This window comes from Ruegeria sp. SCP10 (assembly GCF_040329495.1).
Taxonomy (GTDB): domain Bacteria; phylum Pseudomonadota; class Alphaproteobacteria; order Rhodobacterales; family Rhodobacteraceae; genus Ruegeria.
The window spans coordinates 1-111,758 of sequence record NZ_JBDZYF010000010.1 but is presented as its reverse complement, the minus strand read 5'-3'; the positions used below and the strand labels follow the sequence as shown (position 1 = coordinate 111,758).

The 111,758-nt window shown below is 57.7% G+C and carries 117 protein-coding genes and 2 tRNA genes (1 of these 119 running past the window's edge); 63 read left to right on the top strand and 56 right to left on the bottom strand.

Annotation, left to right across the window (positions count from 1 at the left end; all coding sequences use genetic code 11):
• On the top strand, positions 1-861 hold the 3' end of the coding sequence (locus ABLN87_RS17810) for a transglycosylase domain-containing protein (protein ID WP_353012777.1). It extends 1,323 nt beyond the left edge of the window; the window shows 861 of its 2,184 coding nt (coding positions 1,324-2,184); its start codon lies off the left edge, out of view; the stop codon is at positions 859-861.
• 50 nt (positions 862-911) lie between these two features.
• Here ABLN87_RS17810 and leuB read toward each other — a convergent pair whose 3' ends face one another.
• Together leuB and ABLN87_RS17800 are read right to left on the bottom strand one after the other, a co-directional pair.
• Positions 912-2,015 carry a 3-isopropylmalate dehydrogenase gene (gene leuB / locus ABLN87_RS17805; RefSeq protein ID WP_353012774.1) on the bottom strand — a complete coding sequence of 368 codons (1,104 nt, stop codon included), beginning with the start codon at positions 2,013-2,015 and terminating at the stop codon, positions 912-914.
• Between the two features lie 130 nt (positions 2,016-2,145).
• Positions 2,146-3,039 carry a LysR family transcriptional regulator gene (locus tag ABLN87_RS17800; protein WP_353012771.1) on the bottom strand — a complete coding sequence of 298 codons (894 nt, stop codon included), beginning with the start codon at positions 3,037-3,039 and terminating at the stop codon, positions 2,146-2,148.
• An 83-nt stretch (positions 3,040-3,122) separates the two neighbouring features.
• On the opposite strand from ABLN87_RS17800, the gene ABLN87_RS17795 reads away from it, so the two are divergent.
• Positions 3,123-4,049 (top strand): epimerase, encoded by a 927-nt coding sequence (locus tag ABLN87_RS17795; protein WP_353012769.1) that lies wholly within the window; start codon positions 3,123-3,125, stop codon positions 4,047-4,049.
• Here the strand turns inward: ABLN87_RS17795 and ABLN87_RS17790 are convergent.
• The 6 genes from ABLN87_RS17790 to ABLN87_RS17765 form a co-directional block, all read right to left on the bottom strand.
• Entirely contained in the window at positions 4,013-5,041 is a 1,029-nt protein-coding gene (locus tag ABLN87_RS17790) for an endonuclease/exonuclease/phosphatase family protein (protein ID WP_353012766.1), read from the bottom strand. The two genes, ABLN87_RS17795 and ABLN87_RS17790, sit on opposite strands and share 37 nt — an antisense overlap.
• Positions 5,038-5,868, bottom strand: a complete 831-nt coding sequence (locus ABLN87_RS17785) for a hypothetical protein (RefSeq protein WP_353012763.1) — start codon at positions 5,866-5,868, stop codon at positions 5,038-5,040. The genes ABLN87_RS17790 and ABLN87_RS17785 overlap by 4 nt, the downstream gene beginning before the upstream one ends.
• Positions 5,869-6,199: 331 nt before the next feature.
• Positions 6,200-6,805, bottom strand: coding sequence for a 3-isopropylmalate dehydratase small subunit (gene leuD / locus ABLN87_RS17780; protein WP_353012760.1), 606 nt, complete (start codon positions 6,803-6,805; stop codon positions 6,200-6,202).
• Between the two features lie 43 nt (positions 6,806-6,848).
• Positions 6,849-7,403: an HdeD family acid-resistance protein gene (locus ABLN87_RS17775; RefSeq protein ID WP_353012758.1), complete on the bottom strand. Its 555-nt coding sequence runs from the start codon at positions 7,401-7,403 to the stop codon at positions 6,849-6,851.
• Between the two features lie 36 nt (positions 7,404-7,439).
• Positions 7,440-8,843 carry a 3-isopropylmalate dehydratase large subunit gene (leuC, locus tag ABLN87_RS17770; protein WP_353012755.1) on the bottom strand — a complete coding sequence of 468 codons (1,404 nt, stop codon included), beginning with the start codon at positions 8,841-8,843 and terminating at the stop codon, positions 7,440-7,442.
• Between the two features lie 44 nt (positions 8,844-8,887).
• On the bottom strand, positions 8,888-8,983 hold the full coding sequence (locus tag ABLN87_RS17765) for an isopropylmalate isomerase (protein ID WP_353012752.1): 96 nt from the start codon (positions 8,981-8,983) through the stop codon (positions 8,888-8,890).
• Between the two features lie 84 nt (positions 8,984-9,067).
• On the opposite strand from ABLN87_RS17765, the gene ABLN87_RS17760 reads away from it, so the two are divergent.
• The 4 genes from ABLN87_RS17760 to ABLN87_RS17745 all read left to right on the top strand — a co-directional run bounded on the left by ABLN87_RS17760 (position 9,068) and on the right by ABLN87_RS17745 (position 11,975).
• Positions 9,068-10,438: a mechanosensitive ion channel family protein gene (locus tag ABLN87_RS17760; RefSeq protein WP_353012750.1), complete on the top strand. Its 1,371-nt coding sequence runs from the start codon at positions 9,068-9,070 to the stop codon at positions 10,436-10,438.
• Positions 10,439-10,602: 164 nt separating this feature from the next.
• Positions 10,603-10,962 carry a ribosome silencing factor gene (gene rsfS / locus ABLN87_RS17755; protein WP_353012747.1) on the top strand — a complete coding sequence of 120 codons (360 nt, stop codon included), beginning with the start codon at positions 10,603-10,605 and terminating at the stop codon, positions 10,960-10,962.
• A gap of 44 nt (positions 10,963-11,006) precedes the next feature.
• Complete coding sequence (rlmH, locus tag ABLN87_RS17750) at positions 11,007-11,477, top strand: 23S rRNA (pseudouridine(1915)-N(3))-methyltransferase RlmH (RefSeq protein WP_353012745.1); 471 nt, start codon at positions 11,007-11,009, stop codon at positions 11,475-11,477.
• A 12-nt stretch (positions 11,478-11,489) separates the two neighbouring features.
• The gene (locus tag ABLN87_RS17745) at positions 11,490-11,975 is read left to right on the top strand and encodes a flavodoxin family protein (RefSeq protein WP_353012743.1); all 486 of its coding nucleotides are present in this window, start codon (positions 11,490-11,492) and stop codon (positions 11,973-11,975) included.
• A gap of 3 nt (positions 11,976-11,978) precedes the next feature.
• Here ABLN87_RS17745 and ABLN87_RS17740 read toward each other — a convergent pair whose 3' ends face one another.
• Together ABLN87_RS17740 and ABLN87_RS17735 are read right to left on the bottom strand one after the other, a co-directional pair.
• Positions 11,979-12,326 carry a hypothetical protein gene (locus ABLN87_RS17740; protein ID WP_353012740.1) on the bottom strand — a complete coding sequence of 116 codons (348 nt, stop codon included), beginning with the start codon at positions 12,324-12,326 and terminating at the stop codon, positions 11,979-11,981.
• A gap of 35 nt (positions 12,327-12,361) precedes the next feature.
• On the bottom strand, positions 12,362-13,060 hold the full coding sequence (locus ABLN87_RS17735; protein ID WP_353012738.1) for a DUF599 domain-containing protein: 699 nt from the start codon (positions 13,058-13,060) through the stop codon (positions 12,362-12,364).
• A gap of 82 nt (positions 13,061-13,142) precedes the next feature.
• On the opposite strand from ABLN87_RS17735, the gene ABLN87_RS17730 reads away from it, so the two are divergent.
• From ABLN87_RS17730 to ABLN87_RS17705, 6 genes are all read left to right on the top strand, one after another.
• Entirely contained in the window at positions 13,143-14,591 is a 1,449-nt protein-coding gene (locus ABLN87_RS17730; protein ID WP_353012735.1) for an FAD-linked oxidase C-terminal domain-containing protein, read from the top strand.
• Between the two features lie 64 nt (positions 14,592-14,655).
• A complete protein-coding gene (glcE, locus tag ABLN87_RS17725) occupies positions 14,656-15,756 on the top strand; it encodes a glycolate oxidase subunit GlcE (RefSeq protein ID WP_353012732.1) in 1,101 nt (366 codons plus the stop codon).
• Positions 15,757-15,760: 4 nt separating this feature from the next.
• Positions 15,761-17,080, top strand: coding sequence for a glycolate oxidase subunit GlcF (glcF, locus tag ABLN87_RS17720; RefSeq protein WP_353012730.1), 1,320 nt, complete (start codon positions 15,761-15,763; stop codon positions 17,078-17,080).
• A gap of 217 nt (positions 17,081-17,297) precedes the next feature.
• Complete coding sequence (locus ABLN87_RS17715; protein WP_353012727.1) at positions 17,298-17,981, top strand: trypsin-like serine peptidase; 684 nt, start codon at positions 17,298-17,300, stop codon at positions 17,979-17,981.
• Positions 17,978-18,793 carry a trypsin-like serine peptidase gene (locus tag ABLN87_RS17710; protein ID WP_353012724.1) on the top strand — a complete coding sequence of 272 codons (816 nt, stop codon included), beginning with the start codon at positions 17,978-17,980 and terminating at the stop codon, positions 18,791-18,793. Before ABLN87_RS17715 ends, ABLN87_RS17710 begins: the two co-directional genes overlap by 4 nt.
• A 124-nt stretch (positions 18,794-18,917) precedes the next feature.
• Positions 18,918-19,385, top strand: coding sequence for an Hsp20 family protein (locus ABLN87_RS17705; RefSeq protein WP_353012722.1), 468 nt, complete (start codon positions 18,918-18,920; stop codon positions 19,383-19,385).
• 154 nt (positions 19,386-19,539) lie between these two features.
• Here the strand turns inward: ABLN87_RS17705 and ABLN87_RS17700 are convergent, their stop codons facing one another.
• The 3 genes from ABLN87_RS17700 to ABLN87_RS17690 form a co-directional block, all read right to left on the bottom strand.
• Positions 19,540-20,307 (bottom strand): DUF695 domain-containing protein, encoded by a 768-nt coding sequence (locus tag ABLN87_RS17700; RefSeq protein ID WP_353012719.1) that lies wholly within the window; start codon positions 20,305-20,307, stop codon positions 19,540-19,542.
• Positions 20,308-20,502: 195 nt separating this feature from the next.
• Positions 20,503-22,686: an esterase-like activity of phytase family protein gene (locus ABLN87_RS17695; RefSeq protein WP_353012716.1), complete on the bottom strand. Its 2,184-nt coding sequence runs from the start codon at positions 22,684-22,686 to the stop codon at positions 20,503-20,505.
• A gap of 123 nt (positions 22,687-22,809) precedes the next feature.
• The gene (locus ABLN87_RS17690; protein WP_353012713.1) at positions 22,810-24,285 is read right to left on the bottom strand and encodes an NAD-dependent succinate-semialdehyde dehydrogenase; all 1,476 of its coding nucleotides are present in this window, start codon (positions 24,283-24,285) and stop codon (positions 22,810-22,812) included.
• Positions 24,286-24,532: 247 nt separating this feature from the next.
• Between ABLN87_RS17690 and ABLN87_RS17685 the strand changes: the two genes are divergently transcribed.
• From ABLN87_RS17685 to ABLN87_RS17655, 7 genes are all read left to right on the top strand, one after another.
• On the top strand, positions 24,533-25,612 hold the full coding sequence (locus tag ABLN87_RS17685) for a hypothetical protein (RefSeq protein ID WP_353012710.1): 1,080 nt from the start codon (positions 24,533-24,535) through the stop codon (positions 25,610-25,612).
• A 297-nt stretch (positions 25,613-25,909) separates the two neighbouring features.
• Positions 25,910-27,028 carry a hypothetical protein gene (locus ABLN87_RS17680; RefSeq protein ID WP_353012707.1) on the top strand — a complete coding sequence of 373 codons (1,119 nt, stop codon included), beginning with the start codon at positions 25,910-25,912 and terminating at the stop codon, positions 27,026-27,028.
• 57 nt (positions 27,029-27,085) lie between these two features.
• Entirely contained in the window at positions 27,086-29,017 is a 1,932-nt protein-coding gene (locus tag ABLN87_RS17675) for an AAA family ATPase (RefSeq protein ID WP_353012705.1), read from the top strand.
• Entirely contained in the window at positions 29,017-29,355 is a 339-nt protein-coding gene (locus tag ABLN87_RS17670) for a hypothetical protein (protein WP_170636509.1), read from the top strand. Before ABLN87_RS17675 ends, ABLN87_RS17670 begins: the two co-directional genes overlap by 1 nt.
• Positions 29,352-30,689, top strand: coding sequence for a DUF6638 family protein (locus tag ABLN87_RS17665; protein ID WP_353012701.1), 1,338 nt, complete (start codon positions 29,352-29,354; stop codon positions 30,687-30,689). Before ABLN87_RS17670 ends, ABLN87_RS17665 begins: the two co-directional genes overlap by 4 nt.
• A 1-nt stretch (position 30,690) precedes the next feature.
• The gene (locus ABLN87_RS17660) at positions 30,691-30,957 is read left to right on the top strand and encodes a hypothetical protein (RefSeq protein WP_353012699.1); all 267 of its coding nucleotides are present in this window, start codon (positions 30,691-30,693) and stop codon (positions 30,955-30,957) included.
• Between the two features lie 10 nt (positions 30,958-30,967).
• Positions 30,968-31,612 carry a DUF1523 family protein gene (locus tag ABLN87_RS17655; protein WP_353012696.1) on the top strand — a complete coding sequence of 215 codons (645 nt, stop codon included), beginning with the start codon at positions 30,968-30,970 and terminating at the stop codon, positions 31,610-31,612.
• Between the two features lie 14 nt (positions 31,613-31,626).
• Here ABLN87_RS17655 and ABLN87_RS17650 read toward each other — a convergent pair whose 3' ends face one another.
• The 6 genes from ABLN87_RS17650 to ABLN87_RS17625 form a co-directional block, all read right to left on the bottom strand.
• Positions 31,627-32,721, bottom strand: a complete 1,095-nt coding sequence (locus ABLN87_RS17650; protein WP_353012694.1) for a flagellar basal body P-ring protein FlgI — start codon at positions 32,719-32,721, stop codon at positions 31,627-31,629.
• Positions 32,718-33,725: a flagellar biosynthesis protein FlgL gene (locus ABLN87_RS17645; protein WP_353012691.1), complete on the bottom strand. Its 1,008-nt coding sequence runs from the start codon at positions 33,723-33,725 to the stop codon at positions 32,718-32,720. Before ABLN87_RS17645 ends, ABLN87_RS17650 begins: the two co-directional genes overlap by 4 nt.
• A 2-nt stretch (positions 33,726-33,727) precedes the next feature.
• Entirely contained in the window at positions 33,728-35,179 is a 1,452-nt protein-coding gene (gene flgK, locus ABLN87_RS17640; protein ID WP_353012688.1) for a flagellar hook-associated protein FlgK, read from the bottom strand.
• A gap of 33 nt (positions 35,180-35,212) precedes the next feature.
• Positions 35,213-36,508 carry a flagellar hook protein FlgE gene (locus ABLN87_RS17635; RefSeq protein WP_353012686.1) on the bottom strand — a complete coding sequence of 432 codons (1,296 nt, stop codon included), beginning with the start codon at positions 36,506-36,508 and terminating at the stop codon, positions 35,213-35,215.
• A gap of 90 nt (positions 36,509-36,598) precedes the next feature.
• Positions 36,599-37,432 (bottom strand): flagellar motor protein MotB, encoded by an 834-nt coding sequence (locus ABLN87_RS17630; protein ID WP_353012684.1) that lies wholly within the window; start codon positions 37,430-37,432, stop codon positions 36,599-36,601.
• A gap of 87 nt (positions 37,433-37,519) precedes the next feature.
• Positions 37,520-38,839, bottom strand: coding sequence for a FliI/YscN family ATPase (locus ABLN87_RS17625; protein ID WP_417750409.1), 1,320 nt, complete (start codon positions 38,837-38,839; stop codon positions 37,520-37,522).
• Positions 38,840-38,944: 105 nt separating this feature from the next.
• Between ABLN87_RS17625 and ABLN87_RS17620 the strand changes: the two genes are divergently transcribed.
• From ABLN87_RS17620 to ABLN87_RS17580, 9 genes are read left to right on the top strand one after another with little or no spacing between them, the layout of a single operon-like run.
• Positions 38,945-39,334, top strand: a complete 390-nt coding sequence (locus tag ABLN87_RS17620; protein ID WP_353012678.1) for a FlgB family protein — start codon at positions 38,945-38,947, stop codon at positions 39,332-39,334.
• Between the two features lie 12 nt (positions 39,335-39,346).
• Positions 39,347-39,733: a flagellar basal body rod protein FlgC gene (flgC, locus tag ABLN87_RS17615; protein ID WP_170537180.1), complete on the top strand. Its 387-nt coding sequence runs from the start codon at positions 39,347-39,349 to the stop codon at positions 39,731-39,733.
• A 12-nt stretch (positions 39,734-39,745) separates the two neighbouring features.
• Complete coding sequence (fliE, locus tag ABLN87_RS17610; RefSeq protein ID WP_353012675.1) at positions 39,746-40,036, top strand: flagellar hook-basal body complex protein FliE; 291 nt, start codon at positions 39,746-39,748, stop codon at positions 40,034-40,036.
• A gap of 3 nt (positions 40,037-40,039) precedes the next feature.
• On the top strand, positions 40,040-40,312 hold the full coding sequence (locus tag ABLN87_RS17605; protein WP_170537176.1) for a flagellar biosynthetic protein FliQ: 273 nt from the start codon (positions 40,040-40,042) through the stop codon (positions 40,310-40,312).
• Complete coding sequence (locus tag ABLN87_RS17600) at positions 40,312-41,022, top strand: flagellar hook-basal body complex protein (protein ID WP_353012672.1); 711 nt, start codon at positions 40,312-40,314, stop codon at positions 41,020-41,022. Before ABLN87_RS17605 ends, ABLN87_RS17600 begins: the two co-directional genes overlap by 1 nt.
• A gap of 21 nt (positions 41,023-41,043) precedes the next feature.
• Positions 41,044-41,829 (top strand): flagellar basal-body rod protein FlgG, encoded by a 786-nt coding sequence (gene flgG, locus ABLN87_RS17595; protein ID WP_353012669.1) that lies wholly within the window; start codon positions 41,044-41,046, stop codon positions 41,827-41,829.
• A complete protein-coding gene (flgA, locus tag ABLN87_RS17590) occupies positions 41,829-42,245 on the top strand; it encodes a flagellar basal body P-ring formation chaperone FlgA (RefSeq protein ID WP_353012666.1) in 417 nt (138 codons plus the stop codon). Before flgG ends, flgA begins: the two co-directional genes overlap by 1 nt.
• Entirely contained in the window at positions 42,245-42,976 is a 732-nt protein-coding gene (flgH, locus tag ABLN87_RS17585; protein WP_353012664.1) for a flagellar basal body L-ring protein FlgH, read from the top strand. The genes flgA and flgH overlap by 1 nt, the downstream gene beginning before the upstream one ends.
• A gap of 9 nt (positions 42,977-42,985) precedes the next feature.
• A complete protein-coding gene (locus ABLN87_RS17580; RefSeq protein ID WP_353012662.1) occupies positions 42,986-43,516 on the top strand; it encodes a flagellar basal body-associated protein FliL in 531 nt (176 codons plus the stop codon).
• A gap of 34 nt (positions 43,517-43,550) precedes the next feature.
• Here the strand turns inward: ABLN87_RS17580 and ABLN87_RS17575 are convergent, their stop codons facing one another.
• From ABLN87_RS17575 to ABLN87_RS17545, 7 genes are all read right to left on the bottom strand, one after another.
• Positions 43,551-43,937 (bottom strand): hypothetical protein, encoded by a 387-nt coding sequence (locus ABLN87_RS17575; RefSeq protein WP_353012659.1) that lies wholly within the window; start codon positions 43,935-43,937, stop codon positions 43,551-43,553.
• Positions 43,934-45,022 carry a flagellar type III secretion system protein FlhB gene (gene flhB, locus ABLN87_RS17570; protein ID WP_353012656.1) on the bottom strand — a complete coding sequence of 363 codons (1,089 nt, stop codon included), beginning with the start codon at positions 45,020-45,022 and terminating at the stop codon, positions 43,934-43,936. Before flhB ends, ABLN87_RS17575 begins: the two co-directional genes overlap by 4 nt.
• The gene (locus ABLN87_RS17565; RefSeq protein WP_353012653.1) at positions 45,019-45,789 is read right to left on the bottom strand and encodes a flagellar biosynthetic protein FliR; all 771 of its coding nucleotides are present in this window, start codon (positions 45,787-45,789) and stop codon (positions 45,019-45,021) included. Before ABLN87_RS17565 ends, flhB begins: the two co-directional genes overlap by 4 nt.
• Positions 45,786-47,813, bottom strand: a complete 2,028-nt coding sequence (gene flhA, locus ABLN87_RS17560) for a flagellar biosynthesis protein FlhA (RefSeq protein WP_417750408.1) — start codon at positions 47,811-47,813, stop codon at positions 45,786-45,788. The genes ABLN87_RS17565 and flhA overlap by 4 nt, the downstream gene beginning before the upstream one ends.
• A gap of 69 nt (positions 47,814-47,882) precedes the next feature.
• Positions 47,883-48,581 (bottom strand): transglycosylase SLT domain-containing protein, encoded by a 699-nt coding sequence (locus tag ABLN87_RS17555; RefSeq protein WP_353012647.1) that lies wholly within the window; start codon positions 48,579-48,581, stop codon positions 47,883-47,885.
• A 73-nt stretch (positions 48,582-48,654) separates the two neighbouring features.
• The gene (locus tag ABLN87_RS17550; RefSeq protein ID WP_353012645.1) at positions 48,655-49,083 is read right to left on the bottom strand and encodes an Lrp/AsnC family transcriptional regulator; all 429 of its coding nucleotides are present in this window, start codon (positions 49,081-49,083) and stop codon (positions 48,655-48,657) included.
• 51 nt (positions 49,084-49,134) lie between these two features.
• The gene (locus ABLN87_RS17545) at positions 49,135-50,355 is read right to left on the bottom strand and encodes an MFS transporter (protein WP_353012642.1); all 1,221 of its coding nucleotides are present in this window, start codon (positions 50,353-50,355) and stop codon (positions 49,135-49,137) included.
• 210 nt (positions 50,356-50,565) lie between these two features.
• Between ABLN87_RS17545 and ABLN87_RS17540 the strand changes: the two genes are divergently transcribed.
• From ABLN87_RS17540 to ABLN87_RS17510, 7 genes are all read left to right on the top strand, one after another.
• Positions 50,566-51,180: a ribonuclease D gene (locus ABLN87_RS17540; RefSeq protein ID WP_353012639.1), complete on the top strand. Its 615-nt coding sequence runs from the start codon at positions 50,566-50,568 to the stop codon at positions 51,178-51,180.
• A complete protein-coding gene (locus ABLN87_RS17535; RefSeq protein WP_353012636.1) occupies positions 51,177-52,139 on the top strand; it encodes a KpsF/GutQ family sugar-phosphate isomerase in 963 nt (320 codons plus the stop codon). Before ABLN87_RS17540 ends, ABLN87_RS17535 begins: the two co-directional genes overlap by 4 nt.
• Before the next feature lie 12 nt (positions 52,140-52,151).
• Complete coding sequence (locus ABLN87_RS17530; protein WP_353012633.1) at positions 52,152-52,751, top strand: hypothetical protein; 600 nt, start codon at positions 52,152-52,154, stop codon at positions 52,749-52,751.
• Between the two features lie 3 nt (positions 52,752-52,754).
• The gene (locus ABLN87_RS17525) at positions 52,755-53,246 is read left to right on the top strand and encodes an LptA/OstA family protein (protein WP_353012630.1); all 492 of its coding nucleotides are present in this window, start codon (positions 52,755-52,757) and stop codon (positions 53,244-53,246) included.
• On the top strand, positions 53,246-54,004 hold the full coding sequence (gene lptB / locus ABLN87_RS17520; protein WP_353012627.1) for an LPS export ABC transporter ATP-binding protein: 759 nt from the start codon (positions 53,246-53,248) through the stop codon (positions 54,002-54,004). Before ABLN87_RS17525 ends, lptB begins: the two co-directional genes overlap by 1 nt.
• 252 nt (positions 54,005-54,256) lie before the next feature.
• The gene (gene hpf, locus ABLN87_RS17515) at positions 54,257-54,820 is read left to right on the top strand and encodes a ribosome hibernation-promoting factor, HPF/YfiA family (protein WP_170537148.1); all 564 of its coding nucleotides are present in this window, start codon (positions 54,257-54,259) and stop codon (positions 54,818-54,820) included.
• A gap of 58 nt (positions 54,821-54,878) precedes the next feature.
• Positions 54,879-55,343: a PTS sugar transporter subunit IIA gene (locus ABLN87_RS17510; RefSeq protein WP_170537146.1), complete on the top strand. Its 465-nt coding sequence runs from the start codon at positions 54,879-54,881 to the stop codon at positions 55,341-55,343.
• A gap of 65 nt (positions 55,344-55,408) precedes the next feature.
• Here ABLN87_RS17510 and ABLN87_RS17505 read toward each other — a convergent pair whose 3' ends face one another.
• Entirely contained in the window at positions 55,409-55,924 is a 516-nt protein-coding gene (locus ABLN87_RS17505) for a CAP domain-containing protein (RefSeq protein WP_353012623.1), read from the bottom strand.
• Between the two features lie 168 nt (positions 55,925-56,092).
• Between ABLN87_RS17505 and ABLN87_RS17500 the strand changes: the two genes are divergently transcribed.
• Together ABLN87_RS17500 and ABLN87_RS17495 are read left to right on the top strand one after the other, a co-directional pair.
• Entirely contained in the window at positions 56,093-56,692 is a 600-nt protein-coding gene (locus ABLN87_RS17500; protein WP_170537142.1) for a L,D-transpeptidase, read from the top strand.
• A gap of 140 nt (positions 56,693-56,832) precedes the next feature.
• A complete protein-coding gene (locus tag ABLN87_RS17495) occupies positions 56,833-57,015 on the top strand; it encodes a hypothetical protein (protein WP_170455786.1) in 183 nt (60 codons plus the stop codon).
• Between the two features lie 75 nt (positions 57,016-57,090).
• Here ABLN87_RS17495 and hemH read toward each other — a convergent pair whose 3' ends face one another.
• Together hemH and ABLN87_RS17485 are read right to left on the bottom strand one after the other, a co-directional pair.
• Positions 57,091-58,140, bottom strand: coding sequence for a ferrochelatase (gene hemH, locus ABLN87_RS17490; protein WP_353012619.1), 1,050 nt, complete (start codon positions 58,138-58,140; stop codon positions 57,091-57,093).
• 56 nt (positions 58,141-58,196) lie between these two features.
• Positions 58,197-59,027: a class I SAM-dependent methyltransferase gene (locus ABLN87_RS17485; protein ID WP_353012616.1), complete on the bottom strand. Its 831-nt coding sequence runs from the start codon at positions 59,025-59,027 to the stop codon at positions 58,197-58,199.
• A 40-nt stretch (positions 59,028-59,067) separates the two neighbouring features.
• On the opposite strand from ABLN87_RS17485, the gene ABLN87_RS17480 reads away from it, so the two are divergent.
• The 4 genes from ABLN87_RS17480 to ABLN87_RS17465 are packed head-to-tail and all read left to right on the top strand — an operon-like array spanning position 59,068 to position 61,352.
• Positions 59,068-59,787 carry a ComF family protein gene (locus ABLN87_RS17480; protein ID WP_353012613.1) on the top strand — a complete coding sequence of 240 codons (720 nt, stop codon included), beginning with the start codon at positions 59,068-59,070 and terminating at the stop codon, positions 59,785-59,787.
• A gap of 23 nt (positions 59,788-59,810) precedes the next feature.
• Entirely contained in the window at positions 59,811-60,068 is a 258-nt protein-coding gene (gene grxC / locus ABLN87_RS17475) for a glutaredoxin 3 (RefSeq protein WP_353012610.1), read from the top strand.
• Positions 60,068-60,898: a carbon-nitrogen hydrolase family protein gene (locus ABLN87_RS17470; RefSeq protein WP_353012607.1), complete on the top strand. Its 831-nt coding sequence runs from the start codon at positions 60,068-60,070 to the stop codon at positions 60,896-60,898. Before grxC ends, ABLN87_RS17470 begins: the two co-directional genes overlap by 1 nt.
• Positions 60,899-60,911: 13 nt before the next feature.
• The gene (locus ABLN87_RS17465) at positions 60,912-61,352 is read left to right on the top strand and encodes a MarR family winged helix-turn-helix transcriptional regulator (protein WP_170537132.1); all 441 of its coding nucleotides are present in this window, start codon (positions 60,912-60,914) and stop codon (positions 61,350-61,352) included.
• 2 nt (positions 61,353-61,354) lie between these two features.
• Here ABLN87_RS17465 and ubiG read toward each other — a convergent pair whose 3' ends face one another.
• On the bottom strand, positions 61,355-62,101 hold the full coding sequence (gene ubiG / locus ABLN87_RS17460) for a bifunctional 2-polyprenyl-6-hydroxyphenol methylase/3-demethylubiquinol 3-O-methyltransferase UbiG (protein WP_353012604.1): 747 nt from the start codon (positions 62,099-62,101) through the stop codon (positions 61,355-61,357).
• A 49-nt stretch (positions 62,102-62,150) separates the two neighbouring features.
• On the opposite strand from ubiG, the gene pip reads away from it, so the two are divergent.
• The 6 genes from pip (at position 62,151) to infB (ending at position 69,439) form a co-directional block, all read left to right on the top strand.
• Positions 62,151-63,128, top strand: a complete 978-nt coding sequence (gene pip, locus ABLN87_RS17455; RefSeq protein ID WP_353012601.1) for a prolyl aminopeptidase — start codon at positions 62,151-62,153, stop codon at positions 63,126-63,128.
• On the top strand, positions 63,125-63,943 hold the full coding sequence (locus ABLN87_RS17450; protein ID WP_353012598.1) for an ABC transporter substrate-binding protein: 819 nt from the start codon (positions 63,125-63,127) through the stop codon (positions 63,941-63,943). Before pip ends, ABLN87_RS17450 begins: the two co-directional genes overlap by 4 nt.
• Before the next feature lie 159 nt (positions 63,944-64,102).
• Positions 64,103-64,693 carry a ribosome maturation factor RimP gene (gene rimP / locus ABLN87_RS17445; protein WP_353012595.1) on the top strand — a complete coding sequence of 197 codons (591 nt, stop codon included), beginning with the start codon at positions 64,103-64,105 and terminating at the stop codon, positions 64,691-64,693.
• A complete protein-coding gene (gene nusA / locus ABLN87_RS17440; RefSeq protein WP_353012593.1) occupies positions 64,693-66,306 on the top strand; it encodes a transcription termination factor NusA in 1,614 nt (537 codons plus the stop codon). Before rimP ends, nusA begins: the two co-directional genes overlap by 1 nt.
• Positions 66,307-66,329: 23 nt before the next feature.
• Positions 66,330-66,953 (top strand): RNA-binding protein, encoded by a 624-nt coding sequence (locus ABLN87_RS17435; protein ID WP_353012591.1) that lies wholly within the window; start codon positions 66,330-66,332, stop codon positions 66,951-66,953.
• Positions 66,954-66,961: 8 nt separating this feature from the next.
• Entirely contained in the window at positions 66,962-69,439 is a 2,478-nt protein-coding gene (infB, locus tag ABLN87_RS17430) for a translation initiation factor IF-2 (protein WP_353012588.1), read from the top strand.
• A 627-nt stretch (positions 69,440-70,066) separates the two neighbouring features.
• Here infB and ABLN87_RS17425 read toward each other — a convergent pair.
• From ABLN87_RS17425 to ABLN87_RS17405, 5 genes are all read right to left on the bottom strand, one after another.
• Positions 70,067-70,789: an alpha/beta fold hydrolase gene (locus tag ABLN87_RS17425; RefSeq protein ID WP_353012585.1), complete on the bottom strand. Its 723-nt coding sequence runs from the start codon at positions 70,787-70,789 to the stop codon at positions 70,067-70,069.
• The gene (locus ABLN87_RS17420) at positions 70,786-72,330 is read right to left on the bottom strand and encodes an ABC transporter permease subunit (RefSeq protein WP_353012583.1); all 1,545 of its coding nucleotides are present in this window, start codon (positions 72,328-72,330) and stop codon (positions 70,786-70,788) included. Before ABLN87_RS17420 ends, ABLN87_RS17425 begins: the two co-directional genes overlap by 4 nt.
• A complete protein-coding gene (locus ABLN87_RS17415; protein ID WP_353012580.1) occupies positions 72,327-73,382 on the bottom strand; it encodes a quaternary amine ABC transporter ATP-binding protein in 1,056 nt (351 codons plus the stop codon). Before ABLN87_RS17415 ends, ABLN87_RS17420 begins: the two co-directional genes overlap by 4 nt.
• A gap of 69 nt (positions 73,383-73,451) precedes the next feature.
• Positions 73,452-74,411 (bottom strand): glycine betaine ABC transporter substrate-binding protein, encoded by a 960-nt coding sequence (locus tag ABLN87_RS17410; RefSeq protein WP_353012577.1) that lies wholly within the window; start codon positions 74,409-74,411, stop codon positions 73,452-73,454.
• Between the two features lie 31 nt (positions 74,412-74,442).
• On the bottom strand, positions 74,443-75,501 hold the full coding sequence (locus tag ABLN87_RS17405; RefSeq protein ID WP_353012868.1) for a D-cysteine desulfhydrase: 1,059 nt from the start codon (positions 75,499-75,501) through the stop codon (positions 74,443-74,445).
• Positions 75,502-75,650: 149 nt separating this feature from the next.
• On the opposite strand from ABLN87_RS17405, the gene ABLN87_RS17400 reads away from it, so the two are divergent.
• Complete coding sequence (locus ABLN87_RS17400; protein WP_353012574.1) at positions 75,651-76,553, top strand: LysR family transcriptional regulator; 903 nt, start codon at positions 75,651-75,653, stop codon at positions 76,551-76,553.
• Between the two features lie 121 nt (positions 76,554-76,674).
• Here ABLN87_RS17400 and ABLN87_RS17395 read toward each other — a convergent pair whose 3' ends face one another.
• The 5 genes from ABLN87_RS17395 to ABLN87_RS17375 form a co-directional block, all read right to left on the bottom strand.
• Positions 76,675-77,502: an alpha/beta hydrolase gene (locus ABLN87_RS17395; protein WP_353012571.1), complete on the bottom strand. Its 828-nt coding sequence runs from the start codon at positions 77,500-77,502 to the stop codon at positions 76,675-76,677.
• A 3-nt stretch (positions 77,503-77,505) separates the two neighbouring features.
• Positions 77,506-78,393, bottom strand: coding sequence for a tryptophan 2,3-dioxygenase (locus ABLN87_RS17390; protein WP_353012568.1), 888 nt, complete (start codon positions 78,391-78,393; stop codon positions 77,506-77,508).
• 64 nt (positions 78,394-78,457) lie between these two features.
• Positions 78,458-79,486 carry an L-threonine 3-dehydrogenase gene (gene tdh / locus ABLN87_RS17385; RefSeq protein WP_353012865.1) on the bottom strand — a complete coding sequence of 343 codons (1,029 nt, stop codon included), beginning with the start codon at positions 79,484-79,486 and terminating at the stop codon, positions 78,458-78,460.
• 14 nt (positions 79,487-79,500) lie between these two features.
• Positions 79,501-80,685: a glycine C-acetyltransferase gene (locus ABLN87_RS17380; RefSeq protein ID WP_353012565.1), complete on the bottom strand. Its 1,185-nt coding sequence runs from the start codon at positions 80,683-80,685 to the stop codon at positions 79,501-79,503.
• Positions 80,686-80,792: 107 nt separating this feature from the next.
• Complete coding sequence (locus ABLN87_RS17375; protein ID WP_353012563.1) at positions 80,793-81,356, bottom strand: helix-turn-helix domain-containing protein; 564 nt, start codon at positions 81,354-81,356, stop codon at positions 80,793-80,795.
• Between the two features lie 116 nt (positions 81,357-81,472).
• On the opposite strand from ABLN87_RS17375, the gene ABLN87_RS17370 reads away from it, so the two are divergent.
• Positions 81,473-82,648, top strand: a complete 1,176-nt coding sequence (locus ABLN87_RS17370) for an acetyl-CoA C-acyltransferase family protein (RefSeq protein WP_353012560.1) — start codon at positions 81,473-81,475, stop codon at positions 82,646-82,648.
• A gap of 96 nt (positions 82,649-82,744) precedes the next feature.
• Here the strand turns inward: ABLN87_RS17370 and ubiB are convergent, their stop codons facing one another.
• Together ubiB and ubiE are read right to left on the bottom strand one after the other, a co-directional pair.
• Positions 82,745-84,274, bottom strand: coding sequence for a 2-polyprenylphenol 6-hydroxylase (ubiB, locus tag ABLN87_RS17365; protein ID WP_353012558.1), 1,530 nt, complete (start codon positions 84,272-84,274; stop codon positions 82,745-82,747).
• A complete protein-coding gene (gene ubiE, locus ABLN87_RS17360) occupies positions 84,275-85,027 on the bottom strand; it encodes a bifunctional demethylmenaquinone methyltransferase/2-methoxy-6-polyprenyl-1,4-benzoquinol methylase UbiE (protein ID WP_353012555.1) in 753 nt (250 codons plus the stop codon). It lies immediately after the preceding gene.
• Between the two features lie 86 nt (positions 85,028-85,113).
• Here ubiE and mutM point away from each other — a divergent pair, with 86 nt between their 5' ends.
• From mutM to recF, 6 genes are all read left to right on the top strand, one after another.
• A complete protein-coding gene (gene mutM, locus ABLN87_RS17355; RefSeq protein WP_353012553.1) occupies positions 85,114-85,965 on the top strand; it encodes a bifunctional DNA-formamidopyrimidine glycosylase/DNA-(apurinic or apyrimidinic site) lyase in 852 nt (283 codons plus the stop codon).
• Positions 85,966-86,030: 65 nt separating this feature from the next.
• Entirely contained in the window at positions 86,031-86,807 is a 777-nt protein-coding gene (locus tag ABLN87_RS17350; protein ID WP_353012550.1) for an enoyl-CoA hydratase, read from the top strand.
• 226 nt (positions 86,808-87,033) lie between these two features.
• The gene (gene rpsT, locus ABLN87_RS17345; protein ID WP_142638226.1) at positions 87,034-87,297 is read left to right on the top strand and encodes a 30S ribosomal protein S20; all 264 of its coding nucleotides are present in this window, start codon (positions 87,034-87,036) and stop codon (positions 87,295-87,297) included.
• 556 nt (positions 87,298-87,853) lie between these two features.
• Positions 87,854-89,251 carry a chromosomal replication initiator protein DnaA gene (gene dnaA / locus ABLN87_RS17340; protein ID WP_353012547.1) on the top strand — a complete coding sequence of 466 codons (1,398 nt, stop codon included), beginning with the start codon at positions 87,854-87,856 and terminating at the stop codon, positions 89,249-89,251.
• A gap of 227 nt (positions 89,252-89,478) precedes the next feature.
• On the top strand, positions 89,479-90,600 hold the full coding sequence (gene dnaN / locus ABLN87_RS17335) for a DNA polymerase III subunit beta (protein WP_353012544.1): 1,122 nt from the start codon (positions 89,479-89,481) through the stop codon (positions 90,598-90,600).
• 59 nt (positions 90,601-90,659) lie between these two features.
• Positions 90,660-91,757: a DNA replication/repair protein RecF gene (gene recF, locus ABLN87_RS17330; RefSeq protein ID WP_353012541.1), complete on the top strand. Its 1,098-nt coding sequence runs from the start codon at positions 90,660-90,662 to the stop codon at positions 91,755-91,757.
• Here recF and ABLN87_RS17325 read toward each other — a convergent pair.
• Positions 91,754-92,320: a carboxymuconolactone decarboxylase family protein gene (locus ABLN87_RS17325; protein WP_353012538.1), complete on the bottom strand. Its 567-nt coding sequence runs from the start codon at positions 92,318-92,320 to the stop codon at positions 91,754-91,756. The two genes, recF and ABLN87_RS17325, sit on opposite strands and share 4 nt — an antisense overlap.
• Before the next feature lie 100 nt (positions 92,321-92,420).
• Between ABLN87_RS17325 and ABLN87_RS17320 the strand changes: the two genes are divergently transcribed.
• Both ABLN87_RS17320 and gyrB read left to right on the top strand, forming a co-directional pair.
• Positions 92,421-92,993, top strand: coding sequence for a TetR/AcrR family transcriptional regulator (locus ABLN87_RS17320; RefSeq protein ID WP_353012535.1), 573 nt, complete (start codon positions 92,421-92,423; stop codon positions 92,991-92,993).
• A 102-nt stretch (positions 92,994-93,095) separates the two neighbouring features.
• On the top strand, positions 93,096-95,513 hold the full coding sequence (gyrB, locus tag ABLN87_RS17315; RefSeq protein WP_353012532.1) for a DNA topoisomerase (ATP-hydrolyzing) subunit B: 2,418 nt from the start codon (positions 93,096-93,098) through the stop codon (positions 95,511-95,513).
• Positions 95,514-95,928: 415 nt separating this feature from the next.
• On the opposite strand, the gene ABLN87_RS17310 is transcribed toward gyrB, so the two are convergent.
• The 7 genes from ABLN87_RS17310 to ABLN87_RS17280 all read right to left on the bottom strand — a co-directional run bounded on the left by ABLN87_RS17310 (position 95,929) and on the right by ABLN87_RS17280 (position 100,447).
• Positions 95,929-96,066 (bottom strand): hypothetical protein, encoded by a 138-nt coding sequence (locus ABLN87_RS17310; RefSeq protein WP_353012529.1) that lies wholly within the window; start codon positions 96,064-96,066, stop codon positions 95,929-95,931.
• Positions 96,067-96,199: 133 nt separating this feature from the next.
• A complete protein-coding gene (locus ABLN87_RS17305; RefSeq protein ID WP_353012526.1) occupies positions 96,200-96,766 on the bottom strand; it encodes a hypothetical protein in 567 nt (188 codons plus the stop codon).
• A gap of 56 nt (positions 96,767-96,822) precedes the next feature.
• Positions 96,823-97,296 (bottom strand): hypothetical protein, encoded by a 474-nt coding sequence (locus ABLN87_RS17300; RefSeq protein WP_353012523.1) that lies wholly within the window; start codon positions 97,294-97,296, stop codon positions 96,823-96,825.
• A 19-nt stretch (positions 97,297-97,315) separates the two neighbouring features.
• Positions 97,316-97,409: transfer RNA gene (locus ABLN87_RS17295), tRNA-OTHER, on the bottom strand.
• 838 nt (positions 97,410-98,247) lie between these two features.
• Positions 98,248-98,760, bottom strand: a complete 513-nt coding sequence (locus ABLN87_RS17290) for a GNAT family N-acetyltransferase (protein WP_353012520.1) — start codon at positions 98,758-98,760, stop codon at positions 98,248-98,250.
• A complete protein-coding gene (locus ABLN87_RS17285; RefSeq protein WP_353012518.1) occupies positions 98,757-99,311 on the bottom strand; it encodes a helix-turn-helix domain-containing protein in 555 nt (184 codons plus the stop codon). Before ABLN87_RS17285 ends, ABLN87_RS17290 begins: the two co-directional genes overlap by 4 nt.
• A 119-nt stretch (positions 99,312-99,430) precedes the next feature.
• Positions 99,431-100,447, bottom strand: a complete 1,017-nt coding sequence (locus ABLN87_RS17280; protein ID WP_353012515.1) for a Fe(3+) ABC transporter substrate-binding protein — start codon at positions 100,445-100,447, stop codon at positions 99,431-99,433.
• Positions 100,448-100,671: 224 nt separating this feature from the next.
• Between ABLN87_RS17280 and ABLN87_RS17275 the strand changes: the two genes are divergently transcribed.
• A complete protein-coding gene (locus ABLN87_RS17275) occupies positions 100,672-101,166 on the top strand; it encodes a GNAT family N-acetyltransferase (protein WP_353012512.1) in 495 nt (164 codons plus the stop codon).
• Between the two features lie 80 nt (positions 101,167-101,246).
• Here the strand turns inward: ABLN87_RS17275 and ykgO are convergent, their stop codons facing one another.
• Positions 101,247-101,372, bottom strand: a complete 126-nt coding sequence (gene ykgO / locus ABLN87_RS17270) for a type B 50S ribosomal protein L36 (RefSeq protein ID WP_008755722.1) — start codon at positions 101,370-101,372, stop codon at positions 101,247-101,249.
• Positions 101,373-101,460: 88 nt separating this feature from the next.
• A tRNA-Val gene (locus ABLN87_RS17265) sits at positions 101,461-101,535 on the bottom strand.
• 149 nt (positions 101,536-101,684) lie between these two features.
• On the opposite strand from ABLN87_RS17265, the gene ABLN87_RS17260 reads away from it, so the two are divergent.
• A complete protein-coding gene (locus tag ABLN87_RS17260) occupies positions 101,685-102,539 on the top strand; it encodes an N-formylglutamate amidohydrolase (RefSeq protein ID WP_353012510.1) in 855 nt (284 codons plus the stop codon).
• A gap of 3 nt (positions 102,540-102,542) precedes the next feature.
• Here the strand turns inward: ABLN87_RS17260 and ABLN87_RS17255 are convergent, their stop codons facing one another.
• Together ABLN87_RS17255 and pyrF are read right to left on the bottom strand one after the other, a co-directional pair.
• Positions 102,543-103,796, bottom strand: a complete 1,254-nt coding sequence (locus tag ABLN87_RS17255) for a DNA polymerase IV (RefSeq protein WP_353012508.1) — start codon at positions 103,794-103,796, stop codon at positions 102,543-102,545.
• Between the two features lie 350 nt (positions 103,797-104,146).
• Positions 104,147-104,851 (bottom strand): orotidine-5'-phosphate decarboxylase, encoded by a 705-nt coding sequence (gene pyrF, locus ABLN87_RS17250; protein ID WP_353012505.1) that lies wholly within the window; start codon positions 104,849-104,851, stop codon positions 104,147-104,149.
• A gap of 143 nt (positions 104,852-104,994) precedes the next feature.
• On the opposite strand from pyrF, the gene ABLN87_RS17245 reads away from it, so the two are divergent.
• Together ABLN87_RS17245 and clpB are read left to right on the top strand one after the other, a co-directional pair.
• Positions 104,995-105,312, top strand: a complete 318-nt coding sequence (locus ABLN87_RS17245) for a hypothetical protein (RefSeq protein WP_353012502.1) — start codon at positions 104,995-104,997, stop codon at positions 105,310-105,312.
• Between the two features lie 123 nt (positions 105,313-105,435).
• Positions 105,436-108,054 (top strand): ATP-dependent chaperone ClpB, encoded by a 2,619-nt coding sequence (gene clpB, locus ABLN87_RS17240; RefSeq protein ID WP_353012500.1) that lies wholly within the window; start codon positions 105,436-105,438, stop codon positions 108,052-108,054.
• 119 nt (positions 108,055-108,173) lie between these two features.
• On the opposite strand, the gene ABLN87_RS17235 is transcribed toward clpB, so the two are convergent.
• On the bottom strand, positions 108,174-108,773 hold the full coding sequence (locus ABLN87_RS17235) for an NAD(P)H-dependent oxidoreductase (protein ID WP_353012498.1): 600 nt from the start codon (positions 108,771-108,773) through the stop codon (positions 108,174-108,176).
• 153 nt (positions 108,774-108,926) lie between these two features.
• Positions 108,927-109,742: a cyclase family protein gene (locus ABLN87_RS17230; RefSeq protein WP_353012496.1), complete on the bottom strand. Its 816-nt coding sequence runs from the start codon at positions 109,740-109,742 to the stop codon at positions 108,927-108,929.
• A 221-nt stretch (positions 109,743-109,963) separates the two neighbouring features.
• Here ABLN87_RS17230 and msrP point away from each other — a divergent pair, with 221 nt between their 5' ends.
• On the top strand, positions 109,964-110,866 hold the full coding sequence (msrP, locus tag ABLN87_RS17225) for a protein-methionine-sulfoxide reductase catalytic subunit MsrP (RefSeq protein ID WP_353012494.1): 903 nt from the start codon (positions 109,964-109,966) through the stop codon (positions 110,864-110,866).
• A 4-nt stretch (positions 110,867-110,870) separates the two neighbouring features.
• Positions 110,871-111,485, top strand: coding sequence for a protein-methionine-sulfoxide reductase heme-binding subunit MsrQ (gene msrQ, locus ABLN87_RS17220; RefSeq protein WP_353012492.1), 615 nt, complete (start codon positions 110,871-110,873; stop codon positions 111,483-111,485).
• Positions 111,486-111,758: the final 273 nt, after the last annotated feature.

Below are 111,758 nucleotides of genomic sequence, written 5' to 3'. Positions count from 1 at the left end.
ACCGGGTCCTCGTTCAAGCCGTTTGTTTATGCCACAGCGCTTGAGCTTGGGTATTCACCTTATGCCACGGTGATGGACGAGCCCTATTGCGTCAGCATTCCGGGATCGGGTGAATGGTGTCCAAAGAACTACACGAATAGGTTCTATGGTCGTGTCACGCTGGCGGATGCGTTGAAGAATTCTCTGAACATTCCGGCTGTGAAAGTGGCCGAGGTTGCAGGGCTGGACAATGTGCGCACCGTCGCCAGCGGCTTCGGGATTGCCAGCGATCTGGCACAGGGTCCGGCGCTGGCGCTGGGCGCGTCTGAAAGCACGCTGATCGAGATGACCGGAGCCTATGCAGGCATCCTGAACGGCGGATCCTCGGTTGAGCCCTACGGCCTGACCGAGTTGAAGCTGTTAGGCGAAACCGAACCTGTGATGGTGACAACCACCGGCATCGGCGAGCGCGTGATCAATGACAGCGCCGCGAAACAGCTAACCTGGATGATGGAGCGCGTCGTATCCGAAGGCACTGGCGGGAGGGCCAAGCTGCCCGGATGGCAGGTTGCGGGGAAAACAGGGACAACGCAGGCGGCGCGGGATGCGTGGTTCATCGGATTTACGGCAGACTATGTGGCTGGTGTGTGGATGGGCTATGATGACAACACCCCCCTGTCCGGTGTCACGGGCGGCGGTCTGCCTGCCGAGATATGGAAAGAAACGATGGTGCGCGTGACCGAAGGGATGACGCCAACACCCTTGCCGATGATCGTGCCAGAACCGCCGGTTCAGGTGGCGCAGCCGCAGCCTCGCCGCAGACAGGGTGGTTTTGCGGAAGACATCAACAACCTGCTCAAGGGGATCTTTGGTGGCAACTAAAAAAGGCGGTGCGCTGGGCACCGCCTTTTGACTTTCAGGTGCGGCGGGATTTAGACACTCGCGTCCAACGCCGCCAGAATGGCATCGCCCATTTCCGAGGTCGAAACCGGCTGAACACCCTCATCCGCCAACAGATCACCGGTGCGCACGCCATCGGCCAGAACCTTTTCGATCGCAGCTTCCAGGCGGCCAGCCTCGGCGCCTTGATCAAAGCTGTAGCGCAGCGCCATGGCAAAGCTGAGGATACAGGCGATTGGGTTGGCTTTGCCCTCGCCCGCGATATCGGGGGCCGAACCATGCACCGGCTCGTACATCGCCTTGGGGCGGCCATTGGCCATCGGGGCACCCAAGGATGCAGAGGGCAGCATGCCTAAGCTCCCGGTCAGCATCGCAGCACAGTCCGACAGGATATCCCCGAACAGGTTGTCGGTTAGGATCACGTCAAACTGCTTCGGGGCGCGGACCAGCTGCATGGCGCCGTTGTCGGCATACATATGTGACAGCTCGACTTCGGGGTAATCGGCGCTGACACGCTCGACCACTTCACGCCACAGGATTCCGGACTCCATCACGTTGGCCTTTTCCATCGAGCACAGCTTTTTGTTCCGACGCATCGCCAGTTCAAAGGCCGAGCGCGCAGCGCGCTCGATTTCGGATTCGGTGTAGCGTTGGGTATTAATGCCCACACGCTCATTGCCTTCCTCGAAAATGCCGCGCGGCTCGCCGAAATAGACGCCCGAGGTCAGCTCGCGCACGATCATGATGTCGAGGCCAGCGACGATGTCTTTTTTGAGCGATGAGAAATCGGCCAGCGCGTCAAAGCATTGTGCCGGGCGCAGGTTGGAATACAGGTCCATTTCCTTGCGCAGGCGCAGCAGGCCGCGCTCGGGCTTGAGGCTGAAATCCAGATCGTCATATTTAGGACCGCCGACAGCGCCCAGCAGAACCGCGTCGACCTCTTGCGCTTTGGCCATGGTCTCGTCTGACAATGGCTTGCCATGAGCGTCATAGGCCGCACCACCGACCAGATCCTCGCTCACGTCGAATTCCAGGCCGCGATTGGTGCCGTACCAGTCGATGATGCGGCGCACTTCGGCCATGACTTCGGGGCCAATTCCGTCTCCGGGCAGGATGAGGAGCGAGGGGTTGGACATGAAGGATCTCCTTGCGTTTGACAGCAAAGGCCCTAGCGCCTGCGTCGCATCGGGTCAATGAGACGAGCGGGCATAAACGCAGGTTCTACGCGGGAAATTGGATTTCTTGGCTTTGCGCCTTGGAAACCGGTCAGAGAGAAGCCTTCAAACCCTCGGTCAGCAGGTCCCAGACACGGCGGATTCGCGGCGTTTGTCGCATCGCCTGTGGCGCGGCCAGCCAGACTGGAAGCACCGGAATATCGACATCCAGTGGCAGAACCTCGACCAACGGATCGGATTCAGCAATCTGCACTTGGCTGAAGCCAATACCACATCCGGCGCGGATCAGCTCCCAATAGGCGCTTTGCAGATCACAGCGAGTAGCAAAGCTTCCTTTGCTGGCGGGCCAACCCTTTTGGCGCATTTTGGTGATGATCTGCTCATTGGCATCGAAGCCAACCAGATCATGATCGAACAGATCCTCGGGTTTTTCTGGCCGCCCTGCACGGTCCAGATACGAGGTGGCGGCACAGAAACACAGGGGAACATCCCCGAGATAACGCGAGACGATATCCATCTGCTCGGGCCGGTACATGCGCACGGCGATGTCGGCCTCGCGATACAACAGGTTTTCGGTCGCATCTGTGGCCACCAGTTCCAGCTGAATCGCAGGTTCCTGGGCACGGATTTGCGCCAGGATAGGCGGCAGCAGGTGATGTGAGGCAAAGACCGATGCTGTGATGCGGACCGAACCTTCCAGCTGTTGCGACTGCCCCGCTGCCGTAAGACTAAAGGTGCTCATGGCCGTATGCATTTGCTGCGCCATTGGCAGTAACTGCGTGCCGACCTCGCTTAACTTGAGCCCGCGCGCATGGCGGTCGAACAGGGATACGCCCAGCTCATCCTCAAGTGCGTGGATCTGGCGCCCCAGCGTCGGCTGGCTGCGGTCCAAACGCCGCGCGGCAGCAGATAAAGATCCGGTTTCGGCCACGGCCAGAAAGCTCTGGATCAGGGACCAGTCGGAATGGGTAATAGATCTGTCCATTCAAAAATGAATACACGTTCTGCAGTTTTCGGCAATTCCTTTAAGTATTTGTATGGCTAGATTGATCCGGAAAGGAGCGTGTCATGCAGCAATCTGTGCTTATTCTGGGGGCCAATGGCCGATTTGGTCGCAACGCTAGACTTGCGTTTCAAGAGGCCGGTTGGTCTGTTCGCGCATTCAATCGCAAAGCGGACAGGCTGGAGCAGGCCGCGCAGGGGGTTGATGTGATCGTCAACGCGTGGAACCCGCCTTATACCGATTGGGCGCAATTGGTGCCTGGCTTGCATCGTCAGGTGATCGATGTGGCGGCGCAGACTGGTGCAACCGTGATCGTACCCGGCAATGTCTATGTCTTCGGTGCAGAGACCCCGGGCCCCTGGTACGGAGGCAGCCCGCATCGCGCGCAAAACCCGCTGGGCCGGATCAGGATCGAGATGGAGGAAGCCTACCGAAGCTCATCCGTCCGGACGATCATCCTGCGCGCTGGCGATTTCATCGACACTTGCGCTTCGGGCAATTGGTTCGATCAGATCATGATCAAAGGTTTGTCCAAGGGTCGTCTGACGTATCCCGGCAACCCAGATATCCCGCATGCTTGGGCCTATCTACCTGATTTGACCCGCACCGCAGTGATGCTGGCCGAGATGCGGCATGAGCTTCCTCGGTTCTGCGACGCCCCCTTTCCCGGCTACACGCTGACGGGCACTGAGATCGCGCAATCGCTGTCCCGCGTTACCGTGCAGGAGGTTGCGATCGCCAAGATGGAGTGGTGGCCCATAAAACTAGTACGCCCGTTCTGGCGTATGGCCCCGCACCTGCTTGAGATGCGATACTTATGGGATCTTCCACACCAGTTGGATGGCGCCTTCCTGTCAGAACTGATCGAGGATGTACCGCACACCGATGTGGATCAGGCGATGCGGTCAGCCATCGCACACAAGAACAGGATCGGGTCTTTGAGTACCGCGAAGTCTCATCGGGCCGTAACGTCCACCCAAACCAGCCGATGACGGCTGGCTTGCTCGGCGCTGTCTCTTTGCTCATCGTCGGGGTGCGGCCAGAATATGCCCGCATCCACAACCTGCAGATCGGCGGATGGTAATACATAGTCTACACGAAGCGCGCCAACCGCTTTCCAATGCACGGTTGCGATCTCGCCCAATGGAGACTTGGGTTGCGGGTCCTGTAGGCGTGGATCGGAGAGCAGTGCTGCGATAGCCTCGGTTCGGCCATCACTGTGTTGCGGGTCGAGATTGGCGTCACCCGCGATGACAAAGGGGGCGCTTGGTACGGGGCCAAGACCACCGTCCATCAGTACCGACCAGAACCGGATTTCATCCCGGTTGCGCAATCCGTTGCGATCTTCGTGGCCGTCAAACACCGGGGGCGTTGCATGGAAGGTCATCAGGTTCAGCCGACCCAGAGGTGTGTTGACCGGGACGATCCAATGTCCGGTTGATGACAAGCGTTGAGCGTCTCGCGCATGCTTAGAAGGATAGGGCTTGCCGTCTGAGACAGGTAACTCTGCCCCGGGCAATTGCTTCCACAACAGCGTTTCGAACGTCTGCGCTTCGGCGCTCAGGATTTCAAACTGCGATAGCACTGCCATCCCGCCATGGCCGGTGAAAAGCCCCCAACCCTGCGCGTCTCCGGGGCCGTGTGTTTTACCATCCCCGTCCAGATCAAGGTCCGTTTCCAGCCCGGAATTCGGCTGAGACGTGAACAGATAGGGATAGTCCAACCCGGCCTCGCGCAACACGTCGGCCAGCGCGGTCAGTGCAAGGGCGTCCAAGTCCCAATCGATGCCCTGAAGCGCGACGATATCCGGTCGTGCGGATGCAAGCACATCGACAACGGCCTGAACCTGCGGGTCAAGCCTCTGGATGTCGCGCAGCAGAAGTCCAGGACCCTTGCGGCTGAGCTCGGTATTGTAGGTTGCAATACGCACCACGTCTGCTTGCGCCACTGCGGGGAGCAAGAGCAGGACCAGGGCGCGGATCATGCGGCCTGAGCGGTCTCGGATGTTGAATAGGCGCGGCGCTTTTCGACGATCAGCCCGGCAATGCGCAAGGTAGCCATGCCTCGCATGATCATGCTGGCGGGCAGGAAGGCCCAGGCGCTCATGGTCCAGATCAGGGTCTGCGGATTGCTCAGCGAGATCGGATTGGCGAAGTTGGTCAGCAGCTTGATTACAGCAGGGATCAGGAAAGGTAACAGAACGCCGATACAGATATTCAGACGGCCATCGCGCTGAAGGCGGTTGACCACGTCTCCGCCCTTGGTGGGGTCAAACAGCGGCAGGTTGGTCCAGACATTGAATGCCCCATTCCCGGTAGGCCATCCCTTCAGTTTCACAGCATAGGCAAAGCTTGCAATCGTCACCAGCGCCGCGACATAGGCGATGCTGGCGGTTATGCGCACCAGCTCTACCAGCGGCGCGCTGGCATCAGCCGGGAGCATCAACACGATCAGGCGTACCGGCGAATACGGGAAATCGACCACATTTGCGACTGCCAGACCCACAGAATATGAGAATGTGGTCAGCTGTGTCGGAGCGTAGCCATTCTTACAGATCAAGGTCAGGAAAGTGACCATCGAGAACAGTCCGACAAACCGCAACCGGTTTACCGGCGGGGCATCGCGAAATTCGATAAAGCTGGGAAAGGCAGAGTTATATTCGGCAAATGTCAAGATAAACGCGAGGATCGCGAGAAAGACCACTATTTCGGTCCCGTTCGTCGATGTTACTGGCAGGTACAACGCGGGGGTCAGCACCAGAAGCGCAACCAATATTCCACGTATCGCCGCCCCTGTTGTGCGCGCAATCACTATCCGAACCCTTTTTCAAACTGGACCAGCCGGTCTTTGCCAACTTGGTTCCAACTTGTGCCCGCCCGTTTGTTAAAGTGACGGATGCCTCGTTTCCGACACCTTGGACGATAAGCGGCATTCCGCTCAAGCCAGGGTGCAGATAACACGTGATTTCGGGCAAAAAGATGGCGCAACTGGTGCGGGATTGCATCATTTTCGACGCAAATCCGACGTGTATCTCAAAATGAGACCTAGATGTTGTGGTTTTGTGGTTTTCAACCCCTAAAATGCGAATGGGGTCGCGACTGCGACCCCATAGGGTTGAGTGCCCACAGAATCATCCACAGAATCATACCCAGGGTCGGGCCTGACTCGCGTGATCCTCGAATTTGTCGATGTGGTGGTCTTTTTCCATCGTCAGGCCGATATCATCCAGACCGTTCAACAGGCAGTGCTTACGGTGGGGATCGATGTCAAACTCGATGACCAGTCCGTCCGATGTGGTGATCTGCTGATCTTCCAGATGCACGGTCATACGGGCATTTTCGCCTTTGTGCGCGTCATCCATCAGGATCGTGTGATGTTCTTCCTCAACCACGATGGGCAGAATGCCGTTCTTGAAGCAGTTGTTGAAGAAGATGTCGGCGAAGCTGGTCGAGATCACCACCTTGATGCCGAAATCCTTGATTGCCCAAGGCGCGTGTTCCCGCGACGAGCCGCAGCCGAAATTGTCACCTGCCACCAGAATCTCGGTGTTGCGATAAGCGGGTTTGTTCAGAACAAACTCTTCGTTCTCGCCGCCATGATCATGATAGCGCATCTCATCAAACAGAACGACGCCAAGACCCGACCGTTTGATGGTTTTCAGATGCACTTTGGGGATGATCATATCGGTGTCGATATTGATCAGCGGCATTGGGGCGGCCACCCCGTGGACTTTTTCAAACTTTTCCATGTTCTACACTCCTGCGAGAGAGGGCCGCGCCCGTATCCCGCGTTTAAGCTTCTTTCGCTTCTGTTGTTTCGTCCTTGGGTGCGTTCTTGACGAAGAACGCCATGAAGACCAATCCGAACCCGTTGAACAGCATCTCGATGCCCAGGAAAATCCCCAAAATGCTCAGCAGCGCCTGCGGCTCCTGCCCCACATAACTCCAGATGATACCGGCCAGCACGATCGACAAGATGCCCGAGATCAGCGTTGGCCAGAAGAACTGGGTTCCGCGCATCTGGAAGGACAGGATGATCCGCGCGATGCCGCCTGCCATGAACAGGATCAGCACCACGGTCGCCAAGGTCAGTGTGCCCTGCAGCGGGTGATCCAGAAAGGACCAGCCAAGGAACAGCATGACCGCACCCATGATGAGTGACAGGATTTTATTGCCGGCGCCTTCAACGGTGAAGCCCCCCACAACCTGCAAACCGCCGCAGATCAGCAGCAGCACTCCGGTCACCACCGTCACGGCAATCGACGCCACGACCGGTGCACCCAGAACGAAGATGCCGAACGCGATGGACAGTAGCCCCAGCAGAAGCCATTTGACCCAGTCACTCATGTCTCAATTCCCTCAAAAGTTGTTTATGAGGGCAGCTTACATCAACTCTCGGACGTCTGTAAGTCGTCCTGTGATGGCAGCTGCGGCGGCCATAGCCGGGCTTAGCAAGTGGGTCCGTCCACCGCGTCCCTGACGGCCTTCAAAGTTGCGGTTCGAGGTCGCGGCACAGCGCTCGCCCGGTTGCAACTGGTCGGGGTTCATCGCCAGACACATCGAGCATCCCGCCAGACGCCATTCGAAACCGGCCTCTTTGAAAATCTCGGCCAGGCCTTCTTCTTCGGCCTGAGCGCGGACAAGGCCCGATCCCGGCACGACCATGGCACGCATGCCGTCCTTGATCTTTTTGCCTTTCAGGATTTCGGCTGCAGCGCGCAGGTCTTCGATCCGGCCATTGGTGCAGGACCCGATAAAGACGGTGTCGATTTCCACATCGCTGAGTTTCTGACCGGCTTCCAGCCCCATATACTCGATAGACCGGCGGGCCGCGTCGACCTTGCCGCCTTCGAAATCCTCGGGGTGAGGTACGGATGCGGTGATCGGCAGCACGTCCTCGGGGCTGGTACCCCAGGTCACAACCGGTGCGATGTCTTCGCCGCGCAAGGTGATGACTTTGTCGAAATGCGCGCCTTCATCAGTGTAGAGCGTTTTCCACCAGTCCATCGCAGCTTCCCATTGCGCGCCTTTTGGGGCGTGCGGGCGGCCTTTGACATATTCAAATGTGGTCTCGTCCGGCGCGATAAGGCCAGCGCGCGCACCGCCTTCGATCGCCATGTTGCAGACGGTCATGCGACCCTCCATCGAAAGATCGCGGATCGCTTCGCCGCAATACTCGATGACATAGCCGGTGCCGCCAGCGGTACCGGTTTCCCCGATCACGGCTAAAGTGATGTCCTTCGCGGTCACGCCCGGCTGCAATTTGCCGGTGACTTCCACCTTCATGTTCTTGGATTTCTTTTGGATCAGGGTTTGCGTGGCCAGAACATGTTCAACCTCGGACGTGCCAATGCCGTGGGCCAGTGCGCCAAACGCGCCATGGGTGGCGGTGTGGCTGTCGCCGCAAACCACGGTCATGCCGGGCAGGGTCCAGCCCTGTTCGGGGCCGACGATGTGCACGATGCCCTGACGAACGTCATTCACCGGGTAATAGTGAATGCCAAAATCCTTGGCGTTCTTGTCCAGCGCTTCGACCTGAATACGCGATTCCGGGTTTTCGATCCCGTTCACACGATCCGGCGTGGTGGGCACGTTATGGTCTGGTACAGCAATGGTCTTTTCCGGTGCGCGCACCTTGCGGCCCGCCATGCGCAACCCTTCGAAGGCTTGCGGGCTGGTAACCTCGTGCACCAGGTGGCGGTCGATATACAGCAGGCAGGTACCATCATCGGCTTCATGCGCGACATGGGCATCCCAGATCTTGTCATAGAGTGTTTTGGGGGACATCTGTCCTCTCCCCGTATGTAATGAGAAATAGCTGGCGAGGTGGCTTAGGCCGCGGATAGGCGGGCCAGAACCGTGCGGGCAGCCCCATAGAACCGCTCGCGCAGGCGTGCGCGATCTTCCAGGTTCTGTTCTTGGGCCACGATGAGTCTCATGCGCATCAGATATAACGCGTCTGGCCTTCGATCAAGGCGCAATACGGTCCGGGCTTGCATCGATCCAAAGGGATGTCCAAGCTGACCCACATGAATCAGGACCTGCTACCGGAAACCCTGTCAGAGCTATATGCGAATATGGCGGCGGCGTTCTCTTCTCAGTTTGAGAATCTAGTTGAACTGATCGTCACGCCCGGATGGCGGCAATACCAGTTGGCAATCATCCTGTTCCTTTGGATGCTGGCCTATCTGCTCAGATTGTTTTCCCAAAATCGTTGGGACGCTTGGGCCAGGGCGCGGGTTGGATGGCCGAAATGGCGCCTGCGCATTCTGGTCCAGCTCATGCGCCGGTTGACGCTGGTCTATTTTGTTGCGCTTTCCGGTGGGTTGTATCTGGTGATGCAACAGGTCACATGGCCATCGCGCAGTTACATCATTGGCGTCTTCGCCACGCTTGCCGCAGCCTGGCTGGTCATTGCGCTGGCGTCGCGACTGGTGCGGAACCGAACGCTGCGGCAGATATTCAAGTGGTCAATGTGGATCTACGCGACGCTGATTGCCTTGGGCTTGACCGACGATGTCGCGGGGTTTCTCGACGGTATGGCCATTGCCATCGGCGATCTGAACATTTCGGCACTGGGTATTCTGAAAGCCGCACTGCTGATCGGTGTATTACTCACTCTGGCGCGGTTGGGAGCAGGCGTTGCCGAGCGCGGCCTGAAACGCAACGACGATATCTCGCCGTCAATGCAGGTGCTGCTGGCCAAGGGCATACAGGTTGTTCTGTACGGCGCCGTTTTCATGGCGGCCATCCGCACACTGGGGTTCGATCTGACCGGCATAGCGCTGCTGTCGGGCGCGATTGGTGTGGGCATCGGCTTCGGGTTGCAAAAGGTCGTGTCGAACCTGATTTCGGGGATCATCATCCTGATGGATCGGTCGATCAAACCCGGCGATGTCATTTCACTGGGCGATACCTTCGGGTGGATCAATGCGTTGGGCGCGCGCTATGTCTCGGTCGTGACGCGGGATGGGCGGGAATATCTGATCCCGAACGAAGATCTGATCACCAATCAGGTGGTGAACTGGTCGCATTCGGACCGGTTCGTGCGGTTGGACCTGACTTTTGGCACCAGCTATAGCGACGACCCCCACAATGTGCGGGCCACGGCGATCCGGGCAGTGCAATCGGTTTCGCGGGTCCTCAGCAGTGACGGGCATGACCCGGTGTGCCATATCACCGGCTTCGGCGACAGCAGCGTGGACTATGTGTTGCGCTTCTGGATCAGCGACCCGACCAAGGGGCTGACCAATATCAGGGGCAATGTGTATCTGGCGCTATGGGATGCGTTCCACGCCGAAGGCATCCAAATCCCCTTCCCGCAGCGCGAGGTCCGCCTGCTGCCCGACGACGCAGACCTGCAACAGCTTGCCAAAGAGTGAGCCCGCATCCAGATGCTGTGGCGGCCTTTCATTGAAATGTTGCAATCGCCTTGCTACCTTAATAATACCCCTGCGCCGGGGTTTTGCGGCGCACAGCAAAGGAGGACTATGTCCTGTCTCTACATACCCAGGCGGGTTTACCTGCCGAAGACGGGGCCAAGGTAATGGCCCACTCTCAGTCAATCAGCGACACGCTGCTTGAACGCATCCTTTCCTCACTTTCCGATGACAAGGCCGAAGATGTTGTGCAGATCAATCTGCGTGGTAAGTCCTCGGTTGCGGATCACATGGTGATTGCTTCGGGTCGGTCGACCCGCCAGGTCGCAGCCATGGCGGAAAAGCTGACGGATCGCATCAAGCAGGAGTTTGGTTTCACCTCGAAGGTCGAAGGCAAGGATGCCGGCGACTGGGTGTTGATCGATACGGGCGACGTGATCGTTCATATCTTCCGCCCCGAAGTGCGTGAATTCTACCAGCTGGAAAAGATGTGGCTGCCTGCGGGCGGCAGCGCCTCAGCCAACTGAGGCGCCATCCTGGCCTGTATTGAAAGGCCGGAGGCGAGAGAGATATGCGTATCAGCATAGTTGCGGTCGGGCGATTGCGCGCCGGACCCGAGAAGTCCCTGCTTGACGATTACCTGACCCGATTTGACCGGACCGGCCGTGGCTTGGGCCTTGGTCCTGCGCAGGTGATCGAGGTCGAAGACAAGAAAAACGCAGGCATGGGGGCCGAGGCCGCGCTGCTGCGCAAGGCGCTGCCCAAGGGGGCGGTGATCTGCACGCTGGATGAGCGCGGGCGGGTCATGTCCTCACCGGAATTTGCGAAAAAGCTGGGTAATTGGCGTGACGCTGGGCGGCAGGATCTCGCGCTGATTATCGGAGGAGCAGACGGAATTGACCCTTCACTGCGCGCCGAGGCGGATTTTTCCATCTCTTTCGGGTCAATGGTCTGGCCCCACATGCTGGTCCGTGTGATGTTGGCCGAGCAACTCTATCGGGCCGCAACCATTCTGTCTGGCGGCCCCTATCACAGGGTCTAAAACGAGTCTGACATGGCGCAGCTTCTGATTGTCTATCATTCGCGCACAGGCGGTGCCCGGCAAATGGCTGAGGCGGCAGCTGAGGCGGGTGGGGATGAGGCAGATATCGTCTTGAAAACCGCAGATCAGGCCGGGCCCGAAGACTTGCTGGCCGCCGACGGCTACATTTTCTGCGCCCCCGAAAACCTCGCCGCAATTTCGGGCCTTATGAAAGAGTTCTTCGATCGCAGCTACTATCCCGTTCTGGGCCGGATCGAGGGTCGCCCCTACGCACAGATGATCTGCGCCGGGTCCGACGGAGAGAATGCCGCACGCCAAACCGCCCGCATCGCCACCGGCTGGCGGTTGAAAGAAGTGCAGCCGCCGCTGATCCTGTGCACCCATGCGCAGACGCCGGAAGCGATACTGGCCGAGAAGGTTATCCCCCAAGATCAGTTGGATAAATGCCGCGAAATTGGCGCAGCGATGGCAGCAGGTCTAAGCCTAGGGGTGTTTTGACCCTCAGTTCAGGTCGATCACGGTGGTGTCGTCGCTCCACCCCCCGACATTGTCGCGGGCCTGGATCTGGACCTGGGTGGTGCCTTCTGGAATGGCAACTCCGCCAAGGGATCGGGTGAAGGGCTGTTCATCAACATGCGGGTGGTGCAACACGCGCATACCCAATTCGGTCCCGTCCATGTCCAGAACACGCCAGCCATCTGCGTAATCGTCCCAGCCTGTGTCCGGGTGGCGGATTGTGACGTCGAATCGCCAGGTTTCACCATTGCGCTGGGCGGTGACGTTTTCGATCACCGGAGCATCGGCAAAGGCGGGGGTGGCCAGCAGGGCGCAAAGAACAAGGTATCTCATGTGGTGATCTTACCTTGTCTTGCCCACCGTGACGATCACGATCCGGTGTCGAGCAAAATCGTGCGCGATTGCGATGCAAATTCCCGCCGATAGAGCATGGCCATCGTGATCACCGTGCCCAGAACCAACGGTATTGGTCCCAGAATCCAAGCCGCCGCGGCCAACGCAAAATAGGTAGCACGTAACGCGCGGTTGAAACTGCGCGCCGCGGTGACACAGATCTCGGCTGCCTGTGCGGCGCGTGGGTAAGCTGTGGGGTCGTCAGGCTCATTCGGGACTGCGGCCATCAGCACCGCGCAATAGCCGAACAGGCGATGTGCCCAGACGTATTTCAGGAATGCATTGGTCAGAAACAGAAGGATGATCAATATCTTGACCTCCCATACCAATGCGGGTGCTGTACCCAGTGCCAAATCCTCGGCCAGCCCGGCCAAACGCTGAGGATTGCCCAACAAAGCAAGTCCTCCGCCGATAGCGATCATGGTTGTCGAGGCAAAAAACGTGCTTCCCTGCCGCATCGTGCCAACCACTTGCGCATCGAACATGCGCGGCTGTCGGGTGACCATTTCTTTCATCCAATCCCGGCGATAGCCATCCATGATGCGACTGACCGAGGGCTTCTGAGCGGAGGCGTTTTCAACCCGCCAACCGATCCAAAGCCAGGACCCCAGCAACAGCAGCAAAGCGGCATAGTCGGGCAGGGAAAAAGGAAGGGATTGAGCGATCCAGGACATGACTGCGACACTAAGTCGGAAGATCGAAACTTGCCAGATGCAGAAATTGGTAATATTATTTTACCAAATTGGAGGATCAGCCATGGAAATGCCCCAGCCAAATCCCGATGTACTTGCGCGAAAGCACCGCGTTCTGGCGCGACTGCAGCAAGTTCTACCCGAGGATGCGGTGATCCACGACCCGGCAGAGACACGCGCCTATGAATGTGACGCGCTGACTGCGTATCGCTGCCCGCCGATGCTGGCGGTGCTGCCGTCGACGACACAAGAGGTTTCGGATGTTTTGCGTATCTGCCACGAGGAGGGCGTGCCCGTGGTTCCGCGCGGTGCAGGAACGTCGCTTGCGGGCGGGGCGCTGCCGACTGCGGATTGCGTGATTCTGGGTGTGGCGCGCATGAACGACGTGCTGGAGACCGATTATGACAACCGCTTCATTCGCGTTCAGACCGGCCGTACCAATCTGAGCGTAACTGGAGCGGTAGAGGAAGAGGATTTCTTTTATGCACCAGACCCTTCGTCGCAACTGGCCTGCGCCATTGCGGGGAACATTGCGATGAATTCGGGTGGGGCGCATTGTCTGAAATACGGGGTGACCACGAACAACCTGTTGGGTGTCAAGATGGTGATGATGGATGGCCGCGTAGTCGAGATCGGCGGCGCGCATCTGGATTCTGGCGGACTGGACCTGTTGGGCGTGATCTGCGGGTCCGAAGGGCAGCTGGGTGTCGTGACCGAAGCAACGCTGCGTATCCTGCGCAAGCCCGAAGGCGCACGGCCCGTGCTGATGGGGTTCGATGACAATGAGGTGGCCGGTCAGTGCGTTTCTGACATTATCAAATCGGGCATCCTGCCGGTGGCAATCGAGTTCATGGATACCCTTTGCATCAAGGCTTGCGAAAACTTCGCCCATGCTGGCTATCCTGATTGCACGGCCTTGCTGATAGTCGAGGTTGAGGGTTCTGAGGCCGAGATCGACGATCAGCTTTCCAAGATCATTGAAATCGCCAAGCGCCATAACCCGGTTGAACTGCGTGAGAGCCAATCGGCCGAGGAAAGTGCCAAAATCTGGCTGGGCCGGAAGTCGGCCTTTGGCGCGATGGGGCAGCTGAACGATTACATGTGCCTCGATGGTACGATTCCGGTGTCCTCGCTGCCCGAAGTGCTGCGTCGGATTGGAGAGTTGAGCGAAGACTATGGTCTGCCTGTGGGAAATGTCTTCCATGCAGGGGATGGCAATATGCACCCGCTGATCCTGTTTGACGCCAACAAACCCGGCGATCTGGAGAAATGCGAGGCCTTTGGTGCGGATATCCTGAAACTGTGTGTTGATGTCGGCGGTTGCCTGACCGGAGAACATGGCGTGGGTATCGAAAAACGGGATTTGATGTCGCACCAATATACGCCTGCCGACCTAGAGGCGCAGATGGCGGTGAAGGACGTGTTCGATCCGCAATGGCTGCTGAACCCGGCCAAGGTGTTTCCGCTGGATGTGTCCGAAGCCCGCCGCGTAGCGCAGATGGCGGCGGAATAGGGGGCTCTGCCCCCGCCGCGCTTTGCGCGCCTCCCCCGAGGTATTTTTGAACAGAAGAAGTGATATGAGACCTGAGACAGAGATGGAGCTGGCCGATATCGTGGCCGGGTTGAACGAGCCGGTGCGTATTCAGGGCGGAGGAACGCGCGGCGTGTTTGGGCCTGAACCGGTTTTGAGTACGGCGGGGTTGAGTGGCATAACGCTCTATGAACCGGGCGCGCTGACTTTGGTGGCGCAGGCGGGGACTCCGGTGACTGAGATCGAGGCGGCGTTGGCAGCGGAAGAGCAGCAACTGGCGTTTGAGCCTGCCGATTACCGGGCTTTGTTGGGAACCTCGGGTGAGTCGACCATAGGCGGGGTTGTCGCTGCCAATATCTCGGGTCCGCGGCGGATACAGGCCGGGGCGTGCCGGGATTTTCTGCTGGGTGTGCGATATGTCGATGGGCGGGGGCAAGTCATCAAGAATGGTGGGCGAGTGATGAAGAATGTCACCGGCTATGATTTGGTCAAGTTGATGGCCGGGTCGTGGGGCACTTTGGGAGTGCTGAGCGAGGTGTCTCTGAAAGTGCTGCCAAAGCCAGAGGCTGTGGCGGTATTGGGCATGCCGGTCACGCAGGTATCAGCCGCAGTTCAGATGCTGTCGGCTGCGTTGAAATCCCCGTTTGAGGTGAGCGGTGCCGCTTATGATCCCGAATTGGGTCAGGCTCTGTTGCGGATCGAAGGGTTTGCCGACTCGGTCGCGTATCGGATCGGTCAGTTGCAACGTGAGCTTTCCGCGTATGGCGAGGCTGCCCAGATCGAAGAGCCAGAGGAGACATGGCGCGCGATCCGGGATGTGGGCAGGTTTGAGGACAAGGAAGGCGATGTTTGGCGCATTTCCACAAAACCCTCGGATGCGGCGGAGGTTGCGGCGCGGCTGGAGGCCAAAAACCTGCTGCTGGATTGGGGTGGTGGGCTTGTTTGGGCGCTTGTGGATGCGGGATCAGATATTCGCGCGCGACTGGGCGAATTTGATGGGCACGCCACGCTTGTTCGCGCCGCGCCGGAGACGATTCAAACACTTGGCCGGTTGCAGCCCGAGCCCGAACCGCTGGCAAGCTTAACGCGGGACTTACGGCGGAAGTTCGATCCGAAAGGCCTTTTTAATCCTGGGCTTATGGGGTAGTCAGATGCAAACGACATTCACCGAAGACCAGCTGAAAGACCCGGGAACCCGGCGCGCGAATGAGATTTTGCGCAACTGTGTTCACTGCGGATTTTGCACAGCAACTTGCCCGACCTACCAGGTTCTGGGGGATGAGTTGGATAGCCCGCGAGGCCGGATTTACCTGATCAAGGATATGCTCGAGAATGAGCGTTTGCCGGATGAAAAGACGGTGAAACATATTGATCGGTGCCTGTCGTGTCTGGCCTGTATGACGACTTGCCCCTCAGGCGTGCACTATATGCATCTGGTCGATCACGCGCGGGAATACATCGAAAACAACTACAAACGCCCGCTCTCGGATCGTGTCTTGCGCTGGGTTCTGGCGCAGATTCTGCCCTATCCGATGCGGTTTCGCTGGGCGCTGCTCGGGGCCAAGCTGGGGCGGCCATTTCGGTCGCTGATGCCCGATCCGCGATTGCGCGCGATGTTGGACATGGCACCTAAATACATTCCTCCGGTCAGCCGGAACGATGATCCGCAAAGCTTTGCACCCAAAGTGCCGCGCAAGAAACGCGTTGCGTTGATGACAGGCTGTGCGCAGAAGGCGCTGAACACCGATATCAATGATGCCACAATCCGGCTGTTGACCCGATTGGGATGCGAGGTTGTAGTGGCCGAAGGCGCGGGGTGCTGTGGCGCGCTGACCCACCACATGGGCAAAAGCCGCGATAGCCACGCCGCTGCTGCTGCAAATATCCGAGGCTGGACGCAGGAGATGAATGGGGATGGCCTGGATGCGATTGTGATCAACACCTCCGGTTGCGGCACGACGGTCAAGGACTACGGCCATATGTTTCGCGACGAGGATCTGGCAGAGGATGCAGCGCGGGTCTCGGGTATGACGATGGATATCAGCGAGTTGCTGATGCAGTTGGACATACCAGAGCAGGGCGATCAGGGCCTGACGGTTGCGTATCACGCGGCGTGTTCTTTGCAGCATGGGCAAAAGATCAAAACCTATCCCAAGGACCTGTTGAAGCGCGCGGGTTTCAAAGTGGTCGAACCTGCAGACAGCCATCTGTGCTGCGGCAGTGCCGGGACGTATAATCTGATGCAGCCCGAAATCTCTGCCAAGCTGAAAGACCGCAAGGTCAGAACCTTGCAGGCCAAAAGACCAGATATTATCGCTGCAGGGAATATCGGGTGCATGATGCAGATTGGCTCGGCTACCGAGGTGCCGATTGTGCACACCGTCGAATTGTTGGATTGGGTCACAGGCGGGCCGAAACCACGGGCGTTGAGCACCGGGTATATGGCGTCCGATGTGCCAATCTTGCGCTGAACCGGCGTGATGCACCGCCGCATCACGACCTGCAAATTCCCTGACCGCCCTATTTTCGCCGTACCCGCCCCGTAGCACAGTTGGCCGGGGGAATCGAGCGGAGTACCGCGTGCGAAACTGGATAAAAGCAATCGCGCTCTGTGTGCTGCCTATTGCGGCCACCGCGCAGGATAGCGGGCTGAGAAGCCTTGATACATCTGATTCGGGGCGGGATTGGATGGCTGTCGGGCGCCTGGACATCAAAGGCGTTGGGTTTTGCACCGGCACGCTGGTTGCACCAGATCTCGTGCTGACTGCCGCACATTGCATGTACAACAAATCCACGGGCCAACCTATCGATCCGGCGGATATGGAATTTCTGGCTGGCTGGCGCTTAGGTCGTGCGCTGGCCTATCGCGATGTGCGGCGCGTGGCGATTCATCCGGACTATAGTTTCCAAGCAAAGATATCCCAAAATAGCTTCGGTTATGATGTTTCCTTGGTTGAGCTGTGGCAGCCTGTCAGAAACATATCAGTATCTCCTTTTGAGATCGGCGCCGCACCAAAGCGGGGCCAAAAGGTAGGTGTGGTCTCATATGCGCAAAATCGGGCCGAGGCCCCTTCGCTGCAACAGGTGTGCTCGGTCGTGAACCGGCAATCGGATGTTGTGGTGATGTCATGCGATGTGAATTTCGGATCATCGGGGGCGCCGGTGTTTTTGTTCTCTGAACCAGAACCGAAGATCGTCTCGGTTATCTCTGCAAAGGCCAGCATGAATGGGGAAAGTGTGGCAATCGGTACGACTGTCGAGAAGGCGTTCGAATTGCTGCAGGCTGAACTTGAGGCCGGGCGTGGTATCGATTCATCCGCTTTGAGCGGCAGTGGCGGCAAAAATGTCGGAGCGAGGTTTATCAAGCCATGATCAAGACGATACTTACGGCTCTTTTCGGTCTCGCCCTTTTGACAACAACAGCCGAGGCGCAGGCCAACAAACGCAAACTGACGGATCGTGAAGACCTGTACGGGTGGGAGGCGATCGGGCGGCTTGATGTTGGCACGCAGTCGTTTTGTACCGGGACATTGATCGCGCAGGATCTGGTTTTGACGGCGGCGCATTGTGCTTTGGACAGGGCAACCGGCAAGCCATATATGCCCGGTGAAGTCACGTTTCGCGCTGGTTTAAGCAATGGCACTGCGCTGGCTGAGCGCAAAGTGGTGCAAATCGTGCCCCATCCTGGCTATGACGCGGGCGCAGCTTTGTCGGTTGAGAACATTCGCGATGACGTTGCATTGATGCGGCTGGAAGAACCGATCCCCTATTCGGTTGCTGACCCATTTGCCCTGCATGACGGGCGGGTGCCGAATGGGGAAATCAGCATTGCATCCTATGGCCGTGGACGGGCCGAGGCGATCACGCGCGAACGGTCCTGCAGCATTCTGCAACGGCGTCTGGGGCTGATCACTTTCAACTGCGATATCACTTTCGGTTCGTCCGGTTCGGCGATCCTGGCCAAGAACGGCGCGCGTTGGCAGATTCTGTCGGTCGTATCGGCAGTCAGCGTGCGCGGTGGCGAGAAGATCGGGTTTGGGATGGAACTAAAAAATGTCGTCTCTGAGTTAAAGGCGATCATGCGCAGCAATGCGCCTAAACCCAAGGCCTCGATCCGCCGTTTGCAGGTGGGGTCCGACAAATCCAGCTCGGGCGCGAAATTCATCAGCTCGGGCGGGGGTTGAACTCAGTCAAATTGCTACCCATGTGAATTGTACCGGATCGCCACAGATGGGGTTCGGTCTCTCAAATCGCCCGTCCAATTGGAGGGCTGAATTCGTAAATCGCTCAAGGATGAGGATACGACACATGCGTACTTTTGATTTTGCACCGCTGCACCGCGCCACTATTGGGTTTGACCAGATCGCAGACATGATGGACCGCGTTCTGACCAGTGACGTCGCACAGCCCAGCTACCCCCCGTATAACATCGAAAAAACCGATGCCGACACCTACCGGATTTCCGTGGCTGTTGCCGGTTTTTCCGAGGATGACCTGTCTGTAGAAGTGAAGGAAAATTCGCTTGTCGTGGCAGGGAAGAAAGCCGCCGAGGACAAAGAGCGCAGCTACCTGCACCGTGGCATCGCCACCCGCGCGTTCGAGCGCCGATTTGCGCTGGCCGACCATGTCCGCGTCACCGGCGCGAGCCATGAAAACGGCATGCTGAACATCGATCTGAAGCGCGAAGTACCCGAGGCGCTCAAACCGCGCCGGATCGAGATTTCATCGTCCAAAGCGATCGAAAAAGATGTGGTTGACGCCAAGGCGGTCAACTAACACCTCAAAGTTCTGCGACAGTCGCCTCCTCCCAGACTGTCGCAACACACGCCCCGCGTTCCTCCAGACGCGGGGCGTTGTTTTTTTGGGGAAGAGATAGCTAAGCCGCCCAACTGCAAATCTGTGACGTTTGTACTTGCTATCTGAACGGTGACTACGTGGCGGCGCCAGCCTGTTTTTGGGTGAAGCAGCCCCAACCATCATACGACCCGCCAAGGCCTTCGGCCAACTGTTCTAACTCGAATGTAACCGGGTCGAGGCTCTGAGGAGCGTCAACCCTTTGAACCAAGAGGTCGAACGACTTTTTGAGAATGCCCTGTGTTGTGGTCGTCACTTTGAACCCTTTTTGGGTAACAATTCGCTCAAATTCTTTCGCCTGCTTACGGCTATGAAAAATGACTGAGTGATCAATCTCACGCGGTATGCTCAAATCATCGCCGTCGTCTTCCAACCGAAAATAGACGGCTCGATTTTTGATTTCGTTCATTGCAATAGCATTGGGGTATAGGTCCTCAAGATAAGTCTGCCACGCTGCATCTTCAAAGTTGAAAGCTGTTTTTGTGTAGGCGGGGAAAGACTCGTCAAGAGCAGAGACAACTGAATCTGCGGCAGTTTCCGATGAGCCATAGAAATAGAACTTGCGTTTGCGTCCTCCGGTTTGGCGAGCAACGTATTTGATTTGATCGGTTTGACTTGCGAATATCAAGTCTTCTAGGTCCGATAGTGTTTGGTATTCTCCCGCAGTTGTCATGCCGTGGTTTGGGTCGGGGTAATGTAACTTAACTTCGATACAATGAAACACGTTGAGTTTTAGTACTGGTGCAACATCAACTAGGGAGAGGTTCACCATCGTCGAATATGGTTTTCCCTCGATTTCACAAGAATAGAAATCCCAGTGTTCTTTTTGTGTGTCTGAAGACATTCTTGCCTCTTGCTTTCATTTAATTGATAGCGCCATCCAATTGATTTGAAAGTCAAACCCTTTCGTACGCAATCACACTGATCAGAGGGTTGACCAAAGTTTTGACCGAATATCCCGCTTGGGAAAATGCGAAACCTAAAGGAAAGGCCCCATGCGTTGCACGCACAGGGCCGATTTCAGGGTGGTTTGCTTGGGTTAGTTCCCAGCCGAAACCGACCCGATCGACCAGAACATCGTCTCGCCCGAGGCATCGTCGACACCGTCATTGTCGGTCATAACAAATGCCTCGCCCGAGGGCAGGATCGCCAGACCTTCGATTTTGTCCAGAACATAGCCGCCGGTTGATGTCAGGTCGGGCAGCAGGTCGCGGACCTCTTGCTTGCTGACAACAGGCAGTTCACTGCCCAGCGGGGCTGGGGTCATTTCCGACAGCGGGATGCGATAGACCATTTTGGTCACGGCGCGATGGTCATGCTGGTTGTCGCGTTCGATGACATAGACGTGGTCACCGAAGGCCACGATTTCCGACAGACCAACCCAGCCTGTTTCCGGGTCTGCCTTGGGGTAGTGCACAGCGCCCCATTCTTTGGTGTCCAGATTATAGGCAACCAATTTCACGTGGTTTTCCGGGTCGTCTTTCCATTCGCGCTGAACGGCCATCCACAAGGTGTCGTCAACCTTGGTGATGCCTTCAAAGCCAAAGCGCTTTTCGACAGCCATCAGTTCCGGCGGCAGACCGATCTCACCCTTGCGGTTCTTGATCAGACCGTCTTTCGAAACGTGGTAGATCGCGTGTGGGATGACGCGGTCGGTGCGGCCTTCAGAGGCGACATAGAAACCGCCCTTGCCATCCAGAGTGATGCCTTCCAGGTCCAGTTTCTGCGCCGGGTTGCCATCCTGACGGTGGATGCGGATCACGTCGACAATGCGCGCCGGGGTCTGGCTGGGGTCAATCTTGAAGATCGACGGCTGGAAGCCATAGAAGCTATCATTGACCGCATAGATCATGCCGTCTTCATCCGCCACCAGACCGGACAGAGCTCCCCACCCAGTCAGCTCATCTGCACCTGCGGAGGTCAAATGTGGATAGTTCGCGGGGGCGTCTTGGTATTCAAAGATCGAAACATGCGCGCGTGGGCCGCCATCTTCGATCAGGTCTTTTTCATTAGCCGATACCAGCAGGTTGCGTTCCGGGATCGCCACATACCCTTCTGGGCCTACACCCGAGGGCAACAATTGTTTCAGAACCGGGTTGGCCGGATCGGTTGCGTCATAAACCCCCACGACTGAGGCGCGTTCGGCCCCGACAAAGATCATCGGCGTGCCGCCAAAGGTGGCTGCGGTCACGCTTTCGGGCTCAACGCCTTTGCTGTCCGAGCGTTTGTCGGGGTAGTGGCCGATCTGGATGATGGCTTTCTCGAAATCGGTGCCGTTCTCATAAACAACGGTGCCGTCCTTGTGGAAGATCGTCCAGCCACGTGAGCCACCCTCGTAGTCGCCTTCATTGGCGGTGGCGAAGTGATTGTCATCGATCCATTTCACAGCGTCGGGTTCGCGCAGGCGACCGGGCTGGCTTTCCGTAAAGATCAACGCGCCGCGTTCGTCGGTGGCGTCGATGCCTTCCAGATCCACGCTGCCTGCCGAGAAATGGCTGATCACGGTGCCATCTTTGTCGACAATCGCGATGTGGTTGTTTTCCTGTAGAGTGACGACGGTTTCACCAAGGCCGTTGATGTCAACGAATTCCGGCTCGGGATCGGTCGGAGCAACCTCGGCCAGACCGGTCAGCGAGGCCAATTTCATGCCCGAACAGTCCAACGCGCCGTCTTTCAGCGGCACCAGTGCCAGTGAACCGGCGGGCAGCTGCGGGATAACACCGTCGTTCAGGTCTTCGTCACGCTCGTTTTCAATCGCAACGGCGACAAAGCTGGCATCAGGCGAAATGGCGACACTGTCGGGTTGACCGCCCAGATCACAAGCGCCGGTTTCCGCCTTGCCCGAGATATCGACCGAGATCAGCTTGCCCGACGGCGCAGTATAGCTTTCCGACGTGTTCACGCCCACAAAGGCTGTTGTACCAACAATCCCAACCGAGGTCGGCTCGCCACCCACCTCCATCGCGCCCAGCGGTGCGGGCTTCGCCGGGTTGGTGATGTCGACCATACCGATCACGCCTAGCGGGCTGTCGGTATAAACCAGCGTCATCCCATCGGCGGTGGCCGCAATGATCTCGGGCGAGGTTTCGCGGGTGGTATCCGCGCCTTCGGCCATGTTCTTGACGACCGGGAAAGATGCAATTCGGTTGAAGTTCATTTCTGCCATGGCCTGACCGGCGGTCAGGGCAAGGGCAGATGTCAGGCAGACAAAGCGCAATGACATCGGTAGGTATCCCCTCTTACTTGGATGAAAAGGGGATGACCTCAGGTCATTGCAGGGATGTGACGGTTTGTTTGCAGTTTTGTGACAAACCAACTAGCTTCGGCGCGCCGGAGCCAGTTCAGATCAGACCGACAGGCAGACGTATTTCATTTCCAGATAGTCTTCCATGCCGTGATGGCTGCCTTCGCGGCCCAAGCCGGATTGTTTGACGCCGCCAAACGGCCCAAGCTCAGTCGAGATGATGCCGGTGTTCACGCCGACGATGCCATATTCCAGCGCCTCGGCCACTTTGTAGACGCGGCTCAGATCCTTGGCATAGAAATACGAGGCCAGACCAAAGATTGTGTCATTGGCCATCGCAATAACGTCGTCTTCGTCCTCGAACTTGAACAGCGGGGCCAGTGGGCCAAAGGTTTCGTCCTGCGCCACCATCATGTCCTGAGTCACGCCGGTCACAATGGTCGGCTGGAAGAACGTGCCACCCAGATCATGGGGCAGGCCACCGGTCAGAACCGCGCCGCCTTTTTCGGTGACATCCTTGATATGCTCTTCAACCTTGGCGACGGCTTCGGCGTTGATCAGCGGGCCGGTTGTGGTGCCTTCGGTCAGGCCATCGCCGACCTTCAGCGCCTCGGTGGCCGCTTTCAGCTTGGCTGCGAATTCGTCGTAAACACCGGCCTGCACATAGATGCGGTTGGCACAAACGCAGGTCTGGCCGTTGTTACGGAATTTGCACATCATGGCGCCTTCGACGGCGGCATCCAGATCGGCATCGTCGAACACGATAAACGGCGCATTGCCGCCCAGTTCCATCGAGCATTTCATAACCTGATCCGCCGCTTGCCGCAGCAAGATGCGTCCCACTTCAGTCGAGCCGGTAAAGGTCAACTTACGCACGCCGGGGTTTTCGCAGAATTCCTTGCCGACCTCGCTGGCGCTGGAGGATGGCACGACATTGAACACGCCTGCCGGGATGCCGGCCTGTTCGGCCAGCAATGCGAGAACCAGCGCTGACAGGGGCGTTTCCGCCGCCGGACGTGCGACAAAGGCGCAACCTGCAGCCAAAGCCGGGCCTGCCTTGCGGGTGATCATCGCATTCGGGAAGTTCCAAGGTGTGATCGAGGCGGCCACACCAATGGGCTGTTTCAGCACCATGATCCGCTTGTCGCGCTGATGGCCGGGAATGGTCTCGCCATGGACCCGCTTGGCCTCTTCCCCGAAATACTCTATGAAGGACGCGCCATATGCGATCTCACCGACGGCTTCAGCCAGTGGCTTGCCCTGTTCCGCGGTCAGGATCTTGCCCAGATCCTGGGCGTTTTCCATCATCAGATCGAACCAGCGCCGCAGGATCACGGCGCGTTCCTTGCCGGTCAGCTTGGCCCATTCCTTTTGCGCGGCCTCAGCCTGTGCAATCGCACCGGCAACCTGAGCGCGGCTAACATCTGCAACCTCGGCCACCACATCGCCGCGTGCGGGGTTGGTGACAGCAAAGGTGCCATCGTCCCCATCCACCCATTGCCCGCCAATATAGGCCTTGGTCACCAACAGGTCAGGGTTTTTTAGGATGGATTTCAGATCGGTTGTTGCGTCCAGCATGGGTCAGCCTCCGGCAGTTCTAGTGTTGCGCGCACTCAATCAGGTGAGGTTAGGATTGTCTATGTCCACTATAGCCATCGGATCAATCCAGATTTGATCAAATTACAATCGCTGCCGGGTGGCTTCGGACCTATCTTTTTCGGCGCGAGTTTGCCAAAGTCTGGTGGAAATTTGGACCCAAAGGGATGTAAATGATCGTAACATTCTCTATCTTATTGGGTAATTGGATAAAAAAGGGACAGCAGAGATGTCGAACCAGCAATTTGAAGCGCTGATTGAAGAAACGCAAAGCAAAGTGCGCGAAAGTCAGTCGCAGATCCAGAATCTGACGTCACGGATCGAAGCGGCCCGCGCCAAGATCGGCACGGCCGAGGCGGATATCGACATCGAAAACGCCACGCTTGAAGACGTGCACTCTCACACAGAGGTGATGAACGCCAATATCGCCGAGCTGATCATGGGTCTCGACGACGTGACCAGCGCGTTTTCTAAGGATTTCGACGAGATGCGCTCGAAAACCGGGTGGGAGTCCTTTGTCGGTGTCTTCTCGAAGGGGAAATCCGAGTCGATGCGGCAGGAACGCATGCGCACCGCCAATATTGATGACAAGCTGCAGGATCTAATCGCCAAATCCGACGTGATCGTTAAACTGCTGGAAGGGCAACTGTCTGTCTTGGAAGACCAGCGCGTCAAGGTCGAGGACAACCTGACCGTCACGCTGGACGACCGCGAGGCGACGGTGGCCGAGCTGGAGGCTTTGCGCGCCGAAATTCAGGGTATGGACCCGACGATCATCACCTTGGAAAACAAGATCAGCGTCGAACAAGACGCGGCCGCACGCACCCAGTTGGAAACCGAACTGGCCGAGTTGAACAAGCAGTACAACGCCAAGGTTCAGGAAGAGCAGGTCAAGCTGGCCAAGTCACAGACGCTGGAGCGCTATATCGAAAAGGGCAAGACCTGGGTCGATTCACTGCAGAACCAGGCGGCGACGCAGATGGTGCTGATCAACAAGCTGCAGACAGACACGCAACAGCGCGTGGTGCTGTATGATGCCTTGACCAAATCGCTGAAGACCGCGCAGCAGCAGGACGTGGCCCACCGCATCAACGAGATCGGCGTGCAGACCGATCAAGAGGCGCAAACCGCCATGGCCGCCATCGGCACCGCGACCAACCAGAAAATGGCCGACATGCTTGAGGCGCATGAAGACCACATGGTCTTTGCCCGCGACGTGCTGGAGAAAAAGGCCAAGGCAGATGAACGCTTTGCCCGCCGGTTCGCCTCGATTGTCGAGAAGCATGATAAGAATTTGTATGGTGGGTAATGCTCAAAAGCCCTCTCGTCAGATTTGTGTGCGTTTCGCTGGCAATGGCTGTGTCACTATATTTGACATACTTGGCCATTGAGAATTCTGTATTCTCATCTGAAGGACCAATCCTCGTTCTTTGGTTTCTCTTGGCTGCTCTATGGACTGTTGGGTTCGCCTACCTGTGCGTACGGTATTGGGTGGCAAACATCTGGCTGTTGGCGCTTTGCGTGAAAGGCTTTGGGAAACTCGGATCGGCTTTTTCTCAAGCCCACCTATACGTTGTGGGTTTCATGAGCCTTAGAAAAAGAAAAAATGACTAACCCCACCCAAGACCATGTCGGCCTGACCGACACCTTCGCCTCGCGCCGCTATTTCCGCAAATTCGAGGTGATCACCGTCCACCTCTTGCGCGTGGCCGCGACGATGGAGGCGGAGGGCGCGATCAGCAAGCAAGAGGTGCGGATCGTGTCGCGTTACCTCTCGGGGCTGCTCTACACCTTCCGCGCGCTTTCCATGAAATACCTGCTGGTCGGGCGCGATACGGGGCGGTTCTTTGGCAGCCTCGCCATGGACAAGCGCGACAGCGGGTTTCCGGTGGCGGCTGAATTGCTGACCATGGCCAATGACGCGCAGCAGGCGCAGGTGCATCTGGCGAATATGCCCTCAACCGATGATCTGAAAACCGACATGGTCCGCACGATCATTGGCGACCGCGAAATCCCCACCAAGCTGCAATTCGCGCTGTCCCAAAGGCTCTATTATGAGGAATTGCTGAAAGGTCAGCTGTTCTGGGCCCGCAACGATCCCGAGTGTCACTGGATCGGGAATGAGACTGACCGGCGCAAGTTCATGATCCACTGGGCGGTTTATGACAGCCAGATCAACCTGCCGGTCATTTACGTGATGCAGTTGGAGGATAGCGGCAAGACGGCTCTGCCCAAGGATCAGCGTCGATGGCCCGAGGTGCAGGCGCATCTGATGGCGCAATCCTTAGGCGGGTTGAAACTGGTGACGATTGCCAAAGGCTTCGATCAGGATTTCGACGACCTGCATCCCAAACACCTGCGCCGCATTCATGTGGGGCCGATGTATTCCTCGGCCTTTACCGAGCAGTCCGGCCCCTTGCGGCAGGTGCTTGAGGATGCGCAGGCCCCCCAAGGGCAGGACTGGGCTTTGGCTTGGACTACCGAAGAGCTGGAAAGCGAAGAGGTGATCGAGGAACGCGCCGGATGGTTCTCGACCGTCGAGCGTGAGGTGTTTGCACTGGACCCGTTTGGCGGGCAGGGGGCCGAAACCGGGGCGACGCGCACGCAGCGCTCGATCATTCTGCCCCAGCGCCCGTTTCAGGTGCTGGCCGAGCGCAACCCTCCGGGCTTTGCCGATGTGCGCAAATTTGTGGTCAGCAGGGCGGGGCAGGTGCTGCGCTATTAGATTTTTTGCCTCCGGCGGAGGTATTTTTGAACAGAAGAAGAATGGGCGGTTTTTGAGATGAGTTTGACGTCAGATCAGATGGAATTGCGCGAAGACGATATTCGCAAGCACTACCCGGCGGCGACGGCCTTGTTGAACGGGTTCGAACACGCGCCGCGCATTGCGAAGCCGGTTGACGTGGCGGTCGAGCGGTCCTCGGGCGTGTCGACGGGGCGGCGGTTTCGGTCCACCACGCCGGGTTTGGTGACACGTCGTACCGTGCGGGCGGATGGGGTGCATCTGGTTGAACGGATCGAGGCCTCGGATGATGGCGATACGCTGGTCTCGCCCCCGCAGGCCACGGCGCAGCAGGCCATTCGGCGCGCGATTGCCATCGCTTTGGCCGTGGCCGAGGCCTATTCGGAACAGACTCCGTTGGCCGATTTGAAGCGGGCCAATCTGGCGGGGGACCTGCCCGCTGCGCGCAAGACCGAATTCTCGGAGCTGCTGACGGCTGAGGCGCTGATCACCGCGCACAGCTTTGGCAACGCGCTAGCCTATCTGATATCGTCCCATCTGGGCGAAACCACGGTTGATCTGGGTGAAATCGAAGAGATTCTGACCGACAATGGCCAGCTTGCCCTGCACGGCGCCTTGTGGGAGCTGGATCAAGTGCTGGCCAAACACGCCCCCGACGACGCGCATCTGATCGCCGCCATCAGCGCCTGTGCTGAGCAACTGATGGACAAGGTCGCCCTGCGCGCGCAATCGGCTGGCCATCTGGCCCCGTTCCAAAACGCCGCCTGGCATATCGAGGCTGACGATCTGACGATCCGGGGGTTCGAACCAGCGTCAAAGGCGAAATCCACCACCCTCACCATGACGTTCAAGAAACCGAACGAGGTGGTCGGCAACCATATCGCCAAGTATCAGGCGATGAAGCTGGCCAAGATGGTGATGGCCTATGATTTCGACCGCCGCCTGAACCCTTTCGCGGAACTCGGCGGGTTTATCTTTACCTTCATGGGCGATGGCAAACCGGGCACCGGCAAGACCACCCTGATCCAGATGATGGCCGGGCTGATCAATGACTATTGCCAGAACGCGGGCTACCCGTTCCGCTATCAGAACCTCAGCACCGACAATATCGACAGCTATCAGGGCAAATCCGGCCAGAACGCTAAGGCGTTTATCAACACGATCATCGACCCCTCGGTCATCGGCTTTGGCACCATCGACGACATCGACCAGCTTGCGGGCAAACGCGGCGACCGACAGTCCTCGGCCGGGCAGTTGGAAATCACCGCCGTGCTGATGGAGAGCTTTGCCGGCGCCAACACTGTCGTGCGCGGCAACTGCACCTTTGGCATGTTCTCGAACTACCCCGAGAATGTGGACGATGCCCTGCGTCAGCGGGCGGGCGCGCGGTTTTTGGTGGACGGGCCGCAAACGCGCGAGGATTACATCGACATCCTGCACCTGCTGATGGGCCGCAACCACGACATTCCACTGGGCGAGCACGAAGCCTATGCCGCACAGGAAATCAAAAAGGCCGTTGCCGCCAGTTTCGAAAGCCACGCCCGCCCGCATGAGGATGCGCTGCTGCAGGTCTATGACCGGGTGTCGGGCGAGATCGGCCAGATGGACACGATTGCCAAGCTGGGCACCTACCTCAAGGCGATCCAGCAGGCGGATGAGCGGTTCACGGGTCGAGCCATCAAGAACATCACCGACGCGGTCAAGGTCCGCGCGATGGATTTTGAACTGCCCGACGAATGGATGGAAAACCCTGACCTGTTCCTGTTCCGCGACTACGACAGCAAGAAAGCTATGATCGAGGACCTGCGCCAGCCGATCACAGTCGAGATGGTGATGCAGGAGATCAACCGCTACGCCGACAGCGAATTCCGCTATGCCGACAAGAGCGACGAGGTCGCCATCGAGAACGCCGTCCGCGAGATGGGCCAGATGGAAGAGGCCAAGCGGCGGTATCTGGAGGGGAAGGGGTGATGGAAGCTGCGCAGCTCATTGCTATCCTGTTGATAGGAGTGTCCTTCGCTTGCTGGACAACGAGCTTCGCCGTTCGCAGTAATTTACCCGTGCCAGAAGGCAAGCTGTTTGCGCTTAGGTTCCTTGTTTGGTTCTCGCTCAGTGTTTGTGTAGGTCCATTTGTCGGTCTTATCCCCTTGTTTCTCGGACTCGGATGGTTTTGGAATTATTATGACCCGAAACAAGTTATGGGCTCTGAAGTTTGGCATTACGCTATTCTGGTCTTACTCGCATTGCCCTACTTGTTTGCACTTGGTCTGGGTATAAGGCTTCAGTTCCGAAACGGTGATCCAGCATGATCCGCCTCATCGAAAAAGGCCTGATGTTCGGCAACCTCGTCCACATCTCAAGCCCGGCTCTGGTCGAGCGGTATAACCGCGCGCTGCAGCATCTGGCGGGCAGGACCACGGCGTTGACGGATTTTCATGTCGATATCTCGGGCTATTCGCCGGAGGTGGGGATTGAGCTGGAGGATGAGCTCTACCTCAATCCCAACGGGGTCAACCGGCAGTTCATCCTGCTGACGACCGAGCAGAAACGCGCGCCTTTGCTGAACGTCAAATTCTCGACCTCGCGCGATATCCTGCGGGAATTCATCGAGATGAACGAGGCGCAGTTGTTCGCCCTGACCGCCACAGATGCGGTGGCCGGAGAGCTGGTGAACTCGGTCTTCAAACTCACCACGCCCAATGATCTTCTAAACCTGCGCAAGATTGAGATTGAGGCCGACACCGCCGGCGGCACCCTGCGCAAGGCGCAGCAACTGGCGGGCATGGTCGAGCAGTTCAAAACCGAAGAGGACGCCTGGTTCGACGATGTGCTGATCGCGAAGATGATCGAGACGGCCAAGGAAACCGGCGACGTCACCCGAAATCCGATCCGCCTGCGCCATACGGATTTTGAGCAGCGGAATTTCTGGACGGCGCATTTCGGCGGGTTGTACCTGTTCCCGGACATGGATCACCCGGCGGCGATTTGCATGGGTGAAAAGCCCGACGATCTGAAAATCAAGTATACCTTTGACCCGTCTCAACGGAACCAGATTGCCAAATTCCTCGACTATAACGATCTGGTCGAACCCATCGTTAAGGCGCGCGGGGTGGATGCGGCGGCGATCCTTCAGCAAAAAATGGATTTCCTGACCGTTGCAGCCGCAGCAGATACCGATGTTGACCTTACGGGTTTGGATCGCCGCGATATGCGGCGCCTGGCGCGCACCCATGCGGATCGCTTGCCTGAGGCTTATCACGGTCTGGCGCAACTATTGCGCTGGGCGACGGATGGCGGACCTTGGCCGCGCATCACCTCGGACCATCCGGCCTATTTCTACACGTTGCGCGCGGCGGATACGCCACAGCGCGATCTGGTCAACATGCTGCTGGCCGAGCTTGCCCCGCTGGACCCGCGCCAGATGTTCATTTGTCATAAAGAACTGTTCTACAAAACCTACAAAGGCTGGTCGGAACCCAAGAAAGCCTATGTTGCTGATTTCCTTGAGCGCGAGTATCAGGTGGACAAAGCCGGCGCGCGCGAAGCCTTGTTCGGGCATGAGCCGGATATGTCCGGTGAGGATCGGGTCAGCGAGGATGTGATCGCGCGGGTCGGCCCTTGGGGTTCGATAAGGAAAGGCTGAGATGTTCGGAGCGATGCGCCTGTTTCTGATCCTGCTGGTGATCCAGACGGTCGCGTATGTTGCGCTGTCCCTCTATTCGCGCGGCGCACGTCGTCGCAAGCTTGAGGCGTGGTGGGACGAAAAGGGCAAGCGCGGCAACAAACAGGCCTTTGTCGAGCGCGGTCTGCACGTCTATGACAATTCGTTCCGGCGAAAACTGATCCTGGGCGTCTATGTCGTGCCTTGGGTGGCGATTGGCGCGCTGATCTATATTGTGAATTATATGTGAGGGTTCGGGCATGGCCTATTTGAAATGGGCATTGATCATCATCTTTTGGGGTGCGATTGCGGTCGTTCTGCAGTACTCGCTGCCGCAGCGCGATATCGTGCGGATTGTGAACACTTACGAAGAGCGGCAGGATCTGAACGACTGGACCCGGATCTTCTGGTCCGAGCCGGATGATCAATCGACCAGCCTGTCGAACCGCGATGTTCAGTTCATCCAGGCGGTGCGCGCTAATGGTAAGCCGATCGTTTACAGAAACGAAGACACCAGCTGGGGCTGGCCGCCTTATTTTAAGTTCGATACTGCTAACCTTTATACCGAAGCCAACGATGCGATTTCGGATAAGGATGACCCCGACTGGGTCGCAGTGACCCATTATGGCTGGCGCAACGAATTTATGTCGATCTTTCCCAATGCGGTTTCTCTAAAACATGTAGATGGCCCGGATGTGCGCCTGATCCCATGGTTCAATATCATCTTCCTGACCGTTTTCTTTGCCATTATCTGGGCGATCTGGGTGCGCTGGCGCAGGTTCCGGCAGCGCCGCATCGATCCGATGCTTGAGAGTGTTGAGGACAGTCTTTATGCGGCGGGTGATGCGATTGAAGAGCGGCAGAATGGGTTCCGCCGTTGGTTGGATAGCTGGAAATCCAAGTAAGGCGTGGCCCTCTATCAGCGTACAATGAACTCTGCGTGAAGCGCACCGGCGGCTTTGATCGTCTTCAGGATGTCGATCATGTCGCGGGGCGACACGCCGAGGGCATTCAGCCCGGCGACAACCTCGGACAAGGTCGTGGCCTCGGGGATTTCAGCCAACCCTGTGCCTTCTTCTTCCTCGATCCCGGCAACGGTGCGGGGCACCACGACGGTCTCGCCTCGGGCAAACGGGTTGGGTTGAACGGCAATCGGCGCCTCTTCCACGGTTAGGGTCAGGTTTCCTTGTGAAACCGCGACCCGTGAGATACGGACTTCCTGCCCCATTACGATGGTGCCCGATCTCTGATCAACCACCACGCGTGCTTTGGTTTCCGGTTCAACAAGGATGTTTTCAATCCGCCCAATCGCATGGGCGGTTGATACCGATTGCGTGGCCACAATATTCAGCTCGACCGTACCGGAATCCCGCATTATGGCCACCGCGCGGTTGAACTCTGTGTTGATTGCAGTTTCGATCCGACCGGCGGTGGTGAAATCCGGCTCGCGCAAGGCAAGCCGCATTTGCGTCAGAGCCGAGAGATCGAAGTCGATTTCTCGTTCAACTCGTGCGCCCGAGGGGATCACACCAGAGGTTGGAACACCTTGTACGACCGAGGCGGCATCGCCTTCGGCAACCGCCCCACCTGCCAAAACCGTGCCTTGCGCCACAGCGTAAATCTGACCATCCGCCGCATTTAATGGGGTCATAATAAGGGTCCCACCAAGCAGGCTGCCGGAATCGCCGATCGCTGAAACGGTTACGTCAATCTGGCCGCCAACGCGCGCGAATGGGGGCAGGCTGGCCGTCACCAGAACGGCTGCAACGTTTTTGGGTCGGAAGTCTTCGCCGGTAACGTTCACACCCAAACGTTCAAGGATGTTGGACATGATCTCTTCGGTGAACGGTGAATTGCGCAGGCCGTCGCCCGTGCCATTCAGACCAACGACTAAGCCATATCCGACCAGGTCGTTGCCGCGGACACCGTCGAAATCCACAAGGTCTTTCAGCCGGATTGCACCCGCTGAGGCAAGACCGGGAAGAAGAAGCAAGAGGAAAGCAAGAACTCTCATCTCAGGAAATTCACCAGCGACAGGTTGGCATTGCGGACCGTAACCGAATATAGGCCTTCTAGCTGAAACTGCACGGTCTGCAGCTGTGCCGCCGTTTGATACGGGTCGGCTGCGATCAGGGAATTCCGGCTGTACTCAAAGCCCACGCGCGATGCCGCGTTTCGGGTAGCAGCTTGTTCGACTCGGGCCTCGGCCGCGCCGACCTCGGCCCTTAGCTTGACCGTTTCATCTTTTGCGTTGGCCAGATCGATACCCAGCTGTGTGAACAGGCTTTTTCGCAGCGTTGGGGACCATGCCAGCGCGTCTTCCGATGCTAACGCGGCCAAGGCCGTGTCGCGTAGTGCCGACTTGAACGCCGGATCGGTTGCCGTGATGGGGATGGAAATTCGTTCATTTTCTGAGATTTGCATCGGCGCCAAAGGTGTATCTGAACCTTGATAGATCACAGAGTCGAAACCGGTCGGATCATTGAACCAGTTCTCGGCTGCCGTGCGGATGTCGGTCATCGTGGTTAGGCCAGCAAGCTCGGTTTCAAGCGCCGTCAAAAGGGTTTCGGCCGAGGCCAACGGAGAGACATCGGTTGCCACGCCAGAATACAGGCTGCGCCCGCCGACGCGTGTGTTCAGGGCCGAGATCATCGTGTCCAGCTCATTCCGGGCCTGAACCGAGGCTTGTTCGTGCGTCACAGTCTGGTTTGCGGTGCCGAACGCCAGCAAGCTGGTCGACATCTCACCCAAAGACTCGTCAAAGGTGGTCAGGCTTTGCTGCATCACATCGGTGAACAATCCGGCCTCGGATGTTGCGATCTTGTAGGCGTCCAGTCGGGCAAGATTGCGATCAAGATCCAGAAGATGCGAAAGATCGCCACCAAGATGCCCCGAGACATCCTGAACCTTACCGCTGGACATCTCGTAAGACAGGGTTTCGATCTGGGTTTTGATCTCAGAGGCACGTGTGCGCAACGTCATACCGCGCGCCAGATCACCAATTGCGGTTAGTGTCATTGTTACAACCTCAGCAGTGTTTCCATAAGTTCATCGACGACCGTCATCACCCGCGCATTGGCGGAATAGGCCTGTTCGATCTGCATCAGGCGCTGCAGTTCCTGATCCGTATCCACGCCTTGTTCCGCTTCGATCTGGGCCATCTGCTGCTGTGCACCGGTTGCGAAGATCTTGCGCTGTTCGGCCCGGTGTGCCTGCGCGCCGGTGTCAGACAGCAACGCCTCAGTTACTTCGGCGGCGCGCAGGTTGCCGGTGCCAAACAAGGCGCCTGGAACAGGTCTTGCGTCGTTCAGGATTGCGCCAAAAGCTTGCAGCTGTGTTGAATCGCCTGGGTCTCCCGGCGTGGCTGCGCCAAGGCCAGCGCGTAGCCGCCAACTGTTCCCTCCGGCATCCGGGTCAACGACCGTATTCAGCGACAGGCGTGCGGCCAGCCCGGTGACCATAGCAGGATCGAACCGGCTGCCATCATCGGTGAACAGCCCCGGATCCGTTGCGGCTGCCGTTGGGTCGAGACCTGGCGTTTCAAAGCGCTCAATCAGGTCACGCGCGACCGTATCCAATTGCAGCTGGGCTTCAACCGCCAGTTCATCCCGGATGGTAAATTCAGCGGCTAACGCTCCGCCCCGTATTTGCGCCGTATCACCGCCGGTACGAATGGGGTTTCCGTTCATTTCCAGGCCCGACAACAGCCCATTGCCGACCGTCATATGGGGTTTTGTTTCGCCGGTGGTGGTGAAAGCAAACTCTGATGCTTTGCCTTCGAGCAGGATCAGCCCGCCATCGGAATAGAGCGAAACTTGATCGTTGTCGCGCGGAATCACGTTGACCGGGATCAGCGTATTCACCTGATCGATCAGGATCTGACGTTGATCCTGTAAGGCGCCGATATCACCGCCTGAATTGCGAATGGCGGGGATCTTTGCGTTAAGATCTTCAATATCCTTCAGCGTCTGGTTCAGGCTTCCCACCTGAGCCCCGATCCTGCGATCTGCGTCCGAGCGGGCCTTACGGACCCCTTCGGACGCGATATTCAGCTCATTGGCCAGATTTCGACCGGCGCGGGCTGCTTGATCGAGCCGCTGCGCTGAATCCGGCAGGCTGGCGGCAGTGATCAGGCTGCCGTCAAAGGCCGCAAGTCGCGCGGCCAGTGACGTTGCATCATCCGCGGGACCGACAAGGTTTGCGAATTGCGACTGAAACGCCGACAAAGAAGATTGCTGTGCCAGCTCGGCGTCGGTGGCGCGCCGATTGGCAACCAGGACCGGATCTTGATGACGGATCACGCCGACAGTGCGCACCCCATTGCCCGAGATCGGGCTGGTGGTCAGTTCCAGTGACCGGCGCGCATAACCGGGCGTGAGCGCATTGGCGACGTTGCCGGATACGACGGCAGCGCCACGGCTGGCCGCTGTCAGACCGCCCAAAGCATTATGTAAAGCTGTCGACATGTTCATGGCGCCGCTCCTTTTTTAAGTCCGAAACCCGGTTTACCGTTTGAGGTTCGTTGTTTCCTGCAACATCTCATCCACGGTCTGGATCACCGTCGCGTTCGAGGAATACGCGCGCTGGGTTTGGATCAGCGATGTCAGCTCGGTCGCGACATCGGTTGTTGATTCCTCGCGCGCGAATGAGATCAGCGAACCAGTTGGGCCCTCACCCGCATTCCACAGGAAGAAGGTCCCACTATCGCGTGAGGGCGCGTAGGTCTGACTGTCCAGTGCTGTAAGGCCGTTGGGATTGGGGACATCCGCAAGCGGGATCTGGAACATACGGCGGCTGACGCCGGTATCATAAAGCGCGTAGACATAGCCGTTTTCATCCACCTGAACGCTGGTCATGGTGCCGACCGCAGCACCATCGCGCGTGATGGAAACCGGGGCGAAAGTGTCGGACAGTTGCGTGATGCCATCCGCGTCGCCGATCAGGCCGATGTTGACCTCCATCGGACCGCCCGCCACATTGACAACAACACTGCCGGTGGCTGCATCGTAAGCGCCGCCCGAAACGGCCGTCACACTTGCCAATGTCCCACCGGCGGTGCGGCTGTCGGTAAAGGTGAGTGTATATTCCCCGATCACGGCGCCGCCCGATGCCGAGTCGCGCAAGATCATTGTCCATTCATTGCTGGAGCCCGTTGCAGGGACGGTTGGAACCAGTTCGATATCAATACTCTCAGATTTGCCCAGATTATCAAAATACTCGACCGATAGAGGCTGCGTGTCGCCGGGTGCGCCAGCGTCGGTTGCTGTGGCGGGCAGGTTCATCCTCAGGTTCATTTGCGTTGTTGGCGCGCCCGACAGCTGATTGACGCTTAGCTGGACGGGTTCCAACGCGGCGGGCGTATCGCGTGGAACCGGGGGAATTGTACCGTCGGAGTTTGCGCGCCACCCCAGCAGAACCAGCCCGGATTCGGTTACCAGATAGCCTTGGTCATTGGTGCGAAACGAACCGGTCGTGGTCAGCAGCATCTCATTCGAGCCGCCCGCGATTTGCGAGCTAGAACGCACGGGCAGCATCCCACGGCCACGTACTGCCAGATCGGTTGAGTTGTTCGTTGTTACCAGTGAGCCGCGCTGGTCGATCATACGTTGGCTGGTGGTTCTGACCCCGCCGGCGGAATAGCTGCCGCCCTGACCCGAGGTGACCATGGAATGAAAATCTGTCTCAACCCGTTTATACCCGAACGTCGACGAGTTCGCGATATTGTCCGAAATCGTAGCCAGCCTGTTGGCATTGGCCTTCAGCGCGGCGACACCGGCATTCAGCGAAGAGGAAATTGTCATCGGCACGCCCTTCTGTTGCGTCATTCAGTGATGCAACAGCTAACGCACCGTCCTTAACAGCGCGCTAACAGTTAAAATGCGTTCTATCCTTTAGGGGTCGCGCAGAAAAATCACCTCGATCCGGTTGTTGCGGGGGGCCATCGGGTCATCGCTGTGCAATTTACGGTCGGCATGGCCCGTCACCCGATCCAGCCGGGGTGGCGAAACGCCCTTATCCTGCAGCATTTGACGCATGGACTGCGCGCGCGATGTCGACACATCCCAGGCTGGGTCATGGGCCAGAACCACCGGAGAGGCGCTGACGTGGCCTTCTACCGCAATGGGGTTGGTGACCAGATCTGATGCGCGTGCGATCAGCAAGGCCAGCGCTCGCATCACCGGTGTGGGCTTGTTGGTACCCGATTCGAACAAGGGCTGATCTTCGGTATCGAACAGCTCGACGATCAAGCCCTGATCCGTCACACGCGTGACGATGTGTTTCAACAGCTTATCCGACACCACGCTTTCGCCCGTGCGACCTAAAAGCTGCGCCTCTAGCGTCGAGAAATCCTGTTTGGCTCCCTTGCCATCGGCGTCTAAACCGGTGGTCCCGCGGGCCTTGCGCGCATCGGTCGGAAACCGGGCGGTGGCCCCTTTGCCATCCATAACCAGAGTTTCTTCTGAAAATACGCTGTTGCCGCCAAACGCCCCGTCACCCCCGCCTGAATCGGGACTGATCGGGATAGCAGGCGAAAAGTAATCCGCCAGCCCCTTGCGTTGCGTTTCGGTCGTTGCATTCAGCAGCCACATCAACATGAAGAAGGCCATCATGGCCGTGACGAAGTCCGCATATGCGACCTTCCACGCGCCACCGTGATGGCCATCGCCACCCGACACACGCTTCTTCTTGATGATGATTGGCGCCGCATTGGTCTGCGCACCCATCTCCACCACCTTTTTATCACCCGGATAAAGGTTTAGCAGCGCAGGTCTTAAGGCCTGTTTAATACCTAAAACTGTTCGGATTTCACCTTACGTCGGCAAGTTGGTTGAGGCGCGGCGCAGAATCAGGGCTAGGCGATTGAAGCTGTTTTCAATCCCCTCAGGATCGGCTTTCCCCAGGAAGTCATCCAACTCCTGATGCACTTTGACGGCCTGATCCAGTATTGGGTCGGCGCCTTCGGTATATAGCCCTGCTTTGATCATCACTTCGGATTGTTCGTAGCTGCCGATCAGCTTGCGGGTTTCGGTGATCATCTGATTCTCGACCTCAGTCGCTGCCGCTGGAAGGGATCGAGATACTGATCGGCTCAGATCAATCGCCGGAAAACGGCCGCGTTCGGCGATATCACGGCTGAGCACGATGTGCCCGTCCAGCACCCCGCGCAGAATGTCGGCGACGGGTTCGTCCATATCTGATCCGGCGACCAGAACGCTGAAGACGGCGGTGATGTCGCCTTGTTCAGGCGTGCCGGGCCCGGCGCGTTCGCAGAGCTTTGAGATGAGGGGCGTGACCGAAGGAGGGAAACCGCGCAGCGAAGGAGGTTCTCCCATCGCAACGGCAATCTCACGATGGGCCTCGGCAAAGCGGGTGACCGAGTCGGCCAGAAACAAGACGCTTAACCCCTGATCGCGCAGATATTCGGCCACCGACATGGCCGACCAGGCGCACCTCCGTCGCGCCAAGGCGGATTGATCTGACGTAGCTGCGATTACAACCGACCGTTTCATTGCCTCAGGGCCAAGGGCATGGGTGACAAATTCATTCACCTCGCGCCCGCGCTCACCCACCAGGGCAACCACGACCACATCGGCTTGCATTGATCGCGCCAAAGTGGCCAGGAGCGTCGATTTCCCGACGCCCGAACCCGCGAACAGACCAATGCGCTGCCCGCGTACGATGGGCAGCATGGTGTTGAGCGCGGCAAGACCGGTCGCCATCCGGCCCCCCAATGGCTTGCGGTCAACAGCGGGGGGCGGGGGGTGCATGATGTCGCGTTCCTGTGTACCACGCAACAGCGGTTTGCCGTCCAGCGGTTTACCGAACGGGTCGATCACACGACCCAGCCAATGCATCCCGGGCGCAAAACTCGGCGGTGGGTTCAGAATCACCCTGTCCCCCAGGCTCACCCCATCGGCTGCGCCACCGGGCATCATATGAATGTGGTCTGCGCCCACGTGCAGTACCTCGCCACCCAAATCGGGCCCGGATCGGCGGTGCAAGGTCAGCAGATCGCCGATGCGCGCCTGATGGTTCAACCCACTGATTTCTATGGCACCTTTCGCCACACCAGATACCAGTCCGACATGATTTACCGTGGTCATCCGGTCGAATTCGCATTTCAGAAGCATCGGGTCGAGATCTGACATCGTGGGTTCTCCAACTGAGTTCTGAAAACTGTTTCTAAAGGAATCGGGGTTAAGCCTTGATTGAAATCGATCGAGGGAGAAGCCCCGATGTTCTATGACCTGAACGTCTTTAAGACAGCGCACGCTATGGCAACCCATGCCGGGCAACGGCAGGCTGTCATCGCGCGCAACATGGCCAATGCAGATACGCCCGGTTACCAGCCCCGCGATATCGAGGCCTTTAAATCAGCCTTCGAAAATACCGGTCCGCAGACTCAGATGATGGCCACGAGGCGAGGGCATCTGAATGGCGGCGGACTGGCAGGGCACAGCTGGGCCGAGTTCGCAGCCGACCCAAGTGGTGATCCGAACGGCAACGGCGTGTCACTGGAAGAAGAGATGCTGAAAGCCGTCGACGTCAAGCGGCAACACGATCGCGCGCTGGTGATCTATAAGTCCTCGATGAACGTTCTACGCACCAGTCTGGGTCGCGGGTAAGCGGAGGGCGAAATGAGCGATTTTTCCCACTCCCTCACCGCCTCGGCCAGTGCTTTGCGAGCACAGGCGGCCCGACTGCGCCATGTCTCCGAGAATATCTCGAACGCAGATACGCCTGGGTACCGGCGCAAGACGGTGCCGTTTGAAACCGTACAGCAGGACGGCAAAGCCATGGTGCAGGCCGGGCGCGTGCAATTGGATCGCCGTGATCTGCAGCGTGTGCACGACCCAAGCCATCCCATGGCGGATGAAAGCGGTCATTATCTGGGCTCAAATGTCGATCTGATGATCGAAATCGCAGACGCGCGCGAGGCGCAGCGCAGCTACGAGGCCAACCTCAAGATGTTCGATCAGACGCGCAAAATGTCATCGTCGCTAATGGAATTACTCCGGAAATAAAGGAACGCCAGAATGGATATCCGATCCCTGACCGCTGCGCAGAACTATGCCGGCGCACGCCCCGCCACCCAGGCTGACCCCGATCACGGCGCCATGGCGCAGGGGATGCGCACGTCCTTTCAGGACTTTGCGGCCACGCTGAAACTTAGTGAGCAGATGTCTCAGGCCGCAATGGCAGGACAAGCGGACCCACATGCGCTGGTGCAGGCACTGGCGCAAACCGAACTGGCCGTCGAAACCGCCGTTATCGTGCGCAACAAGGTGGTTGAAGCCTATCAGGAAATCCTGCGGATGCCGGTCTGATCGATGCTGAGCGAAGGTCTGTTCTACGACATCGTGCGTCAGGCGTTGTGGATCGCGGTGATCACCTCGGTCCCCATTCTGGCCGTGGCGCTGGTGTCGGGGCTGGTCATTGGCCTGTTCCAAGCGCTGACCTCGGTCCAGGAAATGACCCTGACCTTCGTGCCCAAACTGATCGCCATTGTCGTCGTGTTCTGGATTTCCATGGGCTTCATGACCCAGACTCTTGTCACCTTTTTTACGGGCACTCTGGTGCCGCTGATCGCCGGAGGTCGCTGATGGACACCGCCTATGTCACCTTATCCCGTCAATCCGGGCTGATGAATGAAATGCGGTTGGTGGCGAACAACATCGCCAACGCCAATACCACCGGCTACCGCCAGCAGGGGTTGGTGTTCTCGGAATTCATCCGCGATATGCCCAACACGCCATCCCTGTCCATGAGCCGGGCCGAGGCGCGCAACACCTCCTTGCAGCAAGGGGTGTTGACCGAGACCGGGGGGCAGTTCGACTTTGCCATCGAAGGCGAGGGATTCTTCATGCTCGAAACGCCCGAAGGCAATCGCCTGACGCGGGCGGGCAGTTTCACACCAAATGCGCAAGGTGATCTGGTGGCCGCGGATGGTTCAGCCGTGCTGGACAGCAATGGATCACCAGTTTTCATTCCCCCGGATGCGGCGAGCATCGATGTCGGCGCAGATGGAACGCTCAGCGTGAACGGGCAGTTGCTGGGGCAGATCGGTATCTATCGGGTGACCGATCCCACGACTTTGGTTCGTGAGGGCAACACGCGTTTTCGGCCTCAGGGCGATGTTGACCCTGTCGATGAGCCCGTTGTTCTGCATCGCTTTCTGGAAGGGTCCAATGTGAACGCGATCGAGCAGGTCACGCGCCTGATCGAGATTCAGCGCGCTTATGAGCTGGGCCAAAGCTTTCTGGAAACCGAGGACGCGCGCGTGCGCGGGGCCCTCGACGCGCTGATGCGCTGACCTGAACAAGGAGAATTTGATATGCGTGCTTTGAAAATCGCAGCCACGGGCATGACGGCGCAGCAGATGCGGGTCGAAACGATCTCGAACAACCTCGCCAACATGAACACCACCGGTTACAACGCCCGCCGCGCGGAATTTGCCGATCTGCACTATCAGCAGATGGCGCGCGCCGGCGCGGTCAATGCCTCGGACGGAACGGTTCTGCCGACCGGCATTCAGTTGGGTCTGGGCGTCCGACCTGCCGCTGTCACGGTGCAACTGGCGCAAGGCGCGCTGTCAGCCACTGGCAGCGATCTGGACGTTGCCATCGAAGGGCGCGGTTACCTGGAGGTGACGTTGCCGAACGGGCAGTCGGCCTACACGCGCGATGGCAGCCTGAAGCGTTCCGCCGAAGGGCTGATCGTCACGTCCGACGGGTTTGCCGTGGCCCCCGAGATCACGATTCCCGATGATGCGCGGTCGATTTCGATCAATGCTTCGGGCGAGGTCTATGCCTATTTCGACGACACGCCCGAAGGGCAGTTGCTGGGTGAGTTTTCACTTGCCAGTTTCTCCAATGCCAAAGGGCTTGAGGCGATCGGAAGCAACCTGTTTAAGGAAACTGAAGCCTCGGGCGCACCGATCCAGGGTGTACCTGGCGAGGATGGGTTTGGCACTTTGCGGCAGGGTTATCTGGAAGACAGCTCGGTCGATGCGGTGCGTGAGGTCACTGAACTGATCGAAGCACAACGCGGGTATGAGATGAACGCCAAGGTCATCACCGCCGTCGATCAGATGATGAGCGCCACAACACAGGTGCGCTGATGAGGGGTCTTGGTCTGATCTTCCTGATCGCGGCGCCGATAACTGCACTTGCGGATATCGTGGTTCCGACCCGCACGATACGCGCGAAAGAGGTCATCTCGGCCGCCGATCTGGAATTGAAGCATACCGACATCCCCGGTGCTGTAAGCGACCCTGCAGAGTTGATCGGGTTTGAGGCACGGGTCGCCCTGTATCCGGGCCGACCGGTGCGCGCAGCAGATGTCGGCCCACCGGCCATCGTGGATCGGAATGATCTGGTGATCTTGGTCTTTAACCGGAAACCCCTGTCGATCAGCACCGAGGGGCGTGCCCTTGGGCGCGGCGCCGTGGGTGAGCGTATCCGGGTCATGAACCTGTCGTCCCGCACAACGGTCACCGGTCTGATCCGGCCCGATGGTCAAATCGAGGTAAAGTAATGTCTGGACTGTCTAAACCCTTTCTGCTGACGATTTTCGCGCTTTCGGCCTGCAGCCGTTTTGATCACTTGGGAAAACCGCCCAGCTTTACACCCAAAGACGACTCACCCGAGCAGGTGGCGATGCTGTGGCCCGGATTGCCCTTGCACACCCAGACCCAGCGCGCGGTGGATAGATCATCTCTTTGGAGTGGTGGCCAGCAATCCCTGCTGGGTGATCAAAGGGCGATCAAGAAAGGCGATATTCTGACGGTCGTCATTGAGCTGGACGAGGAAGCAGAGTTCTCGAACAATACCAGCCGCTCGCGTTCGGGTTCGGAATCCCTTGAGGTTCCCAACTTGTTCGGCCTGCCCCAGAGCGCGGAAGACCACTTGCCCGAAGGGGTAACATTGGAAGACGCGGTTGGGATTGAATCCGATTCCGCCAGTTCTGGCCGAGGATCGGTCCGGCGAAACGAGAAGCTGACCTTGCGGGTCGCCGCCACCGTACTTGATGTGTTGCCGAACGGTGTTTTGTCGATATCGGGATCGCAGGAATTGCGGGTGAATTTCGAACTGCGAGAGCTTCTGGTTGCCGGGTACGTGCGCCCCCAAGATATCTCGCGCAAGAATGAGATCACCTACGACAAAATCGCGTCCGCGCGCGTGTCTTACGGTGGGCGTGGCCAGATCACCGATGTTCAACAACCGCGCCTGGGTCAGCAAGTGCTCGACTCGCTCTTGCCATTCTGAGGATCGCAGATGACGAAGATTTTGCTTCCAGTCGTGTTTCTTGCGCTGGGTCTGGGCGCCGGAATTGGCGCCGGGATGTTCCTGATGCCTGAAAAAGCACCCGAGGTTGTTTCCGAGGATAAAGAGACCAAGGAAAAGCCAGACAAAGGCGACAAGAAAGACAAAAATGATAAGAAAAAAACGTCGAAAAAACCATCGAAGGATGATGAACCGGGTGGTTTTGAGTATCTAAAGCTGCCCAAACAGTTTGTTGTTCCTGTGGTCAAGGATGATCAGATCACGGCGATGGTAACAATGTCTCTCAGCATTGAGGCTGATCCGGCCATCACAGAGACCTTCTATGCCATCGAACCCAAACTGAGGGACAGGTTTTTGCAGGTGCTTTTTGATCATGCCAATACCGGTGGCTTTGACGGGATATTCACCGAGTCAGACAATCTGACCGTTTTGCGCAAAGCGCTGCTGGAGGTTGCGCGCAAGGATTTGGGGTCGGATGTCTCTCAGGTGTTGATTATGAGCGTGAACCGGCAAGATAGCTGAACTCGCTCCGGCCTGACCGGTTGCGGTCAGGCCTTCAAAGGTTCGAACGCGTCTTGTCTTTTGCCTTTTGCTGCGCATCCCGCATGGTCTTGCATACAGATGCGATGGCCTGCTGGCGCCCAAAGGCAGTTCGAAGCTGTTCCATAGCGGCCAGTTTCTGAGCACGCACACGGGCCAGCTCCATGTTTAACTGGCGACGCGTAGCAGACTCCCAGGCATTCCAAAGGATATCTGTTCCTGTGACACGGTAGCCTTCGGCCCCTGCACTGTCCTGTCGTGTCTGTGTCACCTGATTGTCCAACCGTATCAACAGCTTCTGTATTTGTGCCTCGGCCTCTATCACCGGGCGCAGCGCCTGGTGTTGCTTCTGGAACATCGCATCGGTTGCCATTTGCAGGGCCGAGAGCTTTTTGAGGTTCATCGGATCTGACCTTTCGCCCGTTTACGCATTGCTTCAGCAAATCGGATCGCAGCCGCGACGGGGCGGTAGTGTTCCTCTGGAACTTCCTGGCCGATCTCCACCGTCGCATGCAGGGCACGGGCTGTTGGTGGATCTGAATGGATGGGAACGCCTGCCTCATTGGCGGCGGATCTGATTGCAGCTGCAACCTCATCCACGCCTTTAGCCACGCAAACGGGCGCGGAACCCGGCGTGCGCGACCATTTGAGGGCCACGGCAAAATGGGTTGGATTGACTATGATGACATCCGCCGAGGGTACGTCAGACATCATCTGGTTGGTTGCAATGTCCTGAGCGCGTTGACGCCGCTGCTGTTTCACATGCGGATCACCTTCGGCATCCTTGGTTTCATCCTGTATCTCTTTGCGGGACATTCGGTTTTTGCGCATATGCTCGGCATATTGCCAAAGGTAATCGATGACGCCGATGGCCAGCGCGATGGTGATCACGATGAATAGAAACCGAAACAAAAGGTTCATCATCAGCAGGATCGACGATTTCGCAGGCGCTGCACTGGCTGAAACGATCTCGGTCAAGTTCGCTTTCAGGAACAAGGCCAGGCAGGTGCCGTAGATCAGCAGTTTCGAGAAGCTCTTGGCAAACTCGAACAACCCGCCGCGCCCGAACTTGTTCTTTGCATTCGACACGATTGAAATGCGCGATAACTTGGGTTTCAGTTTGGTTGGCGCAAAGATCAGTGCGCGCTGGGCGATCAGGCTTAGCAGGACAGCCGCCGCAGGGATCGCAAAAAGTAGCGACACTGGCATCAAAGCACTTCGCAATAGTCCGGCTACCGGTGCGGTGGCTGGCCCGGTCGTTAGCAGCTGAGCCAGAGTGTCCGATTGATCAATCATCACGATAAACAACGTGCCCAGATGCTGGGCCGTGTACTGACCGGCGGCCAGCAACGCAATAATCAGGCCGGTATAGCCGGCGACCACGGAGAGGTCGCTGGATTTTGCCACCTCTCCTTTTTCGCGTGCTTTTTGCAGCTTCTGCGGGGTGGGTTCAAATGACTTGTCGCTGTCATCATCCGATGCGCTCATGGTGTTCCCCTCGCCGGGTTGATCAGAAAGCCGTTCAGGGCGTCAGACCAGACTGACAGGATCAGCGGCGCACCAGCAAAGAGCAGAAACAGGCCCGCGAAGGTGATCGCCGGCGCCCCGACAAAGGCGACCATGAGCTGCGGCATCGCGCGGTTGATGACGCCCAGAGCCAGGTTGTAGATCAGCGAGGCGATCACGAACGGGGCCGCCAATGCAAAGGCGAGGTTGAAACTGGACGAGATCTGAGCGACCCCCCATCGCGATAGGTCCGAAGGGGCGGGAAGGCTGCCCATTGGGAACATCGCATAGCTGTGGATCAGGAACTGGGCAGCCCGGATATGCAGCCCCAGAATGACAGCCAGGGTCAGCCCGGCCAGCATGAGAAAGTACCCCATCGCTGGAAGAGGGTCAGCCGCGCCGCCCAGCAATTGCGACAGCGATGTGGATTGCGCGGCGATGGCTCCGGCGGTTTGCAGGGCCAGAACAAATAGGCGCAGCCCGATACCGAGGGCCATACCCACAAGAACTTCGGTCCCCACCAGCCGTACCATGGGCAGAAAACCGGGTGCAAGGACTGGCGGCTGAACGGCGGGTAAGATGATCAGTGTGAAGGCAATCGAAATGCCCAGCTTCACACGCACTGGAATGCTGCGTTCGCCGAAAGCGGGCAGCAGAGATACAAAGGCAGAAACCCGCAGAAAGACTGCAAACAAATGCCATAGATTTTGGCCGATCTGCCCTAATAGCTCTGGTGGTAAGGCGATCATGCAGGAATGGTTCCGACCAGGGACGGGCGTGCCTCGAGCCCGATCTCTTCAAACGACAGAACCGGGTTTGCGATGCCCCGCGCCTGCATGATCGTGCGCAGTAACCGGCGGCGCCGGGTCGAGGTTACGACAGCCGGGAACAGCCCGCTATCTGCGGATTTTGCAACACTGCTGACCACGCCATCAGCCAGTTTGTTGAACAGATTGGGAGGCAGCGCGACATCCGGCCCGGCATTGGGGGCGTCGATCTGGTAGCTGGCGAACGTATCCTCCCATTCCGGCGCCAGTTGGATCAGGGGGATCGATCCGTCCTCGCGCTTCATTTCGGCGACCAGTTGGAAGCCCAGCCGCTGGCGGACAATCTCGCAAATCCCTTCGGGTTGGGTGGTGGTCAGCCGTGCCTCGGCCACGCTTTCCAGGATCAGGGTCATGTTTCGGATCGAGACACGCTCGTCCAGCAACAGCCGCAGCACCGCGTGCAGCGTGTCGATCGGCACCTTGTCCGGAATCAGTTCGTCCAGCAGTTTCTTATTGGCCTCGGCCCGAACCGGATCGCTCAGCCGGGTCATTTCTGAGAGCAGACGCCGCAGCGATTTCAGCGTCAACAGGCGCGAGAAGTTCTGTTTGATGATCTCCAGCAGATGGGTCGCTAGAATCTCGGGCGGTGAGACGATGGTGGCGCCGCTGAGCGCGGCGTCCTCCTGATCTTTGGGCAGAATCCAACGCGCCGGAGCGCCATAGACGGGTTCGGTCACGTCATTGCCGTCGGGCAGCAGGTCAAACCCGTCCTGCACCAGCGCCAGAACCAGATCGGGGTTCAACACCCCGCGCGCTTGTTCCACGCCCTGTACTTTGATCACATAGGTTCCGGTTGGCAGCTCGGCGCGGTCGGTCAGGCGAATTTCAGGCAGGATCAGGCCGAAAGTCGAGGCGACATAGGTCCGCATATTGGCGATCCGGGCATCCAACCCGGTGCCTTGATTCAGCACCATGCTTACCAGATCAGGCGCAAATTCCAGATGCACATCGTCGAGGTCCAGTATATCGCCAATGGCCTGCGATACCGGTCCGTCGGCCTCGTCCGATTGGGGTTCTGGCGCAAGCGCGGCTGCTTTCTGGCCACGGTGCACGTGATACGCCGCATAGCCCAGCACGCCCGCGCCCAGGATAAACGGCAAGAACGGCAGGCCCGGCACCAGGGCAAACAGAACCATCAGCACAGCCACGGTGGCGAGTGCCGCTGGATGCTTGCCCAGTTGTGAGAAAATCGCGTTGTCGGTGGCCCCTTGGGTGCCCCCGCGTGCCAACAAAAGGGCGGAGGCGATTGAGATGATCACAGCTGGGATTTGCGAGACCAGCCCGTCGCCAACGGTCAGGATGGCATAGGTCTCGAACGCGGACGCCACCGGCATTCCATGCACGATTACGCCCATCACCAAACCCATGACAAGGTTCAGAAGCGTGATCAGAAGCCCGGCAACTGCATCCCCTTTGACGAATTTTGAGGCCCCATCAAGCGAGCCGAAGAAGGTGGTTTCCTGCTGCTCGCGCTCACGCCTTTCTTTGGCTTGCTGATGGTCGATGGCCCCGGCGGACATGTCGCTGTCGATAGCCAGCTGTTTGCCGGGCATCCCATCCAGCGCAAAGCGGGCCCCAACCTCGGCCATGCGGGCGGCGCCTTTGGTGATGACCATGAAGTTTACGATCAGCAGCACGCCGAACACCACGAGGCCCAGAAAGATGCTACCGCCCATGACGAAATTGGCAAACCCCTCGATCACGTCACCGGCGGCGTTGGGCCCGGTATGGCCCTGACCGATGATCAACTTGGTCGAGGACACGTTCAACGAAAGTCGCAGCATCAATGAGGCCAGCAAGATCGTCGGGAAGGACGAAAAATCCAGCGGGCGTTCAATGAACAGGGTCAGCGTAAAGATCAGAATGGCCAGCGCGAATGAGGCAGCCAGCCCCACATCCAGCACCCAGGCGGGCATGGGCAGGATCATCATGACGATGATGGTCATCAGCGCCAGCGCCAGCAAAACGGTCGGCGAGAACAGGGATCGGGCGTCGATCTTGAGCAAGCTGAACTCCTAGTTGAAGGCGATGAAGGCTGTGGCGGATGTGCTGCTGGGAACCAGTGATCCCAGTATTCCCTGCCCGGATTGTGCGGGCTGAAGCCGGATCAGCGGCGTGGCAGCGCCTGTGAATGGATCACGTGACATCGCTGTAGTTCGTGATGCGGCTGCGGTATCCAGCTGGGCCAACACGGTCTGGAACCGGCCTTTGTAGGCGCGTGCCAGTTCAGGTGTGCGTGAGTGATAGGCCCCTGCAGCGGCAGACCAGGAGCCCAGCTCGGCATACAGGTCCTTTAGAAACCGTGCGGCATAAAGGGCGTTTTCATCCGGGTTGAACATCGCGTCGATGGAGCGGAAAGCGGTGCCGTGCCAACGATAGTTGAGCTGGAAACACCCGACGTCAAAGCTGCGCTTGCCCGCTTTGAATACGCTAAACACATAAGATTTGGCTTCGATCTCGGTGTCGAACCAAACCCCTTGCCCCTCGACATTGATGGTCCAGGGCCAAGGGGTGTAGTGGCCGCCAAAGCTGCGACCGGTTTCAACCCGTGTGATCGCGCGCAGCACATCCAGTGGTACATCTTCGGTCAATGACGCCCTACGTGCCGCCTGATCGCAGATATCGCCGGTGCGCGCATCGGGCAGGGCAGAGCCCGCCTGTGCGGTCAGCACCTGCGACAATAGAAAGGAAAACAAAAACAAGCGCGTTGGCATTCTGCCGGTCCGGGATTCTGATCTGTCCCGGCCAAGCTAGCCAAGCATTGGTTTACAGCCGGTTATCGAGCGCTCATTTCCGGTCGATGCGCCGGCCAAAGACCACGCTGGTATTGGTGCGCAGCACGCCGGGGATTTTGGCCAGATCATCAACCAAAATATCCAGATCTTCGATCCGGGGGGCCTCGGCCGACAGCAGCAGGTCAAACTCGCCATTGATGGACAGGCACCGCTTGACCTCGGGGTAGGTTTCCAGCCGCTTGATGATACGGGTGGTTTCCTTTTGCTGCACCTCAAGCAGCACAACCACCTGCACCCGAGGCGCGTCATCGGGTGTGTTCAAAACAACGGAATAGCCAGCGATAACGCCGCGTTCTTCCATGCGCTTGATCCGCTCGTGCACTGTAGTGCGAGCTAAGCCCAGCTTTGCTGCGATGGTCGTGGTTGTGTCACGGGCGTTGTGTTGAAGGGCCGCGATAATGCGGCGGTCAATCTGATCCATTAGGTCTCCGGCATGGGGTCACACTGGTGTAAAGCAGGTTGGCACCGTGGCTCAAGGCTTCTGCGTCGCTTGGGGACGTTCGGAGCGTGGCCAGATCCACAGGGCGGTGATCAGGCCAAGACTGGCAGCGCTGGCCATGCCAGCCAGGGCGATTGTTGCCCCAAACCGAGTCATCAGCCAACCAGCTAGCGGGTACAGCACCAGCCAACAGGCGTGCGATAGCGTGAATTGGGCGGCGAAGGCGGCGGGGCGATCCTCGGGACTGGCCGATCGGGTCAGCAAGCGGCCTGAGGGGGTCATAGACATGGAATACCCAAACCCGGCCAGCAGCCAAAGCCCGGTCAGCATGGGCAGCGTCACGATTGTGGAGCTTGATACAAAAGCTGCAAGCACCATCGTGGTCGTGCCAATTGTAGCGCCAGTCAACATGACCCGTCGATCCGGCACCCGATCCAACAAGGGCGGTAGCAGAAACGCTGCGATCATCGATCCTCCGCCGAATCCCGCAAGGGCGATGGCCACGGCACTTTCGGACAGGCCCAGATTGGATCGCACCAGGACCACTGTATTCACGATGACCATCGAACTGATCGCGGCAGCGCACCAACTGAGCGCCAGCAGACCGCGCAGGCGGGGAGTCGCCAGATAGAGGCGGATACCGCGTGTGGTCCGATCATAAATGCCTGTGCGCCCCGACGGTTTGGGCGATGGCAGGATGATCGAGACCACCAGAAGGGCCGAGGCGATAAAGCCAAGGCTTGTGCCCAGAAACAGAGTGTTGAAACTGACAAACAGTAGCAATAGCGCCGCCAACATCGGGCTCAGCAGGCTTTCAAGGTCATAAGCCAAACGCGACAGAGACAGAGCGCGGGTATAGTCGTGCTCATCCGTCAGGACATCGGGGATCGTGGCCTGAAAGGCCGGGGTGAACCCTGCCGAGGCCGATTGCAGCACAAAGATCAGCAGAAAGACCTGCCAGATATCCGTAACAAACGGCAAGCAGATGGCAACAGCTGCGCGAACAAGGTCGAGAACCACCAGTAGTTTGCGCCGATCAAGCTGTTCGGCAAAGGCTGCCGCAAGCGGGGCGATGGTCACATAAGCGATCATCTTGATGGTCAGCGCCGTGCCCAGCACAAGCCCCGCGGCCTCGCCCGCCAGATCATAGGCCAGAAGTCCAAGCGCAATGGTTGCCAACCCGGTTCCGGTCAGTGCAACGACCTGCGCCGCCAGCAGATGGCGATAGGTTCGGTTGTGCAGGACGCTGAGCATAGGTCAGACATGCTCCGTAAGGAATGCGAGGGTCAATGGCCACTATCGTATTCGGACAGGATACGACCACCGGGGATATTGGCCATTATGTGCCACTATCCAACAATTTAAGCGGATAACAAGTCGCCTTGACCTTACAAGCCGGACGGCGTTGAGTTTGGCGTCCAAACCGCCTATCTCGGGGTGCGAGACCGCACAAAGGACAAATCCGTGGCGAACCATTTGTACAAGAACGACCTGCCGGACGGGCTGGACCTTGGGCCTGTCGTGGCCATCGACTGTGAAACCATGGGGCTGAACCCGCATCGGGATCGCCTGTGTGTGATCCAGATGTCCGGAGGGGACGGCAACAGCCACATCATTCAAGTTGAAAAGGGGCAGACCGAGGCCCCGAACCTGTGCGCCATGCTGGAGAATCCCAATGTGTTGAAACTGTTCCACTTTGGTCGGTTCGATATCGCGGCGATGTATCATGCGTTTGGGGCGCTGGCGGCTCCGGTTTACTGCACCAAAATCGCCAGCCGTCTGGTGCGCACCTATACCGACCGTCACGGGCTTAAGAACCTCTGCCAGGAGCTGATCGGCGTAGACATCTCGAAACAACAGCAGATGAGCGATTGGGGCGCGGAAACCCTGACCGAGGCGCAGTTGGATTATGCTGCGTCCGACGTTCTGTATCTGCATCAGCTACGCGACGCGCTGGACAAACGGCTGGCCCGAGAGGACCGGACCGAGATGGCGCAGGCCTGTTTTGATTTCCTGCCGATGCGTGCGAAACTGGACCTCGCAGGCTGGCCCGAAACGGATATTTTTGCGCACTCATGACCGATACCGAAGCATTCCTGAAGACAGCCCGACAGGTTGTCACCGATGAGGCCCGCGCGCTGGACGTGTTGGCCGACAGTCTGGATGCGCATTTTGCCGAAGCGATCCAGATGATCCTAAAGGCCACGGGCCGTCTGATTGTCAGCGGGATCGGTAAATCCGGCCATATCGGTCACAAGATCGCAGCAACTCTGGCCAGCACCGGCACGCCTGCCTATTTCGTGCATCCAGCCGAGGCGAGCCATGGCGATCTGGGCATGGTGTCGAAAGGTGATGTGGTTCTGGCGATCTCCAACTCTGGCGAAGCGCCGGAATTGGCCAACCTGCTGGCCTTTACCCGCCGGTTCGGCATCCCGCTGATCGGCCTGTCCAGCAAGCCTGAAAGCTCATTGATGAAGCAGGCCGATGTGCATTTGCTGATCCCGTCAATGGGTGAGGCTTGCGGGTTTGGTATGGTGCCTTCGATCTCGACGACTTTGACTCTGGCCATGGGCGATGCGCTGGCGATTGCATTGATGAAGTACCGGGATTTCAAGCCCGAGAACTTCCGCGATTTCCACCCCGGCGGCAAGCTGGGCGCGCAGCTGAGCAAGGTGCGGGACCTGATGCATACGGATATGCCGGTTGTGACCTCAGAAACTCCGATGAGTGATGCCTTGCTGGTCATGAGCCAAAAGAGCTTCGGCGTTGTGGGGGTCACGGATAAGGCTGGCCGCCTGTTGGGCATCGTCACGGATGGTGACTTGCGGCGAAACATGGATGGTTTGTTGGAGAAATCCACCCAAGAGGTGATGACCCGCGACCCGATGACGATCGCGCCCAATGCCTTGGCAGAAGAAGCGGTGGCCATAATGAATGACCGCAAAATCACCTCACTCTTCGTGGTTGATCCCGACGCAGATGGGCAGGCGCAGGGGCTACTACATATTCACGACTGTCTGCGCGTCGGTCTAGGTTAAGGAGAGGCTGAGGTGGACCGCTATTCCCGCATGGTACAGTTCCTGAAGGTTCTGTTGCCGCTTGCGGCCATTTTGATGCTATCCACCGTATTCCTTCTGTCGCGCAGCATTGAAACCAATGTCTCGGGTCCGTTTACGCAGCAGGACATCGATGCGCGTCTGGCCGAACAAGTGGTCACGCAACCGGACTATCGCGGCACTACCCGCAAAGGCGAAGACGTGCAGATCGGCGCTACAAAGGCAACGCAAGGCACCGAAGGGTCGATGCCGACGGCCTCGGAGTTTCGTGGCCGGTTTGGGTTGCTAAGCGGCGGCGCAATCACGCTGGATTCCAATTCAGGTATGATCCGCCCCGACAAAGGCACAGCGACCTTTGTGGGTGATGTGGTGATCAGGACTGCAGATGGGATCGAAGTCACCACCGATTTGCTGAACACCGCTTTGGATGAAATCCGGGGCGATACGCCTGGTCACGTGAACGGAACCGGTCCCATCGGTGATTTTTCCGCCGGTCGCATGACCTTTGGGGCGGAAAAAAAGGACGGCCCGGTCCATATTCTTTTTACAGACGGCGTGAAGCTGGTGTATGAGCCTCAGAAAGCAGAAAGATAACCTGTGTTTGATTTTCGTTTCGTCCTTTTGAGTTTTGCGCTTGTAACAGGTGCTGTTTCTGCAACTGCGCAGCAGGCGCAGGTGGCTTTTGGGGCCACGCGCGCGGACCCGACCCTGCCGGTCGAGGTGACCTCGGAAACCCTGAATGTGAACCAACAGGATGGCTCGGCCGAGTTTGTCGGTAATGTGGTTGTCGTACAGGGTGAAATGCGGCTGACGGCCGAGCGGGTTCTGGTCATCTACAACCAGGAAAGATCCGCCATTGATCGGCTGGAAGCGACCGAGAACGTGGTTTTGGTTAGCCCGCCCGACGCTGCCGAAGGCGATTGGGCTGAATACACCATCGACAGCGGCGTGATCGTGATGCGGGGCAATGTGTTGCTGACCCAGGGCCCCAGCATCATCAGCGGCGATCAAATGAATGCAAACCTGACCACAGGCACTGCAACCATGACCGGCCGGGTCAAAACGATCCTGCAGCAGGGGAACAACTGATGGTGCGTCCCCAACTGTCGGTCGCCGAAGGCAATTCCGGGCTTCGGATTGAAAAGCTGCGTAAATCCTACCGGAAGAAAACTGTTATCCGCGATGTGTCGATGACGCTTGACCGGTCCGAAGTTGTGGCACTTTTGGGCCCAAATGGGTCAGGCAAAACCACGACATTCTATTCTGTGGCCGGGCTGGTCTTTCCCGAAGCAGGCACAGTCACGATTGACGGCCAGAATGTCACAACCTTGCCAATGTACCGTCGCGCGCGGATGGGGATCGGATATCTGCCGCAAGAGATGTCGATTTTTCGGGGCATGAGTGTCGAGGACAACATCGCCTCGGTTCTCGATATCACCGTCAACCATGCGCACCGCCGCAAAGAGCGGCTGGAAGAACTGCTTTCAGATTTTTCCATCGAACATCTGCGCCGCGCGCCTGCGCTGGCTCTGTCCGGTGGCGAACGGCGCCGGGTTGAGATCGCGCGCTGTCTGGCGGCTGATCCGAAGTATCTGCTGTTGGACGAACCCTTTGCCGGTGTGGACCCGATCAGTGTGGGCGATATTCGCCATCTGGTCGCGGATTTGAAAAAGCGAGGGATTGGGGTTTTGATCACTGATCACAACGTCCGTGAAACGCTGGAAATCGTTGATCGCGCCTATATCCTGCATGACGGTCAGGTTCTGATGTCCGGCACGCCGGGTGAAGTGGTGGAAAACGAAAACGTGCGCCGCGTCTATCTGGGCGAAAACTTCCGCATTTCATAGGCTTGCGCGGAAATGCGCCGGGCGCATGGCGGAAATCGCGTATATACGCTCTTGTTTTGATTGACTCTTCCGCCGCCTCTTGGCTCAATTGGGTCATGGCATTTATTCGGTTCCAGACTGGATCTCGATGTCCCTTCCCCGAAGGGTCGGGTCAACAGCAACCGATCAGAATGTCGATACCCCCCACCCGATAAAAACAAGCACGTTGCGTGACGCAGCGTCAGAGTGGGTGTGAATTGTGAAGGAGATCACATGCGTTACCAAATCAGCGGAAAACAGATCGACATCGGCGCGGCCCTGCAAAACCACGTGCAGACCGAGCTGGGCGAGGTCGTTGGCAAATATGCCCAGCGTCCAACTGACGCCAATGTCGTCTTTTCCCGTTCAGCGCATGAATATGTTTGCGAAACCACTGTCCATTTGTCGACGGGCCTGACGGCGCAGGCCAAGGCCCATGCAACCGAGATTTACGCAGCGTTCGAGGGGTGCTGCGACAAGATGGAAACACAACTGCGCCGCTATAAGCGCCGTCTGAAAGACCACCACAAAGATCGGTCCGAGCCGGTTGAACTCTTTGGAGCGTCCTCTTATATCCTCGCCTCTGACGAATCGGACACGGCTGATGAACCCGAATCGCTGCAGCCCATGATTGTGGCTGAGATGGAAACAAAGATCCCATCGCTCAGCGTCGGTGAGGCCGTTATGCAAATGGAACTTGCTGGCGCCCCGGTGCTGGTGTTCAGGAATGAAAACAAGGATGGATTGAATGTCGTGTATCGTCGGGATGACGGTAACATCGGCTGGATCGATCCTTAACAGGCAAGATTAAAAAGGCGGGGCCCCGCATTTGCCGGGCCCGCTACGGAGCATGATCATGGAGCTTTCGAGCATTCTGAAGCCCGAAGCAGTACGTGTTTTGTCAGCAGCTTCCAGCAAGAAGCGGCTGTTTCAGGAAATCGGTGAGGTCGCTTCGGCGACGCTGGGTCTTGAAGCCCAGTCCATCGTTGATTGCCTGCTTGAACGTGAAAGCCTTGGCCCAACAGGTGTTGGCCATGGCGTGGCTTTGCCGCATGCGCGCCTGCCCGAGATAGCTGGCGTATCCGGCGTATTTGTAATGCTGGAAAAACCGATCGATTTTGGATCGGTGGATCGTCAGCCGGTGGACATCGCCTTTTCTTTGTTCGCCCCCGAAGAGGCGGGTGCAGATCATCTGAAGGCATTGGCCCTTGTGTCTCGTACCCTGCGCGACAGTTCGGTCTGTGCAAAGCTGCGGGCCAACCCTGATCCGGTCAAGCTTTACGCTATCTTGACCGAAGCACAGTCGATGCAAGCTGCTTAAAGACCTGATGGAAATAAAAAAGCCCCCGAAATTCGGGGGCTTTTTTTGTTGAGGGTATTCGCGGATCAGCCGCCAGTACCCATTTCCAGCGTCCACCAGATTTTCCCGCCATTTTCCTGATGCCAGGCGAAACCCATCTGGGTTGCCTTGGGGTCCATGATCACCGCGCGTGGGCCGGATTCCTGCATCCAGGCGGCAAGGGTTTCGGTTTCGGTTTCGTAGGTTTCCGAGATCGCCTCGCCCAGGAAGGTCCCGAAATATCCAACGCGTGCAGCGCGGTCGATGGGTGATGAGCCATCCGACCCAAAGTGCCAGGGGCGGTTCTGCCGGGCCATATCCTTAGAGTGGGTTGCTGCGGCCGCGTTCAGCTGTGCGTTTAGCTGCACCGCTTGCAGCCCTTGGGCCTGGCGCAGCGCATTGACCGAATCCAGCATTCGGAATTGCAGCTTTTCGGGGTTGCCGCGAATTTTATATACTGTGGGCAAAGGGCGGCCATCGGCACCCAAAGTTGTGGACTGTGGGGTGGTACATGCCGCCAGGGCGACAAAGCAAAGCAAGAGTAAAGAAACGATACGCGTCATGATCGGCCTGATGTTTGTGTCGTTAACGGGCATACCGTGCCAGACGGTGCGGGGCAAACGCCCAATGTCACAGGGCCGCATGATTCTGCCGGTTTGATTTGCGACTGAAGCATTCTGGCAATAGAATGCCCAAAATTTCAGAACTCGCCCTCGCAAAGGACCGCACTCATGGTCAAGAAACGCATTTCCCCTCAGACCCGCCGAGGTTTCCTGTCTGGCGCGGCTGCCTTGGTGGCAAGCCCGGCGCTGGCGCAATACATTCCTGGCGATCCGTTGCGTCCAGCGCCCGAGCCCGAAGCCGCTGTGCGTCGCAATGTTTCGGGATTCCGTGCGCTGGACTGGCAGCCCTATTTCTCGAACACCAGAAACGGGGCCATTCTGGTCGATACGGTGTCACGGGCGCTGCATTATTGGTCAGATGACCAAACTGTGTACAAACTCTACCCATCATCGGTGCCGTTGACCGAAGAAATGACCCGCCGTGGCCGTACCAGCGTCATTCGCAAGGTCGAGGGCCCAAGCTGGGCACCGACCCCTTCGATGAAGAAGCGGAATCCTGAATGGCCTGACTATATCCCGCCTGGGCCGGATAACCCATTGGGAACACATGCTTTATATCTGGGGTGGAAGTACTATCGCATCCACGGAACGCATGACACGCGCAAAATTGGCCGGAAATCGTCGAACGGCTGCATCGGTCTGTTTAACGAAGACATTGCCGAACTGTTTTCGATGGCCAAGGTCGGCACGCAAGTGTTGCTAATTTGACGACATTTTCGCGCAGCTGGTGGCTTGGCGTTCAAGTTGCAATTGCATTCCAACCGCTTTGCTGATTAGAAAAAAACCACGAGGTAAGTCTTAGATGCGCGTTCCAAAGAACTGGAATCGCGCAAATTCTGGAGGTTAATATGAAAAAACTCGTTCTCGCCGCTGCTCTGACTGCTGCTGCTTCGACCGCATATGCGGGCAACCTGGAAGAGCCAGTTGTTGAAGCACCTGTTGTTGTTGAAGAAACTCAGGGTTCTTCGCAGGGCATCCTGCTGCCGCTGATCCTGCTGGTCGTTGTGGCCGCAGCTGTTGCAGCTGGCTAAGCTTACGAGCTTTATCCAGAGAAAAGGCGGTGGATCGCTCCACCGCCTTTTTTCATGCCTGAAAGATGGGGCTGACTAGTCCAGCCAACCGCTCAGATTGTCTTCGATGATCTTGCCCAGAGCTGAAATGTGCGAATCGCCATCATTGAGGCAGGGAATGTAGGTGAAGCTTTCGCCGCCCGCCTCTTCGAAGCTTTCCTTGATCTCTTCGTTGATCTCTTCCAGCGTTTCGATGCAATCGGCGGAAAAGGCCGGCGCGATCACGGCGATATTCTTCTTACCCTGACGCGCCAGATCGGCCACGTGATCCACTGTATAGGGTTTCAACCATTCCTCGGGCCCGAACCGGGACTGGAAAGTTGACACAATCTGGTCATCAGACCAACCTAGGCGTTCTTTCAGCAGTCTGGATGTCTTGACGCACTGGCAGTGATACGGATCGCCCTGTTGCAGGTAGCGCTCGGGCATCCCGTGATAGGAACAGACAAGCGTATCCGGCTTGGCGTCCATGGCGGCATAGGCTTGCTCGACCGATTGCGCCAGCGCCTCGATAAAGGCTGGTTCGTCGTAGTAGGCGGGAACGGTTCGGCTGGCCGGTTGCCAGGCCTCCTCCATCAGCGCGCGAAAGAACTGATCATTGGCTGTGGCTGTCGTTGCCCCAGCGTAATGCGGATAAAGCGGGAAAAACAGGATGCGATCGCAGCCCTCTGCCACCATCTGGCGTACCTTGGATTTGGTCGACGGGTTGCCATAGCGCATGCAGAAATCGACCATCACCTGATCCCCATAGCGTGCCCGCATCGCGTCTCGCAGCTTGGTGGTTTGATCCTTGGTGATCGTCATCAACGGGCTTTCGCCTTTGTCGTGGTTCCAGATCGACTTATACGCCTCGCCCGAACTGAAAGGGCGTTTGGTCAGGATGATGCCCTGCAAGATCGGCTGCCACTTCCATTTGGGGTAGTCGATTACGCGTTGATCCGACAGAAACTCGTTCAGATAGCGTCGCATTGGCCAGTAGCTATAGTCGTCCGGCGTACCCAGATTGGCGAGCAAGATACCCACGCGCCCCATTTTGACTTTGGGGTGATCGGCTGGAGCATGCGCAGGGCGGGTTGCGTCGAACATTGGGGTCTTCCTGAGTTTTCGCGTTCTGACCTGAGATAAAGGGAAAAACCCAATCGTCAATCGGGCAGTTTGCCCTCATCCGTATTCAGCGCGTCAGCAAGGCGCATTTGGGCAGATCCCGGGCGCAGCGGTTTGGGCTGGCTGTCGTCAGGTGACCAACCGGTTAGGCAAATCATTTCGAAGGTCGCTGGCAAGCGGCCTGTGGCGGTGCTGAAATGCCTGGCATAAATCTCTTGCGCACGTGCGAATACCTGCCTGCGCGTAGGTGATTTAAGCCGGTCCGCCAGCACGTTTGTTTCCCCCATCGCGCGCAGATCATGCATCAAATGGGTGAGACCGCGATACTCGGCGGTCAGAGGCACCGCGTCTGCAACTGGCAACGCTAATCCAGCCCGCTGAAGCAGTCCTCCCAGGTCTCTAAGCTCTGCCATTGGGGCGATCCGGGGGCTAAGCCCACCTGTCACTTCAATCTCGGCCTGCCCAAGTGCCGCGCGTAGTTGATGCAGGGTTTCCCCGCCCAGACACACACTCAGCAACAAGCCATCGGGGCGCAAGGCGCGGTGGCATTGGATCAGCTGTCCAACCGGATCATTGGCCCAATGCAGAGCCATCGCATGCACGACCAGATCATGCGCGCCTTGGCTCAGGGCAAGTGTGTCGTCGTCCGTGACGATCTGGGCTCCCTGCAATGCATCCTGCCAGATATGCACAAACGGCGTCACAATCGCAGGCGCCGTAAAGGTTCTGTTAACCATGCTTAGCCGATCCTGCACTTCGTCAACGGCGGCGCGATGCAGGAACAGGGCACTATCCTGAACCCGCGCGCGACGGCGCAACAGGGTTGGACGGTCAAAAAGCGAGGGCGCATTGGACGCAGGCAGTTTCATACCTCGCAGGTATCGCATTTGGCGGCGCGTGCAAACCGCGTTGCAACTGATCTACCCGCCCAGATGCCTGAGCTGCGGCGCCCTGACCGACTCGGATTTTGGTCTTTGCGGAGCGTGCTGGCGCGATACACCATTTATTGGTGGGACGGTTTGCGACAGTTGCGGTGTGCCTGTTCCGGGTGAGGGTGATGGTCATCGGATCGAATGCGATGATTGCCTGAAAACACCGCGCACCTGGCAGGACGGTCGAGCGGCCTTGATGTATGAGGGGCGGGCTAAGTCCCTTATCCTGTCGCTCAAGCACGGGGACAGGCCTGAACTCGCGCGACCCGCCGCGCTCTGGATGGCGCTGGCCGGGCGCGAGTTGATCCAGCCCGGCATGCTTATCGCTCCGGTCCCGCTGCACTGGTCCCGCTTGATGAAAAGGCGCTACAACCAATCCGCGCTTCTGGCCCAGCATCTGACCGCAGAAACCGGGTCAGAGGTCTGTCCCGACCTGTTGGTGCGGCGCAAGCGCACTCCGGTGCTGGACGGCAAAACCGCTGCGCAACGGGCTGAGATTCTGGCAGATGTGATCGCTCCGCATCCCAAGCGACGGCAACGGATCTCGGGGCGCGACATCCTGCTGGTCGATGATGTGATGACATCCGGAGCGACGCTGGCGGCGTGTACGCAAGCGTGCCGCGACGCCGGGGCAAATCATATTTCCGTGTTGGTGCTGGCACGCGTTGCCAAGGATGCCTATTTCGCCCAAGATTGAGTGAAACCCGAAGGGACGGAAACATGAAACCGGTTGAAATTTATACATCGCCGCTTTGTGGCTTTTGCCATGCTGCAAAGCGTCTGCTGAAGCAAAAAGGCGTTGAATTCAAAGAAATCGACGTGCTGCTGCACCCCAAGCGCAAGCCTGAGATGATCAAACGCGCGGGTGGTAAGCGCACTGTGCCCCAGATTTTCATCGGCCCTGATCACGTGGGCGGCTGCGATGACCTGTATGAGCTGGACCGCCAGGGCATGCTGGATCGTCTTTTGGCGGCCTGATGAAAACCGCTCTGCTGCAAATCACCTCATCGGACGATCCGGCCGCGAATCTTGAGATGGTTCGCAACATGATTGCCGAGGCCGTCGCTGAGGGGGCGCAGTTCATTCTGACCCCGGAGGTCACGAATTGCGTGTCCAACAGCACCACGCGGCAGCGCGAGGTGCTGCAGCATGAGGAAGACGATCTCACTCTGGCCGGTCTACGGGCGCAAGCGGCCGAGTTGGGCGTTTGGCTGCTGATCGGGTCGCTTGGGATCAAGACCCACGACCCGGATGGTCGTTTTGCGAACCGCAGCTTCATGATCAACCCTCAGGGTCAGATCGTGGCACGGTATGACAAGATCCACATGTTCGACGTGCAGGTCACCGAAACCGAGACGTTCCGTGAATCGAAAAACTACCGTCCGGGCGAACAGGCGGTGGTTGCCGAGACTGATTTTGGCAAGATCGGCCTGACCATCTGCTACGACATTCGATTTCCCCATCTGCATGCCGCCCTTGCACAGGCTGGAGCTCGTATCTTGACGGTTCCGGCGGCGTTTTCTCCGGTCACCGGGGCGGCTCATTGGGAATCGCTGTTGCGGGCGCGGGCGATTGAAACCGGCTGCTGGGTGCTTGCCCCCGCGCAAACGGGTGCACATCCCACCACGCGGGGAAAGACGCGTCATACCCATGGCCACAGCATGGTCGTGGCCCCGTGGGGAGAGGTCGTCATCGACGCAGGCACCAATCTGGGCATTCACTTTTTCGATTTGGATGATAGTTCTGTGACAGAGGCGCGCCGGCGTGTACCTTCGCTGACGCATCGCCGCCCTTTCGACGGACCCTGATCCAGACCGGACCATGACAGACGAGACAAATGCCCTAGCGGTCACGCTGTTCAGCGAGATCCTGACCGCAGATCAGTTATTGCGCAACCGGCTCAGCCGCGTGCTGCCTAAGGGCATGGAAATATCGCATTTTTCAGTGCTGAACCATCTGGTCTTTGTCGGGGATGAGCGTAGCCCGGCGCAGCTGGCCAATACCTTCCACGTGACCCGAGGGGCGATGACCAACACCTTAGCCAAGTTGGAATGGGCCGGATACATCCACATCCGCCCTGACTGGGACGATGCCCGCCGCAAAATGGTGGCCATCAGCCCCGCCGGCCGCCGCGCGCGCGATCAGGCGATTGCGTCGATCGCCCCGTTGATCAACCGTGTGGTCGGAGAGCTGGGGTTGGAGCGTGTCCGCAGCACTCTGCCCGTGCTGCGGGATTTGCGGTTGCAGTTGGAAGGGGAGTAGACTCACCCCGCCTTCACACTCGCCGTCACATAATTCACGCTCAAATCCCGGTCCGAGATCGACCAAGTCCACAGGATCGGGTTGAATACGAACCCTTTGCGATCCACGGGTTCCAATCCGGCTTGGCGCAGCAGGTCGAACAGCTCGTCAGGGGTAATAAACTTGTTCCATTCATGTGTGCCGCGGGGCAGCCAGCGCATGACGACCTCGGCCCCGAAGATGGCCATCGCATAGGATTTCGGGTTGCGGTTAATGGTCGAGCAGATCAGCAATCCACCCGGCTTCAGCAAGTGCTGCGATGCGGTCAGAAAACCCAGTGGGTCGGCCACATGCTCGACCACCTCCATGTTCAGCACAACGTCGAACTGTTCGCCTGCGGCGGCCATATCCTCGGCCGTTGTGTGGCGATAGTCGATCTCCAGCCCCGATTGCTCGGCATGGATGCGGGCGACGGGCAAGTTGCGCTCGGCGGCATCTGCGCCTACGACCGTCGCGCCAAGGCGGGCCATCGGTTCGCTCAGCAAACCTCCGCCGCAGCCGATATCCAGCAGGCGCAGGCCTTCGAACGGTTTCGCAGCCTTCAGATCACGGTCAAATTCCCCGGCGATCTGCTGTGTGATATAGTCCAGACGACAGGGGTTCAGCATATGCAATGGCTTGAATTTTCCGTTCGGATCCCACCATTCGGCCGCCATCGCCTCGAATTTTGCGATCTCGGATGGGTCAACCGTGTTCGGATGCGCTTGCATTCCTGTCTCCGTATGCTCTTTTACGTCTTGAGGACTATATAGGGCCATAATGGACAAGTACCCGGACCAAAAGCGCGCAGTGCAATATTTGTACCCGCCGATCGACCCGTTCGATCAGCGGTTGGTCAGTGTGGGCGATGGGCACCAGATTTATATGGAACAATTCGGCAATCCCGACGGCTTGCCGGTGGTGGTACTGCATGGTGGACCGGGTGGTGGCTGCAGCCCGGCGATGCGGCGCTATTTCGATCCGCGCGTGTTCCGGGTGATTCTGTTCGATCAGCGCGGATGCGGGAAGTCGCGGCCTCATGCCTCGGTCGAGAACAATACAACTTGGCATCTAGTCGAGGATATCGAGCGTCTGCGGTCGCTTCTGGATATTGATGAATGGACGGTGTTTGGCGGCAGCTGGGGCGCGACCTTGGCGCTGATCTATGCGCAGGCCCATCCGGATCGAGTGAGCCGTCTGGTGTTGCGTGGGGTGTTTCTGGCGACCCAATCCGAGCTGGATTGGTTCTATGGCGGCGGTGCAGGCAAGTTCTGGCCCGAACCTTGGGCCAAGTTCACCTCTCTGCTGGCCGAAGATGAGCTGTCGGATACGATCAAAGCCTACAACAAACGCCTGTTCTCGGGCGATCGTGCAACCGAAATCCTGTATGCCAAGGCATGGTCGGCCTGGGAAAATGCGTTGGCCTCGATCCATTCCAACGGTGTGGTGGGCGAAAGCCCCGGCGAATATGCGCGGGCCTTTGCGCGTCTCGAAAATCACTATTTCACCAACAACGCTTTTTTGGAAAAGGACGGGCAGATTCTGGATCAGATGGACCGGATCGCGCATATCCCCGGCCATATCGTTCAGGGCCGGTATGATATGATCTGCCCACCGCAAGCTGCGTGGGACCTGTCGGAACGCTGGCCGAATGCTGAGTTGAAGATGGTACGCCAGGCCGGGCATGCCTTGTCCGAGCCCGGTATCAGTGCTGAGCTAGTGCGCATCATGGATCGCGTGGCGGAGGGGTGGGCATGACCCGGATGGACCGCCGTGCTTTGTTCGCTTCGGGTGCTGCGGCTGCATTGCTTGCGGCAACGGGGGCGTCTTTGGCGGATACACCCAAGGCTGGTGGGACTTTGCGTTTGGCCGTACCACGCGATGACAGCCTGGAACAGGTCGCCCGTGGTGCTGTGTTCGATACCCTGACCGAGATCGCGCCCGACGGGACGCTACGGCCCGAGTTGGCGACCACTTGGAAAACCGATGCGGATGCCTGCGTCTGGACGTTCAGCCTGCGCGAGGGGGTTCAATTCCACGACGGCTCAGATTTGACTGTGGCCGATATCCTGCCGGTACTGGCCGAGTTTGGGCGGGCAGAGGCCCTCTCTGCGTCTGAAATACGCGTTGAACTTGCCGCACCCAACACGAGTCTTCCATTCCAGTTGGCAGGCACAAGGTTTGTGATCACGCGGAACGGTTCGGGTGTGACGCCCTTGAAACTGGCCAATGGCACGGGCAGCTACCGGGTTGAAAGGGCCGAGGATGATCGGAACTTCCTGGGCCGGAAATTGGCCGATCACTATAAGGACGGTACCGCCGGATGGGCCAACAAGATCGAGATCATCGTGATCCCCGATGCGCATGTGCGGGCCGAGGCGTTGCGCGATGGCTATGTCGATATCGCAGCGCTGCCAGCGGGCGATCAGTTGCGCGACAAACGCGGCCTGCGATTTTTCCCGAATGACACGGATTTGTCGTTGGCCGTTGCACCTCATGTCGGGATGCCCAGGCAGATCGGCAAAGCTGCGCTGGATGATGGGCGCATCGCCGAACGGTGGTGGCTGGCGTAAATTCGATCACGTTTTGCGCCGGGGGTTGCAGACTCGGAAACTCCTGCGTATATGCAGTTGCAACAGCGGCGCGTTGGACTTCTGGTTCAAGGCTCCACCGGAAAATTCGACGGGCCGCGCGCCCGTTTTTTTGTGCCCGACGATAGGGTAGAGACCTGAATGACAAACGACCTGATAGCCAAAGCTGCCATCGACCGGCGACTGGCCGAGATCATCACCCCGGTGATCGAGGATCTGGGGTATGAGCTTGTCCGTATTCGCTTGATGAGCGGCAAAACCACGACGATGCAGATCATGGCCGACAAGCCCGATGGCGGTATCGAGGTAGATGATTGCGCCGAGATTTCCAATGCGGTCAGCGCCACACTGGATGTCGAGGACCCGATTTTGGACGCCTATACGCTGGAAGTGTCCAGCCCAGGCATCGACCGACCACTGACCCGTCTCAAGGATTTTGAGACATTCGAAGGGTACGAGGCCAAGATCGAAACTGCGGAACTGATCGACGGCCGCCGCCGGTTCAAGGGCGAATTGGCTGGGATCGAAGGGAATGAGGTTCTGATCAACATTCCCGAAGGGTCTGAGACCATCACCATCGGGCTGCAATTCGACTGGCTGAGCGATGCCAAGCTGGTCCTGACCGATGACTTGATCAAGGAAATGCTGCGCCAGCGCAAAGACGCCGGTGCCCTGAACGAAAACGCTTTCGACGAGATTGAGACCGAAGGGTCCGAAGAGGAGACGAACTGATGGCAATCACCTCAGCCAACCAGCTGGAGCTGCTGCAGACCGCCGAGGCCGTGGCCCGCGAAAAGATGATCGACCCCGGTCTGGTTGTCGAAGCGATGGAAGAATCGCTCGCCCGCGCCGCCAAGAGCCGCTACGGCGCTGAGATGGACATTCGTGTCTCCATCGACCGCAAAACCGGCAAGGCGACCTTTACCCGTGTCCGCACTGTGGTTGAGGATGAAGAGCTTGAGAACTATCAGGCTGAGTTCACCGTTGAGCAGGCCAAACAATATATGGAAAACCCTGAGGTCGGTGATGTCTTCGTTGAAGAGGTTCCGCCGGTCGAGATGGGCCGTATCGCGGCACAATCCGCCAAGCAGGTGATCTTGCAGAAGGTCCGCGAAGCAGAGCGCGACCGTCAGTATGAAGAATTCAAGGATCGCGCGGGCACCATCATCAACGGTGCCGTCAAGCGTGAAGAATTCGGTAATGTCATCGTCGATCTGGGCGGTGCCGAGGCGGTTCTGCGCCGCAATGACAAGATCGGCCGCGAAAGCTATCGCCCGAATGACCGCGTGCGTGCTTACATCAAAGAGGTCCGCCGCGAGGTTCGTGGCCACCAGATCTTCCTGTCGCGCACCGCGCCGGAATTTATGGCCGAGCTGTTCAAGATGGAAGTGCCGGAAATCTATGACGGCATCATCGAGGTCAAAGCCGTAGCTCGTGACCCTGGCTCGCGCGCCAAGATCGCTGTGATTTCCTATGATGGCTCGATTGACCCTGTGGGCGCCTGTGTTGGTATGCGCGGCAGCCGTGTGCAGGCCGTTGTGAACGAGCTGCAGGGCGAAAAGATCGACATCATTCCGTGGAACGAAGATCAGCCGACCTTCCTGGTGAACGCGCTGCAACCTGCCGAGGTTTCCAAGGTGGTTCTGGACGAAGAGGCCGGCAAGATCGAGGTTGTGGTGCCCGAGGAACAACTGTCCCTCGCTATCGGTCGCCGTGGTCAGAACGTGCGTCTGGCCAGCCAGCTGACCAATCTGGACATCGACATCATGACCGAGGCCGAAGAATCGGCGCGTCGTCAGAAGGAATTCGAAGCCCGGACGCAGTTGTTCATGGAAACACTGGATCTGGACGAATTCTTCGCACAGCTGCTGGTGTCGGAGGGCTTTACCAACCTCGAAGAGGTTGCCTATGTCGAGATTGAAGAACTCTTGGTCATCGATGGCGTTGATGAAGGCACCGCACAGGAATTGCAGACCCGTGCGCGGGAATTCCTGGAGGCACAGGCCAAGGCAGCGCTGGATGCGGCGCGCGCGCTGGGTGTCGAGGACAGCCTTATTGAATTCGAAGGCCTGACACCCCAGATGGTAGAGGCGCTGGCCAAGGATGATGTGAAGACGCTGGAAGACTTCGCAACCTGCGCTGACTGGGAACTGGCCGGTGGCTGGACCACGGTCGATGGCGAACGCATCAAGGATGACGGTGTTCTGGAACCTTTCGGCATTTCGCTGGAAGAGGCGCAGGATCTGGTGATGACGGCGCGCATTATGCTGGGCTGGGTTGACCCGGCTGAGCTGGAGCAAGCCGAAGAAGACGGCGACGTTGTAGAAGAGGAGGCCGAGGCCTGATCTCAGGGCCTCGGGTGGCTGACATGGGTCGCGGTGGCGTCCATAAGGATCGGTCCGATGGGCCAGAGCGGAAGTGCATCGCCACGGGCGAGGTACAGCCCAAATACGGGCTGATCCGCTTTGTCACCGGCCCGGATGGACAGGTCTATCCGGATGTCGCGGCAAAATTGCCGGGGCGCGGGGTCTATGTCGCGGCGGATCGTGCGGCTTTGGATAAGGCCGTTGGAAAGAAACTGTTCTCGCGCGGGTTCAAGACGCAGGTAACTGCGCCTAAAGACCTGATCGACGAAGTGGAAAAGCAGGTCGCTCGTCGGGTGATCGAGCTGTTGAGCCTCGCGCGCAAGTCTGGTGATGCGGTTGCGGGCTACGAAAAGGTCAAGACCTGGCTGGACCGGGAAGAAGCACAGGTGCTGATTCAGGCCGCAGATGGATCGGGGCGTGGCAAGTCGAAACTCAGTACGCCACACTTTGGAAAGTACATCGGTTGGCTGACGGCAGATGAATTAGGACAGGCATTTGGGCGCCAAACCGTGATTCATGCGGCCTTGGCCTCTGGCGGTCTTGCCAAACGTGTTGTAGAGGAAGCGCAGCGCCTGCGTGGCTTGCGCGAAACGGATGACGGCGGCAGGGGCCGCGCGGAAGGGTAAGAAGCTTTATGAGCGATAATGACGGCAAAAAGACATTGGGTCTTCGTGGCGGGGCGCGCCCCGGAAATGTGAAACAGAGTTTCAGCCACGGACGCACCAAGAATGTCGTGGTGGAAACCAAACGCAAACGCGTGGTGGTCCCCAAGCCGGGTGCCAGCAAGCCGAGCGGTGGAGCAACGCCCTCGGGTGATCCGTCGCGTCGTCCTGCTGGAATTTCCGATGCGGAAATGGCGCGCCGTATGAAGGCATTGCAGGCTGCCAAGGCCCGCGAGACCGAAGAAGCGGCACAGCGCGAAGCGCAGGAAAAAGCACGTGAAGAAGAACGTGCCCGTCGCCGTGCCGAGCAAGAGGCCAAAGAACGCGAGCAGCGCGAAGCTGAAGAACGCGCCCGTGCCAAGGCTGAAGAAGAAGAACGTCAGCGCAAAGAGGCTGAAGAAGCCGCCAAGCGCGCAGCTGTGGCTCCGGCTCCTGAAGCGCCAAAAGCCGCACGTAGCTCGGCCAGCAAACCTGCGCCAGCGGCGACGCCACGCAAGCAGGATCGCGAGCGTGAGCAGCGCGGCAACCGCGGCAAGGGGCGTGATGACAACCGCCGTTCGGGCAAGCTGACTCTTGGTCAAGCGACCGGTGGCGAAGGCAACCGCCAGCGTTCGATGGCAGCCATGAAGCGCAAGCAAGAGCGCGCGCGTCAGAAAGCAATGGGCGGTACGGTCGAGCGGGAAAAGGTCATTCGTGACGTTCAGCTACCTGAGGCCATCATGGTTTCGGAATTGGCCAACCGCATGGCTGAGCGCGTGGCCGATGTGGTTAAGTCACTGATGCAGATGGGTATGATGGTCACGCAGAACCAGACCATCGACGCTGATACTGCAGAACTGATCATCGAAGAGTTTGGCCACAAGGTGACTCGCGTCTCTGATTCGGATGTCGAAGACGTCATCAAAGAGGCCGAAGACAGCGAAGACGATCTGCAGCCACGTCCGCCAGTCATCACCATCATGGGTCACGTCGATCACGGTAAAACCTCTCTACTGGATGCAATCCGCGACGCGCGCGTTGTGGCGGGCGAAGCCGGTGGCATCACCCAGCATATCGGCGCCTATCAGGTAAAAACCGATGGTGGCACCACACTGTCATTCCTGGATACGCCGGGCCACGCGGCCTTTACTTCGATGAGGTCCCGCGGCGCTCAGGTCACGGATATCGTGGTTTTGGTTGTTGCTGCGGATGACGCGGTGATGCCGCAGACGATCGAGGCGATCAACCACGCAAAAGCGGCGGGTGTCCCGATGATCGTTGCGATCAACAAGGTCGACAAGCCAGATGCGAATCCGGACAAGGTGCGCACCGATCTGCTGCAGCACGAAGTGATCGTCGAAAAGATGTCGGGTGAGGTTCAGGATGTCGAAGTCTCGGCCATCACCGGTCAGGGTCTGGACGAACTGCTGGAAGCCATAGCGCTGCAATCCGAGATTTTGGAGCTGAAAGCCAATCCCGACCGCGCAGCCCAGGGTGCCGTGATCGAAGCGCAGTTGGATGTGGGCCGTGGACCCGTCGCTACCGTTCTGGTTCAGAACGGCACTCTGCGTCAGGGTGATATCTTCGTCGTGGGTGAGCAATACGGTAAAGTCCGTGCGCTGATCAACGACAAGGGCGAACGCGTCAAAGAGGCTGGCCCCTCGGTTCCGGTCGAGGTTCTGGGTCTGAACGGCACGCCCGAAGCGGGTGACGTTCTGAACGTTACCGAGACCGAAGCGCAGGCGCGCGAAATCGCTGCCTACCGTGAACAGGCCGCAAAGGACAAGCGCGCCGCTGCCGGTGCTGCAACCACCCTTGAGCAGCTGATGCAGAAAGCCAAGGAAGACGAAAACGTCACAGAGTTGCCAATTCTGATGAAAGCGGACGTGCAGGGTTCTGCCGAAGCCATCGTTCAGGCGATGGAGAAAATCGGCAACGACGAAGTCCGCGTGCGCGTGCTGCATTCGGGCGTTGGTGCGATCACCGAAACGGATGTCGGCCTGGCCGAAGCGTCCGGTGCGCCGATCCTGGGCTTTAACGTGCGTGCAAACGCCTCGGCGCGGAACACTGCGAACCAGAAGGGCGTGGAAATCCGCTATTACTCGGTGATCTATGACCTCGTGGATGACGTGAAAGCCGCCGCGTCCGGCTTGCTGAGCGCCGAGATCCGCGAAAAGTTCATCGGGTATGCGGAAATCCGCGAAGTCTTCAAGGTCACTGGTGTTGGCAAGGTTGCCGGCTGTCTGGTCACCGAAGGTGTTGCCCGCCGGTCCGCAGGCGTCCGCCTGCTGCGCGACAACGTGGTGATCCACGAAGGCACCTTGAAAACGCTGAAACGCTTCAAAGACGAAGTGGCCGAGGTTCAGTCTGGTCAGGAATGCGGTATGGCGTTCGAGAACTACGACGATATCCGCGCAGGCGACGTGATCGAAATCTTCGAGCGCGAAGAGGTTACGCGGACGCTGGATTGATTTGGTTCGGGATAGAGATTGAAAGCAGCGGTCGAATCGGGCCGCTGTTTTTTTGCGCAACAGACTTTCGGTGCATTGTTTGAGACACTCTGCTTCCGGATGGTATCAATTACCATGCAACCTCGGCCTTGCTGCCAAGTCGATCTGATCCGAGGGCAGGTGTGCGGACTTTGCTTCCGTCCGCTTTCCTCAACCGAAGGTCTGCTTTACGCGAACTCAGATGCGATCCAATCGACCATCCGCTTGATGCGCGTCTGGCCCAAATGGTTCTTTGCCCATGAGATATGGAGCCCGTCATTAGAAGGGTCAGGATCGACCCAAATCTCCACCAGTTTCTTTGACCGAAGATTGTTTTCCAGCATGTAGGCTGGCGCGATGGCAATCGCCACGCAAACAGGCCGGACACACGACTGTACTGACAGACCATCGCAATCGCAGAAATCTCTTGCAATGCAGGAGCCATCCAGACAGGTCATTGGCCGTGCATAACTTTCGCTGCGGCGCGGCCCGTTAGACCGGACTTTCGCCGCGGCTGCAGTATCCAGAGGCTGACCCGATCCAACTCACATTTGCGGATAAAGCTGACTTCGGCTGCTGCGCCGCAAAAGTCCAGGTTGTTTGTATTGCTCAGCGGTCCAAAAAGTCGGAGATTAAACGTATGAATAACTCAGGTCTCTCGGCATGTAGAGCGTGAGCGCAGCCTGGCACAACTGCTAACGATGTATTGGGAATTGCTTCCCAAAGTATTTGAATTTGGCTCCACGAATAGGTCCGATCTCGATCGCCCCAAAGTACAAGTGTTTCCTGCCGGATTCGGCTAAGGTTCTGCTCTCCTGACCAGGCTTGCATCGCGTCCAGGCCCGCCTCCAGGGCCGGCAGCTTGGCTTTAGCGGCGATCCCGGCGCAGTGTTCGTATTCTGGCGCAGCTTCGCAATCCAGAAACCAAGTCGCTGCGATCCGACGGGCGGTGGCCGCCGGGCCGTCTTCCGCAGCGCGCTTTTTACTGTGCTCAATAGTCTCGAACCGCCCCGGCAGAACACCGATGGCACCAGTTGCATATAGCACAAGACGGTCAATCCTTTTACCGTCGCGCAAGGCAATTTCCTGAGCGATCATGCCACCCATGGAGTGACCCAGCAGATGATATTTCTCGACTCCAAGATCGCGAAGGTGCCGGACGACCCAATCTGCATATCCGCCAATACTGTCGATTGGCGGCAGATGTGCATTTGCGCCAAACCCGGGCAGGTCGACTGCAATCACATCAACTTGCTGCTGCAGGGTATCGCGACACCCATCCCATTGTGCGCTGCCCCCCATGAAACCATGAACAAGGACGAGTGGGATCACTTTCGCTGACCTTGAACGATCCTATCAAGGATCATCGCGCAGAAGAGAATGGCAAAGCCTGCGAGGATACCCTGGCCCACATTGGCATATTGCAGCGCCTCGAGGACGTCTTCGCCCAGCCCTTTCGCGCCAATAAGCGAGGCCACCACGACCATGGCAAGTGACAGCATGATTGTCTGGTTGATGCCTGCGCGAATCGAGGGGCTGGCAAGCGGCAGATCGACCTTGGTGAGAAGATACCATTTGTTGGCGCCAAAACTTATCGCAGCTTCACGCACGCTTTCAGGAACACCACGCAGGCCCAAAACAGTAAGGCGTACCACGGGTGTCCCGCCGAAGATCATAGTGACAATGACTGCCGCTGGCTTGCCAACCCCGAAAAAGGCAATCACAGGCACCATGAAGACAAAGGCAGGCATGGTCTGCATGAAATCCATGATTGGCTGGATGACAGCGTAAAACCGAGGTCGGCGCGCCGAGAACATGCCCAAGGGAATGCCAATCACGATGGAAAGCAGCGCCGCGGTGCCGAGAAGCGCCAAAGTGGTCATAGCTTTTTCCCAGAAGCCGAGAAGGCCCATGTAGGCCAGAAAGGCACCAGACCAAATAGCCATGCGCAAGCCAGCTGTGAGCCAGGTCAACAGAACGATCAGCGCGGCCACCACGATCCAAGGGGTCTGAACCAACGCAACCTCCATGGCATCCAGCAACCAGCGAATGGCTGCGGTGAGCCCATCAAAGAACGCCACACTGTTGGCGACGCACCAGGCGATGAATGCCTCTACGCCGTCAATACTGGCCAGGCGAATTGAGTTATCTGTCGGGAATTCGCTAAGAAATGAAAAACGACCCGGGAAACTGTAGTGGATCATTGCGGTCGCGACCAACAGGATCATGAAACCCGCGCTGAAGACAATCTGGCTGACCGGCATGCCAGAGCGAATGGTGCGATCTGAGAGCCAGTCAGAAAACCGGGCCTCCAGTGCCCAGTTTGCGGCCACAGCCTGTATGAGCTTGGCCACAAGCAAGATGGCAACACCGGTGAGTGCAATCGACGGACCTTGCGCAGCGAGCAACTCAGCCTCGGCGCGGAAGCCTTCTATGTTGGCCTCCAGCCCTTCGATCTGGCGTTGGATGGCCGCGGCTCGATCCGAGCCGCTCTCTTGGGCTGCCGCGAGCTGCTGGTAGCGCAAATCGAGCGTGCCTTCGATCGAGGTCACACGAGCCAGTGCGTCCGCTCCCAGATCTCCGAACAAGCCCCGCGCGATCTGCACAAAGCCGATCGCTTCGACGACAAGAAAGGCCAATGCCCATGACCAAAGTCCGCGTGCGCCGAACCAGATCGGACCAAAAAGCCCTGCCATCACGTTGAAGGTTGCCGTAAAGCGCGCGGATGCCCCGATCTTGTCGAAGTTGCGGATGTAGTAATCGGGGCTTGTGCGTACAAAAGTGCGGATATTCTCGCGGCGTTCCTCGGCATAGGCCTGCGCGGCTTCGCTTTCTGTGTCTTCAAGGGGGTTCACACCAAGATCTTCGCTCATGACATTTCCGTCCCTTCAATCACCGTGCGCAACAAATCTGCTCGTGTAATAACACCTTTGTCCTCGCCACCTTCGGACACCAGAACCGGCCGTTCGTCGTCGATGGCTCGGGTAATTAATGCGGAAAGTGTCTCATTGTGGTCCACCCGGTCGATATCAGCCGGCAGTGGGTCGTGCGTGGCGAGGTAGCTGTCCAAGGGCTGCATCGCTGCATGAGCATGCACCACCTTCAAGCGCGAAATCCCGGCCACGAAATCAGCAACGTAGTCATCAGCGGGATGCATCACAATGTCCTCAGCCGAGCCGATCTGCACCATCTTGCCGTCACGCATGATCGCGATCCGGTCTCCGATGCGAACGGCCTCATCCAGATCATGGGTGATAAAGATCGTTGTTTTCTTGAGGATTTTGGACAACCGGATGAACTCATCCTGCAACTGCCGCCGGATCAGGGGATCAAGCGCAGAAAATGGCTCATCCATCAACAGAACATCAGGGTTGGCCGCGAGCGCTCGGGCAAGCCCCACACGTTGCTGCATGCCGCCAGAGAGTTCGTGAGCGAATTTAGACCCCCACGCCCCCAGCTCGACAATGTCGAGAATGGCGGCCGCCTGCCGCATACGTTCGTTCTTGGCGACCTGGCGGATTTCCAACGGCATTGCCACGTTATCAAGGACCGAGCGGTGCGGCATCAGCGCAAAATTCTGGAAAACCATTCCGATTTTCCGGTTGCGGAAAGCCTGAAGTTCCTTTGTGCCGAGCGCCATGACGTCCGTGCCCTCGATCTCGATCCTACCAGCCGTTGGTTCGAGCAGGCGATTGAAATGGCGCACGAGGGTGGATTTACCGCTCCCTGATAGGCCCATGATACAGAAGATCTCACCGCGATTGACGTTGAGGCTGACATCGGCCACGCCCACCACCGCGTTGAACTCAGCAAGGACTTCAGCCTTGGTCAGCCCCCGCGCACGAATGGCTTCCAAAGCGGCCTTAGGTTTTGCCCCGAAGATTTTCCAGATGTTGGAAATTTCGATTACAGTCTCGTCGCTCATCCGCCCACCCGTACGTGCCTTCAAATGGGGCGGCACCGCTAGGTGCTGCCCGTTGTTTTTAGGTCTGGCTCAGAGACCCAGCATCGAGTCTACACGCTCGGAATTGGCGTTAACCCATTCGGCCGCAACTTCCTCAGCATCGCGACCATTGGCGCTGATCTCGAAGGCCAGCGAGCTCACGTCATCGGCTGTCAGGGAGAAGTTCGCGAAGAATTCCGCAATCGCCGGCGAGCGATCCCCAAGCGAGTTGGACCAGGCGATCTGCACTTCCTTCAGGGCGTCCTTGCTGGCTACCATCGACTTGTTGTACCAGTCAGGGTCGTCGGAGGGCTGCACCATGACGTATTTCTCAGGGTCATAAGTTGGTTCGGTCAGCATCACCACGTCAAACATGTACCAGACAGCATGCGGCTCGTAGCAGTAGAAGGCATATCCTTCTTTTTTGGCGATACTGTCCTTGATGCGCGCGGTCTTCACAGCTTCCTCGGCGCGGATCGGATCGATGAAATCCAACAGGCCATAGTCGCGTACCTTCACCTCGTTCACATTGGCCGAGGCCCAGCCGGGGGCACCGATCCACATCTCACCCTTGCCATTGCCATCGCTGTCCATCGCAGCCGCCACATCGGGGCGTCCAAGATCCGCGATGTCGGTGATATTCATCTCTGCGGCAAAGTCTTTGGAGACGCAGAAACCCTGATTGCCCTGATAAGGGTTCGATGACAGCGTCACTGTGCCAGCACCATCAACGTATTGATTGGTGAACGCCTCCTGGTTTGGCAACCATACATCGGGGTGCACATCGATATCACCCTTACCCTGATCCATCGCTTGAAAGATCGTGGCATTGTTACCGGGCACATACTCCACCGTGCCGCCAATGCGGGTGGTCACGATCTCACCTAAGACATGGGCAATGGCCTGTGCCCCGGTCCAAGTGGGAACACCGATCTTAACCTCTTCAGCGGCGAGTGGCGCGCCAAGAGCGGAAACCAAAGCCGCGCTGATCAAGTATTTTTTTAGTTTCATTTGATATCTCCTTGTTGGTTTGTTGTAGATTTCAGGCCTCGTAGCCAGGAAGTTCAAAGGTTTCGGGATAGCCAAACAGGGCTGCGCTTCCGCCGGTGTGCAGAAACACGACATTGTCCATGCCGTCGAAATAGCCTTTGCGGGTTTGGTCGATGAGACCATCCAACCCTTTACCCGAATAGACCGGGTCGAACAAAAGTCCTTCGGTGCGGGCCAGCAGCTTAAGCGCGTCAATCATTCCTTCAGTCGGAAGACCATATCCTGCACCAACGTAGTCGCAATTTGCGCGCACATTTTCGCGCGCAATGGGCGTACCCGTTTCCATATATTCGACAGTGCGCACCGCCAGATCATGGACCATGCCTTCCTGCTTGTCCTGCGGGGCACGCACGCCGATGCCCAGAAGGTGAATGTCACTTTCAAGGGTGGCAAGACCCGCGACCAATCCGGCTTGCGTGCCTGAGCTGCCGGTCGCATGTACCAGCGCATCAATTTTCAACCCGGCATTGGCGGCCTGTTCGCATAACTCACGCGCGCAATTCACATAGCCCAAAGCCCCGATCGGGTTCGACCCACCGCCCGGAATTATGTAGGGGTTTTTCCCTTCTGTCTTCATTCGCGCGGCGCAAGCTTCCATCTCGGCGTTCATGTCCGCACCACCGGGGCGCTTGGAGACACTGGCGCCATGCAATCGATCCAACAGGACGTTTCCATTCAGAATATAGTTCGGATCATTGGAACCCGTGCGATCCTCAAGCAGGATGTGGCACTCGATGCCAAGTTTTGCGGCCGCCGCTGCCGTCTGACGCGCATGATTGGATTGCGTCGCCCCCTGCGTGATGATTGTATCTGCGCCTTTCTGGACCGCGTCAGCCATCAGAAATTCCAGCTTACGAGTCTTGTTCCCACCCGACGAAAGACCGGTACAATCATCCCGTTTGACCCATAAACGCGGACCACCCAAAACCTCGCTCAGGCGATCCATTGGTTCCAAAGGCGTAGGAAGATGGCCAAGCGATACCCGAGGAAATTTCGCCAGCGTCAGCGATAACTCCTTGCACAAGCTCAAAACCAACTCCGGCCCGACCATCGCGTCACTGTCGGTCATTTGAATTGTCTCAGCCACCACATTCTCCCTGCTTTTGCCTACAGCCAAACACTTTCAAAAGAAAAAGAATAAAAACAGTGCATATTTCGCAGGCTGCTCATACATTTTCTTTGGGTGCTGGGGAGGTGCGGATGAATATGCTGTGGTTTGATGATGTTCTGGCCCTTCTGGAAGAGCGGAACATGACGCGGGCCGCGGCCCGCAGAAACATCACCCAACCTGCGTTCTCAAGGCGTATTCGCAGTTTTGAGGAGTGGCTGGGGATTGAAGTTCTCGATCGCAAATCGAACCGGGTCGAGATCAGTCCGGCACTGGCCTCGAACGAAGCCGAAATCCGCTCTTTGATCGCAAGGCTAAATGACCTGCGTACAAAAATTGCGCAACATGGCCCCACCGTTTCGATTGTGACGATCGCCGCGACACACGCATCGGTCGTCTCCACCTTCCCTGATATGGCACTGCGTGCACGTGCCACGTTCAAGGAGCTCCGTTTTCGTCTCAGAACTGCCAATCTGAACGATTGTGTCACTCTGTTCCTGCGCGGCGATACCAACATGCTGCTATGCTACGAGGCGCAAACCGTCGCCCCAATGCCGTTCGGAGCAGGCATTCGTCGCGGCACTTGGGGCCACGATTACCTCATTCCGGTCATCGGTGGCGGATTGCGGTATGCAGTGCGCGGAAACGGTGACGTGCCTTTGGATACACCGGCCATCGTCTATCCCGACAACAGCTATTTCGGCGAAGCATTGAACAAGAGCAAACTCCCGTTCGGAACCGCCGATTTCAGCAAAAACCCAGTTTGTCAGACGGCCTTCTCAACTGGGGCAAAGGAAATGATCCTGAGCGGTCTCGGTGTTGGTTGGTTGCCGTTCAGCATGGTGCATAGGGAGATTGAAAGCGGCGAGTTGATCTCCCTACGCAACCAATTGGGTCAGGAAAAGCTCGACGTAGTGGTCTATGCTCACCACCAGACCGAGATAGCGAGAACGTTGCTTGATTTCTGGACAAACAAGCCGCTTTCAAAGTATTGAGCTGAAAAAACGCCAATCAGTGCAAAAGTCTATAGCCATCTGTCGGAACCAATTCTTGACTGCGGAAGGTTGTATCGGTTTACGATGCGGCGAAAAATCTGACCGAAGTCCAATGCTCTGCCTACCTCGACACCGCCAAAAACGTCCCCGAATGCATGATGATGTCGAAATGCTGCATCCCCTTTTTCAGGTCGAAACTGACGGCATGCCCGGCTTTGCGTAGCAGTTCCGCGTAGTCCCGGCTTTGGCGGATGAACTCGGGCGTGTCCCTTTCGGCCACGGTCACGTGGTAGCGCGGGCCGGGGCGGGGGAGGTGGCGGATGGGCGACAGGTCGTTCACCTCGACCGGGGTTAATTGCAGCGGGTCGTTCACTGGGGTCAGGCTGATCGGTTCCAAATCATAAACCCCGCTGATCAGGATCACATCACGCACCCGTAACCCGGCGCGGGCCAGATCGTTGGCTGAACGTGCCATGACCATACTGGCCAGATGCGCGCCTGCGCTGTGCCCCGATAAGGTGATCCGCGTGGGATCAAACCCAAGCGTTTCGGCCTGCGAGGCCAGCCATAACAGCGCGTTGCTGCATTCTTCGACCATATCCCCGATGCGGGCGTTGGGGGCGAGCGTGTAGTTCAGCGTTGCAAAAGACTGCTCCGCTTCGATCAAGGCCGGGGCCATCATTGCCGACTCGCGCTGGCTGAGCGCTTGCCAGTATCCGCCATGAATGAACACATGCAGCGGCGCGCCAGCGCCTTTCGCCGGAAAGAAATCCAGAACCTGAGTTGGGCTTCCGCCATAGGCGAGGTTCTCTTGCACCGTCATTTGGGCACGGTGTTGTGCACTCAGGGCGGCATAGCTGTTCAGATAGGGCGTGAGGTCGCCTCCGACCATGGAGCTGGGGGAATATTCCTGCTCCAGCTCGGACTGTGAAAACCCGCGATACAGCATCACCTACTCCTGATCTGTGTACATCAACTCGGTGCGTACATCGTAGAGATCATGGAAGAACCTCAAATCCAAGGCCTTGCGCAAGAAAGAGACGCCGCTGGACCCGCCTGTGCCGGGTTGATTGCCGATCACGCGCTCGACTGCTGTGACATGATCGAAGCGCCAGCGCTGGAAGAGGGATTCCACATCCATCAGCTTTTCTGCCAGCGCATACAGCTGCCAATACCGGTCGGTATCGCTGTACACCTGCGCCCAGATTTTCACAACGCGAGGGTCCCCTGAATAGGGTTGTGCATAATCGCGGTCCAACAGGTCTTGCGGTACATCGAAGCCCTGGCGCGCAAGCATATGCAACACCTCATCATACAGCGAAGGTTTCGTCAGCACCGCGTTCAACTGCTCCATGACCTCGGGATCATGTTCATGAACCTTCAGGGTCGAAGCATCCTTGTTACCCAGAATGAATTCGATCTGGCGATACCCGTAGCTTTGAAAGCCGGACGAACTGCCAAGGGCCTGACGGAATGTCATGTAATCGGCAGGTGTCATGGTCAACAGGGTTTCCCATGCTGTGATCAACTGCCGTTGAATGGCTTTGATCCGGTCGATGTTCTTCATCGCTGGGCCGAATTCATCCTGCTGCAAGAAGCGTCGTACTTCGACCAGTTGGTGATGCATCAGCTTCAGCCACAACTCGCTGACCTGATGGATGATGATGAACAGCATTTCATCGGGCTGGGCCGGGTCCTGAAACGTACGTTGCAGGTTCAGCAGAGTCTTGAGTTGCAGAAAGTCGCCATAGCTTTTGCGGTGGGTTTCGGCGAAATCGGTGACCAGAGAGTCCTCAATCCCGCGCTCAAGATACCGGTCTTCATTGGCTTTGTCGCTCATGCTGCCTCCCCACCTGTGCTGTTTGCTACGTGTGTAGAGGCTGCGTTTGCAACTTTCCAGTGGTTCAGGTCCAGTCCAGAACAACCTTGCCGGATTGGCCCGATTTCATGGCGGCAAAGCCTTTGTCAAAGTCGTCCACGCCATAGCGATGGGTGATCACACGGCCGACATCCAAACCGTTCTGCAACATGGCGATCATCTTGTACCAGGTCTCAAACATCTCGCGCCCATAGACACCCTTGATGGTAATGGCTTTGAATACGATCCGGGACCAATCGACCGGGGATTTGCCCGGGGGGATACCCAGCAGAGCAATCTTTCCGCCCATCACCAAGGCCTCGACCATCTGGTCCAATGCGGCCTGAGAGCCCGACATCTCTAAACCAACGTCAAAGCCTTGTTGCATGCCGAGCTCGGTGATGACGTCGTTCAGCTCCTCGGCGGATACATCGACAGGGCGCACGCTTGGCACCACATGTTCGGCCAGCTTTAGACGGTCGGCGTTGATATCGGTGATCACCACGTTTCGGGCACCCGCATGGCGCGCGACGGCGGCGGCCATGATGCCAATGGGGCCCGCGCCGGTGATCAGAACATCCTCGCCCAGCAGATCGAAGCTAAGCGCGGTGTGAACGGCGTTGCCCAGCGGGTCGAGGATGGCGCCGATTTCATCAGGCACCTCATCGGGCAGTGGAACGACATTGAAGGCGGGCAGTTTCAGGTACTGGGCAAATGCGCCCTGCTCGTTGACTCCAATCCCGCGGGTACCAGGATCGAGGTGGAATTTGCCCGCACGGCTTTGGCGGCTGTCGGGGGTGATCAGATGGCCTTCGCCCGAGCAGCGCTGGCCGATCTCCAGACCGGTCACATTGCGGCCGATCTCGACGATCTCACCGGCAAACTCATGCCCGGTGATCATCGGCACGGGAACCGTGGCGGCGGCCCAGTCATCCCAGTTCCAGATATGGATATCGGTGCCGCAGATGCCGGTTTTGTTGACGCGGATCAGAACCTCGTCCGGGCCGATCTCGGGCACGGGGGCCTGCACCAACCATAGCCCTTCCTCGGGCCTGGACTTCTCCAGTGCTTTCATAGTGTTGGGGCGCATCAGATCACTCCCAGGTCTTTGCCGACCTTGCCAAAGGCAGCCAGGGCGCGATCCAGTTCCTCACGCGTTAGGGCCGCATTCATCTGCGTTCTGATCCGCGCCTGCCCGCGCGGGACAACCGGGAAGAAGAAGCCCGAGACATAGACACCTTCCTCAAACAGCTTTGCCGCCATGTCCTGTGCCAGCTGAGCCTCACCTAGCATCACCGGGATGATTGGGTGTTCGCCCGGTAGCAGGTCAAAGCCCAAACCTTCCAGCCTCGCGCGCCAGTACTTGGCGTTGCCGAACAGTTGCGCGCGCAGCATATCGCCTTCTTCGACCAGACGGATCGCCTGCAGCCCGGCGGCGACGATGGAGGGCGGCAGCGAGTTCGAGAACAGATAGGGCCGCGCCCGCTGCCGCAGCAGGTCGATCACTGGTTGCGGCCCAGCGATATAACCGCCGATTGCCCCCCCAAGTGCCTTGCCCAAGGTTCCCGTCAGAATGTCCACATCGACGCCGAAATGATCCGGCGTGCCAGCCCCGTTCGGCCCCATGAAGCCGGTGGCGTGGCAGTCATCGACCATGACAATCGCATCATACTTGTCGGCCAACTCGCGGATTTTCGGCAGGTTGGCCAGATAGCCGTCCATCGAGAACACGCCGTCGGTGGCGATCATGATATGTCGCGCGCCGTCCTCGCGTGCCTGTTTCAGCCAAGCTTCGAGGTCATTCATGTCGTTGTTCATGTAGCGATAGCGCTTGGCCTTGCACAACCGCACCCCGTCGATGATCGAGGCGTGGTTCAGGCTATCGGAGATAATCGCGTCTTCAGGCCCTAACAAAGGCTCAAACAGCCCACCATTGGCATCGAAACAGGCAGCGAACAGGATCGCGTCGTCCTTGTTCAGGAACTCGGCCAGCTTCTGTTCCAACTCCCGGTGAATGTCCTGGGTGCCGCAGATGAACCGAACGGAGGCCATGCCAAAGCCTTTGGGCTCCATCGCATTGGTGGCAGCTTCAATCAGTGCGGGATGATCCGCCAGACCAAGGTAGTTATTGGCGCACAGGTTGATGACCTGACGATCGCCCACCGTGATCTCACCGCCCTGAGGCGAGGTGATCATGCGTTCGCGTTTGTACAAACCCTCGGATTCGATCTGCGCGAGTGTGTCCGTGATGTGGGACAAGAATGCATCTGCCATGGCGACCTCCGATCAACTGAGTCGCATATCTAGCATAACGGACGTGTTTCCCAAATAGGGGAAATACAATATTCAGGAAAAATATCCGTGAAGACGGATTTTGCAGGTTAGGCGTTCTTGACGATCAGGAACACGCGTGCTGCATCAATCGCTGAAATGCAGTGCGAAATATCGGCCGCATAACGCGCGGTATCGCCTTGGCGTAGTTCGGAAACCGCGGCGCCAGAGGTGATGCGGACAGCACCTTCAAGAACGGTCAGCTGTTCCCGTGCCCCCCGCGCATGCGGCTGGCTGTTCAGCGCTCCACCGGCTTCGAACTGGATGTCGTAGACCTCATGCCCTCCGGCTTCCTCCGGGGGAGAGAGGATGCGGATGCGGCATTTCTCGCCCATATTGTCGATGCTGGGTACTTCGGCCTCACGCAAAACTTCGATCTGGTCGGTGTTGTTGGCATCGTCCAGAAGGCCCGCGAAATCGACTTGCAAGGCGCGGGTCAGGTTCCACAGGGTCGAGATGGTGGGGCTGCTCTCGCCGCGTTCGATCTGGCTGACCATAGACCGCGAGACGCCGCTGAGATTGGCCACGGCCTCAAGCGACAGACCTTTGGCGCGGCGCGCCTCTTTCAGGCGGGCGGGCAGGCGGGTCAGGATATCGTCTGTGTTTTCCGTCATGACGGAATCCATGCGTGTTGCGCGAGCGGATGTCAATTCTGACCGTGACGGGACGTCTTGCGCGACAGGGTCATTCAGCGGGTGCATAGTAAGCGCAAATTCAGGAGGATTGTCCCATGACCGATATCGTAATTCTCGACGGTGCGCGCACCGCAATTGGCACCTTTGGCGGTGCATTGGCCTCGACCGCGCCGATTGATCTGGCCACGGTGGCGACCGAAGCAGCGCTTGAGCGTTCGGGTGTTGAAGGTGCTCAAATTGGGACAGTTGTCTTTGGTCATGTAATCAATACCGAGCCGCGCGATATGTACCTGTCGCGGGTCGCAGCAATGCAGGCTGGGATCCCGAACGGGACACCTGCGATGAATGTGAACCGACTGTGTGGATCTGGTGCGCAGGCCATTGTGTCAGCAGTGCAGGCGCTGATTCTGGGCGATGCGGATTTTGCGGTGGCAGGCGGGGCCGAGAGCATGTCGCGCAGCCCCTATATCGTGCCTCAGGCGCGCTGGGGGGCGAAGATGGGTGACGTTTCTTCGTTGGACATGATGCTGGGCGCGCTAAACTGCCCATTCGGAACCGGCCATATGGGTGTTACGGCTGAAAACGTCGCGGATGAGCATCAGATCAGCCGTGAACAGATGGATGCGTTCGCCCTGAGCAGCCAGACCCGCGCGGCGGCTGCGATTGAGGCGGGATATTTCGAAAGCCAGATCGCGCCCGTTCAAGTCAAGGTTAAGCGGGACATGGTTGACTTTGTGGTGGACGAACACCCCAAAGCGACCACCGCCGAAGCGCTGGCTGGTCTGCGCCCAGTATTCAAGAAAGAGGGGCGCGTGACGGCGGGCAATGCCTCGGGCATCAATGACGGCGCGGCGGCGATGGTTCTGGCCACGGCAGATGCGGCGGAAAAGGCTGGGTTGAAGCCCAAGGCCCGGGTGTTGGGATATGCCCATGCAGGCGTAAGGCCCGAGGTCATGGGGATTGGCCCGGTTCCAGCGGTTCAGAACCTGTTGAAGAAGACCGGCTTGTCAGCGGAAAGCTTTGATGTGATCGAAAGCAACGAGGCCTTCGCTTCGCAGGCTTTGGCGGTCAATCAGGAACTTGGGCTGGATGCTGCAAGGGTGAACCCAAACGGTGGCGCGATCGCTCTGGGGCATCCGGTAGGTGCGACGGGTGCGATCATCACTTTGAAGACGCTGTACGAGCTGGAGCGCACGGGGGGTTCGAAGGGATTGATCACCATGTGCATCGGGGGCGGCCAGGGCATCGCCCTTGCCATCGAGCGGCTTTGATCTGAGATCGGGTTGGGGGGCTGTCTGCCCCCCATCGCGCCAAGGCGCGATTCCCCCCGAGGATATTTATGGCCAGATGAAGCAGGTGGGCTGAACCTAGCCAAACGCCATGATCATAAGAACACTGGCGGCCCCGAGGACGGCGCCGAGTAGGGTTGTGAGGATGCCGCGTAGAAGGCCTGATTCTTTGGGCTCTTCTTTTTGGGTTTGTGCGATGAGTGCGTTCTCCACCAGTGCAGGCAGGCGTGGGCCGAATCTGGCCAGAACTAGAGCGGTTTTCCCAAAGTCCCGCAGCGCGGCGCGTGGGCCGATTGAGCGTTTGATGTAGTCTTCGACCACGGGGCGGGCGACTTCCCAGATATTCATATGTGGATCGAGCGAACGGGCGACGCCTTCGACAACAACCATGGTGCGTTGCAGCAGGATCAGCTCGGTCCGGGTTTCCATGCCGAAGCGTTCGGTGACTTCAAATAGGTAGCTTAGCAGCCGACCCATGGAAATATGCGTTGCGTCCATGCCGAAAATCGGTTCGCCGACGGCGCGCAAGGCGCGGGCGAATTCATCGACATCCCGGTCGGCGGGGACGTACCCGGCTTCGAAATGAACCTCGGCCACGCGCTTGTAGTCGCGGCGGATGAAGCCAAAAAGGATCTCGGCATAAACCCGGCGGGTGTATTCATCGATATGGCCCATGATGCCGTAGTCATAAGCGATGATATCGCTATTGGCAGCGACCTTGAGGTTGCCCTGATGCATATCAGCATGGAAGTAGCCATCGCGCAGCGCGTGCAACAGGAACAGCCTCAGCACGCGTTCCGCCAGGTCACGGCGGTTGTGGCCTGCGGCGTCCAGTGCGTTATTGTCGCCAAGCGGAATACCATCCGCCCAGCTGAGCGTCATCACACGGCGGGCGGATAGGGACCACACCACCGGCGGTAGCCAGAACCCTGCATCATCTTTTGTGTTGGCGGCATATTCCGAGGCGGCAGCGCTTTCGAGGCGCAGGTCTAGCTCACCGCGCACGACGCCGTCGAAATGTTCGATCACCTCCATCGGGCGCAGACGACGTGCGCCCGGGGCAAAGAGTTGAACGATACGGGCAGCGAAATAGAACGCATCCACATCCTTGCGGAAGGCGCGTTCGATGCCGGGGCGCAAGACCTTGACCGCCACATCTTCACCCGTGGTGACCAGCTTGGCCTTGTGGACTTGCGCAATGGATGCAGCGGCAATGGGGTCGCTGAACTCGCTGAAGATGTCACTGACGGGTTGCCCGAGTTCCTTTTCCACCTCAGCCATGGCCTCAGATTTGGAGAAGGGTGGCAGCTTGTCCTGCAAGACGCGCAATTGTTCGGCCAGTTCATCGCCGACCACGTCGGGACGGGTCGAGAGCACCTGCCCGAACTTGATATAGGCGGGGCCGAGTGCAGTAAGGGCGCGCGTCGCAGGGGGCATATCCGGATCGCCCTTGTAGCCAAGCCATTGAAATGGCTTGCCAAGAGCGTGGGCCACGAAGCGCAACGATCTGGGGGCTTCAAACGCATCCAGCACCACGTTCATGGCACCGGTGCGTTCCAGTGTGGCGCCTGTTCGGATCAGGCGAATGATGTTGTGCGGGCCGCGCATCTAGATTTTCCAGCCGGAATGCAGGGCGGCGATACCCATGCTCAGGTTGCGGTATTTGGCGTTCTCAAAACCGGCGCTGCAGACCATGTTCAGGAACGTCTCCTGATTGGGGAATTTACGGATCGATTCCACGAGATACTGATAGCTGTCGTAATCATTGGCGATCAGCTTGCCCATGCGCGGAATGACGTTGAAGCTGTAGAGGTCGTAGAGTTTCTGCAGCCCGTCATTGGGCAATTGGCTGAATTCCAGCACCATCAGGCGGCCACCGGGTTTCAGAACGCGGAACGCTTCGTTCAGCGCCTCTTGCGGGCGGGTCACGTTCCGAATGCCGAACGAGATGGTGTAGACGTCGAAGGTGTTATCCTCGAACGGAAGCGACATCGCATCGCCCACCACCCAGTCCAGACTTTCAGACATCTGATCCGCCTCAGCCCGTTGGCGGCCTTCGATCAGCATCGATTCGGTCAGGTCCAGAACGGTGGCGTGACCGTGACCGGCGCGTTTAAGGAAGCGGAAGGATATATCTCCGGTACCGCCCGCCACATCTAGCAAGCGCTGACCGGGACGGGGCGCGAGCCAATCCATCATCGCATCTTTCCAGATCCGGTGAATGCCCATCGACATGACATCATTCATCACATCGTATTTCGAGGCGACGGAACTGAACACGCTTTGCACGCGTTCTGCCTTATCCGCCTCGCGCACGGTTTCGAACCCGAAATGAGTGGTGTTGTCGTTGATGTCAGACATTTGCCTTGCCGTTTGTCGAATTTCGCTTCTGTTATAGGGCCATGAGAAGCGGGCACAATGCGGCCCTTTGGTATAGGAGCCATGTAATGCCCGAGTTGCCCGAGGTCGAGACTGTAAGGCGCGGCCTTGCTCCGGCGATGGAAGGGGTGGTGATCGCGCAGGCGGACGTGAACCGCCCTGATCTGCGATGGCCGTTTCCCGACCGGATGGCGGAACGCCTGACCGGGAAGCGTGTTGAGCGGTTGCGGCGGCGGTCAAAGTATATTCTGGCCGATCTCAGCAGTGGTGAGACCCTTCTGGTGCATTTGGGTATGTCGGGGCGAATGACGGTGTCCGGTGATCCGTTGGGTCAGTTCGTGCATGAGCACCCCAGGGCGCAGAAACATGACCATGTTGTGTTCCATATGGCCAACGGTGCGCGCGTGACGTTCAATGATCCGCGCCGGTTCGGGGCGATGGATCTGTTGCCAACGGTGACGGCCGAAGAACACAAGCTTTTGTCGGTTCTGGGGCCGGAACCCTTGGGCAATGATTTTCACGAACAGCACTTGATTGATGCGTTCAAGGGGAAGAACACGCCGGTGAAATCGGCGCTTCTGGATCAGGGAATCGTTGCCGGTTTGGGTAATATTTACGTCTGCGAGGCGCTTTATCGGGGCCGAGTCTCGCCACGTCGCAAAGCCGGGCAGATTTCTAAGCCACGAATTGCAGCTTTGGTGCCGATCATCCGGCAGGTGCTTCAAGATGCAATTGATGCTGGCGGCTCATCACTGCGGGATTTCCGCCAAGCCGATGGAGAACTTGGATATTTTCAGCACAGCTTTGATGTCTACGGGCGCGAAGATGAACCCTGCCGCACCGAAGGATGCGGTGCATTGATCAAGAGAATCACCCAGTCCGGTCGCTCATCCTTCTATTGTGCGCAATGCCAAAGATAACTTGATCCAAGTTTTTCGCGTGATAAGGAATCGTACCTGAACGGAACAACCGGAAGCTAAACCTTATGGCTTTTGAGACGATCATCGTCGAAATCGAAGACCACGTCGGGCTGATAAAGCTAGACAGACCCGACGCGATGAATGCGCTAAACACTCAGTTGGTGAGTGAGCTCTGCGACGCGCTGGAAGAAGCAGATCAGAACGACAAAGTGCGCTGCGTTGTGATCACCGGCTCGGACAAAGCATTTGCTGCAGGTGCGGACATCAAGGAGATGTCCGAGATGAGCTTTGTTGATGTGCTTAGCGCGGATCTTTTTGCTTCGGTCAACGAACGCGTTGCGGCCATTCGCAAACCGATCATCGCAGCTGTGGCGGGTTACGCGCTGGGCGGCGGGTGTGAACTTGCCATGATGTGCGATTTCATCATCGCAGCCGATACAGCCAAGTTCGGCCAGCCCGAGATCAATCTGGGTGTGATTGCTGGCATTGGTGGTACACAGCGCCTGACGCGGTTTGTCGGCAAGTCCAAGGCCATGGACATGAACCTGACGGGTCGTTTCATGGACGCGGAAGAAGCAGAACGCTCGGGTCTGGTCAGCCGGGTTGTCCCAGCTAAAAAGCTGATGGAAGAAGCCATGGGTGCAGCGCAGAAGATCGCTGAGAAATCGCTGCTGACGGCTGCCGCCGCCAAGGAAGCGGTGAACCGCAGCTATGAACTGCCGCTAAGCGAAGGTCTATTGTTCGAGCGTCGCGTGTTCCATTCGATGTTTGCCACTGAAGATCAGAAAGAAGGCATGGCGGCGTTTCTGGAAAAACGTGCTGCGCAGTTCCGCGATAAGTAAGGTCGCAACAAAGACCCCGCGAAAGGCAGGCTTCGGCCTGCTTTTTTTGTTGGGCGCGCCGGTCAAGAATCGGCTTGGCAAACCAATAAAACTTGGGTAGAGACCGCTGTCATACATGCGCGTGCGGCCCGCCTGGCCCGACTCACACTCGTGATTTCTGATCCGGTGCGGATATATCCGTGGCGCGCAACCCTAGATAACCGTACCGAACGAAGGTCACAGACACATGGCAAATTCGCCCCAGGCAAAAAAACGCGCCCGTCAGAACGAAAAGCGTTTCGCCGTAAACAAAGCGCGCCGTTCGCGCATCCGCACCTATCTGCGCAAAGTTGAAGAAGCGATCGCATCCGGCGACAAGGACGCGGCCACCGCAGCCCTGCGCGCGGCCCAGCCCGAACTGATGCGCGGCGTCACCAAAGGTGTCTTCCACAAGAACACCGCATCCCGTAAGATGTCGCGCCTGTCAGCGCGCGTCAAAGCACTGGGTTAAACTTGCTGCATGACCTTAGGTCATGTCAGGAAGGCTGAACCAATTTCAAAGGCGTCGCTAAGTGCGGCGCCTTTTTTCCTGTTGCCGGAATGCCGCGCCCTCACGAAACCGAGAGATTCTTTCGGCCAAAGTGCCGAGTCAATATCAGAGTTTCGTTGCCGCGCCCCATGCCATCTTGCTACCACTGATTCAGCGATTCACTCGCTTGGGGGGACAGGCTGTTTCCACGATCGGACTGACGGGCATCAGGATGATTGCGGATCTGGCGTCGTTGACCGGCCTTGGCCGGGCTGCCGATTTGCTACGGACCTTAGGCTTACCGATGGTTCTGGCTCTGTCTAAAAAATGTGTGCGCGACTTTTGACCCGGTTCGCCGGAAGGCTGTTTTCTGCCAGTCGTCTGAACCAGAGCACGGTCGCATGCAGGTGATCAACTCGCCGAACTATCATGTTCGGCGCACCGTATCCCTATGCGTGGTGGATCCCTAAACCGGGAAACCGGTTCAGTATGAATAAGGCTGACAGGCCAATAAAGAATGGGATGCGTGAGGCGCTGAATGACACAAGAGAAATGGGGACTACTGCGTAACAAGTTGATTAAGGTAATTGGCCGGAACAACTACACGACATGGATTGAACCTCTGACGTTTGAAGAGTTGCAAGATGGTGTCGCGGTGTTTTCTGCACCGACCAATTTCATGGGCAACTATGTCAGTCAGAATTTTGCCGACCTGATATTGTACGAGCTGAATACCTCGGGAGAGTCTGTTCAGCGTTTGGATTTCCGCGTTGCTGCCAACACCCCGGCGCGACCGAATCCGGTCGCAAAACCAGTGGTCGAAGAGGCAGCAGCTGAGACTGCCGCCGCGCCTGTAGCACCGCGCTCAGAGGCGGCGCAAGAGGCGTTGGATTCGATGCAAGCCGCGCCGCTTGATCCGCGTTTCACCTTTGACAGTTTCGTGGTAGGCAAGCCTAACGAGCTGGCTCATGCCGCCGCCCGCCGCGTGTCAGAAGGTGGCCCGGTCACGTTCAACCCGCTGGTTCTGTATGGGGGCGTTGGTCTGGGTAAGACACACTTGATGCATGCCATCGCATGGGAGCTGAAAACCAAACATCCTGAGTTGAATGTTCTGTACCTGTCGGCAGAGCAATTCATGTACCGTTTTGTACAGGCTCTGCGCGAACGCCGGATGATGGATTTCAAACACCTGTTCCGCTCGGTTGATGTACTGATGGTCGATGACGTGCAGTTTATCGCGGGCAAGGATTCCACTCAGGAAGAATTCTTTCACACCTTCAATGCACTGGTGGATCAGAACAAGCAGATCATCATCTCGGCTGACCGCGCCCCGGGTGAGATCAAGGATCTGGAAGACCGGGTAAAATCGCGCCTGCAATGTGGATTGGTTGTTGATCTACACCCCACCGATTACGAACTGCGTCTGGGCATCCTTCAGAACAAGGTTCAACAGCATATCAGCACTTATCCTGATCTGGTGATTGCGGATGGGGTGCTGGAGTTTCTGGCGCATCGCATTTCGACAAATGTGCGCGTGCTAGAAGGCGCTCTGACCCGTCTGTTCGCCTTCGCCTCGCTGGTCGGGCGTGAGATCGACATGGAACTGACGCAGGATTGTCTGGCCGACGTGCTGCGCGCCTCGGAACGCAAAATCACGGTCGAAGAGATTCAACGCAAAGTGTCCGACTATTACAACATCCGTTTGTCGGACATCATTGGCCCCAAACGTCTGCGCTCTTACGCGCGCCCGCGCCAGGTGGCGATGTATCTGTGCAAGCAATTGACCAGCCGATCCTTGCCCGAAATCGGACGCCGGTTTGGAGGACGCGACCACACCACGGTCATGCATGGTGTGAAGCGGATCGAAGAATTGAAAGTCACCGATGGCCAGATCGCGGAAGACGTGGAAATGTTGCGCCGCGCGCTGGAAGCCTGAGGTCTAACGCATAACCTATCAACGATGCCCCGGATGTGATGTCCGGGGCGTTTTCTTGTGCGGTATTGTCCACGGTCGCGCGTGAACTGTACTTGGCGGCGCACGCGCCCCTTGACCGAATGGGTTTTCCAACCCAGAAATCCGTAAAAAATCCTTGTGCCTCAGGGTGGAACCGCTAACGTGCCAGTCCCGCCCATTTCGGCACGCAAGTCAGAGGAATTAAGGGTATGAAGATCAGCATCGAACGCGGCACCCTTCTCAAGGCCGTTTCACAGGCCCAATCTGTTGTCGAACGCCGGAACACGATCCCGATACTGGCCAATGTGCTGATCGAAGCCGAAGGGGATCAGGTTCAATTCCGCGCCACCGATCTGGATATCGAGGTTGTCGACAAAGCCCCCGCACAGGTCGAGAAGGCCGGCGCGACGACGGTGGCTGCGACAACGCTGCATGAAATTGTGCGCAAACTGCCTGATGGTGCTCTGGTTACTTTGACAGCCGACAGTGCCGCAGGTCGTTTGACGGTTGAGGCCGGGCGGTCGAATTTCTCGCTGGCGACCTTGCCGAAAGAAGATTTTCCGGTGATGGCCTCGTCGGAATACGCGTCAAACTTTACCGCGTCGGCGGCCCTGCTGCGCCGGCTGTTCGATAAATCGAAGTTTGCCATTTCGACAGAAGAGACCCGGTATTATCTGAACGGTGTCTATATGCATGTGGCGGATGGGGCTGAGGGTGGCAAAGTGCTGCGCTGTGTGGCCACCGATGGCCACCGTCTGGCGCGTATTGATGCGGATCTGCCCGATGGCGCTGCGGATTTGCCGGGCGTGATTGTGCCCCGCAAAACAGTGGGCGAGCTGCGCAAGCTGCTGGAAGATGACGAGATGGATATCGCCGTTTCAGTCAGCGAAACCAAAGTCCGTTTTGCAACACCCGATATTACTCTGACCTCAAAAGTGATTGATGGTACCTTCCCCGACTACACGCGTGTTATTCCGCAAGGAAACACCCGCAAGCTTGAGGTGGACGCCGCCGAATTTGCGCAGGCCGTAGATCGTGTGGCGACAGTCTCGTCTGAGCGGTCACGCGCGGTGAAGCTACAGTTGGACGGGGACAAACTGATACTGTCGGTCAATGCGCCTGATAGTGGTGCGGCTGAGGAAGAACTGGCCGTGGCTTATGGCGATGAACGGCTGGAGATCGGGTTCAACGCAAAATATCTGCTAGAGATCGCGTCTCAGGTCGATCGCGAAAACGCGGTGTTCATGTTCAATTCGGCGGGAGACCCGACCCTAATGCGCGAAGGCAATGACCAGAGCGCGGTCTATGTTGTTATGCCGATGCGCGTCTGATCGCGCTGGCGCGCGATGCCTCCGGCGGAGGTATTTTTGAACAGAAGAAGGGAGGGGTCATGGGATTGGCCCTGACCGAGCTTACGGTCTCGCATTTTCGGTCTCATAAATTGGCGCGTTTGTCTTTGGATGGGCGTCCGGTTGCCATCCATGGGCCGAACGGGGCCGGGAAGACCAATATTCTGGAAGCGGTGTCTCTGTTTTCGCCCGGTCGCGGGATGCGGCGGGCCAGTGCGGCGGAGATGACCCGGCGACCCGAGGCCTTGGGCTGGAAACTGTCCGGCCTGCTGAGTGCGCAGGGCGGGCGGTATGAGATCGAGACATGGTCCGAAGGCGGCGCGGCGCGCCAGGTTCGCATTGATGATAAGGCTTCCAGTCAGATTGATCTGGGCAAGCTCGCGCGCGTGGTGTGGTTGATCCCGTCGATGGATCGGCTGTGGATCGAAGGAGCCGAGGGGCGGCGGCGGTTTCTGGACCGCATCGCGCTGAGCTTTGATCCCGCGCATGCCGAGGCGTCGCTGACCTATGAGAAAGCCATGCGTGAGCGGAACCGGCTGCTGAAAGATCAAGTCCGGGATGCCCATTGGTACACGGCTTTGGAAGGTCAGATGGCTGAGACAGGGTATCGGATACATGCGGCGCGTCTTGCCGCATTGGATCATTTGCGTGCGGCGCAGGATCAGGCCGAAACGGCGTTTCCTTCAGCCGACTTGGAATTGATTCAAACGGAAGGCGCGATGCCCGAGACAGCGGATGATCTGCGCGAGGCGCTGGGCGAAAGCCGTTTCCGCGATCTTGCGGCAGGGCGGACTCTGGTCGGGCCACATCGCTCGGATCTATACGGGGTGTTCGCTGCCAAAGGAGTTCAGGCCAAAGACTGTTCCACAGGTGAGCAGAAAGCGCTGCTGGTGTCCTTGATCCTATCAAACGCACGGGCGCTGGCGGGGATGGTTGGCGCGCCGCCGATTGTGTTGCTGGATGAGGTGGCTGCGCATCTGGATGCCGGGCGACGCGCGGCGCTCTATGATGAGATCTGTGCGCTGGGCGCTCAGGCCTGGATGACAGGTACCGGGCCTGAGCTCTTTGCGGAATTGGGGGACCGGGCCCAAACGCTGGTTGTTACCGAAGGCGATGAGGGCTCGGTCGTGTCGGCTTAGGCCGGTTCGTTGACTTTGCGCTCCCACAGGAAGCCGCGCATGACCTGATCGACCGGAGTTTTAGCCATGTGGTTGACGTAGTTCGACATGGTTTTCTGCGCCAGACCCAGAACAACATCCAGAACGGCGCGGTGCGAATAACCAGCGTCAAAGAACGCCTGCAGCTGTTCTTCGGTCGGGTTGCCGCGGGTTTCCATCACTTGCAAGGTGAAGGTGCGCAGGGCCTCTAGCTTAGCAGTCGGCAGCGGGGTTTCGTTGCGCAGGGCCTCGGTGATTTCGTCCGAGACCTTCATCATCTTGGCGATGCCGGTATGGGCGGGGACACAGTAGTGGCACTCATTCTCAACGTTGATGGTCTGCCAAATCACGGTTTTCTCATTATTGTCGAAATCGGTTTGCAGGAAGAGGCCGTGCAGAACCTGATAGGCCTCAAGATGCTGCGGGCTTTCCGCCATCACCTTGTGCAGACCGGGCAGGCGGCCAAAGGCGGCTTGCGATTTCTCCAACAACGGTTTGGACCCTTCAGGGGCGGATTCGAGGTCGTGAGACGGGAAGTTGGCCATGTCAAAACTCCTGATTTCTGGCGCGATGAGTCGTATTTAGGGTTTCTTGAGCGATCACTCAAGTATATATTTGAGCAAACGCTCAAAAATTGGTGAGACCATGCCTCGCAAGCCCTCATACGACCGAGACGCACTAATCGCGCAGGCTCGTGATATTTTTTGGCGTCACGGCTGGGCAGGAACGTCGCTGAAAGACCTTGAGCGCGAGCTGAAGCTGAAACCGGGCAGCTTCTACGCGGCGTTCGGGTCGAAAGATACGCTCTACGCCCTGGCGTTAGAGCGGTATGCGCAGGATGGGGTTGCCAGCATGAGGACCTTGGCCGAGGAACTGGGGCCGCTCGGCGCGCTCAAGGCGCAGCCACGTCGCGTAATCGAGGCATCAGAGCTGCCGACCAAAGCCTGCATGTTGGCGAAAACTTTTGCCGAGTTGCAGGCCAAGGATCACGATCTGGCCGCTCAGGCACGTACTCATATGGTTTCGATGAAGACTTGTTTTGCAGACCTGTTTCGCCGCGCGCAGGATGCCGGAGAAATCGCCCCTGATCATGACCCAGACCGCCTCGCCTTGCGCTATCAATCTGACCTTTTAGGGCTGCGATTATCGGCCGAACGCGACGATGTGAACGCAGCAGAGATCGCCGAAGATATTGCAGCAGACCTCGATCGGCTTTGATCTGCAAATAAAGCGGATCAGAACCACAAAATGTTGGGGGATCGCGTGACATTCCCCACCAGAAAACGTATAAGTTACCAAAATAATATAGGTACTAACGGCATGTCCGAAGACGCACAGGCACCCCAGGAATACGGCGCAGATTCCATCAAAGTTCTCAAAGGCTTAGAGGCGGTTCGCAAGCGCCCAGGCATGTATATCGGGGACACGGATGATGGCTCGGGTCTGCACCACATGGTATACGAGGTCGTGGACAACGGAATTGACGAGGCGTTGGCCGGTCATGCCGACCATGTGACCGTGAAAATCCACGCCGATTCCAGCGTTTCGGTCAGCGACAACGGTCGCGGTATTCCGGTCGATATTCACCCCGAAGAAGGCGTTTCGGCTGCCGAGGTCATCATGACCCAGCTGCACGCGGGCGGTAAGTTCGACAGCAACTCGTACAAGGTATCGGGTGGTCTGCACGGTGTGGGTGTATCGGTGGTGAACGCACTATCCGATTGGCTGGAACTGCGCATCTGGCGCGCTGGCAAGGAGCATGTGGCGCGGTTTGAAGGTGGTGAGACTGCAGAACATTTGAAAGTTGTGGAAGAGTGCGGCGATCGCACTGGAACCGAGGTGCGCTTTCTGGCCTCGACCAATACGTTTTCAAATCTCGAGTATTCATTCGAGACGCTGGAAAAACGTCTTCGCGAGCTGGCCTTCCTGAATTCGGGCGTGCGGATCATCCTGATCGACGAGCGCCCGGCAGAGCGGTTGGAAACCGAGCTGTTCTATGAAGGCGGTGTCAAAGAGTTCGTTAAGTACCTTGACCGGTCGAAAACTCCGGCCATGCCCGAGCCGATTTACATCAAGGGCGAGCGCGACGATATTGGCGTCGAAATCGCTATGTGGTGGAATGACAGCTATCACGAGACGGTTCTGCCCTTCACCAACAACATCCCGCAGCGCGATGGCGGCACCCATGTGGCGGGCTTCCGGGGCGCGCTAACTCGGACGATTAACAACTATGCCCAGTCCAGCGGCATCGCGAAGAAGGAAAAGGTCAGCTTTACCGGCGATGATGCGCGTGAAGGCCTGACCTGTGTGCTGTCGGTGAAAGTACCTGACCCCAAATTCTCATCCCAGACCAAAGATAAGCTGGTGTCGTCCGAAGTGCGCCCAGCGGTCGAGGGTCTGATGAACGAAAAGCTGTCCGAGTGGTTCGAAGAAAACCCAAACGAGGCAAAGGGCATCGTCGGCAAGATCATCGAGGCCGCTTTGGCCCGTGAGGCCGCCCGTAAGGCGCGCGAACTGACCCGCCGCAAGACGGCGATGGATGTTAATTATCTGGCCGGAAAGTTGAAAGACTGTTCCGAGAAAGACCCATCCAAGACCGAAGTTTTTCTGGTCGAGGGGGACTCGGCGGGCGGCTCCGCCCAAACGGGCCGAGATCGCCTGACGCAGGCGGTTCTGCCCCTGCGCGGTAAAATCCTGAACGTCGAGCGCGCACGATTTGACCGGATGCTGTCGTCACAGGAGATCGGTAACCTTGTGATGGCGCTAGGTACCGGCATTGGTCGCGATGAGTTCAACATCGAAAAGCTGCGCTACCACAAGATCGTCATTATGACCGATGCGGATGTCGATGGCGCACACATCCGTACACTTCTGTTGACCTTCTTCTATCGGCAGATGCCAGAATTAATCGAAGGGGGGTATCTCTATATCGCTCAGCCCCCGCTCTACAAAGTTTCGCGTGGTAAATCAGAGGTTTATCTGAAAGACCAGGCCGCGCTGGACGATTACCTGATCAATCAGGGCGTCGAAGGCGCAGTGCTGAAACTGGGTTCGGGTGAAGAGATCATCGGCCAGGACCTGACCCGGGTCGTTGACGAAGCCCGTCAGTTGAAACGTGTGCTGGACGCCTTTCCGACCCACTACCCACGTCACATTCTGGAGCAAGCCGCCGTGGCCGGGGCCTTTGTACCAGGCGCGGTCGATGCCGACCTGCAAGGTGTGGCCGACAAGGTGGCCGCGCGTCTTGACCTGATCGCTCTGGAATACGAACGCGGTTGGCAAGGTCGCATCACACAGGATCACGGCATCCGCCTGGCCCGTATCTTGCGCGGCGTGGAAGAAGTTCGCACGCTGGATGGCCCCATGCTGCGCTCGGGCGAGGCGCGCAAGACCGGCAGTTTCACGCAAAGCCTGCAGGAGATTTATAACACCCCCGCCACGTTGGTCCGCCGCGATCGCAGTCAGGACATCCATGGCCCGCTGGACTTGCTGCGGGCCATTCTGGAAGAGGGCGAAAAGGGTCTATCGCTGCAACGCTACAAGGGTCTGGGAGAGATGAACCCGGATCAGCTGTGGGAAACCACGCTGGACCCGGACGCCCGAACGCTGTTGCAGGTGCGCGTGGATGACATGGTCGAAGCGGATGATCTGTTTACTAAGCTGATGGGCGACGTGGTCGAGCCCCGCCGTGAGTTTATCCAACAGAACGCTTTGAGTGTGGAAAATCTGGATTTCTAAGGTGTTGTAGCACCGGCAACAAAGCGTCGTGAGATAGCCCTGGATGCATTGGATTCCGGCAGAATTTCCGCACCGCTCACACGTCTTCTCAATCTCGTCGACACGCGTATCCAGCTCATCGAGGATATTTCGATTGCAATTTCGTGTGTAGACGCGCAATCCGCCAAGTTTTTGCTTAATCTGTACGATCACGGGCAACTCACGCCCAAAGACATCGGGATGTTGTGAAACACTGCGCTTTACATCTTCCAGCACTATTGCGAGTTGGTCAGCCCAGCCTACACGATGCTCTCCAAGTGCCTTTAGAACGCTTGCTTGGATGTCATTCCAATCAACAACCTGGTTCATCACTCATCCTTCAACTACGCCAGCGCGTCAGCTTTCTCATGAACAACACGCGTGATTTCTTCGTCTGTCAGATCTCGATACCTTCGAAATCGGCAGGCGAGATTGGGACCACAACACTGCTTTCACTGTCGTGAACCGCAAATGTCGTCTTCAGGAGCCTCGGATCTTCAGTTTTCGAGAAAACTGGCTCAATTGTCTTGGTCATCGTTGTAACCTGATCGACGTCTGTGCTCTTCAACGTGCTCGGCCAGGTCTCCAGCAAGATTGCCTGCTGCGATGTCCTTTTCCAAAAGCTCAAGGAAAGCTTCTATGGCTGGATCTGTATGCTCGTCCTCGCCCTAGTCCTCGCCATTCACTTCACTAGCGATGCGCTCATCCAATTCGCGAATGCTCGTCCGAATCTGCGACAACAATTCGTTGTCACTACCTTCATGTACCTTGCGCGCTCTGATCTCATCTGCGGAAATCGGATCAGATAGTTTTGCCCGGCCAAGTGCGATCCTTGCCTCTTGCAGTGCCAAAAGCGCCCTGGTCAGTGGATCAATCTCGACGTCAGCAGCGAGCGCGTCGAACTCCTCTGCGCTGCTGATCGGATCAGACAGCGATGCTTGTCCGGCGAGAAACTTGGTCTTTTTCAGCTTCGGGAATGCACGCGTCACCTCATCAGCCTTGGTGCGGGGCTCTCGCGCACCGGTCTTCTCCAGCCACATGGCGGCGATCTTCTCAACCAGTTCCCACACCGTCTGCCTGCGACTATGCTGCGAGATATCGAAGCGTACTGCTTTCTCTTCGATACCGAGCTGCTCGAACTCTCGTTCGTTCACGCGCACTTCGTAGTCGCAGAGATCATCGGTGTCATCGCTGACGTTTCCAGCATGTGCCCGGGCGACTTCGCTCTCGTTCACGTAGACAACGATTTAAGCATCGTTCACCAGCCTTTCGCCACACAAGCAGCGCAACGTTAGCGATCATCCGTTCGGTCGATCTGACCGTAATAGCCACAAACTGAGCAGGTCATTCGATCCCGAACAGGCTTTTCCCGAACACCAAAAAGCGTCTTCCGTTCAGGGTGGCGTTTGCTCGCAACATCATGCGCGCACCAACAGCACAGGGTCGTGTACCAGCCGTCCAACAGCTGGGTGTCGGCAGAATTACCGCATCGTTCACAGCTATGATTTGCTCGTGCAATCGTGGCGGTGATCATCGACTGGATTTGTCGGTCATCACACCTGTGGTAGATGCAGAGCTCACCGAGTTTTTCTTTTATCTGGACGACAAAGGGGTAGGTGGCGATCTTTAAATCGCAGTATTCTTTGACATGTGTGAAGAGCGCCGTGGCCAAGCCGGACCAGCCTTCGGGTGTGCGGCCGAGGCCCTCCTCGACCGATTGCTTGATGTGGTTGAAATCAATTGCGTTCGTAATGTCGTCCGACATGACGGACACCTCCTGAGGATGGTAGGAGGCGTCGGAATCGAACCGACTCGTGCACTCTAATCTGGAGCAATTACAAGGATATAAGCCTCGCCCGCATACCAATGCTGCCTCCCACGGATTTCGCGTGGGTTATCGACCTCAGGCCGATATTCGATGGCAGTGGATGCGTGTGTCTGACATGAACCGAAGCTGAATCAGTTAGGGCTACTGTGTCAAGTCGAAGTGCGCGGCAGCCCGAGATTCTCCGCGTAGTTCTGGGAACCTTCTAGCTTAACGTGTGCTCAATTGACTAAGGCAACTTATCTGGGGTGGCCCTCAGACCGTGAAACTATTCGATGCTCTACGTTCCGGACTCGAACTCTGAAGCTTCGCCAAAGATCAAAACTCACGTCAGTGATCGAGTTTCTGGGGATAGTTCAAACACCGCAGCATGTCCGCATCGGATTGATAGTCGCTGGCCCAACATTCGACTCCATCAAGCTGCGACCAGTCTATGGTGCGCATCCGCTCTTTTAGCGCTTCTGAGTCTAGCGTTCTGTTTCGACCGATTTGTTCTATGACGTGACGTATCAGCCGATTGCATATCAAGCCCCCACCGTCGGAGTTCTATTTTGGAAACTATCGCAAGCGTGCAAGTGAACTGCATTCTGCAAACAAGGGTTGAAATTTGCCAATCAAAGTGTAGCTTTGATTGAAGGAAAATACCAAAAAGTTGTAGGGCTTGTTCAGAAACTACTGTCAATTGAGCGTGTACTTTGAACCACGTAAACTTATGGGCAAATCGTGCAAAGTTATGCGCAAACGTTGCGTAAAGTTATGGGCGAGCACACTTGAATTTCATGAATGAAATCAATGAAAGGAATGCAGCGTTATGCGCGCACCTACAGGCGTCGTGTGAGCAGGATCGGTTTCTGCCCCCTGGCCTGCGCTGATTGACCCTGACGCGGTGCGCTACCTCAGGTCTTTGTACATATAGGTGGTGGGCTCCAGCGTGGGTTCAAACGGGTTGCGGCAATAGTTGGGGATTTCCCCGGCAATCTGAAAACCTATGCTCTGGTAGAGCAGTTTCGATGGGTCGGTGCTGCGTGTGTCCAGAACCAAGAGGGTACGGCCAAGTTCGCGCGATCGGTCCATAAGCGCGCCCATGAGCACCCGCGCCAAACCGCGCCGCCTTGCGTTCGGGTGAACCAAGAGCTTGGCGACATCGGCACGATGCGGCTGATTTGGCATGTTGGCCGGGATCAGTTGTACCGTACCCAAAATACGGCCAGCATCGTAAGCTACAAACAGCTCCAGCGCGTGCAGGTCCGGCCGCACCCGATTGTGCCAATAACTGCGCGCGTCTTCCATCGAGAAGGGTAGAACGAATCCGATGCTCGCTCCGGTATGGACACAGGCGTGCAGAATATCGGAAAGGTCATCGACTGCGTCATCGAAATAATCGTCCGAGAGTCGTGTGATCATATCAGTACCAGAATATAGCGCGCGCCGCGCGCTGCCGTGGTTTCAAATCGCGTCGGGCCAGACAGGTGATAGCGCAGGCAATCCCCGCCGCTCAGCTCGTGCGTGGTGCTATCCACCGTGAGTGTCATCACTCCGTCCAGTACAATCAGATGATGTTCCTGACCTGGTTTTGGCGGGGCTTCATAGCGGATCACGGTGTCGCGTGGCAGGTGGCACTCCAGCACTTCGCCACTCAGGCCGGTGGACGGCGGTGAGACGGATCGGCGCGTATAGCCGGTTTCCGGATCGCTCCACTCTGTTTGCCTTTCAAGTGGAACCTTGGGGTCGAAACTGTCTTCGACCATCATCAGCAAGCGCGACATGGGCAGGCCGTAGGCGTTGCATAAACGGCCTAGGTTTTCAGCCGTGGGGCTGACGTCACCCTTTTCCATGCGCGATAGGGTTGCCCGGCTGATGCCGCTGTGTCGGGCCAGTTGATCCAGTGACCAGCCACGGCCTTGGCGTAGCTCACTTAGTCGGGTTGCCAGGCGGGTTGAGAGGGAATCTAGCATTGTCCATATAATAGAAATATTCTCGATAATGAGAAGAATTGCAGAAATATATAGATATAGCAACGAAAAAAGGGCGCAGAAAATCTGCGCCCTTTGCAATCTACCAGAGATCAGTTGGTTTACTTCCAACCGACTTCGTTAAAGATCTTCTGTGCTTCTGGTACGTTTTTCGCAACGGCAGACAGGTCAACTCCGTCGCCCTTGAAGTCACCCAGTTCTGAAACCGAAGCCGAAATGGCAACGCCTTCAACCGCCGGATATTCGTCGTTACCGGCAGAGAAGTACTGCTGCGCCTGATCGCTTGCCAGATACTCAAGGAACATGATGGCGTTTTCCTTGTTCGGAGCGTTGGCTGCAACACCACCACCGGAGAGGTTCATATGCGCGCCATTGCCGTCCTGGTCTGGGAAGACCCAGCCGATCATGTCACGCTCGGCGGATACACCATCCACGTCTTTGCGAATGGCACGGGCGAAGTAGTAGGTGTTGGACATCGCGATGTCACACTCACCTGAAACGATCCCGCGCAGCTGGTCGGTATCCCCGCCCTGCGGATCGCGTGCGAAGTTGGAGACAACGCCTTCGGCCCAGTCTTTTGCGGCATCCGCACCGGCGTGCTCAATGATCGCGGCCAGAATGGTCTGACTGTACACGTTGGTGCCGGAACGGATGCAGATCTGACCCTTGTATTTCGGGTCGGCCAGATCGGCATAGGTTTGCGGCGGTTCGCTGACGTCATTCTTGTCATAGAACAGGATGCGAGCACGCTGCGAGAAGCCGAACCACTGGTTGTCGCTGTCTTGCAGGTTCGACGGGATACGCTCTTCCAGAACTGCGCTGTCAATCGATTGCAGAACACCGGCATTCTTGGCACGTTCCAGGCGCGATGTGTCAACGGTCAGCAGGATGTCGGCGGGCGAGTTTGCACCTTCGGCTTCCATACGCGCGATCAGTTCGTCGGCTTTGCCTTCGATGCGGTTGATCTTGATGCCGGTCGCTTCTTCGAAGTCTGAATAGAGGCGTTCATCAGTGTCGTAGTGACGAGAGGAATAAAGGTTCAGTTCACCGTCTGCAGCGGCGGAGGTGGCAATCAGCGCTGTCATGGCTGCGGCGATACAGGTCGAGGATTTCAGCATAGTGTCTCCCAACATTGAAATTCTTGGCGGATCATAATCCGACTGAAATTGTCAATTAAACAATTCTGGGTAAGATGCAAGAAAATCCGACTAAAATAGTTGGTCACATGGTCGCGGGTTCGACCCTTCAGGTCATTGGTTTACCTGTCGGGCATTCTTAGGAGATGGGCACAGACCTCAGAGCGCTGTTTGCTGATGCAGTGCCTCGGGTGTAGATTTCAGAAATGACCTACCGCCTGGAGAACGCCACCAAAGAAATGGCTTTGCAGATCGCAATGATATGGGAAACCGGCTGGCATGACGCGCATGCTGATATCGTGCCTTCCCGCCTTCGTGCGCTGCGTACTAAAGATAGTTTTTTCGAGCGCACGATGGAGAACCTTCTGGATACCCGGATTGCTGTCGACGGTTCCAAACTGCTTGGGTTCTGCATGACAAAAGAGGACGAGCTTTATCAGATGTACGTGTCACAACAGGCGCGGGGTTCAGGTGTCGCTCAAGCGCTTATTAGAGACGCCGAAAGCCGGATCAAGGCTGCCGGTCACAAAATGGCTTGGCTGGCCTGCGCAATGGGCAACGAACGCGCAAGTCGATTCTACGAAAAGTCAGGTTGGACCAAAGCCGGGCGGCAGGTTGTCAGCTTGGACACCTCGGAAGGCGCGTTCCCATTGGAAGTGTGGCGCTTTGAGATACAGATGGCGACCGGATTGGATGAATAGTTCAGGCAGCAGTTGGCGTCTCAAAACAAAAAAAACCGCGCTCAACGGCGCGGTTTCTTCTAAATCTATAAGTTCAGTTCTTAGCCCTGGCGTGCTTTGAACTTGCGCTGCGTCTTGTTGATCACATAGACGCGGCCTTTGCGACGCACAATCCGGCAATCGCGGTGCCGGTTCTTGAGCGAGCGGAGCGAGTTCTTGACCTTCATGGTCTGTCTCCAATCTGCGGCGCCTTCATCAAAGACGTGGCCAGCGCCTGGGTTACTCGGGGTCCCGGAAACCGGAACAGTGAAACGATGGTGGGCGGTACAAGGATCGAACTTGTGACCCCTTCGATGTCAACGAAGTGCTCTACCGCTGAGCTAACCGCCCACGTTCCCGTCACGATGCCTACCCCATAACGAAATGGGGCGCGGATCACCGCGCCGGTAGCGGGGTCTATAAAAGGAGTCGTTCAGGGGTTCAAGGGGTTTGGTAGAACAAATTTCCGGTCTATGTTGAGCAACAGCAATGGAGGGGCTATGGCGAACGCAGCCTTTATACTGGACATGCCGGAGAACCGCAGTTCGAGTGTGGTGTTTTCGTCGCCTCATAGCGGGCGGGACTATCCACTGGCGCTGCTGGACCGTTCGGTTCTAAGCCCGAAGGCGATTAGATCGTCTGAGGATGCCTTTGTAGATCAACTGTTTACGCCGGCCTTCGAATTTGGCGCGCCGCTGATCCGGGCCGCTGTGCCTCGCGCCTATCTGGATTTGAATCGCAGCGCGGAAGAGCTTGATCCCGCCTTGATCAGTGGCGCGCGCCGCCAGGGGCACAATCCGCGCGTCGCGTCCGGACTGGGGGTGATTCCCCGCGTCGTGGCCAATGGCCGTGCCATTTATCGGGGTAAGCTGACCATGGATGAGGCGCGATTGCGCATAGATACCTATTGGCGGCCTTATCACGCGCGGCTGAAATCACTTCTGGCCGAGTCGCATGAAATGTTCGGGCAGGCCATCCTGATTGATTGCCATTCGATGCCACATGAGGCCATCGCCGGGGCAGCGCAAGGGACTCGGCCCGAGATTGTTCTGGGCGATCGATTTGGCGCGTCTGCTTCTGGCCAGGTCGTTGATCAGATTGAAGCCGCCTTTGCTGCAGCGGGTCTGAACGTGGCGCGTAACGCGCCCTTTGCTGGTGCTTATGTTACTCAGACCTATGGTCGGCCTGGTCGCCAGCAGCATGCCATCCAGATCGAGATTGATCGCGCGCTTTATATGGACGAGGACAAGATCGCCCCCAACACAAACTTTATGGCTTTCAGCAAACTACTGCGTCAGGTCATTGCGGAGATTGCAAGTATCGGCGCACGACCTCAGCGGCTAGCGGCCGAATAGACCTCAGCGCAGGGCGCGGCCCTTGACGATGGCGTCGGTGCCAAAGCGTTCACGAATTTTGTCAGTTGCGCGCTCGGCCTGCGATCGTCGTGTCGCATCGGGGTCGAGCAAATCGCCTGAAATGTCAGCCTGATCTGCTGGGCACAGATCTGAAAGCCCACAACCCAGCAGCCGATAGGGGCCCTCATCCCCGACCTGATCAAACAGACCGCGCGCGGTGCGGTAAATCCGGTCCGCGATCTGGGTTGGATCGCGCAGCGAGACCCGACGGGTTATGATCTTGTGGTTGGCTTTCTTGAGTTTCAGTGTCACGACCCGCCCAGCCAAATCCTTCGCTTTGGCTCGGTCAGACACTTTCAACGCCATGCGCCAAATATGCCCGTCCAGAATATCGATGCTGGCTGTGTCTTCAAAAAACGTAGTTTCGTTGCTGATCGATTTCATTGGCTCATGGGCCGAAACGCGCCGCTTGTCCTGACCTCGTGCCAGATGCCACAGGCGATACCCCATCGAACCAAACCGGGCCGTCAACGCTTCTTGATCCCAGCGCAACAGATCGGAGAAGCTGCGAATACCGGCGCGTTCCAGCGATTCCTGCGCCGCTGGCCCGATGCCCCAGATCAAACGCACGGGTTTGTCATGCAGAAACTCGGCTGTCTCGGCTTTTCCGATCACTGCAAACCCGCGCGGTTTGTCGAGGTCAGAGGCGACCTTGGCCAGAAATTTATTGTGGCTCAATCCGATAGACCCTGTCAGGCCCAGTTCATCCTTCATGCGTTTGACAAGTCGTGCCAGCATAACAGCGGGTGGCGCGCCATGCAGGCGCTCTGTGCCGGACAGGTCCATGAATGCCTCGTCCAAAGACAAAGGTTCCACAACTGGCGTCAATTCGTCCATCATCTTGCGAATTTGGCGCGATACTTGGACATAGACCGACATACGCGGGCGGATCACCTCCGCGTCGGGACAGAGTTGCAGGGCCTTGAACATCGGCATCGCCGAACGCACGCCCCGGATACGCGCCACGTAACATGCGGTCGACACCACGCCCCGTTTGCTCCCGCCAATGATGACAGGTTTATCCGCAAGTTCCGGATTGTCGCGCTTTTCGACCGAGGCATAGAAAGCATCGCAGTCCATGTGTGCGATAGACAGGCCAAACAACTCCGGATGCGACGTGATACGCGGGCTGCCGCAAGAGGGGCAACGCGTTTCATTATTAACTGTGGTCAGGCAATCTCGGCAAAGACCGGGCATACGTGTCCTCGGGCGTTCCGCGAATGGATCAGGTGTTCTTTATATCACCGATTGAGGGTGATCAAAGGGCTCACGACTCACCTTGATTTTAAAAAGAAGACCCCCCGCGCTTAAGCGGGGGGAGGTAACGAACCTCAGGAAGAAATGGTTCGTTGGGGAGTATTACACCCCTAAGACTCACCGAAATCGCAATATTTAGATAGTTTCTAGCCGTCAGGCCCAAAACTTGCGGTGGGCTGTGTGTATTTTGGACAACAGCGTGAGTTCGGCCGAAGCGCCCAAGAATTGACGTAAGGTCAAGTTAATGAACGGAATTGTGACGCTAAATTGGATTTGATTCCCAAAGGCGCCTAGTGACGTGTCAAAGAATTTAATTCGTTAAGCACAGCTTGTGCGGCAGCTTTTGGGTCGTCTGACTGGTAGATTGGGCGCCCGACAACGATATGATCGGCCCCATCCCCAATTGCGCTGGCCGGTGTGGCAACCCGCTTTTGATCACCCAAGGCAGCCCCTTCAGGTCGCACGCCGGGAGTGACGATGAGGCGGTCTTCGGCCTGCGGCAAGGCGCGGATCAAGGCGGCCTCTTGCGGGCTGGCGATGACACCATCCGCCCCGGCCTCCAATGCCTTGGCCGCACGTTCGACGACCAGCTCCTGCACGTCACCCTCTTTCAGCAGGCTGGCATCCAGATCATCGCGGTTCAGCGAGGTTAGGATGGTCACAGCCAAAATCTTCAAGTCCTTGCCCGAGGCCCCTTCCTTTGCTGCGCGCACCACATGCGGGTCGCCATGAACAGTCAGGAAATCTAGATCGAACTGCGCCAGCCCCCGCACCGCGTTTTCGACGGTGTTGCCGATGTCGAACAGCTTCATGTCCAGAAAGATGCGCTTGCCGTGGTCCTGTTTCAGCTCATTGGCCAAAGCCAGCCCGCCACCGGTCAACATGCCCAACCCGATCTTGTAAAAAGACACACTGTCGCCCAGCCGTTCGGCCATGGCCAGCCCTTGCAGGGCATTCGGAACATCAAGGGCTACGATCAGACGATCATCGGACATGGTTGGGCGCTCCTTTTTGGCAAACGTCTGCGTCCTAACGGTTTCGGACGCGGCTGTCTATCTGTGATGCCGGGCGCGCCGGGTGTCATTCTGTGCTAACCTGTCCGGCATAGAACACGCGAATTCAACGTAAGGGACAGAATATGAAGAAACTGGTTTTGCTGAGTGTGCTTGTTGCGCTGGCGGCATGTGATGAAACCCCGCCCGCCGCGCCAGAGGTCGGGGCGGCCCCTGCACCCACAAATGACAACCTGCGCCTGGTGGGTGGATATCGGTCAGAAGATGACTGGTGCCAGTTGACCGGAGAGACCGCGTTTACCATCGATTTTCTTGATCACACGGCGGAACTTGTGTCCTGCCCAACCGGCAGCGCAGCTGCGCAATCGTTGGTGGATGAAACCGGGGCTGTTCAGGTGGCCGAAACCGGCGGGTATACCGTTTATACAATCCAGCGAGAGTAGCGATTTCTGCGGCTCAGCCTCTTGAACCTGCAAAGATATCTCCCAGATTGAATGTGAGGCCCAGACCGACGCGTGCCGCCAAGCGGGCGCATCATACCGGGGCGCTTTTAGAAGGAGAATGCTATGGACTTGAACAAGTTCACCGAGCGGGCACGTGGATTCGTGCAAGCGGCGCAGACTATTGCACTGCGCGAGGGGCACCAGAGGCTGGAGCCCACACACATACTCAAAGCATTGATGGATGACGATCAGGGGCTGGCCAGCAACCTGATCACCCGCGCGGGCGGCGCGCCCAACCGCGTGGTCGAGGCGCTGGATGCCGCAATGGGCAAGATCCCCAAGGTCAGCGGCGATGCCAGCCAGATCTACATGGACGGCCAGACCGCCAAGGTTCTGGACGAGGCTGCCAAGATTGCCAACAAGGCGGGTGACAGTTTTGTGCCGGTCGAACGCGTGTTGATGGCGCTCTGCATGGTGAAATCCAAAGCCAAGGACGCTTTGGAGGCCGGGGCAGTATCTGCGCAGAAATTGAACGAAGCCATCAACGACATCCGCAAGGGTCGCACTGCAGACACCGCGTCGGCGGAAGAAGGCTATGACGCGCTCAAGAAATACGCGCGCGATCTGACTGAGGCGGCGGCTGAAGGCAAGATCGACCCGATCATCGGGCGGGATGAGGAAATCCGCCGCTCGATGCAGGTTCTGTCGCGCCGGACCAAGAACAACCCGGTTCTGATCGGGGAACCGGGCGTGGGTAAAACCGCGATTGCCGAGGGCATGGCCCTGCGCATCGTCAATGGTGATGTGCCGGAATCGCTGAAGGACAAGAAGCTGTTGGCGCTCGACATGGGTGCGCTGATCGCTGGCGCGAAATACCGGGGTGAGTTCGAAGAACGCCTCAAGGCGGTTCTGACCGAAGTGACCGAGGCCGCGGGTGAAATCATCCTGTTCATCGACGAGATGCACACTCTGGTTGGAGCCGGTAAATCTGACGGCGCGATGGATGCCGCCAACCTGATCAAGCCTGCGCTGGCTCGGGGTGAGTTGCATTGTATTGGCGCAACCACGCTGGATGAGTATCGCAAATACGTCGAAAAAGACGCAGCCCTTGCGCGCCGGTTCCAGCCCGTTGTGGTGGCTGAACCCACCGTCGAGGACACGATCAGCATCCTGCGCGGTATTAAAGAGAAGTACGAGCTGCACCATGGCGTGCGCATCTCGGACTCGGCGCTGGTGTCTGCGGCGACGCTCTCGCATCGCTATATCACCGACCGGTTCCTGCCCGACAAGGCCATCGACCTGGTTGATGAGGCGGCGTCACGGTTGCGGATGGAGGTGGACTCCAAGCCGGAAGAGCTCGATCAGCTGGATCGCCAGATTCTGCAGATGCAGATCGAGGAAGAGGCGTTGAAGCTCGAAGACGACGCTGCATCCAAGGATCGTCTGGAAACCTTGCAAAAGGATCTGGCCGATCTGCAGGAGCAATCCGCCGAGCTGACGGCTCAGTGGCAGGCCGAGCGTGACAAGCTGGCAGGCGCGCGTGATTTGAAAGAACAGCTCGACAAGGCGCGCGCTGATCTGGAAATCGCCAAGCGTGAAGGCAACCTCGCCAAGGCCGGTGAGCTGTCCTATGGCGTCATCCCCGAGCTTGAGAAAAAGCTGACCGAGGCCGAAAACGCCGAAAGCAACGCCATGATGGCCGAGGAAACGGTGCGTCCTGAACAAATCGCCAGCGTTGTTGAACGCTGGACCGGTATCCCAACTTCGAAAATGCTGGAAGGGGAGCGCGAGAAACTGCTGCGGATGGAAGACGATCTGCATTCCCGCGTGATTGGTCAGGATGCGGCGGTGACCGCCGTGGCCAACGCCGTGCGTCGTGCGCGTGCGGGCCTGAATGACGAGGGTCGGCCGTTGGGTTCGTTCCTGTTCCTCGGCCCGACCGGTGTGGGTAAGACCGAGCTGACCAAGGCCGTGGCGAACTTCCTGTTCGACGACGACAACGCGATGGTGCGCATCGACATGTCCGAGTTCATGGAGAAACACGCGGTCGCCCGTTTGATCGGCGCCCCTCCGGGCTATGTCGGCTATGACGAAGGCGGTGTGCTGACCGAGGCCGTGCGGCGCAGGCCCTATCAGGTTGTGCTGTTTGACGAGGTCGAAAAGGCGCACCCGGATGTGTTCAACGTGCTGTTGCAGGTTCTGGACGATGGCGTGCTGACCGACGGTCAGGGCCGCACCGTGGATTTCAAGCAGACGCTGATCATCCTGACGTCGAACCTCGGCTCGCAGGCACTCAGTCAACTGCCCGAAGGCGCGGACAGCGCACAGGCGCGGCGAGATGTGATGGATGCGGTCCGGGCGCATTTCCGGCCTGAATTCCTGAACCGTCTGGACGAGACGATCATCTTTGACCGGCTCAAGCGGGCCGACATGGATGGCATCGTCGATATCCAGATGGCACGCCTGCAGAAACGTCTGGCCGCCCGCAAGATCGAACTGGCATTGGATGATGGCGCAAAAGAATGGCTGGCCGATGAAGGCTATGACCCAGTCTTTGGAGCGCGTCCCTTGAAGCGTGTCATTCAGCGCGCCTTGCAGAATCCGCTGGCCGAGGCGTTGCTGGCAGGTGAGATCAAGGATGGCGAAACCGTCCCGGTCTCAGCCGGAGCCGATGGTTTGATCATCGGTGATCGGCTGGGCACATCCGAACGGCCCAGACCGGATGATGCAGTGGTGCATTGATCAAACCTAAATCAACAGAAGGACCCGCTGCGTAAGCGGGTCTTTTTTATTGCTCCTAACGCTTTTGAATGCCTGACCTTTAGTGCCCGACTGGGGTTTGAGGTATCGTTGTTAGCCCATCAGGCTTTGATCTGCCGAGGTGCAGGTAAGGTCTGTCCAGCGCGATAGCTTTGTTCCAGTAGCGCTTCGCGACGTTGTTTCGATCCTGTTGATCCATATAGCATTTCCAGCTTACGGGGCGAAAACCCGAAATACCCAAAGGTGCCCTGTGTCCAAAGTGTCTCTATCGCGTTCAGATATCCGGCGTCTTCCATTTCGTCGGATCTTGCCCCCGCAGGTATCAGCAAGACCCCTGATCTGGGCCGTTGTAGCGACTTTTCGCGATCGTCCAATTGATCATAGGCCCAACCCCAAGACCAGACGCGATCAACCCAACCTTTCATCATCGACGGCATCCCCCACCAAAAAAGTGGAAACGCGAGGCAGATGGCATCCGCGCGCGAGATCCGCGCTTGCTCGGATCTAATATCGGCGAGTGGCGCGGATGCATTGTCCCCCTCGATGTCCGCCATGGACCACCGCGGATCGAAGCCCTCGGCATGCAGGTCAGCAAATTCAGTTGTGTGACCGGCTGCATTGGCCCCATCCATGAACATCTGTGCTGCGGCGGCGGTAAATGAGTTGGGATCTGGATGATCGATGACGGTCAGCACGTGCATGAACAGGACTTTCTGTTGAAATTGGTCTTCCACTGGCACTGTGATTGCTCAAGGTACCTTTAGGTCAAGCTCAAAACTGGCCGCTGAGTGGGTCAGCGAAACAAAGGCTCTCCGACAAGGCGAGCCTCTGATGTGGTATTTTGATTGTCGTCCTCAAACCAGCGCAAATATCCGCGCGGGTCCTCCGGTGCCGCCTTTGTGTTTCGGCGCGCCGATAACAAGCGTGGCGCCTGCGGCGGGGACGCGGTCAAGGTTGGCCAGACACTCGATCCCGAACCGGCCCGAAGGCAGCCATGCGTAGTGAGTGGCGAAATCGGCGGACATGCCATGATCCAGCGACAGTGTATCCACCGCGATTGACCGCGCGCCGGTGTCTTCCATCAGCATCTGCGCAGCCTCGACATGGAAGCCGGGATAGTGCTGTGCCGCGCCATCGAAGTTCCGAAACTCATCCGTCGCCGTTTTGCTGCCCCAGCCTGAATGCATGGCGACACAGGCGCCGTCCGGAATGTCTCCGTTCGCGGCGATCCAGGCTTTTAGGTCATCCGGTGTGACGCGGGTGTCGGCATCCTCGGCAGCGCGTGCGGCGATATCCACCACGCATAAAGGCGCAACCAGATCGCTCACCGGAATTTCGTCGACCGATGTGCCATCCGCCGAGAAATGCAGCGGCGCATCTATATGTGTACCGGTATGTTCACTGATCGTAAGATTGAGCAGATTGAAGCCATTGTCTGCAAAGTTAAACGGCTGTTCGGTCGAGATACCAGGCTCGCCACCCCATGTTGGGAATTCAGGGCTGAGCGTATGGGTCATATCCTCAACCCCGCCATGACCTGCGGCCAATGCTGCCGGCGCGCCAACTCCGGTTGCAGCTGCGGCCACGCCTGTGGCTGCCGCGGCTTTGAAGAAGTTCCGCCGCGACAGCATTTTGTCTTTGACGGCATTCATTACGCAGATGTCACACATATGAAGTCTCCCTGTCAGCATTCTCAGTTGTTCGCCGCAGATCGGACTGCGACTCGCTTACTATACCTAAACCTGACCAACTGACCTGAATCTTATGCAATGGAGGAGCGGGCAAGGGTGAACGTTACAGCGACTTCGCTCAATCGTGACGCCTGTTTCCTTGGCTCTGTGCTATCAGGGCACTACGTCACACATGACGCTGATACAGGACGGAGACCCAAATGGCGCATCGCTGGACCAACACTTTGACACATGCCGATGTCACCCCTCGGGCGGCATTTCTGAACCGGCGGCAACTGATGGCCGGGTTGGCAGGTGTTGGACTGACCGCGATGGCGCGGCCCGCGGCGGCGCAGGAGGCTCTTGAGCCAAACACCTGGGAAGAGATCACCAGCTACAATAATTTCTATGAATTTGGCACCCGGAAAGATGATCCGGCCGAATATGCGCATATGCTGGTGACTGAGCCGTGGAGCATTCAGATCGATGGTCTGGTTGACCGCCCCGGCGAATACGGGTTCCAGGACATTCTGTCCGAAATGACCATCGAGGAACGCATCTACCGCTTCCGCTGTGTCGAGGCCTGGTCGATGGTTATCCCCTGGAATGGGTTCGAGTTGGCGGATTTGTTGAACATGGCAGGTGTGCAGGAGGGCGCAAAATATGTGGCGTTCGAAACCGCCTATCGCCCCGATGAAATGCCAGGCACTCAATTCCCGATATTGGACTGGCCCTACCGTGAAGGTTTGCGTCTGGACGAGGCGATGCATCCGCTGACGATCATGGCGACGGGCATTTATGACCGCCCGATTCCAAACCAGAACGGCGCACCTTTGCGACTGGTCGTGCCGTGGAAATACGGGTTCAAATCCATCAAATCGATTGTGAAAATCACCCTCACCGAAGATGAGCCGCCCACCAGTTGGAACATGTCCGCGCCACGTGAATATGGGTTTTACAGCAACGTGAACCCGAATGTGGATCACCCGCGCTGGTCGCAGAGTTCGGAACGTCAGATTGGTGGCGGGCTATTTTCCAAACGCATCCCGACGCTCATGTTCAACGGATATGAGGATGAGGTGGCCAGCCTGTATGAAGGTATGGACCTGAAAGAATTCTACTGATCAGATGCAAGCAATAAATCAGATACTGCGCAAGATCCCCGTCTGGACGATTTATGTGCTTGGGGCGCTTCCTGCCCCTTGGTTTCTGTATTTGGCCCTCACTGGTGGCCTGGGGGTCGAACCGATCAAGGCGCTGGAGCATGAGTTGGGCGAACTGGCCCTTCAGTTTCTGATCCTCGGTCTGGCCGTTACGCCTTTGAGTCAACACTTTGGCCTGAACCTGATCAAGTTCCGCCGGGCGATCGGGGTTTTGACCTTTGCTTATGTCACGCTTCATTTGCTGGTCTGGTTGGTGTTGGACGTTCAAATACCTAGCCAGATTTGGGCCGACATCATAAAGCGTCCATATATTACAGTCGGCATGGCGGGGTTTCTTCTGCTTCTGCCTTTGGTTATGACGTCAAACAACTGGTCGGTGCGCCGTTTGGGTCCGCGCTGGCGTAAGTTGCACAAGCTGGTCTATCCGGCAGTCCTGTTGGGTGGTGTGCATTATGTCATGCTTGCCAAGGGCTTTCAGCTCGAGCCGCTGCTCTACCTTCTGGTGATTGTCGGCCTTTTGGTTTTGCGATTGCCGATGTCAGGGCTGCTGTCTCGTACACGGCAAGCCGATTCCGCCTGAGTTTAATCTGAGTCTGTGGGTAACCCCGTGCATAACGCGTGTTTGGTGTTGATCCCGGTTAGTAGACACAGAGTATTGTGCTTTTGGCTTAGGTTTGAATTTTATTAAACCATTGTATTAATTGTATAAAGATGGTCACTTCAGTTTTTTAGTAGATTTCTGAATTTTCTGCTTGCGGCTTATGTTTGTTATGCTTAGAACCCCCTTCACCGGCGGCGCTGAGGTTGTTGTTGGGACGCTTTAGATGGCGGAGACGGGCCGGAGAGACGGTTG

Coding starts and splice junctions, on each gene's coding strand:
- leuB (WP_353012774.1), bottom strand. CDS start 2,015: ATGTCCAACCCCTCGCTCCTCATCCTGCCCGGAGACGGAATTGGCCCC.
- ABLN87_RS17800 (WP_353012771.1), bottom strand. CDS start 3,039: ATGGACAGATCTATTACCCATTCCGACTGGTCCCTGATCCAGAGCTTT.
- ABLN87_RS17795 (WP_353012769.1), top strand. CDS start 3,123: ATGCAGCAATCTGTGCTTATTCTGGGGGCCAATGGCCGATTTGGTCGC.
- ABLN87_RS17790 (WP_353012766.1), bottom strand. CDS start 5,041: ATGATCCGCGCCCTGGTCCTGCTCTTGCTCCCCGCAGTGGCGCAAGCA.
- leuD (WP_353012760.1), bottom strand. CDS start 6,805: ATGGAAAAGTTTGAAAAAGTCCACGGGGTGGCCGCCCCAATGCCGCTG.
- ABLN87_RS17775 (WP_353012758.1), bottom strand. CDS start 7,403: ATGAGTGACTGGGTCAAATGGCTTCTGCTGGGGCTACTGTCCATCGCG.
- leuC (WP_353012755.1), bottom strand. CDS start 8,843: ATGTCCCCCAAAACACTCTATGACAAGATCTGGGATGCCCATGTCGCG.
- ABLN87_RS17760 (WP_353012750.1), top strand. CDS start 9,068: ATGTCCAAGCTGACCCACATGAATCAGGACCTGCTACCGGAAACCCTG.
- rsfS (WP_353012747.1), top strand. CDS start 10,603: ATGGCCCACTCTCAGTCAATCAGCGACACGCTGCTTGAACGCATCCTT.
- rlmH (WP_353012745.1), top strand. CDS start 11,007: ATGCGTATCAGCATAGTTGCGGTCGGGCGATTGCGCGCCGGACCCGAG.
- ABLN87_RS17745 (WP_353012743.1), top strand. CDS start 11,490: ATGGCGCAGCTTCTGATTGTCTATCATTCGCGCACAGGCGGTGCCCGG.
- ABLN87_RS17740 (WP_353012740.1), bottom strand. CDS start 12,326: ATGAGATACCTTGTTCTTTGCGCCCTGCTGGCCACCCCCGCCTTTGCC.
- ABLN87_RS17735 (WP_353012738.1), bottom strand. CDS start 13,060: ATGTCCTGGATCGCTCAATCCCTTCCTTTTTCCCTGCCCGACTATGCC.
- ABLN87_RS17730 (WP_353012735.1), top strand. CDS start 13,143: ATGGAAATGCCCCAGCCAAATCCCGATGTACTTGCGCGAAAGCACCGC.
- glcE (WP_353012732.1), top strand. CDS start 14,656: ATGAGACCTGAGACAGAGATGGAGCTGGCCGATATCGTGGCCGGGTTG.
- glcF (WP_353012730.1), top strand. CDS start 15,761: ATGCAAACGACATTCACCGAAGACCAGCTGAAAGACCCGGGAACCCGG.
- ABLN87_RS17715 (WP_353012727.1), top strand. CDS start 17,298: ATGGCTGTCGGGCGCCTGGACATCAAAGGCGTTGGGTTTTGCACCGGC.
- ABLN87_RS17710 (WP_353012724.1), top strand. CDS start 17,978: ATGATCAAGACGATACTTACGGCTCTTTTCGGTCTCGCCCTTTTGACA.
- ABLN87_RS17705 (WP_353012722.1), top strand. CDS start 18,918: ATGCGTACTTTTGATTTTGCACCGCTGCACCGCGCCACTATTGGGTTT.
- ABLN87_RS17700 (WP_353012719.1), bottom strand. CDS start 20,307: ATGTCTTCAGACACACAAAAAGAACACTGGGATTTCTATTCTTGTGAA.
- ABLN87_RS17695 (WP_353012716.1), bottom strand. CDS start 22,686: ATGTCATTGCGCTTTGTCTGCCTGACATCTGCCCTTGCCCTGACCGCC.
- ABLN87_RS17690 (WP_353012713.1), bottom strand. CDS start 24,285: ATGCTGGACGCAACAACCGATCTGAAATCCATCCTAAAAAACCCTGAC.
- ABLN87_RS17685 (WP_353012710.1), top strand. CDS start 24,533: ATGTCGAACCAGCAATTTGAAGCGCTGATTGAAGAAACGCAAAGCAAA.
- ABLN87_RS17680 (WP_353012707.1), top strand. CDS start 25,910: ATGACTAACCCCACCCAAGACCATGTCGGCCTGACCGACACCTTCGCC.
- ABLN87_RS17675 (WP_353012705.1), top strand. CDS start 27,086: ATGAGTTTGACGTCAGATCAGATGGAATTGCGCGAAGACGATATTCGC.
- ABLN87_RS17670 (WP_170636509.1), top strand. CDS start 29,017: ATGGAAGCTGCGCAGCTCATTGCTATCCTGTTGATAGGAGTGTCCTTC.
- ABLN87_RS17665 (WP_353012701.1), top strand. CDS start 29,352: ATGATCCGCCTCATCGAAAAAGGCCTGATGTTCGGCAACCTCGTCCAC.
- ABLN87_RS17660 (WP_353012699.1), top strand. CDS start 30,691: ATGTTCGGAGCGATGCGCCTGTTTCTGATCCTGCTGGTGATCCAGACG.
- ABLN87_RS17655 (WP_353012696.1), top strand. CDS start 30,968: ATGGCCTATTTGAAATGGGCATTGATCATCATCTTTTGGGGTGCGATT.
- ABLN87_RS17650 (WP_353012694.1), bottom strand. CDS start 32,721: ATGAGAGTTCTTGCTTTCCTCTTGCTTCTTCTTCCCGGTCTTGCCTCA.
- ABLN87_RS17645 (WP_353012691.1), bottom strand. CDS start 33,725: ATGACACTAACCGCAATTGGTGATCTGGCGCGCGGTATGACGTTGCGC.
- flgK (WP_353012688.1), bottom strand. CDS start 35,179: ATGAACATGTCGACAGCTTTACATAATGCTTTGGGCGGTCTGACAGCG.
- ABLN87_RS17635 (WP_353012686.1), bottom strand. CDS start 36,508: ATGACAATTTCCTCTTCGCTGAATGCCGGTGTCGCCGCGCTGAAGGCC.
- ABLN87_RS17630 (WP_353012684.1), bottom strand. CDS start 37,432: ATGGGTGCGCAGACCAATGCGGCGCCAATCATCATCAAGAAGAAGCGT.
- ABLN87_RS17625 (WP_417750409.1), bottom strand. CDS start 38,839: ATGCTTCTGAAATGCGAATTCGACCGGATGACCACGGTAAATCATGTC.
- ABLN87_RS17620 (WP_353012678.1), top strand. CDS start 38,945: ATGTTCTATGACCTGAACGTCTTTAAGACAGCGCACGCTATGGCAACC.
- flgC (WP_170537180.1), top strand. CDS start 39,347: ATGAGCGATTTTTCCCACTCCCTCACCGCCTCGGCCAGTGCTTTGCGA.
- fliE (WP_353012675.1), top strand. CDS start 39,746: ATGGATATCCGATCCCTGACCGCTGCGCAGAACTATGCCGGCGCACGC.
- ABLN87_RS17605 (WP_170537176.1), top strand. CDS start 40,040: ATGCTGAGCGAAGGTCTGTTCTACGACATCGTGCGTCAGGCGTTGTGG.
- ABLN87_RS17600 (WP_353012672.1), top strand. CDS start 40,312: ATGGACACCGCCTATGTCACCTTATCCCGTCAATCCGGGCTGATGAAT.
- flgG (WP_353012669.1), top strand. CDS start 41,044: ATGCGTGCTTTGAAAATCGCAGCCACGGGCATGACGGCGCAGCAGATG.
- flgA (WP_353012666.1), top strand. CDS start 41,829: ATGAGGGGTCTTGGTCTGATCTTCCTGATCGCGGCGCCGATAACTGCA.
- flgH (WP_353012664.1), top strand. CDS start 42,245: ATGTCTGGACTGTCTAAACCCTTTCTGCTGACGATTTTCGCGCTTTCG.
- ABLN87_RS17580 (WP_353012662.1), top strand. CDS start 42,986: ATGACGAAGATTTTGCTTCCAGTCGTGTTTCTTGCGCTGGGTCTGGGC.
- ABLN87_RS17575 (WP_353012659.1), bottom strand. CDS start 43,937: ATGAACCTCAAAAAGCTCTCGGCCCTGCAAATGGCAACCGATGCGATG.
- flhB (WP_353012656.1), bottom strand. CDS start 45,022: ATGAGCGCATCGGATGATGACAGCGACAAGTCATTTGAACCCACCCCG.
- ABLN87_RS17565 (WP_353012653.1), bottom strand. CDS start 45,789: ATGATCGCCTTACCACCAGAGCTATTAGGGCAGATCGGCCAAAATCTA.
- flhA (WP_417750408.1), bottom strand. CDS start 47,813: ATGACCATCATCGTCATGATGATCCTGCCCATGCCCGCCTGGGTGCTG.
- ABLN87_RS17555 (WP_353012647.1), bottom strand. CDS start 48,581: ATGCCAACGCGCTTGTTTTTGTTTTCCTTTCTATTGTCGCAGGTGCTG.
- ABLN87_RS17550 (WP_353012645.1), bottom strand. CDS start 49,083: ATGGATCAGATTGACCGCCGCATTATCGCGGCCCTTCAACACAACGCC.
- ABLN87_RS17545 (WP_353012642.1), bottom strand. CDS start 50,355: ATGCTCAGCGTCCTGCACAACCGAACCTATCGCCATCTGCTGGCGGCG.
- ABLN87_RS17535 (WP_353012636.1), top strand. CDS start 51,177: ATGACCGATACCGAAGCATTCCTGAAGACAGCCCGACAGGTTGTCACC.
- lptB (WP_353012627.1), top strand. CDS start 53,246: ATGGTGCGTCCCCAACTGTCGGTCGCCGAAGGCAATTCCGGGCTTCGG.
- hpf (WP_170537148.1), top strand. CDS start 54,257: ATGCGTTACCAAATCAGCGGAAAACAGATCGACATCGGCGCGGCCCTG.
- ABLN87_RS17510 (WP_170537146.1), top strand. CDS start 54,879: ATGGAGCTTTCGAGCATTCTGAAGCCCGAAGCAGTACGTGTTTTGTCA.
- ABLN87_RS17505 (WP_353012623.1), bottom strand. CDS start 55,924: ATGACGCGTATCGTTTCTTTACTCTTGCTTTGCTTTGTCGCCCTGGCG.
- ABLN87_RS17500 (WP_170537142.1), top strand. CDS start 56,093: ATGGTCAAGAAACGCATTTCCCCTCAGACCCGCCGAGGTTTCCTGTCT.
- ABLN87_RS17495 (WP_170455786.1), top strand. CDS start 56,833: ATGAAAAAACTCGTTCTCGCCGCTGCTCTGACTGCTGCTGCTTCGACC.
- hemH (WP_353012619.1), bottom strand. CDS start 58,140: ATGTTCGACGCAACCCGCCCTGCGCATGCTCCAGCCGATCACCCCAAA.
- ABLN87_RS17485 (WP_353012616.1), bottom strand. CDS start 59,027: ATGAAACTGCCTGCGTCCAATGCGCCCTCGCTTTTTGACCGTCCAACC.
- grxC (WP_353012610.1), top strand. CDS start 59,811: ATGAAACCGGTTGAAATTTATACATCGCCGCTTTGTGGCTTTTGCCAT.
- ABLN87_RS17470 (WP_353012607.1), top strand. CDS start 60,068: ATGAAAACCGCTCTGCTGCAAATCACCTCATCGGACGATCCGGCCGCG.
- ABLN87_RS17465 (WP_170537132.1), top strand. CDS start 60,912: ATGACAGACGAGACAAATGCCCTAGCGGTCACGCTGTTCAGCGAGATC.
- ubiG (WP_353012604.1), bottom strand. CDS start 62,101: ATGCAAGCGCATCCGAACACGGTTGACCCATCCGAGATCGCAAAATTC.
- pip (WP_353012601.1), top strand. CDS start 62,151: ATGGACAAGTACCCGGACCAAAAGCGCGCAGTGCAATATTTGTACCCG.
- ABLN87_RS17450 (WP_353012598.1), top strand. CDS start 63,125: ATGACCCGGATGGACCGCCGTGCTTTGTTCGCTTCGGGTGCTGCGGCT.
- rimP (WP_353012595.1), top strand. CDS start 64,103: ATGACAAACGACCTGATAGCCAAAGCTGCCATCGACCGGCGACTGGCC.
- nusA (WP_353012593.1), top strand. CDS start 64,693: ATGGCAATCACCTCAGCCAACCAGCTGGAGCTGCTGCAGACCGCCGAG.
- ABLN87_RS17435 (WP_353012591.1), top strand. CDS start 66,330: ATGGGTCGCGGTGGCGTCCATAAGGATCGGTCCGATGGGCCAGAGCGG.
- infB (WP_353012588.1), top strand. CDS start 66,962: ATGAGCGATAATGACGGCAAAAAGACATTGGGTCTTCGTGGCGGGGCG.
- ABLN87_RS17420 (WP_353012583.1), bottom strand. CDS start 72,330: ATGAGCGAAGATCTTGGTGTGAACCCCCTTGAAGACACAGAAAGCGAA.
- ABLN87_RS17415 (WP_353012580.1), bottom strand. CDS start 73,382: ATGAGCGACGAGACTGTAATCGAAATTTCCAACATCTGGAAAATCTTC.
- ABLN87_RS17410 (WP_353012577.1), bottom strand. CDS start 74,411: ATGAAACTAAAAAAATACTTGATCAGCGCGGCTTTGGTTTCCGCTCTT.
- ABLN87_RS17405 (WP_353012868.1), bottom strand. CDS start 75,501: ATGGTCGGGCCGGAGTTGGTTTTGAGCTTGTGCAAGGAGTTATCGCTG.
- ABLN87_RS17400 (WP_353012574.1), top strand. CDS start 75,651: ATGAATATGCTGTGGTTTGATGATGTTCTGGCCCTTCTGGAAGAGCGG.
- ABLN87_RS17395 (WP_353012571.1), bottom strand. CDS start 77,502: ATGCTGTATCGCGGGTTTTCACAGTCCGAGCTGGAGCAGGAATATTCC.
- ABLN87_RS17390 (WP_353012568.1), bottom strand. CDS start 78,393: ATGAGCGACAAAGCCAATGAAGACCGGTATCTTGAGCGCGGGATTGAG.
- tdh (WP_353012865.1), bottom strand. CDS start 79,486: ATGAAAGCACTGGAGAAGTCCAGGCCCGAGGAAGGGCTATGGTTGGTG.
- ABLN87_RS17380 (WP_353012565.1), bottom strand. CDS start 80,685: ATGGCAGATGCATTCTTGTCCCACATCACGGACACACTCGCGCAGATC.
- ABLN87_RS17375 (WP_353012563.1), bottom strand. CDS start 81,356: ATGACGGAAAACACAGACGATATCCTGACCCGCCTGCCCGCCCGCCTG.
- ABLN87_RS17370 (WP_353012560.1), top strand. CDS start 81,473: ATGACCGATATCGTAATTCTCGACGGTGCGCGCACCGCAATTGGCACC.
- ubiB (WP_353012558.1), bottom strand. CDS start 84,274: ATGCGCGGCCCGCACAACATCATTCGCCTGATCCGAACAGGCGCCACA.
- ubiE (WP_353012555.1), bottom strand. CDS start 85,027: ATGTCTGACATCAACGACAACACCACTCATTTCGGGTTCGAAACCGTG.
- mutM (WP_353012553.1), top strand. CDS start 85,114: ATGCCCGAGTTGCCCGAGGTCGAGACTGTAAGGCGCGGCCTTGCTCCG.
- ABLN87_RS17350 (WP_353012550.1), top strand. CDS start 86,031: ATGGCTTTTGAGACGATCATCGTCGAAATCGAAGACCACGTCGGGCTG.
- rpsT (WP_142638226.1), top strand. CDS start 87,034: ATGGCAAATTCGCCCCAGGCAAAAAAACGCGCCCGTCAGAACGAAAAG.
- dnaA (WP_353012547.1), top strand. CDS start 87,854: ATGACACAAGAGAAATGGGGACTACTGCGTAACAAGTTGATTAAGGTA.
- dnaN (WP_353012544.1), top strand. CDS start 89,479: ATGAAGATCAGCATCGAACGCGGCACCCTTCTCAAGGCCGTTTCACAG.
- recF (WP_353012541.1), top strand. CDS start 90,660: ATGGGATTGGCCCTGACCGAGCTTACGGTCTCGCATTTTCGGTCTCAT.
- ABLN87_RS17325 (WP_353012538.1), bottom strand. CDS start 92,320: ATGGCCAACTTCCCGTCTCACGACCTCGAATCCGCCCCTGAAGGGTCC.
- ABLN87_RS17320 (WP_353012535.1), top strand. CDS start 92,421: ATGCCTCGCAAGCCCTCATACGACCGAGACGCACTAATCGCGCAGGCT.
- gyrB (WP_353012532.1), top strand. CDS start 93,096: ATGTCCGAAGACGCACAGGCACCCCAGGAATACGGCGCAGATTCCATC.
- ABLN87_RS17310 (WP_353012529.1), bottom strand. CDS start 96,066: ATGACCAAGACAATTGAGCCAGTTTTCTCGAAAACTGAAGATCCGAGG.
- ABLN87_RS17300 (WP_353012523.1), bottom strand. CDS start 97,296: ATGTCGGACGACATTACGAACGCAATTGATTTCAACCACATCAAGCAA.
- ABLN87_RS17290 (WP_353012520.1), bottom strand. CDS start 98,760: ATGATCACACGACTCTCGGACGATTATTTCGATGACGCAGTCGATGAC.
- ABLN87_RS17285 (WP_353012518.1), bottom strand. CDS start 99,311: ATGCTAGATTCCCTCTCAACCCGCCTGGCAACCCGACTAAGTGAGCTA.
- ABLN87_RS17280 (WP_353012515.1), bottom strand. CDS start 100,447: ATGCTGAAATCCTCGACCTGTATCGCCGCAGCCATGACAGCGCTGATT.
- ABLN87_RS17275 (WP_353012512.1), top strand. CDS start 100,672: ATGACCTACCGCCTGGAGAACGCCACCAAAGAAATGGCTTTGCAGATC.
- ykgO (WP_008755722.1), bottom strand. CDS start 101,372: ATGAAGGTCAAGAACTCGCTCCGCTCGCTCAAGAACCGGCACCGCGAT.
- ABLN87_RS17260 (WP_353012510.1), top strand. CDS start 101,685: ATGGCGAACGCAGCCTTTATACTGGACATGCCGGAGAACCGCAGTTCG.
- ABLN87_RS17255 (WP_353012508.1), bottom strand. CDS start 103,796: ATGCCCGGTCTTTGCCGAGATTGCCTGACCACAGTTAATAATGAAACG.
- pyrF (WP_353012505.1), bottom strand. CDS start 104,851: ATGTCCGATGATCGTCTGATCGTAGCCCTTGATGTTCCGAATGCCCTG.
- ABLN87_RS17245 (WP_353012502.1), top strand. CDS start 104,995: ATGAAGAAACTGGTTTTGCTGAGTGTGCTTGTTGCGCTGGCGGCATGT.
- clpB (WP_353012500.1), top strand. CDS start 105,436: ATGGACTTGAACAAGTTCACCGAGCGGGCACGTGGATTCGTGCAAGCG.
- ABLN87_RS17235 (WP_353012498.1), bottom strand. CDS start 108,773: ATGCACGTGCTGACCGTCATCGATCATCCAGATCCCAACTCATTTACC.
- ABLN87_RS17230 (WP_353012496.1), bottom strand. CDS start 109,742: ATGTGTGACATCTGCGTAATGAATGCCGTCAAAGACAAAATGCTGTCG.
- msrP (WP_353012494.1), top strand. CDS start 109,964: ATGGCGCATCGCTGGACCAACACTTTGACACATGCCGATGTCACCCCT.
- msrQ (WP_353012492.1), top strand. CDS start 110,871: ATGCAAGCAATAAATCAGATACTGCGCAAGATCCCCGTCTGGACGATT.